Source organism: Sporosarcina gallistercoris, assembly GCF_014836415.1.
GTDB classification, from domain to species: Bacteria; Bacillota; Bacilli; order Bacillales_A; family Planococcaceae; genus Sporosarcina; species Sporosarcina gallistercoris.
This window is the reverse complement of the sequence record NZ_JACSQY010000002.1, coordinates 1-115,343: the sequence shown is the minus strand read 5'-3', so window position 1 is coordinate 115,343 and position 115,343 is coordinate 1. Positions and strand designations below refer to the sequence as shown.

The 115,343-nt window shown below is 45.5% G+C and carries 113 protein-coding genes, 6 tRNA genes and 1 pseudogene (1 of these 120 running past the window's edge); 90 read left to right on the top strand and 30 right to left on the bottom strand.

The annotated features are described in order from the left end of the window. The 5 genes from H9659_RS03820 to H9659_RS03800 form a co-directional block, all read left to right on the top strand. Positions 1–1,185 carry the 3' portion of a carbon starvation CstA family protein gene (locus tag H9659_RS03820; RefSeq protein ID WP_191688630.1) on the top strand. 303 nt of this gene lie to the left of the window's left edge, so 1,185 of the gene's 1,488 nt are visible here — the last part of the coding sequence; its start codon lies beyond the left edge, outside the window; its stop codon occupies positions 1,183–1,185. Positions 1,186–1,283: 98 nt separating this feature from the next. Further along, complete coding sequence (locus H9659_RS03815; protein ID WP_191688629.1) at positions 1,284–2,168, top strand: DMT family transporter; 885 nt, start codon at positions 1,284–1,286, stop codon at positions 2,166–2,168. 96 nt (positions 2,169–2,264) lie between these two features. Beyond that, positions 2,265–3,458: a class I SAM-dependent rRNA methyltransferase gene (locus tag H9659_RS03810; protein ID WP_191688628.1), complete on the top strand. Its 1,194-nt coding sequence runs from the start codon at positions 2,265–2,267 to the stop codon at positions 3,456–3,458. A gap of 119 nt (positions 3,459–3,577) precedes the next feature. Next, positions 3,578–3,961 carry a hypothetical protein gene (locus tag H9659_RS03805; protein ID WP_191688627.1) on the top strand — a complete coding sequence of 128 codons (384 nt, stop codon included), beginning with the start codon at positions 3,578–3,580 and terminating at the stop codon, positions 3,959–3,961. Between the two features lie 71 nt (positions 3,962–4,032). Continuing rightward, complete coding sequence (locus tag H9659_RS03800; protein WP_191688626.1) at positions 4,033–4,587, top strand: superoxide dismutase family protein; 555 nt, start codon at positions 4,033–4,035, stop codon at positions 4,585–4,587. A 41-nt stretch (positions 4,588–4,628) separates the two neighbouring features. On the opposite strand, the gene H9659_RS03795 is transcribed toward H9659_RS03800, so the two are convergent. Beyond that, the gene (locus tag H9659_RS03795; protein WP_225217640.1) at positions 4,629–5,756 is read right to left on the bottom strand and encodes a CAP domain-containing protein; all 1,128 of its coding nucleotides are present in this window, start codon (positions 5,754–5,756) and stop codon (positions 4,629–4,631) included. Between the two features lie 283 nt (positions 5,757–6,039). On the opposite strand from H9659_RS03795, the gene H9659_RS03790 reads away from it, so the two are divergent. From H9659_RS03790 to H9659_RS03780, 3 genes are read left to right on the top strand one after another with little or no spacing between them, the layout of a single operon-like run. After that, entirely contained in the window at positions 6,040–6,687 is a 648-nt protein-coding gene (locus H9659_RS03790) for a pentapeptide repeat-containing protein (RefSeq protein ID WP_191688625.1), read from the top strand. A gap of 38 nt (positions 6,688–6,725) precedes the next feature. After that, positions 6,726–7,202 carry a hypothetical protein gene (locus tag H9659_RS03785; RefSeq protein ID WP_191688624.1) on the top strand — a complete coding sequence of 159 codons (477 nt, stop codon included), beginning with the start codon at positions 6,726–6,728 and terminating at the stop codon, positions 7,200–7,202. Further along, positions 7,199–7,366 carry a hypothetical protein gene (locus H9659_RS03780; RefSeq protein ID WP_191688623.1) on the top strand — a complete coding sequence of 56 codons (168 nt, stop codon included), beginning with the start codon at positions 7,199–7,201 and terminating at the stop codon, positions 7,364–7,366. Before H9659_RS03785 ends, H9659_RS03780 begins: the two co-directional genes overlap by 4 nt. Positions 7,367–7,416: 50 nt before the next feature. On the opposite strand, the gene H9659_RS03775 is transcribed toward H9659_RS03780, so the two are convergent. The 4 genes from H9659_RS03775 to H9659_RS03760 form a co-directional block, all read right to left on the bottom strand. After that, entirely contained in the window at positions 7,417–9,525 is a 2,109-nt protein-coding gene (locus tag H9659_RS03775) for an MMPL family transporter (protein ID WP_191688622.1), read from the bottom strand. 209 nt (positions 9,526–9,734) lie between these two features. Further along, positions 9,735–9,935, bottom strand: a complete 201-nt coding sequence (locus H9659_RS03770; protein ID WP_025783780.1) for a cold-shock protein — start codon at positions 9,933–9,935, stop codon at positions 9,735–9,737. Positions 9,936–10,092: 157 nt separating this feature from the next. Continuing rightward, the gene (locus tag H9659_RS03765; RefSeq protein ID WP_191688621.1) at positions 10,093–11,091 is read right to left on the bottom strand and encodes an inorganic phosphate transporter; all 999 of its coding nucleotides are present in this window, start codon (positions 11,089–11,091) and stop codon (positions 10,093–10,095) included. 12 nt (positions 11,092–11,103) lie between these two features. Then, a complete protein-coding gene (locus H9659_RS03760) occupies positions 11,104–11,724 on the bottom strand; it encodes a DUF47 domain-containing protein (RefSeq protein ID WP_191688620.1) in 621 nt (206 codons plus the stop codon). Between the two features lie 239 nt (positions 11,725–11,963). Between H9659_RS03760 and H9659_RS03755 the strand changes: the two genes are divergently transcribed. The 10 genes from H9659_RS03755 to H9659_RS03710 all read left to right on the top strand — a co-directional run bounded on the left by H9659_RS03755 (position 11,964) and on the right by H9659_RS03710 (position 21,860). Then, positions 11,964–12,497, top strand: a complete 534-nt coding sequence (locus tag H9659_RS03755; protein WP_225217639.1) for a hypothetical protein — start codon at positions 11,964–11,966, stop codon at positions 12,495–12,497. Positions 12,498–12,544: 47 nt separating this feature from the next. Next, on the top strand, positions 12,545–14,095 hold the full coding sequence (locus tag H9659_RS03750; protein WP_191688882.1) for a flotillin family protein: 1,551 nt from the start codon (positions 12,545–12,547) through the stop codon (positions 14,093–14,095). A gap of 724 nt (positions 14,096–14,819) precedes the next feature. Beyond that, positions 14,820–15,518, top strand: coding sequence for an ABC transporter ATP-binding protein (locus H9659_RS03745; RefSeq protein ID WP_191688619.1), 699 nt, complete (start codon positions 14,820–14,822; stop codon positions 15,516–15,518). Then, positions 15,508–16,830, top strand: a complete 1,323-nt coding sequence (locus H9659_RS03740) for an ABC transporter permease (protein WP_191688618.1) — start codon at positions 15,508–15,510, stop codon at positions 16,828–16,830. The genes H9659_RS03745 and H9659_RS03740 overlap by 11 nt, the downstream gene beginning before the upstream one ends. A gap of 130 nt (positions 16,831–16,960) precedes the next feature. Continuing rightward, positions 16,961–18,343 (top strand): class II fumarate hydratase, encoded by a 1,383-nt coding sequence (gene fumC, locus H9659_RS03735; RefSeq protein ID WP_191688617.1) that lies wholly within the window; start codon positions 16,961–16,963, stop codon positions 18,341–18,343. An 84-nt stretch (positions 18,344–18,427) separates the two neighbouring features. Beyond that, positions 18,428–18,937, top strand: coding sequence for a PCYCGC motif-containing (lipo)protein (locus H9659_RS03730; protein ID WP_191688616.1), 510 nt, complete (start codon positions 18,428–18,430; stop codon positions 18,935–18,937). A gap of 282 nt (positions 18,938–19,219) precedes the next feature. Next, positions 19,220–19,726 (top strand): DinB family protein, encoded by a 507-nt coding sequence (locus tag H9659_RS03725; RefSeq protein WP_191688615.1) that lies wholly within the window; start codon positions 19,220–19,222, stop codon positions 19,724–19,726. Positions 19,727–19,965: 239 nt separating this feature from the next. Beyond that, complete coding sequence (locus H9659_RS03720) at positions 19,966–20,511, top strand: integrase (RefSeq protein WP_191688614.1); 546 nt, start codon at positions 19,966–19,968, stop codon at positions 20,509–20,511. 89 nt (positions 20,512–20,600) lie between these two features. Further along, entirely contained in the window at positions 20,601–21,260 is a 660-nt protein-coding gene (locus H9659_RS03715) for a Dph6-related ATP pyrophosphatase (protein WP_191688613.1), read from the top strand. 24 nt (positions 21,261–21,284) lie between these two features. Beyond that, positions 21,285–21,860, top strand: a complete 576-nt coding sequence (locus H9659_RS03710) for a hypothetical protein (protein ID WP_191688612.1) — start codon at positions 21,285–21,287, stop codon at positions 21,858–21,860. A gap of 78 nt (positions 21,861–21,938) precedes the next feature. On the opposite strand, the gene H9659_RS03705 is transcribed toward H9659_RS03710, so the two are convergent. Further along, a complete protein-coding gene (locus H9659_RS03705) occupies positions 21,939–23,561 on the bottom strand; it encodes an MFS transporter (RefSeq protein WP_191688611.1) in 1,623 nt (540 codons plus the stop codon). 267 nt (positions 23,562–23,828) lie between these two features. Further along, on the bottom strand, positions 23,829–24,368 hold the full coding sequence (locus H9659_RS03700) for a GNAT family N-acetyltransferase (protein ID WP_191688610.1): 540 nt from the start codon (positions 24,366–24,368) through the stop codon (positions 23,829–23,831). 231 nt (positions 24,369–24,599) lie between these two features. Between H9659_RS03700 and H9659_RS03695 the strand changes: the two genes are divergently transcribed. After that, entirely contained in the window at positions 24,600–25,994 is a 1,395-nt protein-coding gene (locus H9659_RS03695) for an L-cystine transporter (protein WP_191688609.1), read from the top strand. 453 nt (positions 25,995–26,447) lie between these two features. Here H9659_RS03695 and H9659_RS03690 read toward each other — a convergent pair whose 3' ends face one another. Next, the gene (locus H9659_RS03690; RefSeq protein ID WP_191688608.1) at positions 26,448–27,623 is read right to left on the bottom strand and encodes a class I SAM-dependent methyltransferase; all 1,176 of its coding nucleotides are present in this window, start codon (positions 27,621–27,623) and stop codon (positions 26,448–26,450) included. A 45-nt stretch (positions 27,624–27,668) separates the two neighbouring features. After that, positions 27,669–28,400, bottom strand: a complete 732-nt coding sequence (nfsA, locus tag H9659_RS03685) for an oxygen-insensitive NADPH nitroreductase (protein WP_191688607.1) — start codon at positions 28,398–28,400, stop codon at positions 27,669–27,671. A 73-nt stretch (positions 28,401–28,473) separates the two neighbouring features. Here nfsA and H9659_RS03680 point away from each other — a divergent pair, with 73 nt between their 5' ends. Both H9659_RS03680 and H9659_RS03675 read left to right on the top strand, forming a co-directional pair. Next, a complete protein-coding gene (locus H9659_RS03680) occupies positions 28,474–30,033 on the top strand; it encodes an FMN-binding glutamate synthase family protein (protein WP_191688606.1) in 1,560 nt (519 codons plus the stop codon). A gap of 153 nt (positions 30,034–30,186) precedes the next feature. Further along, positions 30,187–31,824 (top strand): AMP-binding protein, encoded by a 1,638-nt coding sequence (locus H9659_RS03675; protein ID WP_191688605.1) that lies wholly within the window; start codon positions 30,187–30,189, stop codon positions 31,822–31,824. 41 nt (positions 31,825–31,865) lie between these two features. On the opposite strand, the gene H9659_RS03670 is transcribed toward H9659_RS03675, so the two are convergent. Further along, complete coding sequence (locus H9659_RS03670) at positions 31,866–32,231, bottom strand: DUF2188 domain-containing protein (RefSeq protein WP_191688604.1); 366 nt, start codon at positions 32,229–32,231, stop codon at positions 31,866–31,868. Between the two features lie 41 nt (positions 32,232–32,272). Next, entirely contained in the window at positions 32,273–32,749 is a 477-nt protein-coding gene (locus tag H9659_RS03665) for a nucleoside deaminase (RefSeq protein ID WP_191688603.1), read from the bottom strand. A gap of 160 nt (positions 32,750–32,909) precedes the next feature. Between H9659_RS03665 and putP the strand changes: the two genes are divergently transcribed. The 3 genes from putP to hflX all read left to right on the top strand — a co-directional run bounded on the left by putP (position 32,910) and on the right by hflX (position 36,483). Beyond that, entirely contained in the window at positions 32,910–34,394 is a 1,485-nt protein-coding gene (gene putP / locus H9659_RS03660) for a sodium/proline symporter PutP (RefSeq protein WP_191688602.1), read from the top strand. Positions 34,395–34,482: 88 nt separating this feature from the next. After that, positions 34,483–35,169: a VOC family protein gene (locus H9659_RS03655; RefSeq protein ID WP_191688601.1), complete on the top strand. Its 687-nt coding sequence runs from the start codon at positions 34,483–34,485 to the stop codon at positions 35,167–35,169. Positions 35,170–35,199: 30 nt separating this feature from the next. Next, positions 35,200–36,483, top strand: a complete 1,284-nt coding sequence (hflX, locus tag H9659_RS03650) for a GTPase HflX (RefSeq protein WP_191688600.1) — start codon at positions 35,200–35,202, stop codon at positions 36,481–36,483. Between the two features lie 100 nt (positions 36,484–36,583). On the opposite strand, the gene H9659_RS03645 is transcribed toward hflX, so the two are convergent. Further along, positions 36,584–38,302, bottom strand: coding sequence for an ABC transporter ATP-binding protein (locus H9659_RS03645; RefSeq protein WP_191688599.1), 1,719 nt, complete (start codon positions 38,300–38,302; stop codon positions 36,584–36,586). 219 nt (positions 38,303–38,521) lie between these two features. Between H9659_RS03645 and H9659_RS03640 the strand changes: the two genes are divergently transcribed. From H9659_RS03640 to H9659_RS03610, 7 genes are all read left to right on the top strand, one after another. Next, positions 38,522–39,427: a DUF6612 family protein gene (locus H9659_RS03640; protein ID WP_191688598.1), complete on the top strand. Its 906-nt coding sequence runs from the start codon at positions 38,522–38,524 to the stop codon at positions 39,425–39,427. A gap of 291 nt (positions 39,428–39,718) precedes the next feature. After that, positions 39,719–40,669 (top strand): ABC transporter permease, encoded by a 951-nt coding sequence (locus tag H9659_RS03635; RefSeq protein ID WP_191688597.1) that lies wholly within the window; start codon positions 39,719–39,721, stop codon positions 40,667–40,669. Further along, a complete protein-coding gene (locus H9659_RS03630) occupies positions 40,662–41,612 on the top strand; it encodes an iron chelate uptake ABC transporter family permease subunit (RefSeq protein ID WP_191688596.1) in 951 nt (316 codons plus the stop codon). Before H9659_RS03635 ends, H9659_RS03630 begins: the two co-directional genes overlap by 8 nt. After that, entirely contained in the window at positions 41,609–42,370 is a 762-nt protein-coding gene (locus tag H9659_RS03625; RefSeq protein WP_191688595.1) for an iron ABC transporter ATP-binding protein, read from the top strand. The genes H9659_RS03630 and H9659_RS03625 overlap by 4 nt, the downstream gene beginning before the upstream one ends. 23 nt (positions 42,371–42,393) lie before the next feature. Continuing rightward, positions 42,394–43,371: a siderophore ABC transporter substrate-binding protein gene (locus tag H9659_RS03620; protein ID WP_191688594.1), complete on the top strand. Its 978-nt coding sequence runs from the start codon at positions 42,394–42,396 to the stop codon at positions 43,369–43,371. A 109-nt stretch (positions 43,372–43,480) separates the two neighbouring features. After that, positions 43,481–45,427 (top strand): FapA family protein, encoded by a 1,947-nt coding sequence (locus H9659_RS03615; protein WP_191688593.1) that lies wholly within the window; start codon positions 43,481–43,483, stop codon positions 45,425–45,427. A 94-nt stretch (positions 45,428–45,521) separates the two neighbouring features. After that, a complete protein-coding gene (locus H9659_RS03610) occupies positions 45,522–46,757 on the top strand; it encodes an MFS transporter (protein WP_225217638.1) in 1,236 nt (411 codons plus the stop codon). 28 nt (positions 46,758–46,785) lie between these two features. Here the strand turns inward: H9659_RS03610 and H9659_RS03605 are convergent, their stop codons facing one another. Genes H9659_RS03605 through H9659_RS03585 form a run of 5 tightly spaced genes read right to left on the bottom strand, consistent with a single transcriptional unit; the run spans position 46,786 to position 52,432 of the window. After that, on the bottom strand, positions 46,786–47,298 hold the full coding sequence (locus H9659_RS03605) for a glycosyl-4,4'-diaponeurosporenoate acyltransferase CrtO family protein (RefSeq protein ID WP_191688592.1): 513 nt from the start codon (positions 47,296–47,298) through the stop codon (positions 46,786–46,788). Between the two features lie 24 nt (positions 47,299–47,322). Beyond that, positions 47,323–48,450: a glycosyltransferase gene (locus tag H9659_RS03600; protein WP_318240684.1), complete on the bottom strand. Its 1,128-nt coding sequence runs from the start codon at positions 48,448–48,450 to the stop codon at positions 47,323–47,325. Positions 48,451–48,502: 52 nt separating this feature from the next. After that, a complete protein-coding gene (locus H9659_RS03595) occupies positions 48,503–50,008 on the bottom strand; it encodes a phytoene desaturase family protein (protein WP_191688591.1) in 1,506 nt (501 codons plus the stop codon). A 31-nt stretch (positions 50,009–50,039) separates the two neighbouring features. Beyond that, a complete protein-coding gene (locus tag H9659_RS03590) occupies positions 50,040–50,897 on the bottom strand; it encodes a phytoene/squalene synthase family protein (protein ID WP_191688590.1) in 858 nt (285 codons plus the stop codon). Between the two features lie 14 nt (positions 50,898–50,911). Beyond that, positions 50,912–52,432 (bottom strand): phytoene desaturase family protein, encoded by a 1,521-nt coding sequence (locus H9659_RS03585; protein ID WP_191688589.1) that lies wholly within the window; start codon positions 52,430–52,432, stop codon positions 50,912–50,914. A gap of 237 nt (positions 52,433–52,669) precedes the next feature. Between H9659_RS03585 and H9659_RS03580 the strand changes: the two genes are divergently transcribed. From H9659_RS03580 to H9659_RS03550, 7 genes are all read left to right on the top strand, one after another. Next, complete coding sequence (locus H9659_RS03580) at positions 52,670–53,545, top strand: MerR family transcriptional regulator (RefSeq protein WP_191688588.1); 876 nt, start codon at positions 52,670–52,672, stop codon at positions 53,543–53,545. Between the two features lie 97 nt (positions 53,546–53,642). Continuing rightward, a complete protein-coding gene (locus tag H9659_RS03575; protein WP_191688587.1) occupies positions 53,643–54,368 on the top strand; it encodes a uracil-DNA glycosylase in 726 nt (241 codons plus the stop codon). Then, positions 54,358–56,127: an ABC transporter ATP-binding protein gene (locus H9659_RS03570; RefSeq protein WP_191688586.1), complete on the top strand. Its 1,770-nt coding sequence runs from the start codon at positions 54,358–54,360 to the stop codon at positions 56,125–56,127. The genes H9659_RS03575 and H9659_RS03570 overlap by 11 nt, the downstream gene beginning before the upstream one ends. 172 nt (positions 56,128–56,299) lie before the next feature. Further along, positions 56,300–56,893 carry a DNA-3-methyladenine glycosylase gene (locus tag H9659_RS03565; RefSeq protein WP_191688879.1) on the top strand — a complete coding sequence of 198 codons (594 nt, stop codon included), beginning with the start codon at positions 56,300–56,302 and terminating at the stop codon, positions 56,891–56,893. Between the two features lie 76 nt (positions 56,894–56,969). Continuing rightward, on the top strand, positions 56,970–57,485 hold the full coding sequence (locus H9659_RS03560) for a type 1 glutamine amidotransferase domain-containing protein (protein ID WP_191688585.1): 516 nt from the start codon (positions 56,970–56,972) through the stop codon (positions 57,483–57,485). Between the two features lie 148 nt (positions 57,486–57,633). Next, on the top strand, positions 57,634–57,789 hold the full coding sequence (locus tag H9659_RS03555) for a hypothetical protein (protein ID WP_191688584.1): 156 nt from the start codon (positions 57,634–57,636) through the stop codon (positions 57,787–57,789). A gap of 56 nt (positions 57,790–57,845) precedes the next feature. Beyond that, complete coding sequence (locus tag H9659_RS03550; protein ID WP_191688878.1) at positions 57,846–58,892, top strand: YkvI family membrane protein; 1,047 nt, start codon at positions 57,846–57,848, stop codon at positions 58,890–58,892. A 51-nt stretch (positions 58,893–58,943) separates the two neighbouring features. On the opposite strand, the gene hmpA is transcribed toward H9659_RS03550, so the two are convergent. After that, a complete protein-coding gene (gene hmpA / locus H9659_RS03545; RefSeq protein ID WP_191688583.1) occupies positions 58,944–60,131 on the bottom strand; it encodes an NO-inducible flavohemoprotein in 1,188 nt (395 codons plus the stop codon). Positions 60,132–60,291: 160 nt separating this feature from the next. Here hmpA and H9659_RS03540 point away from each other — a divergent pair, with 160 nt between their 5' ends. Then, positions 60,292–60,738: an Rrf2 family transcriptional regulator gene (locus H9659_RS03540; RefSeq protein ID WP_191688877.1), complete on the top strand. Its 447-nt coding sequence runs from the start codon at positions 60,292–60,294 to the stop codon at positions 60,736–60,738. Positions 60,739–60,789: 51 nt separating this feature from the next. Further along, positions 60,790–61,716, top strand: a complete 927-nt coding sequence (locus H9659_RS03535; protein WP_191688582.1) for a manganese-dependent inorganic pyrophosphatase — start codon at positions 60,790–60,792, stop codon at positions 61,714–61,716. A gap of 163 nt (positions 61,717–61,879) precedes the next feature. On the opposite strand, the gene H9659_RS03530 is transcribed toward H9659_RS03535, so the two are convergent. Then, a complete protein-coding gene (locus H9659_RS03530; RefSeq protein ID WP_225217637.1) occupies positions 61,880–63,262 on the bottom strand; it encodes an FAD-dependent oxidoreductase in 1,383 nt (460 codons plus the stop codon). A gap of 217 nt (positions 63,263–63,479) precedes the next feature. Here H9659_RS03530 and murB point away from each other — a divergent pair, with 217 nt between their 5' ends. Beyond that, positions 63,480–64,397, top strand: coding sequence for a UDP-N-acetylmuramate dehydrogenase (gene murB / locus H9659_RS03525; RefSeq protein ID WP_191688581.1), 918 nt, complete (start codon positions 63,480–63,482; stop codon positions 64,395–64,397). 63 nt (positions 64,398–64,460) lie between these two features. Here the strand turns inward: murB and H9659_RS03520 are convergent, their stop codons facing one another. Continuing rightward, on the bottom strand, positions 64,461–65,135 hold the full coding sequence (locus tag H9659_RS03520; RefSeq protein WP_191688580.1) for a universal stress protein: 675 nt from the start codon (positions 65,133–65,135) through the stop codon (positions 64,461–64,463). 354 nt (positions 65,136–65,489) lie between these two features. Between H9659_RS03520 and H9659_RS03515 the strand changes: the two genes are divergently transcribed. The 12 genes and pseudogenes from H9659_RS03515 to H9659_RS03460 all read left to right on the top strand — a co-directional run bounded on the left by H9659_RS03515 (position 65,490) and on the right by H9659_RS03460 (position 78,637). After that, positions 65,490–67,895 (top strand): Na+/H+ antiporter subunit A, encoded by a 2,406-nt coding sequence (locus H9659_RS03515; protein WP_225217636.1) that lies wholly within the window; start codon positions 65,490–65,492, stop codon positions 67,893–67,895. Then, complete coding sequence (locus H9659_RS03510; RefSeq protein ID WP_191688579.1) at positions 67,882–68,307, top strand: Na(+)/H(+) antiporter subunit B; 426 nt, start codon at positions 67,882–67,884, stop codon at positions 68,305–68,307. Before H9659_RS03515 ends, H9659_RS03510 begins: the two co-directional genes overlap by 14 nt. Then, the gene (locus H9659_RS03505) at positions 68,308–68,646 is read left to right on the top strand and encodes a Na(+)/H(+) antiporter subunit C (protein ID WP_191688578.1); all 339 of its coding nucleotides are present in this window, start codon (positions 68,308–68,310) and stop codon (positions 68,644–68,646) included. Further along, positions 68,639–70,135, top strand: a complete 1,497-nt coding sequence (locus H9659_RS03500) for a Na+/H+ antiporter subunit D (RefSeq protein ID WP_191688577.1) — start codon at positions 68,639–68,641, stop codon at positions 70,133–70,135. Before H9659_RS03505 ends, H9659_RS03500 begins: the two co-directional genes overlap by 8 nt. A gap of 23 nt (positions 70,136–70,158) precedes the next feature. Then, positions 70,159–70,641 carry a Na+/H+ antiporter subunit E gene (locus H9659_RS03495; protein WP_191688576.1) on the top strand — a complete coding sequence of 161 codons (483 nt, stop codon included), beginning with the start codon at positions 70,159–70,161 and terminating at the stop codon, positions 70,639–70,641. Further along, entirely contained in the window at positions 70,641–70,925 is a 285-nt protein-coding gene (locus tag H9659_RS03490; RefSeq protein ID WP_191688575.1) for a Na(+)/H(+) antiporter subunit F1, read from the top strand. Before H9659_RS03495 ends, H9659_RS03490 begins: the two co-directional genes overlap by 1 nt. Then, positions 70,903–71,298 carry a Na+/H+ antiporter subunit G gene (locus H9659_RS03485; protein ID WP_191688574.1) on the top strand — a complete coding sequence of 132 codons (396 nt, stop codon included), beginning with the start codon at positions 70,903–70,905 and terminating at the stop codon, positions 71,296–71,298. The genes H9659_RS03490 and H9659_RS03485 overlap by 23 nt, the downstream gene beginning before the upstream one ends. A gap of 293 nt (positions 71,299–71,591) precedes the next feature. Continuing rightward, positions 71,592–71,726: pseudogene (locus H9659_RS03480) on the top strand (IS5/IS1182 family transposase); the annotation flags it as partial. Between the two features lie 452 nt (positions 71,727–72,178). Continuing rightward, on the top strand, positions 72,179–74,566 hold the full coding sequence (locus tag H9659_RS03475) for a penicillin acylase family protein (protein ID WP_191688573.1): 2,388 nt from the start codon (positions 72,179–72,181) through the stop codon (positions 74,564–74,566). A gap of 479 nt (positions 74,567–75,045) precedes the next feature. Then, a complete protein-coding gene (locus H9659_RS03470; RefSeq protein ID WP_191688874.1) occupies positions 75,046–75,402 on the top strand; it encodes an ArsR/SmtB family transcription factor in 357 nt (118 codons plus the stop codon). Then, positions 75,395–77,503, top strand: a complete 2,109-nt coding sequence (locus H9659_RS03465; RefSeq protein ID WP_191688572.1) for a heavy metal translocating P-type ATPase — start codon at positions 75,395–75,397, stop codon at positions 77,501–77,503. Before H9659_RS03470 ends, H9659_RS03465 begins: the two co-directional genes overlap by 8 nt. A 27-nt stretch (positions 77,504–77,530) precedes the next feature. Next, positions 77,531–78,637 carry a GNAT family N-acetyltransferase gene (locus H9659_RS03460; RefSeq protein WP_191688571.1) on the top strand — a complete coding sequence of 369 codons (1,107 nt, stop codon included), beginning with the start codon at positions 77,531–77,533 and terminating at the stop codon, positions 78,635–78,637. A gap of 43 nt (positions 78,638–78,680) precedes the next feature. Here H9659_RS03460 and H9659_RS03455 read toward each other — a convergent pair whose 3' ends face one another. Then, on the bottom strand, positions 78,681–78,836 hold the full coding sequence (locus tag H9659_RS03455; protein WP_156138007.1) for a lmo0937 family membrane protein: 156 nt from the start codon (positions 78,834–78,836) through the stop codon (positions 78,681–78,683). Positions 78,837–78,968: 132 nt separating this feature from the next. Between H9659_RS03455 and mntR the strand changes: the two genes are divergently transcribed. The 5 genes from mntR to H9659_RS03430 all read left to right on the top strand — a co-directional run bounded on the left by mntR (position 78,969) and on the right by H9659_RS03430 (position 82,165). Beyond that, positions 78,969–79,376 (top strand): transcriptional regulator MntR, encoded by a 408-nt coding sequence (gene mntR / locus H9659_RS03450; protein ID WP_191688570.1) that lies wholly within the window; start codon positions 78,969–78,971, stop codon positions 79,374–79,376. A gap of 37 nt (positions 79,377–79,413) precedes the next feature. Beyond that, on the top strand, positions 79,414–80,274 hold the full coding sequence (locus H9659_RS03445) for a CvfB family protein (RefSeq protein ID WP_191688569.1): 861 nt from the start codon (positions 79,414–79,416) through the stop codon (positions 80,272–80,274). A gap of 54 nt (positions 80,275–80,328) precedes the next feature. Further along, the gene (locus tag H9659_RS03440) at positions 80,329–81,213 is read left to right on the top strand and encodes a DUF1002 domain-containing protein (protein ID WP_191688568.1); all 885 of its coding nucleotides are present in this window, start codon (positions 80,329–80,331) and stop codon (positions 81,211–81,213) included. Positions 81,214–81,277: 64 nt separating this feature from the next. Beyond that, positions 81,278–81,559, top strand: coding sequence for a GNAT family N-acetyltransferase (locus tag H9659_RS03435; protein ID WP_191688567.1), 282 nt, complete (start codon positions 81,278–81,280; stop codon positions 81,557–81,559). Positions 81,560–81,685: 126 nt separating this feature from the next. Then, the gene (locus H9659_RS03430; RefSeq protein WP_191688566.1) at positions 81,686–82,165 is read left to right on the top strand and encodes a DUF4064 domain-containing protein; all 480 of its coding nucleotides are present in this window, start codon (positions 81,686–81,688) and stop codon (positions 82,163–82,165) included. 51 nt (positions 82,166–82,216) lie between these two features. Here H9659_RS03430 and H9659_RS03425 read toward each other — a convergent pair whose 3' ends face one another. After that, positions 82,217–82,714 (bottom strand): GNAT family N-acetyltransferase, encoded by a 498-nt coding sequence (locus tag H9659_RS03425; protein WP_191688565.1) that lies wholly within the window; start codon positions 82,712–82,714, stop codon positions 82,217–82,219. 180 nt (positions 82,715–82,894) lie between these two features. Between H9659_RS03425 and H9659_RS03420 the strand changes: the two genes are divergently transcribed. The 3 genes from H9659_RS03420 (at position 82,895) to H9659_RS03410 (ending at position 84,769) form a co-directional block, all read left to right on the top strand. After that, positions 82,895–83,278 (top strand): hypothetical protein, encoded by a 384-nt coding sequence (locus H9659_RS03420; protein ID WP_191688564.1) that lies wholly within the window; start codon positions 82,895–82,897, stop codon positions 83,276–83,278. A 298-nt stretch (positions 83,279–83,576) separates the two neighbouring features. Further along, complete coding sequence (gene yidC, locus H9659_RS03415) at positions 83,577–84,431, top strand: membrane protein insertase YidC (protein WP_318240683.1); 855 nt, start codon at positions 83,577–83,579, stop codon at positions 84,429–84,431. A gap of 89 nt (positions 84,432–84,520) precedes the next feature. Beyond that, positions 84,521–84,769, top strand: coding sequence for a hypothetical protein (locus H9659_RS03410; protein WP_191688563.1), 249 nt, complete (start codon positions 84,521–84,523; stop codon positions 84,767–84,769). Positions 84,770–84,813: 44 nt separating this feature from the next. On the opposite strand, the gene H9659_RS03405 is transcribed toward H9659_RS03410, so the two are convergent. Beyond that, on the bottom strand, positions 84,814–85,977 hold the full coding sequence (locus H9659_RS03405; RefSeq protein ID WP_191688562.1) for an MFS transporter: 1,164 nt from the start codon (positions 85,975–85,977) through the stop codon (positions 84,814–84,816). 179 nt (positions 85,978–86,156) lie between these two features. Here H9659_RS03405 and H9659_RS03400 point away from each other — a divergent pair, with 179 nt between their 5' ends. Next, the gene (locus H9659_RS03400) at positions 86,157–87,020 is read left to right on the top strand and encodes a M15 family metallopeptidase (protein WP_191688561.1); all 864 of its coding nucleotides are present in this window, start codon (positions 86,157–86,159) and stop codon (positions 87,018–87,020) included. A gap of 254 nt (positions 87,021–87,274) precedes the next feature. On the opposite strand, the gene cls is transcribed toward H9659_RS03400, so the two are convergent. The 4 genes from cls to H9659_RS03380 all read right to left on the bottom strand — a co-directional run bounded on the left by cls (position 87,275) and on the right by H9659_RS03380 (position 91,951). Beyond that, positions 87,275–88,726 (bottom strand): cardiolipin synthase, encoded by a 1,452-nt coding sequence (gene cls / locus H9659_RS03395; protein ID WP_191688560.1) that lies wholly within the window; start codon positions 88,724–88,726, stop codon positions 87,275–87,277. Between the two features lie 143 nt (positions 88,727–88,869). Next, positions 88,870–91,272, bottom strand: coding sequence for a heavy metal translocating P-type ATPase (locus tag H9659_RS03390; RefSeq protein WP_191688559.1), 2,403 nt, complete (start codon positions 91,270–91,272; stop codon positions 88,870–88,872). Between the two features lie 130 nt (positions 91,273–91,402). Beyond that, the gene (gene copZ / locus H9659_RS03385) at positions 91,403–91,612 is read right to left on the bottom strand and encodes a copper chaperone CopZ (RefSeq protein WP_191688558.1); all 210 of its coding nucleotides are present in this window, start codon (positions 91,610–91,612) and stop codon (positions 91,403–91,405) included. A 15-nt stretch (positions 91,613–91,627) separates the two neighbouring features. Continuing rightward, complete coding sequence (locus tag H9659_RS03380; RefSeq protein ID WP_191688557.1) at positions 91,628–91,951, bottom strand: metal-sensitive transcriptional regulator; 324 nt, start codon at positions 91,949–91,951, stop codon at positions 91,628–91,630. 236 nt (positions 91,952–92,187) lie between these two features. Here H9659_RS03380 and H9659_RS03375 point away from each other — a divergent pair, with 236 nt between their 5' ends. Then, positions 92,188–92,328 (top strand): Lmo0850 family protein, encoded by a 141-nt coding sequence (locus H9659_RS03375; protein WP_172643597.1) that lies wholly within the window; start codon positions 92,188–92,190, stop codon positions 92,326–92,328. A gap of 42 nt (positions 92,329–92,370) precedes the next feature. On the opposite strand, the gene H9659_RS03370 is transcribed toward H9659_RS03375, so the two are convergent. Both H9659_RS03370 and rodA read right to left on the bottom strand, forming a co-directional pair. Beyond that, on the bottom strand, positions 92,371–93,552 hold the full coding sequence (locus tag H9659_RS03370) for an FtsW/RodA/SpoVE family cell cycle protein (protein ID WP_191688556.1): 1,182 nt from the start codon (positions 93,550–93,552) through the stop codon (positions 92,371–92,373). 96 nt (positions 93,553–93,648) lie between these two features. Then, a complete protein-coding gene (gene rodA / locus H9659_RS03365) occupies positions 93,649–94,830 on the bottom strand; it encodes a rod shape-determining protein RodA (RefSeq protein WP_191688555.1) in 1,182 nt (393 codons plus the stop codon). A 214-nt stretch (positions 94,831–95,044) separates the two neighbouring features. Between rodA and H9659_RS03360 the strand changes: the two genes are divergently transcribed. From H9659_RS03360 to H9659_RS03335, 6 genes are all read left to right on the top strand, one after another. Further along, positions 95,045–96,112, top strand: a complete 1,068-nt coding sequence (locus tag H9659_RS03360; protein ID WP_191688554.1) for a D-alanine--D-alanine ligase — start codon at positions 95,045–95,047, stop codon at positions 96,110–96,112. Positions 96,113–96,124: 12 nt separating this feature from the next. Beyond that, positions 96,125–97,504 (top strand): UDP-N-acetylmuramoyl-tripeptide--D-alanyl-D-alanine ligase, encoded by a 1,380-nt coding sequence (locus H9659_RS03355; protein ID WP_191688553.1) that lies wholly within the window; start codon positions 96,125–96,127, stop codon positions 97,502–97,504. A 3-nt stretch (positions 97,505–97,507) separates the two neighbouring features. Beyond that, positions 97,508–98,224, top strand: a complete 717-nt coding sequence (locus H9659_RS03350) for an alpha/beta hydrolase (RefSeq protein ID WP_191688552.1) — start codon at positions 97,508–97,510, stop codon at positions 98,222–98,224. Between the two features lie 340 nt (positions 98,225–98,564). After that, a complete protein-coding gene (locus tag H9659_RS03345; protein WP_318240682.1) occupies positions 98,565–100,079 on the top strand; it encodes a DEAD/DEAH box helicase in 1,515 nt (504 codons plus the stop codon). Between the two features lie 132 nt (positions 100,080–100,211). Further along, positions 100,212–100,691 (top strand): PH domain-containing protein, encoded by a 480-nt coding sequence (locus H9659_RS03340; protein WP_191688551.1) that lies wholly within the window; start codon positions 100,212–100,214, stop codon positions 100,689–100,691. After that, entirely contained in the window at positions 100,684–102,204 is a 1,521-nt protein-coding gene (locus tag H9659_RS03335) for a PH domain-containing protein (protein WP_225217635.1), read from the top strand. The genes H9659_RS03340 and H9659_RS03335 overlap by 8 nt, the downstream gene beginning before the upstream one ends. 234 nt (positions 102,205–102,438) lie before the next feature. Here the strand turns inward: H9659_RS03335 and H9659_RS03330 are convergent, their stop codons facing one another. Beyond that, positions 102,439–103,068: a rhomboid family intramembrane serine protease gene (locus H9659_RS03330; RefSeq protein WP_191688550.1), complete on the bottom strand. Its 630-nt coding sequence runs from the start codon at positions 103,066–103,068 to the stop codon at positions 102,439–102,441. 65 nt (positions 103,069–103,133) lie between these two features. On the opposite strand from H9659_RS03330, the gene acpS reads away from it, so the two are divergent. From acpS to H9659_RS03225, 21 genes are all read left to right on the top strand, one after another. After that, a complete protein-coding gene (gene acpS, locus H9659_RS03325; protein WP_191688549.1) occupies positions 103,134–103,499 on the top strand; it encodes a holo-ACP synthase in 366 nt (121 codons plus the stop codon). A 72-nt stretch (positions 103,500–103,571) separates the two neighbouring features. Next, positions 103,572–104,579: a LolA family protein gene (locus H9659_RS03320; RefSeq protein WP_191688548.1), complete on the top strand. Its 1,008-nt coding sequence runs from the start codon at positions 103,572–103,574 to the stop codon at positions 104,577–104,579. Between the two features lie 113 nt (positions 104,580–104,692). Continuing rightward, on the top strand, positions 104,693–105,817 hold the full coding sequence (alr, locus tag H9659_RS03315) for an alanine racemase (RefSeq protein ID WP_191688547.1): 1,125 nt from the start codon (positions 104,693–104,695) through the stop codon (positions 105,815–105,817). A 138-nt stretch (positions 105,818–105,955) separates the two neighbouring features. Then, on the top strand, positions 105,956–106,252 hold the full coding sequence (locus H9659_RS03310) for a transcriptional regulator (RefSeq protein WP_191688546.1): 297 nt from the start codon (positions 105,956–105,958) through the stop codon (positions 106,250–106,252). Positions 106,253–106,256: 4 nt separating this feature from the next. Then, on the top strand, positions 106,257–106,607 hold the full coding sequence (locus tag H9659_RS03305) for a type II toxin-antitoxin system PemK/MazF family toxin (protein ID WP_191688545.1): 351 nt from the start codon (positions 106,257–106,259) through the stop codon (positions 106,605–106,607). A gap of 141 nt (positions 106,608–106,748) precedes the next feature. Continuing rightward, positions 106,749–107,576, top strand: a complete 828-nt coding sequence (locus tag H9659_RS03300; RefSeq protein ID WP_191688544.1) for an RsbT co-antagonist protein RsbRA — start codon at positions 106,749–106,751, stop codon at positions 107,574–107,576. Between the two features lies 1 nt (position 107,577). Beyond that, the gene (locus tag H9659_RS03295; RefSeq protein WP_025783173.1) at positions 107,578–107,940 is read left to right on the top strand and encodes an STAS domain-containing protein; all 363 of its coding nucleotides are present in this window, start codon (positions 107,578–107,580) and stop codon (positions 107,938–107,940) included. A gap of 2 nt (positions 107,941–107,942) precedes the next feature. Continuing rightward, the gene (locus H9659_RS03290; protein ID WP_191688543.1) at positions 107,943–108,344 is read left to right on the top strand and encodes an anti-sigma regulatory factor; all 402 of its coding nucleotides are present in this window, start codon (positions 107,943–107,945) and stop codon (positions 108,342–108,344) included. A 12-nt stretch (positions 108,345–108,356) separates the two neighbouring features. Continuing rightward, positions 108,357–109,358 carry a PP2C family protein-serine/threonine phosphatase gene (locus H9659_RS03285; RefSeq protein WP_191688542.1) on the top strand — a complete coding sequence of 334 codons (1,002 nt, stop codon included), beginning with the start codon at positions 108,357–108,359 and terminating at the stop codon, positions 109,356–109,358. A gap of 86 nt (positions 109,359–109,444) precedes the next feature. Then, positions 109,445–109,783: an STAS domain-containing protein gene (locus H9659_RS03280; RefSeq protein WP_191688541.1), complete on the top strand. Its 339-nt coding sequence runs from the start codon at positions 109,445–109,447 to the stop codon at positions 109,781–109,783. Then, a complete protein-coding gene (gene rsbW, locus H9659_RS03275; RefSeq protein WP_191688540.1) occupies positions 109,770–110,246 on the top strand; it encodes an anti-sigma B factor RsbW in 477 nt (158 codons plus the stop codon). The genes H9659_RS03280 and rsbW overlap by 14 nt, the downstream gene beginning before the upstream one ends. After that, positions 110,221–111,006 (top strand): RNA polymerase sigma factor SigB, encoded by a 786-nt coding sequence (gene sigB / locus H9659_RS03270; RefSeq protein WP_191688539.1) that lies wholly within the window; start codon positions 110,221–110,223, stop codon positions 111,004–111,006. The genes rsbW and sigB overlap by 26 nt, the downstream gene beginning before the upstream one ends. Continuing rightward, on the top strand, positions 111,006–111,602 hold the full coding sequence (locus tag H9659_RS03265; RefSeq protein WP_191688538.1) for a SpoIIE family protein phosphatase: 597 nt from the start codon (positions 111,006–111,008) through the stop codon (positions 111,600–111,602). Before sigB ends, H9659_RS03265 begins: the two co-directional genes overlap by 1 nt. 67 nt (positions 111,603–111,669) lie before the next feature. Next, positions 111,670–113,829 (top strand): Tex family protein, encoded by a 2,160-nt coding sequence (locus tag H9659_RS03260; RefSeq protein ID WP_404828949.1) that lies wholly within the window; start codon positions 111,670–111,672, stop codon positions 113,827–113,829. A gap of 11 nt (positions 113,830–113,840) precedes the next feature. Beyond that, positions 113,841–114,299: a SprT family protein gene (locus H9659_RS03255; RefSeq protein ID WP_191688536.1), complete on the top strand. Its 459-nt coding sequence runs from the start codon at positions 113,841–113,843 to the stop codon at positions 114,297–114,299. A gap of 161 nt (positions 114,300–114,460) precedes the next feature. Continuing rightward, positions 114,461–114,535: transfer RNA gene (locus H9659_RS03250), tRNA-Glu, on the top strand. Positions 114,536–114,559: 24 nt separating this feature from the next. Continuing rightward, positions 114,560–114,634, top strand: a tRNA-Gln gene (locus H9659_RS03245). Between the two features lie 95 nt (positions 114,635–114,729). Then, a tRNA-Lys gene (locus H9659_RS03240) sits at positions 114,730–114,805 on the top strand. A 79-nt stretch (positions 114,806–114,884) separates the two neighbouring features. After that, positions 114,885–114,971: transfer RNA gene (locus H9659_RS03235), tRNA-Leu, on the top strand. A gap of 21 nt (positions 114,972–114,992) precedes the next feature. Continuing rightward, positions 114,993–115,069 (top strand) — tRNA-Arg (locus H9659_RS03230). A gap of 18 nt (positions 115,070–115,087) precedes the next feature. Then, positions 115,088–115,161, top strand: a tRNA-Gly gene (locus H9659_RS03225). Positions 115,162–115,343 lie beyond the last annotated feature (182 nt).

Genomic DNA, 115,343 nt, shown 5'->3' with positions numbered 1-115,343 from the left:
ATTTCCATCCGGAACCGCGGCGCACATTTACCGGAACTTGCGGGTAAATTCCTCGGTAAATTCATGAAACATCTTGTAAACGCTTTCGCAATTCTTTTACTACTGCTTGTCGGAACCGTATTCGTCTCTGCACCTGCAGGTCTGCTGTATAATTTGATGAACGGCTGGATGGCGATGGGATTGATCATTACAGCAATTTTCATCTATTACATTTTAGCGACACTACTTCCGATTGATAAAATCATCGGGCGTTTCTACCCGATCTTCGGTTTGTTACTCATTATCAGTGCACTGGGCGTTGGAGGCGGAATGCTCGTTAAAGGCGCGCCAATCCCTGAATTGTCGTTTGCGAACTTGCACCCTGATAATATTCCGATTTTCCCTCTGCTATTCTTGACGATTTCTTGCGGGGCATTATCCGGTTTCCATGCGACACAAACACCGATTATTTCTCGTACGACACAAAGTGAAAAACAAGGTCGTAAAATCTTCTACGGCATGATGATTGCTGAAGGGATCATCGCAATGATCTGGGCAGCTGCAGGCATGGCGTTGTTCAATGGTCCAGTCGGATTGAACGAATTGCTTGCTGCAGGCGGACCTGCAATGATCGTTAGTGAAGCATCTGTCTTAATGCTTGGGGCTGTTGGTGGAACACTAGCGATCCTTGGTGTTATCATCTTGCCGATCACTTCAGGGGACACGGCGTTCCGTAGTGCTCGGATGATCATTGCTGACTACTTCAAACTACCGCAAGTGAAAATCATGAGCCGTCTCTGGATTGCTCTTCCGTTGTTTGCAATTTCAATTGCATTGACGTTCGTTGACTTCAATATCCTATGGAGATACTTCTCGTGGGCGAACCAGTCGACTGCAGTCATTGCGCTCTTTGTAGCGGCGATGTATTTATTCATCGCGAAGAAGAATTACTGGATTGCGCTCGTACCGGGTACATTCATGCTGATGGCAACAACTACGTACATCTTGAATGCACAAATCGGATTCAGATTGCCGATGGATGTCGCATTGATCGGCGCCAGTGTGATTTCGATTTTCCTAGTAGCGCTGTTCTTCTTTGCAGCTGTCAAAGCTCGGAGAGAGAATATACCTCTGGAAGTCACAGCCCCGGATTGGGACGATGCATTAGCAGGAGCAGCGACAGCCGCAACGACACCACAAGAGTAATAGACGCGACCTTCGGAAAACACACCGAAGGTCTTTTTTTACTCTATACGGAGCTTTGTGTTCCCTTGTATACTAGTCACATACAGGGGGGATGCTGGATGCGTAAATACATGGGTGAAATCGGCCTGCTTGTAACGGCCATTATTTGGGGAACAGGATTTCCTGTAAGTGCAATCTCGTTGGACTATTTCAGTCCTTACCAGATCTTAGCGGGACGATTTGTCATTGGGGCTGTTTTGCTTGGAGTTGTGTTTTATAAAAAACTATTGAAACTTTCTACAGCTGTTCTTTTGAAGGGTGGCTTATTAGGTGTGTTTTTATATGGTGCATTCGCTTTTCAAACGGTAGGTCTGCAATATACGACTCCATCGAATAATGCGTTTTTAACGGCGGTGAATGTTCTGATCGTCCCGTTCATAGCATTTGTACTTTACCGAAGAAGAGTGAGTCCGTTTGAAATCGCAGGGGCAATTCTTGCGATGACGGGGATTGCCTTGTTATCGCTGAATGGATCATTGACAGTCAATCCTGGAGATGTATTATCACTTTTGTGTGCAGTATTTTTTGCATTCCATATTTTCTACACTGGACAGTTCGTCCGTAAAGAAGACGCGATTTCATTGACGCTTGTACAGATGACAGTAGCTGCGGTCATCGCCTGGATCGTAATCGGAGTGAAAGGGGAGGCGTCCCTTCCTATCACGACTACCTCCGCAACTTCATTACTCTATTTAGGTGTGTTTTCCACAACGCTTGCATTTTTACTGCAGACCGTTGCGCAAAAGCACGTCTCCGAAACAAAAGCGGCAATACTGCTATCCATGGAGTCGTTATGGGGAATGATCTTCTCCATTATCATGCTCCGCGAAATCGTCACAGGACAAATGATCATCGGAGCTGCCCTTATTTTACTCGCCATTCTGCTCGCAGAAACCAAACCTTCTTTTTTAATGAAACGAAAAATCCGCAAATCCATTTTGTGAATATATATAAGCAAGGAATCGCAATTCCAAGCCAAACGTGCGATAATAAAGAAAATGTGTGAACGGACATAAATATCCGTAGAAAAGGATGAAAACATGAAAACAATTGATGTACTCGTAAACGATAAAAGTGGAATCGCTTTAAAGAAAGGCTATCCACTCATTTTAAAAGACGCTGTCATGAACCCTGAAGTCTTAAAAGAAGAAGGAGACTTACTTCGTCTGATCGACCGGAACCGCCGATTCATTGCAAAAGGCTATTATGGAAACCAAAACAAAGGAATCGGCTGGGTGTTGACGAGAAAAGAAGAAGAAGCCATCGACTTCAACTTCTTCGAATCCCGCATCAGTGCAGCAATTGAACGTCGAAGCAACTTTAAGTTGAACACACAAACGACTGCATACCGTCTATTCAACGGAGAAGGCGACGGTATTGGCGGCCTCTCCATCGATTACTTCGATGGGTATTACATGGTAAGCTGGTATAGTGAAGGAATCTACTCCATGAAGCATCACGTTTATGGCGTTCTTGATAAGATCGTCAACGCAAAAGCGATTTATGAGAAAAAACGCTTCGATACAAAAGGTCAGTATATCGATCAAGACGATTACGTATCTGGTACTCCTGGTGATTTTCCGATCATCGTCAAAGAAAACGGCATGAACTTCGCGGTCGATTTGAATGACGGCGCAATGACAGGCATATTCCTCGATCAGCGGGATGTCCGGGCAGCGCTGCGGGACAAATACTCAGAAGGCAATCATGTGCTCAATACGTTTTCGTACACAGGTGCATTTTCCGTCGCTGCGTTAAGCGGTGGAGCTGTGAAGACAACAAGCGTAGACTTAGCGAAGCGCAGTTTAGCGAAAACGATTGAACAATTCAGTGTCAACGGGATCGACTATGAAGCGCAAGATATTAAAGTGATGGATGTCTTCGATTACTTCCGTTATGCGAAGCGCCATGAACTGAAGTTCGATGTGGTTGTGTTAGATCCACCAAGCTTTGCGCGTTCTAAAAAGTATACATTCAGCTCAGCGAAAGACTACACTGCATTGCTGCAGGATGCGATAGCGATCACTGAGAAAAAAGGATTCATCGTCGCATCTACAAACAACGCCAGCTTCAGTATGAAAAAGTTCAAGACGTTCATTGATGAAGCGTTCAAAACAACAGGCACGAAGTACAAGATTCTGGAAGAATCCTCTTTGCCGAAAGACTTCCGCACAAACCGGGATTATCCGGAATTCAACTACTTGAAAGTCTGCATCATCCAGAAATTGAAATAAGTGAAAAGCCGCCTACTGCGTTTAGCGCATGGCGGTTTTTTTGTCACAAAACCGTTAAAGACATGACCGAATTTATGAAGTATTCTTGAAGTAACAGAACGATTCGGGAGGTGGATTCGATGAAAAGAATTGCCGGGATACTCATCATAGGCGTGTGGCTGCTGTCTGGCTGTTCTTATACATTTGCACATGAAGACGGCTATCGGATGGCGGTCATTAACGAAGGGTTTCCTGTACCGAATAATGCGTACGAACTAAAACCGGAAGACTGTACGACGGAAATTGCAAAGTCTGCCAAGTACAAAATGAACAACATCGGGGACGAAGAAGGAACGCCTCCCCCTGAATATTTGGTGGAAATCGAAAAATGGGGATGGACGGAAATCGTGGAAGCACGAGTCGGCAACGTCCATTACTTTAAAAAGAACGGTAAAATCATGTCACTGATTATCCAGCGCGATATTTTTGACGTATTTGAAATGAGCGATGAAGTGAAGCTTTGAAAAAACAGCCATAAAGACACATAATTTACAGGTTTTCAGCCATCCTTCTTATAAGGAGGTTTGAAAACGACATGAAACGTCTCATTAGAGGAATGCTTTTTGCAATCATGCTGATTGTGTTGAGTGGTTGTGGCGGAATGAATGAAAAAGTTTCGGTGAATGCAGAGGTAACGAAGACAGTTGAAGCAAGCTTAATCAATACCGAGGGCAAACCCATTGGAGAAGCCCATTTCACAGAAGTGGATGGAATTCTCACGATTAGCTTGAGAGCTAAGAATCTGAAGCCGGGCATACACGGCATTCATCTTCATGAAAAGGCTGTTTGTACTCCACCAGATTTCAAATCGGCAGGCGGTCACTTTAACCCGACGGATAAAAAACATGGCTTTGACAATCCGAAAGGGTATCATCTTGGAGACTTGCCGAATTTGAACGTGGGGGAAGATGGGAAAGTGGCGGTTAAAGTGACGATGCATAATCTGACGCTGGAGCCTGGAAAATCCAACTCACTGATAGATGAGGATGGCAGTGCGCTTGTCATTCATGCAGATGCAGATGATTATAAAACAGATCCTGCGGGGAATTCTGGGGATCGGATTGCGTGTGCAGAACTTAAGACGAAGTGAAAAAACAGCCGACAGTGCGTGTTCCACTGTCAGGCTGTTTTTCATCTGAGTAAAAACTCTTCAGTATAATACGGCTGCATCTCTTGGTTGAAGTCGACGCCGATACCAAGGCTGCTATAATCCTTTAGAAGAATATTTTCGCGGTGGCCTTTCGAATTCATCAATCCTTCGTGTGCGAAGATGCTGCTGGACTGTCCATATGCTAGGTTTTCGCCCGCGCGTTTGAATCCTATTCCATCTTCCTTAATACGGTCGAATGGGGAGAGTCCTTGTAAGTTATCATGGCTAAAATAGTCATTGACAGCCATATCCGAACTATGTTTCCGTGCAGTTCCGGAAACTTGGCTATCCCAAGAAAGGATCGAGCGGCCATGACGTACCCTTGCTGCATTCGTCAGATCGAATAATTGGCGTTCAAAACCATTACGGAGCGCTTCGCTACGCTCAGCGTAGAGCGACTTTTTGTTGTTTTCGAGTGCGACCGATACGAGTTCCACGGCAGTCACTGTCGTTTCTTGATGAATGTCATAAAATACATAGGCATAGACATCTCCGAGTTTAAAAAGGTCCATTCCTTCATCCTGTTGAAGGACAAACACGTTCAATCCTTTACGCATCTTAGTCAGCGGTTGACCGAGGGCCTTTCGGACATCCGTTTTTGAGGCTCCATACGAAACGCCGACTGTAGATGAGATGAGGTCGTCATTCGTATAAATGGCACCGACGCGGTTGGATTCATCAAGTGAGACCATGACGAAGTTTTGATAATCCGTGTGATACGTTCGCCATTCGGCTCCGTACTCATTGAGGGATCGACTCTTTGGTTCACCGAGTGCAGCAGTGACTTGTTCAGCAGAGGAACCAATTTCAAGGTTATTGATGGAAATCGGGGTGGCCGTGGGCTTTGCAAGCGCAGGTTTTTCAACCGACTGTTTCGCATCTTTCAATCCTTCTGTTTTGTCTGAGATGATCCCGGCAAGATCTTGTGTAGCCGTCCGTAATGTATCGATGGTCGAATCAATCGTTTCTTTGTTGACAACGTCTTCAAGTTTTTCATCTATAGAATCCAAGAAGGATAAATCCACATACTTAGAGACCGGTTCTTCCCAGTAAGGCTTTGAGAGAAAGAGGGCAACAAGAAGCAGCATGAACAGGAATAAACGTTTCAAATAATTCGCCTCCTTTTCTTAGTATACCTTGCTGAAGTCGATTGAATACAGCGTGAACCCTTTATTTTATCGAGGTGATAGTTTCCAGGAGAGTAGTTTGAAGGTATACTTTGAGAAAGAAGCGGGTTTTGTACGGGTTGGCCTAAGATGGATACATATTGAGGAGTGGATGTCATGTTTGGTGGTCTGAGTACAATCCCGGATTGGTTCTATATTGTCGCATTTACCGTTGTCATCGTGATTGTCTTATTTACTGAATGGAAAACAAGATAGGAGTGAGTGGATGAAGAAGGTAGTATTTCAGAAACCTAAGTTGTCAGCTCATAGAGAAAAGCTGCGTGCTGAGCAAATTCCGGCAGATCCGGAAACCCTTCGGTGTGTTGACATGGAGAGCGGAGATTTACGTTTCACGAGTGGAATGCAGCTCTCAACGGACGATGCAGTGTTTACAGATTGTACATTTGCAGAAATGGATTTATCCGGTGCCTCATTTGTCGATACTGTATTTGAACGGTGCGATTTCTCGAATGTAAAGGGTGGACATGCAGACCTATTGCGTTGTGAATTCCGGAATTGCAAATTGACGGGTGCGAACTTCGATCATTCGGGAGTCAAACATGTACGATTTGAGGAGTGTGACGCCCGCTACAGCAGTTTCAGCTTCAGTAAGTTGCAGGCGGTTCAGCTCATGGATTCCCAGTTTTCAGAGTCGGACTTTTATGAGTGTATTCTTAAAGATATGAAGCTTACCCGTAGCCAATTGGAGAATGCGAATTTCAGAGAGACCGATCTTGCAGGAGTGAATCTGGCAGATTGTACATTCGAGCGATTGGAAGTGACACCTTCAAAAATTGCTGCGTGCACCGTTTCAAAGGAACAAGCAATCGGTTTCGCACGGATGTTCGGGTTATTGATCCACGAAGAATCATGATATACTGAAACGAACCAAACGAGGAGTGTGTAGGACCTATGCTAACATTTGAAGAAAAACAAGCGATCATTGAATCTTACCCGGAATTGTCACGAAAAGACGTTTCCATGAAGCGGATCAATTATCATTATGCAGAAAGTAAATTTGATAAGACCGTTGTCGTACAACATCTACATCCAAATGGCAATGCGTTCGTTTACGTTGCGGACGTACCTGGATATGAGCCTGACAGCCGTGGCCTCGTAAATGTTCGTGATGCTTCTGAAGCGGAATTACGGAAGACGATCGAAGACGCTATCGCAGGATTAGCTGAAGAGGGAACAGAAGCAGAGCCGGTTGAAGAAATTTGGCTAGATGGGCACAATTCCCGGCTTGAGCTGAAAGAAGAGATCGGTGCTTGGAATATCTATCACGGGTTGAATTTGGAAGACAGCTTCGGAGATTACCAAGAAGCTGTGGCTTATTTGAGAGAAGAAGGATTTAAGAAAGTGGAGGACGGAGGGATCGTCCGATGAAAGGCAAAGCAATTGCGATTGCAGTGGTTGTGCTGACAATTGTTGCAGTAGCAGCCATCTACTTTTTAGTCATGGCAACTTTCAAACACGACCAGCGCGATGTGGACTCATCGATGGGCGCACCAGCTTCGATACAGTGGATGGAACAGTCCAGCATAAACTGATGGAAAAAGACGCACACTCCGCCGTGGAGTGTGCGTCTTTTTGCCGTCATTCAGCTTTTCTTACGGAATGGCAACCACCAATTCCAGTCTCCGAACAGTTTCATAAGACTGGGAACGAGTAGCAAACGGATGATAGTGGCGTCAATTGCGACTGCAATCGCGATGCCGACACCAATTTGCTTCACAGGCATGACATCTGTGAAAGCAAATGCACCGGTCAGTACGATCATGATGAGCGCAGCGGACGTGATGACTTTACTTGTCGAAGCCAGTCCCTCAACCGTCGATTTATCATTATCTCCAGTTTCCAAATATGATTCCTGCATGCGAGAGATTAGGAAGACCTCATAATCCATGCTTAGTCCGAACACGAGACTGAATACGATGACCGGGATAATCAGTGCAATCGTTCCGGGATGGAGTCCGAAATGACCATATTGGAAAATATAGACGAGCAGTCCGAATGATGCGGACAGCCCGATGATGTTCATCAGAATCGCTTTAAACGGGATGAGAAGCGAACGGAACGCAACCATTAAGATGATGAACGTCGAAACGATAATAATGAGTAATGCATAGATGATATTGTCTGTAATCTCATCGAATATTTCTTGGTTGAATTTTGCTTCTCCGCCGACCTGTAAGTTCCACGGAGTCTCTTTCTCAGACCAGTTCCGTGCCCATTCCTGCGCTTCACTCGACGCACCGTCCGCTTCCAGCGTAACTGAAATCATAAGAAGGTCTTTTGAGATGAAGGATTCGAGCAAAGGTTGTAATGAAGCAGATTGCTCGGGAACTTGCAGGGCTTGACCGAAAGTCTCAGGTTGGTCAATACCGCTTTCCGAGAAAATGGTTGTCACTTTCCCGGTAAGTGGATCTTTTTCAAGAGCCTCCTGAACGTCTTGCAGTGCATTCAAACCGTCTTCATCTACCCAGCCACCTGAGCGTTCTGCAATTACAAATGCAGTCGATTCATCGCGCATTCCGAATGCATCTTCCATATTCTCGTATGCAGAACGTGTGTCGTAGGAAAGTGGCAGCGAGTCAATCTGTGGAATCGTTAACGTCATGTTACGTACGGGAATCAATGCAATTCCAAGTAATAGGAGTGCGCCAATTGTAATGAGAACTGGGCGTTTGATAACCTGTTCTGCAAAGGTACGCCAACGGTCTGTTCCTGTTTTGACCCGGAGGATCTTTCCTTTGTCAATCCGTTCTTTCAAAACAAGCAGCACAGCTGGCAAGAGCGTGATGGATGCAAGTACAGCCATCGAAACGACAATCATGCCACCCAGTGCGATGTTTTGGAAGATATCCACGCGGATGAGCAGCATTGCGCCAAGTCCGATAAATACGCAGAACGCTGAGAAAATAATCGATCGACCGGCAGTTTCAATTGTTGTTCGGACGGCTTCAGGAATCGATTGACGTTTCCGTTCTTCCCGATAACGACTGATGAACAATAGCGCAAAATCGATACTGAGTGCGAGTCCGAGCATGGGAATGATATTGAGCACGAAGATGGACAAATCCATTGTTTCGCCGAACAATGCAAGAATCCCGAAAGACGTTACAATCGTTGCCACCCCGATGAGAATAGGTACTATGGAAGCAACAATAGTGCCAAATGCAAACAGGAGCACAATAAGTGCAATGGGCAGCCCGATCGCTTCTGCGACCATTAAATCCTTTTGACTTGCTGCATTAATGTCCTTAGTGATCGGTGATTGTCCGGTAAGTGTGATGCCGTCATCCGTTCCTACCGCATCACGAATTTCAGTGACGAGTCCTGATTTATCGCTTTCACTGTCGTCAAACTGAAGCATTGCATAGGAAATATCCTCTTTGTACTGGGCTGTTTCATCCAGTGGAGAAATGATTCCTGCTGTTATGTTCAATTTTTTGATAGCGGTTAGGGCGTCTGATATCTCAGCATCCGTTTTCCCTTCGAAGACGAGAAACATCGTCTCATCAGGCTGATGGAAGTCTTGCGTTAACATATTGGAGACTTCTTCTTGCTCACCATCCATACGGAACCCGTCACCCTCTAAAAGTCCGGGCAGCCGGATTGCAAACACGGCGAGGCCGATAAGTAAGATCAGCCAAAACGTAATGAGCCATTTATATCGCGTAATAACGAATCCGGAAAATGCTTTCATGTCGAGTCCTTCTTTCGTATGTAAGTTTCGTTATGTTCATCATATCGGGTAGTCCTTTAGAATGGAACTGTTTAGTCTAACGAATCCATGAGGTGGATGGAGAGTTAGTTTTTTCAGCTAGACGGAGCGAAAGATAGATGATCTTTGTCCAAAAAAGGCATAAAAAAACCGTTCCCTATGAGGAAACGGTTTTGAAAGGTTGAAGTCAATTAGTTCTTTTCGACGTTTGTAGCTTGAAGACCGCGTTGGCCTTGCTCGATTTCGAAAGTTACATCCTGGCCTTCTTCAAGAGTCTTGAAGCCTTCGCCTTGGATTGCTGAGAAGTGTACGAATACGTCGTCGCCATCTTCACGTTCGATGAAACCATAACCTTTTTCTGCGTTAAACCATTTTACTTTACCATGTTCCATGTTTGTTTCCTCCTCGTATGCGGATTTCGCATACACTGTGTTACTATCCTTGCTCAAGTCTTGAAAGGGTTAAGTGAACTTAACCATCGCGCCGAACAAAAATAATTCCTCTTAATCATAACAGACACCAGTTGGCAAAGCAACCCATATGTTCTAACTAGAACAACAAGTTAAGCAATTGATACAATATCGCTGCCACTAGTGCCGATATTGGCATCGTGATTACCCAAGTGATGACAATCTTCTTGGCAGTGCCCCATTTGACCCCTTTAACGCGTTGTGCCGATCCGACTCCCATAATGGAAGAAGAGATGACATGAGTCGTAGAAACAGGCAAATGAAGAAGAGTGGCACCAAAGATGATCGCAGCTGAGTTCAAATCGGCAGCAGCCCCGTGGATCGGACGGATTTTCATGATCTTGCCACCAACAGTTTTAATGATTTTGTATCCACCGATTGAAGTCCCGATACCCATCGCAGTAGCAGCCGCGATCCGAACCCACAGTTGAATGTCATCGCCCGTTTGGAGATTAGCGGCAATAAGAGCCATCGTAATGATCCCCATCGCTTTTTGAGCATCGTTTGTACCATGTGTAAACGACTGGATCGCAGCCGTTAAAATTTGCAAATACCGGATCCGTCGGTTGGCTTTAAACAAATTCCTGTTTTTCAGCACCGCACGGAGGATGGTCATGACAACAAATCCACCGACAATCGCAATAACGGGTGAAATTAACAGAGCCTGCATGATTTTAAGGAACCCACTGTAATTCAAAATACCGACTCCGGCAGCTGAGATGGCTGCGCCTGCTATCGAACCGATCAAAGCATGTGAAGAACTTGATGGAATTCCGAAATACCAAGTCAACAAGTTCCAAATGATCGCTGAAAGGAGGGCGGCTAAAATGACTAGGGATCCGTTTTCCAATGTGAAAGGATCTACGATATCTTTGGAGATTGTCTTTGCGACACCGGTAAACGTTAGAGCACCTGCAAAGTTCATCGTCGCTGCAAGCAAAATTGCAGCTCTAGGCTTGAGTGCACGTGTTGAAACAGAAGTGGCAATCGCATTTGCTGTGTCATGAAATCCATTGATGAAGTCAAAGGCGAGCGCAAAAACCACAATCATAATCGTGAGAAGCAATACTGTATCCATCAGTTTGCCCCCTTAAGCGTTACGCATGATGATCGTCTCAATCGTGTTGGCGACATCCTGGCAGTAATCTGCAATATCTTCTAGCAATTCGTATATATCTTTAAATTGGATGATCCGGATTGGATCGGTTTCACGGATGAACAACTGCTTGATGGAAGTCCGGAGCACTTCATCACAAATCCGTTCATATTCCTTGATGGTAACCGCGTGATCTCGCATTTCCACGAGTTTCCTGCGTTCTAACAACTTCATCGCTTTGACGATTTCGTCAGAACTTTTCACGATGTTATCCATGAATGTCTGAACGTACTCATCGATATCGATTAACGAAAACATTTCCAAGTTGGCAGCGAAGTGTTCGATGCCATCCAAGATGTCATCCATCTTGATAGCGAGCTGTAAAATGTCCTCTCGCTCGATCGGTGTCATGAATGATGTGTTCAGTTTTGTGATGAGTTCGTGAATCAGGTCGTCGCCTTCTGTCTCGTATTTCTTTAGACGGATGCTGACTTCTTTCAAGTCTGCAACGGACGTCACTTTATAATCATTTGCATAGTGCATCGCTTCTTGCACGTGTTCTGCAATCGTTAGCAAAGCAGCAAAAAAGGGATCTGTTTTTCTTGGACTGAACATGACTGACCTCCATCCGATTAACGGAAAGTGTATTGTTTAATAACTTATCTATCATAGCAAATTCGAAGCTGTAAGACGAACATAATCTGCGTTTTTTCGACAAAAAAGTTATCACTCCTTAAATCGTTTACAAAATAGCCAGAAAATAACCATTTTAAAATTACAGTAACAAAATATTCATGCAAATGAATCCTTTTTAAAACTCTTACGTATAGAATAGACATAAGGGGGTGTTTGAAATGGAACTGTTCGGCATGACGATTCAGGAACTGTATTTGCCGATAATAATTGTTGCGGGAATTGCAACACTGCTCTACTTATTCTTCAGTGATTTAACGGATGGTGCCGGTGATTTGTTTCCTTTGTTAGATCCAGCGGTCATTCTGCCATTCATCACATTAACAGCAACGTGGGGATATGTACTGGAACTGGCTACGGGACTCGGAAGTGGACTTATACTAGGCATCTCGCTTGCTGCCGGCGTAATACTCGACTTTTTACTATACTTCTTCATTTTGTTGCCACTTAAGTCGGCAGAAGTCTCTATCGCGTACACTGATGAATCGCTTGCAGGGAAAGTTGCAAAAGTCATCGTTCCGATTCCTGCTGATGGATTCGGTGAAATTGTCATCGAAACAGTCAATGGCGTATTGGCGAAACGAGCATCGGGGTACGAGAATCATCCGATTGACTATGGGAAAGAAGTGCTCATTATCGAAGTGGATTCAGGGACGTTCATCGTCAAAGAATATGAACCTTTCCGTTTCAAATAATCTTACTAGTTTAAGGGGGAACCAACATGCCAATCGAATTATCTGGAATGTGGATTGCCATTGCAATCGCCGTATTTGTTGTGTTAGCTGTCATTCTCGTGTACGTAACAAAGTACCGAACAGTCGGTCCGGACGAAGCATTGATTGTTACTGGTAGTTATATCGGAACAAAAAATGTCCATACCGACGACTCAGGGAACAGAGTGAAAATCATCCGCGGAGGCGGAACGTTCGTCCTGCCGGTGTTCCAACAAGCAGCTCCACTCAGTTTGCTGTCCAGCAAGCTTGAAGTGACAACTCCTGAAGTGTATACAGAACAAGGTGTGCCAGTCATGGCGGACGGTACGGCAATCATCAAGATTGGCGGATCGATTTCAGAAATTGCGACAGCTGCGGAGCAATTCCTAGGGAAATCGAAAGAAGACCGGGAGAACGAAGCGAAAGAAGTATTGGAAGGTCATCTCCGTTCCATCTTAGGATCAATGACAGTAGAAGAAATCTATAAGAACCGGGACAAATTCTCACAAGAAGTCCAACGTGTGGCGTCACAAGACTTAGCAAAAATGGGCTTAGTGATCGTATCGTTCACGATCAAGGATGTCCGGGATAAAAACGGTTACCTCGATTCACTCGGGAAGCCGCGTATTGCTCAGGTTAAACGTGATGCCGATATTGCAACAGCAATTTCAGAGAAAGAAACACGTATCAAGAATGCAGAGGCTTCTAAGGAAGCGCAAAAAGCTGAAATCGAACGTGCCACTGAAATTGCAGAAGCAGAAAAAGAGAATCAATTGAAAGTCGCAGAATATCGTTTGGAGCAAGATGCCGCTCGAGCACGTGCTGACCAAGCGTATGAATTACAAACTGCCCGTTCCAAGCAGGAAGTCATGGAACAAGAAATGCAAATCCGGATCATCGAGCGTCAGAAACAAATTGAATTGGAAGAAAAAGAGATTCAACGCCGCGAACGTCAATACGACTCGGAAGTTAAGAAAAAAGCGGATGCGGACCGTTACGCAATTGAACAGAATGCCGCAGCCGAGAAATCCCGTCAACTTGCTGAAGCGGATGCTGAGAAATACCGCATCGAAGCACGCGCAGCTGCCGATGCTGAAAAAGTGCGTCTCGATGGTACAGCTCGTGCCGATTCCCAGCGCGCTCAAGGTGAATCCGAAGCGGAAATCATCCGCTTGAAAGGTCTTGCAGAAGCAGAAGCGAAGCGCAAAATCGCAGATGCATTCGAACACTATGGTCAGGCGGCTATGCTCGATATGATCGTCGGAATGCTACCGGAATATGCGAAACAAGTTGCAAGCCCGCTTGCTAACATCGATAAGATTACAGTGGTCGATACAGGCAGCGGTGAAGGCGGCGGTGCCAATAAAGTCACCGGTTACGCAACCGATCTCATGGCTACGATGCAGGAATCATTAGGGGCGACAACGGGTCTTAACATTAAAGAAATGCTGGAAAGCTATGCAGGTAAAGGGACATTGCGCCCAAGCCTCGATAACCTGGCAGAAGAACTCAAAAAACCTCGTTCCCCATTAGCTGCGTCAACGGAAGAAGCAGCCGCAAAAGAAGATTCAGATAAATAAATGACAAAAGCTGTTCTCCTCCGAGTTTTACGGAGAGAACAGCTTTTTTGTTGGACTCAATGGGGAAGGATGCTCATAAGCCTGGAAACCGCTCATAAAAGTAGAAAGGTGCTCATAAACGTGGGAAACGCTCATAAACTCAGAAAAGTGCTCATAAACGTGGGAAACCGCTCATAAAAGCAGAAAAGTGCTCATAAACGTGGGGAACCGCTCATAAAAGCGGAAAGGTGCTCATAAACGTGGTGAAACGCTCATAAAAGTAGAAAAGTGCTCATAAACGTAGGGAACCGCTCATAAAAGCAGAAAAGCGCTCATAAATGTGGGGAACCGCTCATAAAAGTAGAAAAGTGCTCATAAATATGGGGAACCGCTCATAAAAGCAGAAAAGTGCTCATAAACGTGGTGAAACGCTCATAAAAGTAGAAAAGTGCTCATAAACGTGGGAAACCGCTCATAAACTCAGAAAAGTGCTCATAAACGTAGAGAAAGCGCTCATAAAACTCAGAAAAGTGATCATAACCCTGTGCCGCCCGTGGCTTGAGACCTCACAAACAGCACAACACTTGCGCAAAAAGTCCCCTTCATCCAGTCAATACCGCCTCTTCAGTCAGCCGACCAGCCAAGCATTCCTCCATCTTAAGAAATTCTTCATATATCCATACACTTCTTCTAAAGAATTGCCTGTCATACTCAAAGTATCAGTAAGTTAGAGGAGGACGACAGATTGATTCGTGTAGAACATATTCAGCATTCATTCAAAATTGGTAAAAAAGGTAAAGAACGACCTGTGCCTGTCTTAAAGGACCTATCTTTTGAAGTGAAAAAAGGCTCCATCGTCTCGATAGTTGGCAGAAGTGGTTCAGGGAAATCGACATTGCTTCATATTATGGCTGGATTTCTGAAGCCGGAAAGCGGCAAAATTACGGTCAATGGAACAGAGACATCCAATTTCAATGAAACCGAAAGCGCGGAATTCCGGCTAGAACAATTCGGATTCATATTCCAAAATTTTCAACTTATGCCCGGACTCACAACATTCGAGAACATTGAACTGCCATTAAAACTGAAAGGTACGTCAAAAGCGGAACGCTCGAAACTTGTGAAGCAACTCATCCAACACGTCGGACTGAAAGAAGTGCAAGATCATTACCCGAATGAGTTATCCGGAGGACAGCAGCAGCGTGTCAGTATCGCCCGTGCACTCATCACGAATCCGCCAATCATTTTTGCGGATGAACCGACAGGCAGCTTGGATTCGGAGACAGAACAGGAAATCCTTGCGCTCATCCGATCACTGAACGAATCACGCGGAATTACGTTCGTCATTATTACGCATGATGATGAAGTCGCGTCAATTGCGGATGAAATGTACCAAATGCATGACGGTGTATTGAAAGCAGGAGGTGTGCATCATGCAATTTAACGATCAGATTGACTTTGTGAGCCAACACATTAAAAAGAACAAACTGCGCGTTTTCATGACAATTTTAGCCGCCACGATGGGAACCGCCTTCCTCATCATTCTGGCTTCCGTCGGTTTTGGTATTCAAGATACATTGAAAAAAGAGATTCTTGATAATCGGCTTGTGACACAAATTGAAGTGTACAGCGCAGATCTGGATAAAGAGAAAGCGGAACATATGAAAAAACTGGACCATGTAAAAGCCGTAGTTCTTAGGCAAGAAGTGAATGGATTCCAGGAGACTACGCTAGATAAGTACACTACCTCAAGCACTCTGATTGTTTCAGACTTCGGTGAAGAACAAAAAGCTGGGTTTGCTTTAGACAAAGGACGATTACCACAATCTCAATATGAAGTTGTTGTGGGAAGTGACTTCGCCGAGAGTTTAACGAACGAAGATGAGATTGAAAAATTTCAGGCCGAGCAAGAAGGTAAAGAATTAAGTGAACAAGAACAAGCGGAACTAGAATGGCCTCATTATGAAGGGGAACTCCTAGGTCAAGAAATCACATATGAAATCGGAAGCTACGAAACGAATGAGTCTTACAAAGAGCCTGTTAAGCTGACGATTGTCGGAATTGCAAAGGCCCCTTCGAAAGACTTTATCTCCGACATTAAACTCTATGCAGATGCTTCGCTCATTTCAGAGCTGGAAGCCATTTACGACCGTCACAAACCGGAAGAAAGCGAAGAATCCCTTTTTAATCCGAATTTGAATATTTACGCGGATGAGCTTCAACACGTAAAGGGCATTACGAATTCGTTAAAGGATGAGGGTTATTCTGTGTATTCCATATCTGAAGAGTTGGAACAGATTGATGTGTTTTTCTTAGCTCTAAAAGCAGGCCTCATCTTCGTCGGAACGATTGCTATCTTGATTTCCTCAATTGGAATTTTCAATACGATGACGATGGCGGTGACTGAGCGTACGCGAGAAATCGGTGTGATGAAAGCGCTTGGAGCGAAGCCGAAACTGATCCAACGGTTATTTTTACTTGAAAGCGCATGGATTGGCATCATTGGAACCGTCATTGCGGTCATCCTCTCCTATGCGATTAGTATATTGGCAAATTATTTACTGCCAATCATCGTCGGAGCAGCGCTGGGTGAAGAAGGCTTCGGTGACCTGGACGTCACGTTTTCCATCATCCCATGGCAACTCGTGGTCATTGCTTCTACCATCAGTATTAGTGTGGCCATGATTTCAGGGTGGCGTCCGGCACGTAAAGCGACACAGATCGATGTCATCGATGCATTGCGCCGCGAATTGTAAAAGATGGATCCGCCCTCTGTGGCGGATCTTTTTCTCATTCATCCGATTCAAATATCTTTGATTTTACACGCGAATTCCGGCATGATAGATAAGAAGAGAGTGAATTTATTTGCGAAAAGGGGTTTTCAGAATGGAATACCGCATTGAGCACGATACGTTTGGTGAAATTCAAGTTCCAGCGGACAAGCTATGGGGCGCACAAACACAACGCAGTAAACAAAACTTTAAAATTGGTGGAGAGCGCATTCCAACTGGCGTCATCCAAGCTTTTGCACATTTGAAGAAATCTGCAGCGATTGCGAGCCACTCGTTCGGCAATCTATCCGAAGTGAAGATGAAAGCAATTGCTGCTGCAGCAGATGAAGTGTTGGAAGGCAAATGGGATGATCATTTCCCACTCGTCGTTTGGCAAACAGGAAGCGGCACGCAGTCCAACATGAATATGAACGAAGTGCTCGCAAACCGCGGCAACCAGCTACTTGAAGAATGGGGAGAAACGGAACGCCTGCATCCGAATGACGATGTGAACAAATCACAAAGCTCGAACGACACATTCCCAACAGCGCTTCACGTGTCAGGAGTCATCGCGGTTGAACGTGAATTGCTGCCGGCACTTGAAAAACTGAAGAAAACGCTAGGTGATAAGTCTGAAGCGTTCATGGATATTATCAAAATCGGCCGCACACACTTGCAGGATGCGACACCTCTCACACTCGGTCAAGAAATGAGCGGCTGGCACCAGATGCTTGTGAAAACCGAGAAAATGTTGAAAGACAGCGTGCAATCGATGAAAGAACTTGCAATCGGCGGAACAGCTGTGGGTACAGGTTTGAACGCTCCTAAAGGGTTCGGAGACAAAGTTGCGGAAGAAATTTCGAAGTCAGTCGGTATCGAGTTCACGTCAGCACAAAACAAGTTCCACGCATTGACGAGTTATGACGAAGTCGTTTACACGCATGGTGCCATGAAAGCACTTGCCGCTGATCTTATGAAAATCGCCAATGACGTTCGTTGGCTTGCTAGCGGACCGCGCTCAGGTATCGGTGAAATTACGATTCCTGAAAACGAACCGGGCAGTTCCATCATGCCGGGTAAAGTGAACCCGACTCAAAGTGAAGCATTAACGATGGTCGTTGCGCAAGTCATGGGGAATGACGCGACAATCGGTTTTGCTGCGAGTCAAGGGAACTTCGAGCTCAACGTATTTAAACCCGTGATCATCTTCAATTTCTTGCAAACGGCAAAACTGCTAGCAGATGGCATGATCAGCTTCAACGACAATTGTGCGGTGGGCATTGAACCGAATCGCGAAGAAATCGACAACAAAGTGAAAAACTCACTCATGCTCGTAACTGCATTGAATCCGCATATCGGGTACGAAAATGCTGCTAAGATTGCAAAAATGGCTCACAAAGAAGGAACGACTCTGAAGGAAGCAGCACTCAAAACAGGACTACTAACGGAAGATCAGTTCAATGAGTGGGTCGATCCTTCTAAAATGATCGGACGGTAAGTTGCCACAATATTGTAACGGCGTAGGCATGTATAATCCTGTATGCTGAGAGGACAACCTTCAAGAAAAGGAGTCGACATGTCCATGAACAAACGTCTCATGCCGATATTAGCGGTACTTGTGATTGTTCTCGCCGCATGCAGTGGGAAAACGGCTACAGAGCAACAACATGAAGAAAAGCCTGTATTAGCCATAGGAGAAGAAAAACAACTTCCCAATGGCGACTTACAGCAAGTCACTGCATCTGCAGAAGAACTGCCTGCATTCCTCGATGACAAATCCGAGGATCTTCAACTTGTCTATCAAGTTGCAGGACATGCAGAAGATATTTTAAAATATATGCCTTGCTACTGCGGATGTGCAGATAGTGCGGATCATGGCAGCAACTTGAATTGTTTTGTGGATGAAATCCGTAAAGATGGCTCTGTTGTCTGGGATGACCATGGAACACGATGTGATGTCTGTGTAGAAATCGCTGTTAAGTCAGTCAAGATGTCACAAGAAGGTAAATCGTTGAAAGAAATCCGTAAAACAATCGATACCGATTATAACAAAGGGTACGCGCGTCCAACGGATACGCCGATGCCATCATAAAATAAGGAAACAGGTTCTCTTAGGAGAGCCTGTTTTTTAGGTCCGAAGTCTCTTTTTTTACTTGCAGAAACCATCCGAAAACCCTTTTATACTAGGCTTAACCCATAAAGGTTGTATTCAATTGAAAGGTGGTCTATGATCGATGTCTGATGAGCTGGAAAAAGGGTGTACATTTACTATTCTGACAGTTGGAATTAGGGTTCCTTTTTCTTGAATATGAGCGTATGCTTCTAATATATTTCAGAGAGAATGCAGACGCGAAAACCGCGTAGGAGGGGTACTATGGTTTTTGAAGGCAATAACAAAGTGCGTAAAAAGATTTTACAAGCAGTCCAGGGACTGACGAATGAGGAACTCAATCGGAAACCTGCCAATGGTGGCTGGTCACCGAAACAAATCCTCGAGCATCTCTCGCTCATGGAAACGCTCATCGCCTCGAATGTGGCAAAGGAACTAAAGAATCCGGAAAGCCCGAAAGCGATGAAGAAGCCGATTTCCATTTCAACGAACCGTATTATTAAAGTGGAAGCTCCAGGACGAACAGTTCCTTCGGATACATTTAAGACGCTATGCGAGATGAAACAGGAATTACACACATCACGGCTGTTTTTACTGGATGTGTACGATAGCAGCAACAAAGAGGCGTTGATGAAAAAATCATGCAAGCATCCGATTTTTGGGCAAATACCATTATGTCAATGGTTCCCGTTCGTCGGGTTGCATGAAAAACGCCACTTGAAACAATTGAAAGACACGATTGAATCACTGCAGCTTAAAAAAGCGATGTAAATAAGGCGTACAACAATACTTGGCTGTTCGGGAGCGTGTAAGACCTAGCTCTCCGAACAGTTTTTTTAAAAGCTTAAAATGTAATGTCACGAGATTCTTCAGAAATTGTGATGAATTCATGAAAACTATCATAAGTTATTGCACTAGGGTAGAAATCGATTTAAACTGAACACCACCTTTCCATTTTTTAAGTGAAAGGATATAAAGAGAGAGAGCAAGGGAAGAGAATGGACGATTGTATGGAACAAGAGATTCAACTGATTATTCGTAAGACAATTGCTGCTGTTGGAATGGAACTTAATGTGATACCAAGGAATACAGGTGTGAATATGATGTATGATTTTATCCAACATTGCATTCTTGTGGACAGCGATCGGTTACTCAGTGCGAAAGATGAAATGAAGAACGGGTTCCCTTTGAACGAGTACGTCCAGGCTTTGACCCTCCACGAACTAGGGCATGCACTCGATCGAAAGGCATTACTCGCATCGCTGCCGGGAACACGTGAAGTCATCGAATTGAAAAGGAAGCATGATCAGCAAGAATTATATAGCAGTACGCACCTTCTGAAAAAGTTGGTCGATGAAAACGACCAAGACTATCTTTTTGAAGAGACTGCATGGAATCATGCTGAGCGACTGAATAACACGTATCAGCTTGTGAGTACAACATGTATGGTACAGATGAAACTGCATGGTTTAGCTACTTATCAACAAGCTTTTTCAAAAGATCGTATCATTTATGATGGGCTAGTAGCAGCCGAAACAGCTCTAATTGATGAATAACAAGAACCCCTTGCCAGTGGCATGGGGGTTCTTGTTATTCAAAGGAAGTTTGCTATACTTTTAATAATTCAAACTTTGGAGGGAATCTTATGACTGCACGTAAATTCATAGCATCTTGGAGCGGAGGAAAGGACTCTGCCATGGCTGTCTACAAAGCTGTACAGAACGGGGATAGTCTTGCACGTGTGTGGACGATGTTTGAAGAAGAAGCGGATCGATCGCGAGCCCATGCATTACCTGAATCAGTGATACGTGCACAAGCAGAGAGAATGGATGTTCCCTTCATGAAGCGCCAAGCCTCATGGGAATCCTATGAACATGAATTTGTAGACGCTATGAAGGAATGTACCGAGTCGGGGATTCCGTACGGCGTCTTCGGGGATATCGATTTGGAAGAACATAGAGTCTGGGTGCAGAAAACCTGTGAGAAAGCAGGAATGTCAGCGCTGCATCCGTTATGGCTCATCCCGAGACGACAATTATTGGAGGAATTCATTGCCGCTGGATTTGAAGCGTATATTATTGTAGTCAATACGAGTCGGATGCCGGGACGTTTTCTCGGACAACGATTTACGATTGAATTGATGGATGAACTCGATACCCTCGGAATCGATAGTTGTGGAGAGTCCGGAGAGTTCCATACTGTCGTTGCAGATGGTCCGATTTTCAGTGAGCGGGTTCCGCTTGAATTCGGGGAACGGGTGGAAAAGGGAGACTACATCTTTTTGCCGACAAATGTTGTAGGATAACGCTGACAAACAAAGGGGATGCGTGTGAAACGGATTGGTGCAGCTGGAATTTGGTTAGTAGCAGCGTTGTTGTTAGCCGGATGTTTCGGAGGCAAGTCCATCACGTTGACACAGAGAGTGTTGACGGAGGATGAACAGCAGTTAATCTACAGTGCGGGTGGAATGGAAGCCATGCATTTCACTTCTAAAGACACATTGCCCGAGGGCAAAAGCATACAATTCACCATTGAACAATATGAACACGGGGAATACGTAGGGACGCTTGCGGAAATTCCATGGAATGGTTCCGCAGAACAGCAAGCACCCCTAATCGCTTTTGGGGTTGAACAGACAGATGAAAATACGATAGAACGAATTCTTTTCAGCTCACCAGACGGACGGTTACTGCCTGAGCTAGAAGCGATGCCAGGAGGATCGACATTAATGCCTGCCTTTGAAAGTGAGCTTACATTGAAACAAGGCGAAGTCTCTTATCTTGCATACTACATCGTCTCGGCTAGCGGTAGGGTGCAGACGTTCAACATGAGCGATGACAAAGCGTTGGAACAGCTTCAAGCCTATGATCGCTGCCTTTTGTTGAAGGTGGAATGGAAAGAGTAATCCGAAGTGTGCCGAAGCTTCGGATTTTATTATGTAAAAAACCGTTCAGGATCGTCCTGAACGGCTGTGGAAATGGTTTTATTCGTTTTCTGAAGCAGTCAGATGTTTTTCCTGTGTATCCAACCGATCGCTTTCAATGGCATCTTGGTTAAACTGTTTGCTGAACACAATAGAGATGATGATTATAAGAAGCGCCATGACGGCAGTCGTCAAATAGATCGGCTCATAGGCTGAGTGAGCAGCTTGTTGGAAAGCTTCATGAAGCGCTTCTCTCACTTCAGGTGCAGGGATCTGATCGATCTTAGCTTGCAAATCCCCATAACTGCTACCCGCCAATTCCTCCATAGACCCTTCAGGAAGTTGACTAGGGTCGATTCCGTGTTCTTTCAATTTTTGAGGAACCAAGTCTCCGATTTTACTGAACCCATTTTGAATGAACGCTGCAAAAATCGTAGGAGAAATGGTCAATCCTACTTGGCGCGCTACGGAAAGGGTACCAATCGCAGAGCCCTTTTGCGTACCTGCAGCGTTAGACGTAAGAACAGTGAGCGGTGCACCGAGTACAAAGCCGAATCCCGCACCTGCAATGACGGAGAAGATGATGAACAGCAATTTAGTATCTGCAAAATACCCAAGACCCCCAAAGCCGATGATTCCAATAATTCCAGCGAAAATCAGAGTCTTGACAGGCCCTTTTTTATCGACAAAATAACCGCCGCCCCCAGCTCCGATACCTGAAGCGAGCGCAAGAGGTGTCATCCAATATCCTGACTTCGCGGCTGAAACCCCAAGGATCTGCTGAGCAAAGGACGGGATGAAAATAATCGCACCGATGAACGTCCCTGACAATAATCCCATCACCATTGTCATCGCATAAGTTGGCTTACGAAGCAGACTGTAAGGAAGAATCGGGTCGATTTCATCCCCTTGTTCGTTGCGCTTTTCAACAAAGATCAATGCCGCGAAAATGAGGACACCGAGAATAAGAAGTCCGAGGACACTCCATTTGATGAATACATCCGCGAACGAACCGCCACGGCCGATATTGTTAATGGCAAACATGACACTGAGAATCGAGAAGGATAATAACGATATCCCGAGAAAGTCGATTTTAGACATGACGTAGGATTTTGTTTCTTTCAATGAGAAGAACCCGACTGCGACGAGTGCTATCCCGATAGGAACGTTGATTAAAAATAGCCAATGCCAGTTTCCTGTTAGGTCGATCAGGAAACTTCCGATGTTCGGACCGACAACTGACGCGATCCCGTTCATGCCGCCTAGAAGTCCTAGCATGCTGCCTTGTTTTTCTTTCGTAAACGTACTTAATACATGGGAGCTCGCAATTATGAAAATACCCCCGCCACCAAATGATTGGAGCAAACGCGCTGCAAGAAAGAGCGTGAAATTCGGACTGAGCGCTACTCCAAGGGAACCAATGGTAAAGATCACAATTTCGATGAGGAAGAGTTTTTTCCGTCCATACCGGTCAGCCAGTTTACCGACGATCGGTGTCATTACTGCAAGACCAAGCGTGTACAAAGTAATCCCCCAAGATCCTTGTGTAGCACTTACGTCGAACGAGGTGTTGATGGTGGTAAGTGCCGCACTAATAATCCCGTTATCCAGAGCCGCCATGAACACGCCAACTAACAAAATAACGAAGCCGAGATTCACTTTAGAAGTTTTTTCAACTGCCATTAGACAACCTCCTCTACAGAATTCCTGAGTAAATAAACTATTTAAACAGTTTACCCTTTATACATAAACTTTACATGAATGGAGGATTACAAAACTGAACTAGACGATGCATGAAATGGCTATAACGAGATTTATTCTGTTGAAATTCTAAAAAGTACTTGCTGTTTGATGTACCCGAGTCGATGGTGGAGGTGTGTGATTCAGTGACTCGCCTGCAAAGAAAAACAGCTACTCTCTTTTTAAGGAGAAATAGCTGAAGGGGATGAATTAGTTCCACTCACGTGCAAGAATGCTATAGACAGCTAAATCATGGAAATGATCATACAGAAACTCGCCATCGCGCTGGATCCCTTCAAGATGAAAACCGAGACGCTCAGGGATTGCCCGGCTTTTTACATTTTCGACTCCGCAACGGATCTCGATTCGATTCAACTTGTATGTGGAAAACGCATAACCAATCATAGCACGAACTGACTCCGTCATAATCCCGTGACCTTGAAACCGATCCCCGATCCAATAACCCAGACTCGTACTTTTGTTCATCCAATCGATCTTATGGAATCCGATCATTCCTGCCAGTTCGCCATTGTACAAAATACCAGCCTGGAACCCATTATGTTCTGCAAACTGTTTCAGCCACATTTCAATGACAGGCCGATAGCTTTCCGGAGAGAGTGCACCGTCGACCCATGGCAGCCATTCCCGCAAATGATTCCGGGATTCATTGACCAGAAAGAAAATGCTAGCAGCATCCTCTTGTTCAAATAACTTCAGTGACACCGTTTCTGAAACCGGCAGTGTAAACATGTAATCCCTCCATTTGCGTAGTAGATTTTGTTCATTGTAGCAAAGTTTGTATGCACTTGGAACTCATTTTGAATTATAAAACCTCTAGTCAAGCTGTTCCTTTGCACTTCGACATCCAGTTTCCTAGAAATCGAGGAGAAAACGTTAATTCCTAGTTGACATATAGGGATTAACTACATAAGATAAACTGTATTAGAAAATCATAAATTAACTACAAAGGAGGACGTTGGGATGGAGACAGGATTTGTGTTATTGAATGTGGCAGGATTGCTTCTGTTAGCGAGTATATTGTTTTGGATGAACCGCAAACATGTTTCCTTTTCAAAACGGGTGTTTACAGGGTTAGGGCTTGGTATTTTATATGGTGTTATTTTACACGTCAGTTACGGAGTGGATTCGAGCGCACTTCAGCAATCGGTTCCGTGGTTCAATATAATAGGCACAGGCTATATTAAACTCTTGCAAATGATCGTCGTACCACTCGTGTTCATCTCGATTTTGACCGCTTTTACAAAAGTGGCAGCCGGGAAGAACTTCGGGAAACAAGCGGCATTGATTTTAGGATTGCTTATTGGTACAACAGCAATTGCTGCACTTATCGGAATCGGTTCTGCTCTCTTGTTCGGATTGGACGCGGAGCAAATCGTCCAAGGGGATGCGGAGATTTCTCGAGGAGTGACGTTAGAAGAGACTGCTGCAGATGTTTCGGATAAAGTTCTGCCAGAACAATTGCTGGATTTGTTGCCAGCCAATCCGTTCCTCGATTTCACAGGCGCGCGTCCCACATCGACAATCGGAGTAGTCATCTTTGCAGCATTTTTAGGATTCGCATTTTTGACGATCCGGAGAAAAGAGCCTGAACAGGCGGCGGTAGTTCAAAAAGGGATCGATGCTGTGTATTCATTGATCATGGCAGTTGTGAAAATCGTACTACGACTCACACCTTACGGGATTCTCGCGATCATGGCGCGGACAGTTGCGCTGTCTGATTACGGCGCGATTGTGAATCTCGGTAAGTTCGTAGCTGCTTCCTATGCAGCATTGATTGTCATGTTCTTAGTACACTTGGCCATTCTTGCAGCAACTGGATTGAACCCGATTACGTATGTGAAGAAAGCAGGGGACACTTTACTGTTCGCGTTCTCTTCCCGTTCCAGTGCGGGAACGTTGCCATTGACACTCAACACACAGACGACGCGGCTTGGAGTTCCAGACGGTATAGCGAACTTCGCAGGGTCATTTGGATTATCCATCGGCCAAAATGGCTGTGCCGGAATTTATCCAGCGATGCTCGCGGTCATGATTGCGCCGACAGTCGGTCAACCAATTGACGTTCAATTCATTTTGACACTTGTTGCGATTGTCGCAATCAGTTCGTTCGGAGTGGCGGGAGTTGGAGGAGGCGCAACGTTTGCGGCAATCCTCGTATTGTCTGCTTTGAATCTCCCGATTGCGCTCGCAGGTATTCTGATCTCCGTCGAACCACTCATTGACATGGGACGTACGGCGCTAAACGTTAGCGGATCGATGACAGCGGGGGTCACAACCGCACGAGTGACAGGGGAGCTTGACAATGCAAAGTACGATGAAGTGATGGCACGAGACGCATCCGTATCCGAATTGTAAAAGAACGTCCGCCTCCTCACACATGTGGGAGCGCGGACGTTTTTTCATTCTATGGATAAATCCCTCATCAGGTGATCAAGCGAGAGGGGGCTGCCCGTTTCATCACGCAACCCGCTCATTTCGTGGGAGAACCCGCCCGTTTCGCCTCGCGCCAAATCCTTCTTTTCCCTTATTTAAAACCAAGCCTGATTGGTGTGCTCCGCTTCGCTGCGCATTTAGGGATGTGGAGAGTGGGAAAAGGAATTTGCCTCGTAACCCGCTCATTTCCTCGGTCGACCCGCTCGTTCCGCACTGGAACCCGCCCGTTTCGCCTCGCAATCCGCTCATTTCGAGTCAGAACCCGCCCGTTCCGCCCCGCAACCCGCTCATTCCGAGTCAGCACCCGCTCATTTCACCCCCGCGACCCGCTCAATCCACACAAAAAAAGTACCTGCAACAGCAGGTACCCTCCACTTATTTCCCTTCACTCAATACATCCAACTTCAATTCATTCTCCAAAAATGGTTTCGCATTCAACAGATCTCTGAAAGCCATATACCGCCCAACCGATTCGGAAGAAGGTTGCTTCCCTGAATGATACGCCCGAATCAGAATGTTTTTCGGTGTATGCGCCATGTCGATGAACTCCAGCAACTGTGTCTCATATCCGGCGAGCGTCAACAGCTCCGCCCGCATCGAATCCGTCGCCAGTGCAGAAAAACGTTCCTTCACGAGCCCATGCTGCAGCATCACATCCAGCGCAGGCGACTGGATTTGGCTGAACAATTCATGCTGACAACAAGGAACGCTCAAAATCACGCTCGCTCCCCATCGAACCGCACGAGCAAGCGCCATATCCGTCGCTGTGTCACACGCATGCAATGTGACCACCATATCCACCGAGGTTTCATCCTCATAATCATTAATATCTCCCACCAAAAACTCCAGGCGATCGTATTCAAGGTCACGCGCAATCTCCGAACATTCTTCAATGACTTCCTTCTTCAAATCGAGGCCAGTCACGTGGATATCGAGGCCCTTTTCAATATGAAGATAATGATACAACGCGAACGTCAAATATGACTTACCAGAACCGAAATCGAGAATCCGTACAGTCCGATTTTTCGGAAGGTGCGTCAGTGCGTCATCGATATATTCAATGAACCGATTGATCTGTCTGAACTTATCGTGTTTTTGTTTCTTAATACGCCCGTCTGCAGTCTGAACGCCCAAGCGTATGAGAAATGGATAAGGAGTTCCTTCCTCGAGCAAATAATTCTTTTTGCGATTGTGCGACAAATCAGCGATTTTTGACGTTTCTGTCACACTCGATTTCCACGAAACTTTAAATTTCTTAGTCAGCTGTATTTGTATTGTTTCACCTGTGAATTCGGCTTGTACTTGTTTAAAACGCATCAATACATTTGTCAGGAATAGTTCCACCCCTTCGGCTGAAATATTATGGTGATTGAGCACACGTTCGAACTGTTCTTCAAACTGTATGTGCAACTCGCCTTTCAATTCAATAGGTTTCGCTTTAATACGCAACAAACCATCTGCTTTCGTGCGTGGTTGACTGAACGTTGCGCGGACAAAAGCACCATCCGTCAAACGCTTCGCTAAGTCGGTGATCAAATTTTCAAACTCCATAAGGTTTAACTCCTTTGCAAGAGAGGTAGGGATGAAAGACTACTTTTAGTCAAACTTGAATCCTCGATCTCTCAAAAATTCTTTCATGTACGGACGTTGAGGAGATTCCAAAAAGTCAGCCATCTGTTCCGTCCAACCGGCAATTTTCTGATTTGAACTTCTCGTTTCGTAATATGTGGCCATTGTTGCGTCATACCCACGAAGAACCTCTTCATAGTTGCTCGCATCATACATATTTTCATGCAGCACCGCATCCACTGGAAGACGTGGTTTCACTTCATTCACTTTGGCAGGGACACCGATTGTCATGCCGAACAATGGAACGACACCATCCGGAAGTTTAAGAAGTTCGCTGATCTCAGCAGGGTTATTCCGTACGCCGCCAATATAGCAAATGCCATATCCTTTCGATTCGGCTGCGATGGCAATATTCTGTGCAAAGAGTGCTACATCAATCGTTCCGACAAGCAGGGCTTCTGCATGAGAGAAGTCAATTGAACGGTCATGCAATGCAGCCGCAGCTTGCAAGCGATGGAAATCTGCGCAAAACACCAAAGCAGCGCCTGCGCCATTAAATTGGTGAGGATTTTTGGAGTACTCCCCAAGTTTTTCGCGCACTGCTTCATCGGTCGCGTGGACGACTGAATAGGCTTGGACAAAATGGGAACTAGCCGCATGTTGCCCAGCTGAAACAAGCTCTCGGACCGTTTCTTTGGATAAGACTTCGTCCGTGTAGGATCGAACAGATGCATGAGAGTTCAGTAAGTCAATAATCATTATGAATCGCCTCCAACTGGTAATTGTGATTAATGGTACACCAGTTTGAGGTGATAGAAAAGGAGTGGAGCTTATGAGTTCTTTAGAAGGACTTTCCCTTACCACCATGTTAATAATAAGTGCAGTCATCGTTATCCCCATTTTAGCGATTTTTTATGTGTACATATTTGATCGGAAGCAGAAACAGCATGCGATTTTACGTAATTATCCTATACTCGGCAGAATCCGCTATATGATCGAAAAAGTGGGGCCGGAATTCAGGCAGTACTTATTCGATAGTGACAATGAAGGGAAGCCGTTCAGTCGGGAAGACTATTTGCACATGGTCTTACCTGGGAAATACTTGAATAGTGTAATCGGCTTCGGATCAAAACGGGACTTCGACTCTCCAGGCTATTACTTGCGAAATGCGATGTTTACGAAACAGAACGAAGAAATGCGCGTCGATAACGATCGTAAAATCGATTCGATGCGCTATATTGTCGATGGGGAAGGACTATTCTCCAGGAGAGAGCATCGGGAGGAAGTGAAGGCACAACCGTGGTTACTTCCAGACGAGGACGCAGTCGTGATTGGTCCGACATGTAAGCATCCTTTCCGTGTCCACAGTTTACTAGGACAATCAGCGATGAGTTATGGCGCACTCGGAGAAAATGCGATCACGGCACTTTCCAAAGGAATTGGGATGGCAACGGGTGCTTGGATGAATACAGGGGAAGGTGGTCTATCCCCGCATCATCTAGCAGGCGATGCAGATATCATCGCGCAAATCGGTTCCGGATTGTTTGGATTTCGTACCGAAGAGGGTGAATTCGATTGGAACCTGCTTAAAGAAAAAGCGGAAAATCCGAAAGTCCGGGCATTTGAACTGAAACTGGCTCAAGGTGCTAAAATGCGCGGTGGCCACGTTGAAGGGTCAAAAGTGACAGAAGAAATCGCCATGATCCGGAATGTCACTCCATTTAAGACGATTAACAGTCCCAACCGTTTCCATCAGTTCGACGATTTCCCTTCCATGTTTTCCTTTATCGAACAGATTCGAAATCATTCGGGAAAACCTGTCGGCATTAAAATCGTAATTGGCGGGCAAGCAGATGCAGAAGAGCTGGCATCGTTCATGAAGGAAACAGGCATGGGGCCAGACTTTATTTCAGTAGATGGATCAGAAGGTGGATCTGGTGCGACGTATCAGGATTTAGCAGATTCCGTTGGTCTTCCGATACGATCTGCATTAATCATACTGGACGATGCGTTAAGGAAGTTCGGAGTACGGGATCGTGTGAAGATTATTGCTTCCGGAAAGATGACAACTCCCGACAAAGCGGCGATTGCACTGGCAATGGGAGCGGATCTTGTTCAAATTGCCCGTGGGTTCATGATCTCCGTTGGATGCATTATGGCACAACGATGTCATACGAATGAATGTCCTGCAGGTGTCGCCACGACAGATCCCCACTTACAGCGTGGGCTAGTAGTGGAAGAGAAAAAGTACCGGGTAACCAACTATATTTTAACGATGCGTGAAGGGTTGTTCCGTATAGCGGCAGCAGCAGGATTGGACTCCCCCACAAAATTAGAAAGACATCATGTATTCTATAAAGACGAACGTGGCAGAGTGACTCCGATCGAGTAACGAATAGGATTTGTATGAAGCAAGCAGGGAGATCACTCACTTCCTGCTTTTTTTTGTCGAATGAATGTAAAGTTGAATTCAATAATTATTCACTACAATCTGAAAAATATGATATTATAGAAGAAACTTGTAATTGGATAGGGGGATGGAGAAATGGAGCTGATGAACAAGACAGTTGGGGAAATTTTAAGTGAGCAAGCAATACGGTACCCGGAAAACGAAGCATATGTCTATCCAGAGCGGCTATTGAGAAAAACGTACACGGAATTCGACAAGGAGACCGATGAACTGGCAAAAGCATTCATGGGTATTGGAATTCAAAAAGGGGAACACGTTGCGATTTGGTCGGATAACAAACCGCAATGGCTGCTGAGTCAATTTGCGACCGGGAAAATGGGAGCTGTCCTCGTAACAGTGAATACGAATTATCAAGCAGCAGAATTGAAGTATTTACTGCAACAGTCTGAAGCAACGACTCTCATTCTCGACGAGGGGTTCAAAGATACGAGTTATCTGGAAATCTTACGTTCCATTTGTCCATCCCAGCAGGAAAGAGACGGAGGGCATATCAACTGTCCGGCGTTGCCGAAGTTGAAACGTGTCATCCTGATGACCGAGAAAAATGAAGTTGGAATTTATAAATGGTCGGAATTTCTGCAGCATGCTGAAATGGTGTTGGATGAAGAACTGGAAAAGCGCAAAAAAACACTTAGCCCAGACGATGTCATTAACATCCAGTACACCTCGGGGACGACCGGGTTTCCTAAAGGAGTCATGCTCACTCACAATAATGTTGTCAACAATGGCAATATGATCGGAGCGACAATGAAGTTGTCGAGCGAGGATCGTTTGTGTATTCCTGTACCATTTTTCCATTGCTTCGGATGTGTCTTAGGGACGCTTGCAGCCGTTACTCATGGATCGACCATGGTCATTGTTGAGCAGTTCGAAGCTGCACGTGTACTCCGCGCAGTTCAAGATGAGAAATGTACGGCTTTGCACGGAGTTCCGACAATGTTCATAGCTGAGTTGAATCATCCTGATTTCAATTACTATGATACGAGCAAGTTACGAACTGGGATTATGGCGGGATCTACGTGTCCGATCGAAGTGATGAAGCAAGTTATCGATGTGATGGGAGCATCGGAAATCACGATCTGTTATGGATTGACAGAGGCTTCACCTGTCATTTCCCAAACGAAGACAGACGATCCGATTGAAAAGCGGGTGTCCACAGTCGGCAAACCGCATCCCCACGTTGAAGTGAAAATCATCGATCCAGCTACTGGTGAAGAACTGCCAACAGGGGAGGCCGGTGAGTTGTGTACCCGAGGATATCATGTGATGAAAGGTTATTATAATAATCCGGATGCAACTAGCGAAGCGATTGACGAAGAAGGTTGGCTGCATACAGGAGATATCGCCAGATTGGATGAGGATGGCTATCTCGACATTACAGGTCGCATGAAAGATATGGTCATTCGCGGTGGAGAAAACATCTATCCACGTGAAGTGGAAGAGTTTTTATATACGCATCCCGGAGTTTCTGACGTTCAAGTTGTAGGGGTGCCGGATGAACGATATGGCGAAGAACTGATGGCTTGGGTCATTCCGAAAGAAGGAGTGGCATTGGATGTGGAGGAAATCCGGGCATTCTGCAAGGGGGCTATCTCCCATCACAAAATCCCACGATATATCGAATTTACGGATGCCTATCCAATGACAGCTTCAGGAAAAATCCAGAAGTTCAAGTTACGTGAAATGTCACAAGAAAAAGCATTACACTCTTGAAAAATGACGCATGCCCCGCTTAACTAGGGCATGCGTCTTTGTTATTCATACAACGTCTGTTCTTTTGTCCCATCTGCTCGGTAGACCGTTAACACACCTTCATGCTCGGTGACATATGACTTTGCTTTATCGAGCAGTGCGCTTTTTGTATCTTCTTTGTAAATAACGGAAGAAGCACTCTTCTTCTTCAATACCCAATCATCTTCGCGTGCCCGTATCTCGAAGTGAGGACGGTCTTCAGCATTTCCTTCAATTGTTTCTCTTGCCTGGGAAAGTCCGATGGAAATCGCACGTCCTTCCTCGTACCCTTCCCGGAGTAATGCGTTCCCAATCTCAATGGCTTTGTTGCGGACGTCTGTCCCTACATTTTTGAAAGTATCCGGATAATCGTCTTTTGTCCAGGGCATTTGGAATTCCTCCTTTGTAGATTGAATCGTATGAAAGGTATTTAGTGGGAACCATTGGATTGTTCGTTGGCAGCGGCCATGAAAGGTTCCAATCTGTGATCCGTTTCCAAGTGGATAAAAGGCACATCCCTCAGGGCGCCGGGCTTATCCTGGTCACTGTAGAAATGTTCCACTTTATCGGGTTTCGGGAGGACTCCCATCGCTTCTTTTTTACTGCAAGCGTAATAGATTTCCCCTACACGGGCTTGGTAAGACGCAGCTAAACACATCGGGCATGGCTCACCGCTTGCATAAAGAATTGTGTCTGACAGGTCTGTCGAGGCAAGGATTCGACATGCTTCCCTGATTGCAACCAACTCAGCATGTGCGGAAGGGTCGTGATCCGTCTCAACCGAATTGACACCGCTTGCAATGATTTCACCATCCCGTACGATGACGGCGCCATAAGGGCCGCCACCTCGTAAGACACTGTCCGTTGCTAGATGGATGGCGTCATTTAAAAAACGTTCGTGATCCATTTGAATTCCTCCTGTCGAATAGTAGCTATTTCCCGGGGAATAAATCGAAAATAGGTGTGGCGCAATACGCTTAACTTCCCTATAATGGATTTGACCGGGCTTGCTTGAAGTAATGAAAGCGTTTGCGGTTACTTAGAAAAGATTAAAGGGGGATTGAACGATGTCAGCTGATAGTTACAAACTGATTTCGATTGTACTTTACATGGCGGCCATGGTGTTCATAGGATGGTATGCGTTCCGTCGTACATCCAATTTAACGGATTATATGCTTGGCGGCCGTTCACTCGGACCCGCAGTTACAGCGCTCAGTGCCGGTGCAGCAGATATGTCGGGATGGCTACTGCTCGGATTGCCAGGTGCAATCTATGATAAAGGACTGCCAGAAATTTGGATTGCAATCGGTTTAACGACCGGAGCTTACCTCAACTGGTATTTTGTAGCGCCGCGTCTACGAGTATATACCCAAGTAACAAACGACTCAATCACAATTCCAAGTTTTCTTGAAAACCGGCTGAAAGATAAGTCGAGACTGTTAAGAATCGCTTCGGGACTCATTATTCTTGTCTTCTTTACATTTTACGTATCTTCTGGAATGGTCGCGGGCGGTAAGTTCTTCCTCAGTTCATTTGGATTGGATTATCATGTTGGACTCATCATCGTTTCGGTAGTCGTTGTGGGCTACACGTTATTCGGTGGATTCCTTGCGGTAAGTTATACGGATTTTGTGCAAGGTCTCATCATGTTCCTAGCACTCATTCTCGTTCCAGTCGTTGCCGTGTTTGTAACAGGTGGAATCCCGGAAACTGTCGACTCGATCCATGCGGTGAATCCCGACATGCTCAGTCTTGTGAAAGGGGCAACTCTTCTCGGAGTCATTTCATCCGTGGCATGGGGACTTGGCTATTTCGGTCAGCCGCATATTATCGTACGTTTCATGGCGATTAGCTCCGTGAAAGAAACGAAAAGTGCTCGTCGTATCGGGATTAGTTGGATGATTCTGAGCTTACTCGGTGCGATAGCAACTGCACTCGTCGGAATTGCGTATTACCAGCAGAATCCAGGCGCAGAGTTAGTGGATTCGGAAACGGTCTTCATTGCCCTTGGGCAGATTATCTTCCATCCATTCATCGCAGGAATCATGCTTGCAGCTGTTCTTGCAGCAGTTATGAGTACGATTTCTTCTCAGCTGATTGTCACGTCATCAGCATTGATTGAAGACTTGTATAAGGCGGTTTACAAGACAGATGGTACGGATAAGCAATATGTATTTCTTGGTCGTATGGCAGTACTGGTCGTGTCACTGATTGCCATGGTGCTTGCTTGGCCGAACAACGAATCCATCTTGAAACTCGTGTCCTTTGCATGGGCTGGATTCGGTGGCGCATTCGGACCGATTATCCTTTTGTCCCTCTACTGGCGTAAACTGACAGCAAAAGGTGCATTGTTCGGAATGGTTGCTGGAGCAATCGTTGTTGGTGTGTGGGGCAACGTTCCGGCACTTACAGACACTCTCTATGAAATTGTCCCAGGTTTCATCGTATGTTTACTCGTTACGTATTTTGTTAGTCTTGCAACTTACAAAGAAAATAAAGAAATCGAACGCGAGTTTACAGAGTCGTTGGAAATGTTGAAACGCGATCGTTGAGGCAGAAAGCCGTCCATTTAAAGTGGACGGCTTTTTCATGGTTTCTTTCGGCTTGTGCGGTATGATAGCTAGTAAAGGGGGACTGGTTATGAAACTCGATCATGTCGTTTGGTTCACAGGGCGCACGCCTGAAAAAGTGGCTTCGCAATATCCGGGTGCCGTTATTGGGGGCAGTCACGAAAAATGGGGGACGTACAATGCCCTCCTGTACTTGCAAAATGCATATATCGAATGGTTAGCGATTGAAAATGAGGAAGTGGCGGAAGTTTCGACGCATCCATTAGTTATGCATTTGAAGCACGACCTAGCAGCGTATGGAGATGGCTGGGGAACGCTATGCATGTCAACTGAAGATATTTATGCACTGGATGAGCGGCTGAATAAAATGGGAATGGAAACTTCTGGTGTGCTCGATGCATCCCGGCTAACTGCTTCTGGAACACTTAAGAAATGGAAGATGCTATTCGTTGACGAGGAGGACTTATCGGATCTTCCTGCTCCGTTTTTCATCCAATGGGAGGATAGTGAACAGAGCCGTCGCGAGGCATTACGTGCAGAAGGTACACTTACGAATGATAGTGAAGCTGAACGGATCTCGGAATGTGCAATGGTGACGAAAGAATCGATACGGACGCTTGAGCGCTGGTGCAGGATTCTAGGAGTCGAGCCGGAAGATGGGGATAGTCTTAAGGTGAATGGCGTACGGCTGCGTTTTATAGAAAATCCCGATGAACGCAACCGTATGGTAGCTGTTGTGACGGGGCAAGCTGAATAATAAGGTAAATGATTGGAAGAAGGTGTTTGAATGGATGAACTGGAACTGCTAAAAGAAACCGCTATACTTGTCGGAGTTGAAGAACAGAATGATGATCATTTCGAATACGAGATGGAGGAATTAGGTAATCTGGCAGCTGCCGTCGGGGTGGAAGTCGTTGGAAGTGTTGTCCAAAAGTTGGAACGCAAGCATCCGACGGGTTATATCGGTAAAGGGAAAATTGATGAAGTAAGATTATTTGCAGATGAAGCTGGAGCGAACTTGATCATTTTCAATGATGAGCTGTCCCCTTCGCAGTTACGGAATTTGGAGCGTGATCTGGAAGTGAAGATCATTGACCGGACGATGCTTATTCTGGACATCTTCGCACGAAGGGCCCGGACCCATGAGGCGCGCATGCAAGTGGAACTTGCAGAGCTGCAATATACATTGCCGCGATTGGTCGGATTACGGGCTTCCCTTGGTCGCCAAGGTGGAGGTACTGGTGGAGGGTTCCAAAACAAAGGTGCCGGTGAGACCAAATTGGAGCTCGATCGACGTAAAATCGAGGAGCAGATCGCGAAGTTGAGGAGAGAGCTGGAAGGTATGAAGCAACAGCGGGATGTCCAGCGTAAACAACGGAAACGCAGTGGAACTCCGGTCGTTTCAATCGTAGGTTACACGAATGCTGGTAAATCCACGTTGATGAACAGAATTCTTTCTGAAGCGAATGGTGACGAGGCGAAGACTGTGATGGAGAAAGATATGTTATTTGCGACACTCGATACGTCGGTCCGGAACGTTACGCTAGTTGATCGCAAACCATTCATCCTCACTGATACAGTTGGCTTTGTTGCAAAGCTGCCTCACCATCTGGTGAAAGCGTTCCGTTCTACATTGGAGGAAGCCCGTGAAGCGGATCTGCTGCTCCACGTTGTGGATGTTTCCAATCCAGAGTATCGCCATATGATCGACATCACGAACAAGACTCTTCAAGACGTCGGTGTGGAAGATATCCCGACGATGTACGTTTATAACAAAGCGGATCTTACGAATGACGTGGATTACCCACGGGTACAAGATGACCAACTCTGGATTTCAGCAAGGACGGGTGAGGGGATTGACGACTTAGTCACGCTCATCGAGCAAAAAGTCTATCAAAAACATATTACGTGTAAACTGCTCATTCCTTTTGACCGTGGAGATGTAGTTTCCTATTTGAATGAGGAGACGTATGTGAAATCGACAGAGTACGAAGAAGACGGTACTCTGATGATTGTAGAGATGGACGAGCGCGAACGGAAGAAACTTGAGGAATTCATAATCAGTCATTAACCGAAAAGAACGGCACCGCCAGTATGTGGGCGGTGCCGTTCTTTTATTTCTATAAGAGAAAGGGGGTGGGATAGTAGTAGTATGCCCGCTCCTCACTTTCTTAAACCTGTTGAAACTGATTTGAGTGCAATTTTGAAAAAATGCCGTTCTGGGCAACGAGTTCTGCATACCCGCCATCTTCTGCAATTCCTTCAGATGTCACAACGACGACACGATCCGCATCTCGAATTGTTGCGAGTCTGTGCGCAATGACAAGTGTCGTGCGATTCTCGGAGAGCTCTGTAAGCGATTCTTGGATAATCCGCTCTGTTTCCGTATCGAGCGCAGAAGTCGCTTCATCCAAAATTAGGATCGGTGGATTTTTCAAGAACATCCGCGCGATGGCGAGACGCTGTTTTTGTCCACCCGACAATTTCAACCCGCGTTCGCCTATTTGAGTTTCATAGCCTTCAGGAAGACCTGCAATGAAGTCTTCTAGATGAGCACGCTTGGCGGCTTCGTAGATCGCTTCATCGGGTGCAGTCAAATCTCCGTAAGCGATATTTTCTTTAACTGTTCCTGTAAAGAGGAAAACATCTTGCTGGACAATACCGATTTGACGCCGTAGCGAGCGCTGACTCATGTTACGGATATCCATTCCGTCGATTGTGATCTGCCCTTCATCCACATCGTAGAACCTGGGGATGAGTGAACAGATCGTCGTTTTTCCTGCACCAGAAGGACCGACAAATGCAATCGTTTGTCCAGCATGTATGGACAAGCTCAGATCGTTGAGCACCGGTTTTCCCCCATCATAAGCAAATGTGACGTCGGATAGTGTGATATCCCCATTTAAGTGAGGGACGTCAATCGCATGAGGGGTGTCAAGGATTTCTGGGTCTTGGTTGAGCAAGTCCTGAAAACGGCTGAACCCCGCCATCCCTTTCGGATAGAGCTCCAGCAACGCACTGATTTTATCCACCGGTTTAATAAGGATGTTGACGAACAGGATGAAACTGACCAGCTCTCCGATAGAAAGCTTATCTTGTATGGTGAACCATGCTCCTACTACTAAAATGACAAGCGTAACAAGCCTCGTCATCATGTAAATGGAAGAAGTCGTCCAAGCCATTACATTATATGCGACTAACTTAGCGGTCCGGAAGTTGCCGTTGTCCCTACGGAAACGAGCCAATTCAAAACTTTCATTCGTGAATGATTTCACGACGCGTGAACCGGATACCGAGTCTTCTACACGGCCGTTCACTTCTGCTATTTTCCCGTACATATTGAGCCAAGCGGAATTCATGGCTTTGTTACAGAAAGCGACGAGAACAATGAGGAATGGCACCATGACGATCGCGATGAGAGCCAGTTCAGGATTAATGGAATACATCAGAACGAATGCCCCTATGATCGTCATGACTGCTATGAACGCATCTTCTGGTCCGTGATGGGCAAGCTCACCGATATCGAAGAGGTCTGTCGTGATCCGTGTCATAATATGCCCGGTTTTCGTATTGTCAAAGAAGCGGAATGATTGCTTTTGCACATGATCGAACAGTTTTTCGCGCATGTCCGTTTCTATATTTATGCCCAGTTTGTGCCCAAGGTAGCTGACGATGTATTGCAGGAACGTACTGAAAAGATAGATGACGAGTAATAGAATACTAATAGTAGTGATCTGGCCCCAATCGCCGGTAGGCAAAAGTTTGTCGATGAACCCTTGGACGGCGAGTGGAAATGCCAACTCGAGTAATGCCACAAAAACAGCACTCGAAAAGTCGATCATGAAAAGTCTTTTGTGCGGTTTGTAATAGGAGAAAAACTGTTTTAACATCATACCCGTCCTTTTTGCAATTTTAGTGCTAGTATACACGGTTTAATCGGAAAGTTCGACAAAACTCTCGGAATATTCTACATTTCAGGACTTTCGTTGGCGATAAAGGGTATGGACGAAAAGGAGGAATTTCAGAGTTTTTAGAAATAGAGTGAAACCGCACGGGATATTTGCCGTAGACTAATTTGTAATGAAGTTTCATAAAAAGGAGAAGATTTCATGAAAAAATGGACAAAAGGTATTGCAGCAGGATTACTCGTATTAGCATTAGGAGCATGTGGTTCGGACAAAGAACCGAATGTTGAGGCGGAAGCAAATACAGGTTCACCAAGCAATAATGAAGATGCGGGTAAGGAAAAGGCAAATAAGGAACTTACCGCTCAAGAGGTGTATCAAAAGTCTCTGGAAGCTTCAGAGTCTATCAATAGTATGCATGCGGATTTTGCGATCCAACAAAACATGAAGACAACTGGTGAAGAAAATCTGAGTATGAAAAATGATATTGCGATTACGATGGATATGGTGACAGAACCGATGTCCCTCCATCAGCAAATGACTGTGAAAGGGGATGCTGAGGGCTCGATGGATATCGAGATGTATGGAGAAGGAGACGAACTATACATTCAGACGCAAGAAATGGAAGGCGACTGGATTCTCATTCCTGCTGAAATGCAAGATGAAGTTCTGGATGGGATGGACAGTTCCAATGCAATGATGGACTTGGAAGTGTTCAAAGATTTCACAGAAGAATTTACACTTGAAGAACAAGGGGATGAATATGTTTTGAACTTATCCGCTTCAGGTGAACAATTCGGTGAACTTCTGAAAGAGCTCATGGACCAAGCCACTATGGGAAGTCAAGGAATGGAAGCAGAAGAGGGATCGATGGAAAACGTAGAAGTGAAAAAGATTGACCTGACGCTTCACATTGACAAAGAGACCTACTATACGAATTCGTTTGATATGAAACTGGATGCAATCATGGACATAGCTGGTTATCAGACTGTCACCATCCAAAATATCAATGCGGAAATGAGCAAAATCAATGAGTTGGAAGATATCGTTATTCCAGACGAAGTACGGAACAACGCTTATGATATGTCCGGAAACAAAGTTGGGGAATAAGGTTAGCGTGATAAATTGAATCGATGATTAATGGCGGCAGTGAGGCAGGTGAGGAAAGCGTATGCGATCCTCATCTGTTTTTTTTGGTTCTTTTCCCCGAATGTGAACACTTGTTATCTCCTCATTCTCACTCCAAACGCAGCGCCATCAAGTTCACAAATTAGTGAGAATCATTTTCAGTTGTCGGTTGACTTCCGAAATGGATTTGCTATAATAAGACTTGCGGCTAACTGATAATAGTTTTCATTTAAACCAATCGAGCCCGCAAATATCTAGATATCGGAGTTCTTCATGAAGAAACGTTATTTGATAATCGCGCTAATTCTCCTCTCGCTTCTTTCTTTGTTCGTGGGAGTGAGCCATATTTCACCAAAAGACCTGCTGGACTTCCGCTCTGAGGAAACCGAGATTTTTCTCATTAGTCGGCTGCCAAGATTACTTGCGATTTTGCTCGCGGGTGCAGGAATGAGTATTACCGGCCTGATCATGCAACAGCTAAGCCGCAACAAGTTTGTATCTCCGACAACGGCTGGTACATTGGATGCCGCGAAACTTGGGATTCTCGTTTCGATGTTGTTATTTACAAACACGTCAACGATTGAAAAGATGCTGGTCGCGTTTGCATTTGCACTCGGTGGCACTCTGCTGTTCATGAAGATTTTGGACCAAGTTAAATTCAAAGATGCTATTTTCATACCGCTCGTAGGTCTCATGTTCGGGAATATCCTGTCTTCGATCACCACTTTTTTCGCGTACAAAGCGGACGTGATCCAAAACATGTCCTCCTGGCTGCAGGGAGATTTCTCCCTCATTATGAAAGGCCGTTACGAATTGCTATACATAAGTATCCCCGTTCTCATCATTACTTACCTCTATGCAAACCGGTTCACGGTAGCTGGAATGGGTGAGGATTTTTCTAAAAACTTGGGGCTAGCTTATAGAAGGATTGTGAACATCGGGTTGATATTAGTCGCACTCATTACGACCACGGTCGTGTTGACAGTGGGTGTCATTCCGTTTTTAGGATTAATCATCCCCAACATTGTTTCTATCATCAAAGGAGACAATTTGGAAAAAACACTACCGCATACAGCCATGCTAGGCGCGATTTTCTTACTCGTGTGTGACATTCTCGGAAGGGTGATCATTTACCCTTATGAAATCTCCATTAGCTTGATGGTCGGTGTGATCGGCAGCGCGATTTTCCTCTATATGTTGTTTAGGAGGAAAGCCTATGCGTAATCGTAATAAGATGCTCATACTTTCTGTTGCTGCTCTCATTTTCTGCGGATTGTATTTGTTCCAAGACTTGAATGGAAGTTATGACTATGCGCTGCCTCGGCGAGGTATCAAAGTGGTTGCCATGGCGCTAACGGGAGTTGCAATCGCCTATTCGACAGTCATCTTCCAAACGATAACGCACAATCGTATTTTGACACCAAGTATTATGGGACTCGATTCCTTATATATCTTGCTGCAAACTGTGCTTATCTTCTTCCTTGGATCCACACACGTGACAATTGTGAATAAGCAAGTGAACTTTATGTTATCGGTTGGGGCTATGGTCGTCTTCGCCTTACTGCTGTATCAGTTTCTGTTCAAAGCAGGCAAGCGTCCGATTTACTTCCTGCTACTCGTCGGAATCATCGTCGGAACCTTTTTCCAAAGTATTTCAACGTTTCTGCAAGTGCTGATAGACCCGAACGAATTTTTGAGGGTACAAGACAAATCCTTCGCGAGCTTCAATAACATTAACGGAGATCTGGTCTGGTGGGCGCTAGGGATTTTAGTGATTGCACTCATCATCGGTTGGCGGAAGTTCAACGAAATGGATGTGCTGTCACTCGGTCGGGACACAGCCATTAACCTAGGCGTCGATCACGATAAAATCGTCAAAACGATGCTCATACTATCTTCTGTACTGATTGCTGTATCGACAGCGCTTGTAGGTCCTATCACCTTTTTCGGGCTAATCGTTGCGAACCTGTCGTACCAGTTTTTCAAAACATACAAGCACTCGATTTTAATAGCAGGTGCTTCAGTCATGAGTATCATTGCATTAGTTGGCGGACAATGGGTGGTCGAAAGAGTATTCACCTTCTCTACAACACTTAGCGTCATCATTAACTTCGTTGGTGGAGCCTACTTCATCTACTTACTATTAAAGGAGAGTCGATCTGCATGATCCAGGTTCGAGAGTTGACTAAGGCCTATGGGAACAAAGCCGTCGTTGAAAAAGTGAGTGTGGATATCCATCCTGGTAAAATCACTTCATTCATCGGACCGAACGGGGCAGGGAAATCGACACTGTTATCTATGGTAAGCCGGCTGCTTGACGCAGACACAGGTGAAGTACTCGTGGATAACAACAACGTCAAGAAGATGAAGTCCAATGAGTTCTCTAAACGTGTGTCCATTTTGAAGCAATCCAACTTTATGAATGTCCGTTTAACAATCCGTGAACTGGTATCGTTCGGTCGATTCCCTCACTCCAAAGGACGTCTCCAAGCTGAAGATATTCAAATTGTGAACCAAGCACTCGACTATATGGACTTGATGAGTATGCAGCATATGTACTTGGAAGAACTATCCGGCGGCCAAAGACAGCGAGCATTCATCGCGATGGTCATCGCCCAAGATACAGATTATATCCTGTTGGATGAACCCTTGAACAACTTGGATATGAAGCACTCCGTACAAATTATGAAGATTTTACGACGTCTGGTGGATGAACTGGGGAAAACCGTAGTCATCGTTCTTCACGACATCAATTTTGCTTCAGTCTACTCGGACCGCATCGTCGCTTTAAAAGAAGGACGCGTCGTAAAAGATGGCCCAACAAATGATATTATCAACTCGGAATCACTTCGGGAAATTTATGATATGGATATTCCAATTCAACAAATGAACAATTGTCGCATCTGTGTGTACTTCAACTCATAAACCAAAAGGATGGTATGGAAAACATGAAAAAGCTTACTGTATTAATTATGGCATTTGCATTGATGCTTGTTTTAGCGGCATGTGGTTCTAAAGATGAAGATAAGAAACCAGAAGCAAACGGTGCAGGATCAGATAACTCCTCTGAAAGCAATGACTCAGCAGAAACGAAAGAAATGACGTTCAAGCATGAGCTTGGCGAAGCGACATTGGAAGGGACTCCGAAGACAGTAGCAGTATTCGACTTCGGCGTATTGGACACGTTAGACGAGCTTGGTGTTGAAGTGGCAGGAGTTCCACAAGCAACGGTTCCTTCATACTTGGAGAAATATGCTAGTGACGAGTACACAAACCTTGGAAGCTTGAAAGAGCCGGATTTTGAAGCCCTTCATGCGATGAAGCCCGATGTGATTTTCATCTCTGGTCGTCAAGCGGAATTGTACGATCAATTTGCAGAAATTGCTCCAACGGTCTACATGGCTATCGACAATACTAAGTACATGGAATCATTCAAGAACAACATGGACATTCTTGCTCAAATCTTCGATAAAGAAGATGAGATGAAAACAGAACTAGCTGATGTAGATAAGCTAGTTGAAGACATTCATTCAAAAGCTTCCGAAATAGATAGCAAAGCATTGATTGTTCTTGCGACTGAAGGAAAAGTAAGTGCGTACGGTCCAAGTTCACGTTTCGGTCTGATCCATGATGTATTCGGTTTTACACCGGCGGATGAAGGAATTGAAACGTCTACACATGGCCAGAACATTACGTTTGAATACATTCTGGAGACAAACCCGGATATCCTGTTCGTAATTGACCGTGATGCAGCAATAGGCGATGGCGCAAATGCTAAAAAGACGGTAGAAAACGATCTTGTAAAGAAAACGAATGCATTCAAAAACGACAAAATTGTTTATCTGAATGGGGAGTACTGGTACCTCTCTGGTGGCGGTTTGAAATCCATGAAAGAAATGATCAAAGAAGTCGAAGCAGGACTATAATTATATGAAAAAGGCCGATTCCATACGTGGAATCGGTCTTTTGTGTCTGCCCGGGAAGTCTTCGCTATGCTACACTTTAAGCAATAGAATGAAGAGAGTGGGAAATGGTATGGGAAAAGCGATTACGGTGCGCGGGAAGTCGGTTGAACAAGCTATAGAGACGGCGCTTAATATCTTATGCCTCGATTTGTCGGATGTCCATATCCACGTGAATAAGACCGCCGATTCGAGCGGGTATAGTGAATCAGCCAGATTTGCGGAAGTGACAGTGACTCCGGTTCGCTACCACGCACTGGTTAGTGAGGTTCCGGTAGATGAATCCGGACAACCAGGTGTCAGGATTCGAGGCGGACGAGTTGAGGTGCATGCAGCATCAGCGGATTCACTCCCTTCTATTGAAGCGGGTGATGGAGCATTGGTGATTGTGAATGGTGAAAAAATAGATGGAAGAAAACGAGTTTCGGAATCGGACATTGTGCACATCCGAACAATAGACGAGTTGACCCGTGCCCAGTTATCCATTTCAGTCCGAGAGCACGGAGCCCTTGCGCTATTAACGGTATCTCCGGGAAAAAAGATCACCCGTACTGTTAAAGACACAGAGTATACGTGTAATCTGGCAGTAGAAACGAATGATGTCCATGAGGTCGTGAACGATGTGTCCCAACGTATGATCCGTGATGCATGCGAACAGTTGGGAATCAGCGCACCATTAGACAAGCGAGTGTTATGGGAAGCGTGTGAGACGGTGGTACCCTATGAAGCCATCATCGCACGGGGGATCTTTCCTAAACCGGGACTTGATGGAGATGTTGAAGTACAAATTGACGTCGATGGCATAACCCTAGCTGACGAAGGCAAAGTGAATTACCGGGAACAAACATCGATGCAACTCGTTCAAAGTGGTCAACTTGTGGCGGCTGTTCTTCCACCGATTCCTGGCCAATCGGGAGAAGACGTATTTGGAAATGAGATCCCGGCAGAAGATGGAAAGACAGCAACCATCCGTTTAGGCAAGAATGTTGTGCAAACTGGAAATCACATCTTTGCGAATTGCTCCGGAAACCTTGTGTTGGAACGAATGGATCATGCGATTTTCATAGATATCGCTGACTCCCTGGAAGTGGATGAGGTGAACTTTGCGAGCGGCAATATCCATTTCGATGGTGACGTCACTGTAAAAGGGAGTGTCAGCCACGGCTGTCTCTTGGACGTAACAGGAGTGCTTGAAATTGGTGGTGAGGTAAGTAAGGCAGAGGTGTTTGCAGGGAAGGCTATCCATGTAGCTGGTCACGTTTCGTCATCGACGGTTGAAATGGGGCAACAACAATCACCGGATGCGAAATATGCTATTGAGTTGGAGGGGATGCTTCCTATACTCTGCAAACTTGGATCATTCATCCAAGACATTGCGGCATTCCGTAAGGTTGAATTATCATCCTTGGATGGGCAAGAGCTGAAAAAACTATTTCGTATAGGATTCGGTGATTCGTATTCTGCTTTCCAAGAACAGCTTCAAACTTTCTCACAGCGCAGAGAACCGATTCCAACAGATTCTGACTGGCATGAGTTGCAGTCGACTTTGTACAATATATTTGTGAACACGTTGAATTCAGGCGTAAAAGATGGGCGAGAGTTTCTTGACCTGGTATCCAAGGCACAGCAGATGGCAGCCCGTCATCTTCCGAAGAGAACTTCGACAACTGAACGCTTGAGTCTTCCATACGCCGTGAATAGCACATTGAAGTGTGCAGGTACTATTGAAATCACAGGGAACGGCCTGGCTCAATGTAATGTCCATGCCCAGCTGGATCTCCTGGCGGAAGGCGTTTGTCGGGGTGGTGAGCTGGTTGCAGATCGACACGTATCCATCCGGGAATGCGGTTCTAAACGGGGTGGACAAACGATAGTCCGGACAAGTGAAGAAGGATCCATTGTCATCGGAATCGCACATGCAGGTACAGTCCTGATGGTAGGAGAGCAGTCCTACCACTTGTTGAAAACCCAAATCGGTGTGAGCGCAAAAATACATAACGGAGTGTTGACTGTCCGTTAAAGGGGTCTCTAAAATTACCCTTTACCCAAGCACTAACTAACTGTATAATGACAGGTGTCATGACAGTAGTTCGGACAGTGGAGGGGAAAAGATAATGGCAAACACTATGGAACGCGTGCCTTCGAAATCTCAGGGGCCGGGAACGATTTCACGTAACAAATTACTTGTAATATCAGGAACGGGTTGGATGTTTGACGCAATGGATGTGGGAATCCTGTCATTCGTGATTGCAGCAATTGCTGTGGAATGGAATCTTGCTCCAGCAGCAATCGGATGGGTTGGAAGTGTCAACTCATTAGGAATGATGTTCGGAGCAATCGGGTTTGGCTTATTAGCTGACCGAATCGGAAGAAAGCAAGTTTTCATGTTAACATTAGTGCTGTTCTCAGTGGCAAGTGGATTATCTGCATTCACGACAACGCTTACAGCATTTCTACTATTACGTTTTTTTGTCGGAGCAGGACTAGGTGGGGAACTGCCGGTGGCATCGACGTTAGTTTCTGAAAGTGTAGAAGCGAAAGAGCGGGGTAGGGTCGTTGTCCTTTTGGAAAGTTTTTGGGCAGCAGGATGGCTTATCGCTGCGCTCATCGCATACTTCGTCATTCCGACGTACGGTTGGAGAGCTGCACTCATCATCACAGCGTTACCTGCATTCTATGCACTCTATTTACGACGTAACTTACCGGACTCTCCGAAGTTTGTACACGCTGGCGTCGTAAAGCAATCTGTCGGGGAAAAAATGACGGCTCTATGGGCGAAACCTTATAGAAGGCGTACACTTATGCTCTGGATCGTTTGGTTTACAGTCGTCTTCTCTTATTATGGGATGTTTTTATGGCTGCCAAGTGTGATGGTCTTGAAAGGCTTTGCGATGATCAAAACCTTCGGCTACGTCTTTCTGATGACGCTAGCCCAGCTCCCAGGCTATTTCTCAGCGGCATGGTTAATAGAGCGGACAGGCCGCAAGTTTGTCCTCGCCACATACTTGATCGGAACTGCGCTGAGTGCATTTGCATTCGGAAATGCAGAGACGTTAGCGATGTTATTATTATTCGGTGCCCTGTTGTCGTTCTTTAACTTAGGAGCATGGGGGGCGTTATATGCGTATTCACCAGAACAATATCCAACGTCAATCCGTGGAACTGGAACGGGGATGGCAGCAGGAATTGGTCGTATTGGCGGTATTTTTGGTCCGTTATTAGTCGGTTCCATGTTAACGGCAGGTTATGGATTCGGGCTGATTTTCGGGATTTTCTGCGGTGCGATATTGATAGGGGTTCTTGCTGTGATATTTTTAGGGACAGAAACGAAACAAATGGAGCTGGAGTAAAATACAAGAAAACGTTAAAACAAGCCTCTTAGCGGATGGACGATCCCGCTTGAGGCTTGTTTTGTTTTCTAGTAACTAACCGTTCTAGACGCGGTCGGTTATATCGTTGAGCAATAATGATCGGTACATTGAATAGAATTGCATACGCAACATTTAGCCAACTTGCCCAAATAGGATTCCATAGGAAGAATAGTGCTGCAGGGACAATCGATATCCAATGAGTCCATTCAGCCCTTCTGGATTCGACGATGAATTCATCCAATGATGCAGCATCGTTCCCGTGGAGCGACTTTTTGTTATATCCGTTTCGGATGAACATCGTACCGTCCGGAATGAGTTGTTTCCACTTTTTCACTCGAAAGAGCCGCTGCCACAAATCACCGTGCTGCTCAAAGTGGAACGTCCTAAAAAGACGTTCATGGCGGATGAACCAACGAATAGGGATCCGGACAGTACAGAAGGATATTAAAAGGTGGAAAAATCCCCATGCAACAGCATCCAGCAGGATAACCCAAGGTAGTGGTAATTCAATTAATGGCATTGTCGAATCACCTCGGCATTCCGATTATACGTGGACATCGCGTCCGCGCCATTTGACCGTTTTGCGTACGTGAGTGAGGTAGAGGGAGTACACAAAGATAACGGTGAAAAACAGTAATAATACGGGATAGAACGGAAAAATCCACCATGAGAAATTGCCGGTTCGTCGTGCTAGCCACGCCATTTCCATGACGTTCAGAAGGTAAAGGACGCAAGCAGTTAGAATCCAGGAGACAGACCCCGATAGTACGGAAAGTACGAGCAGAGCGGGAGTGACAAATCCACCGGTGATCCAAAGATTCACAAACGTCATCACGAATGGATGGGTAGACTTTGATGCAGTACCGAAGTTCTTAGTCCAACCTTCCAACAGCTGATGAAAACCTTCCGGATACATTCGGAAACGAACAAGTCCCCGTCCCCCGTAGCAGCGGACAGGCAGTCCTTGACCTTGGAATGCTTCTCCGAGTGCTAAGTCGTCCATGACAGCCCCGCGAATCCCTGCGTGCCCGCCGGATGCATCGTAGTCAGCGCGGTTACACAGGATACATGGCCCGAATGATCCAGCACTTGAAAATCGATCTCCGAACGGTGTGAACACATTCATGCCAGCCATGACGATAATGTTGAAAATAGTTGAAGCGTTCTCGTACACTTGTTTAATTTGATGGTATGGCTGTAGGGATAAAATTCCTTTTCCGCCCATCTCTTCATAGGAGGTCACATAACGCAATAAGCTATCGGATTCCTCAAATGCTGTGTCTGCATCCATGAATAGCAGAAGTTTTCCTTTAGCTGCCTGAGCGCCTGCCCAACATGCGGCTGATTTCCCGATCCAGCCATCTTCAGGTCCCGTATTTCGGATGACACGGGCATTGTACGAACGCGCCACTTCGCTTGTCCGGTCTTCACTATCGTCGTCAATCACAATCGTCTCAAAAGAAATACCTTTCTGCCGAGAGAGAGATTCAAGCAACGGAACAATCCGGTGTTCTTCGTTACGCGCTGGAATAATAATGGAGACATTAGATGGATGCTGAATTTCAAGTGAACCTTCAGAAGAGGGGGTTGGATAACGCCAAAACATGAGCAATCCGCTAGCAAGACCAAGCGCAGAAATAATTGCTGCAAGTGCAAAAGCAAACACTATCACCAGAAATCCCCCTCTCTAAAGCTTACAGCCGGTTTGGCCGTTCTATTACCCATCATCTTTTCTTTGACCGATCGCGCTTCACGATTTTTTCGCTCACTTGCTGACCGCTGAGCGTTACCATAGGCATACCGCCGCCAGGATTGACAGTACCGCCGACAAAGTAAAGGTTATCGTAGAGTTCGCTCTCTTTTTTGTGCTTAAAGCCACTATTCTTCTTTTTGTCGGATACTGTCCCGTAAATCGCTCCCCGATCGGATCCGTATGTACGTTCAATATCATGAGGAGTCCAAACGTCACGCGTCACAATGTGATCCCGTAATCCATGCAACCCCATCCGCTCCAACTTATCCAGCACACGCGCTTCCAATTTTAAGTAATCGTCTGCGGTAAATGGATTATCTTGTATATAGGGGATGTGCGGCAAGATTTTTAAGTTCTCATGTCCTGGCGGTGCTTGTGACGGGTCTGTTTTGTTTGTGTTGACGACGTAAAGGGTAGGATCATCCGGTAACTCATGTTTCTTGAAAACCTTATCCATTTGCTCATGCAGCTTTTCAGAGAAGAAGAAATTGTGATGATTTAAAAAAGGATACGTCTTACTCACTCCGAGATGCAGTACGAGACCGGAGCTGGACGGCTCGAATTTCTTTTCGAGCTTATGCACGAATTTTTTATCTGCATCCACCATTTTCTTGTAAAATGGGATCACTTCCATATTGGATACGTAGTAATCGGCTGTCTTCAAGGAACCGTCTTCTAGTTCGACACTAGTGATTCGTTTATCTTTGTTTGTATGGGCACGCACAACACCCATGCCTGTATGTAAGTGGACTCCGGTTTCAACAGCCAGTTTTGTTAATCCTTCAGCTAATTTGTGCATACCCCCTGGTACGTACCAACAGCCCTGGACATGCTGCATGTAAATCATCATGTTGAGAACCGCAGGAGCATCATAGGGAGAAGAACCGACATATTTGATGAAATAAGAGAGCATATCTCGCAGATGGGGATCGCTGATTCGTTTTGAAATCGCTTCATACATCGTTGACGTAAGATCGAATCCTCTCAGAGACGATAATACACCATGGTGTGCAAGTACTTCTTTCGTCGTATCAAGACCTTCTGAGAAGTATCCTGTTTCTGTTGTGTCATAGAGTCGTTTTGCATATTTTAAGAACGAATAATATTCTTTTATATCGCCACGAGTAAGCGAAGGATTTCCCCGTTCCATTAGACGCAGGTCTCCATACAAATCTAGCACTGTGCCGTCAGGGAAGAAAGAGCGCCACTCACGACTGAGTCGAGTCATGGGGACATAATCAGCCATGCGTTTCCCGCTGCCGCGGAACAGCTTCTCAAAAATGTGCGGCATCGTTAAAATGGACGGACCAAGGTCAAAGCCGAAGCCGTCCTGTTCGAGGCGGTTCAGTTTCCCGCCTATATGTGTATTCTTTTCATATAATGAAACGGAGTATCCGTTTTGTGCGAGGGAAATCGCGGCAGATAGGCCACCAAGACCTCCCCCGATAACGAGTACCGATTTGTTAGGATTCCTCATACACGTATCGTCCTTCTTTCCCATTTTCTTTTCAACCAATTGAATCAGCTAAAATCCTGATCATTTCCCGTTTTGTCACGAAGTTTTTCCGGGCAAAGCAATCGTAGTTATTCTGGCGGACACTCGTCAAAATCCCCCGGTAGACTTGTGCGGAAGCGAGAACGGCAAATTGGCTGTCTTTGTCAAATTCCGGTATGAAACTTAGGAATTCCTCATACAGAATTTCAGCCCTTTTAGCCAAATGCTCCCACACACGGACAAAGTCGTCCGTGATTTGACCATTTGCAAGTTGGTCAACACGGTATCCGGCTCTCTGCAATTCTTCAGTAGGCAGATAGATTCTTCCTTTCTCCCGGTAATCCTCACCTACATCCCTTAAAATATTCGTCAATTGCATGGCGACACCGAGACTGACTGCCGCGTCTGTACAATCACGCTTTGCATTCGAAGCGATGATCGGCAGGAGCATTCGGCCGACTGATCCTGCGACGTAGTAGCTATACGTTTCAACATCATCCAATGTGGCAGGAGTGGAAAAGGAGATGTCCATCCGCTGACCTTTAAGTTGATCGTAAAAAGGCTCAAGATCCATTTTGTACGTGTCAAAAACTATGCGCAGTGCGCGCCACAGTGGATGGTCGATTTCTTGTCCCCTTGCAAAGCGGTTCAGTTCATCAGTTAACTTATCCAATGCGACTAACTGTGAGATACTCCCATGGTTTTCATCTACACTATCATCCGCAGTCCGGCAAAATGCGTAAATCGCATAGACAGCTTGTGCTTTTTCGTCAGGGAGTCTGGAAAAAGCGTAGTAAAAACTTTTCGAGTGGCGTTTGATGATCTGTTCGCAAAACGCGAAGTCGTCTTGGACAGACAGTTGGGTTGTCATGAAAAATCCCCCTTTCAGCGGGTGTGGAATAGGATTCCTTTGTCATCGTGCAAGAGTTCCTCCGTGGCAATTCGTGCGGACAATAGAACGATTGGAACACCGGCCCCAGGATGAGTACTGCTTCCTGTGAAGTAAAGGTTTTCACAATGGGTGGCTTTGCTTTGAGGTCTCATATGATTGCTTTGAGAAAGTGTTGGCTGGAGACCGAAAGTGGCACCATTATATGCGTTGAAGCGCTGTTCAAAATCAGGTGGCGTCATGTACGATTCAGACACGATTTCCTGTTTGACGTTTTCGAACCCTTTCACTTTTTCGAGAGCGTCCAATATATAGCCTCTGTAATGCTGGATCGTTTCATCATTCCACTCATACTGTGAACATGATTTGTCAGACACAGGAACGAGTATGTAGAGTCCATCTTTCCCTTCAGGTGCAAGACTCGGATCGAGTTTGGAACCGATGTATACGTAGAAGGATGCATTGTCGAGCCGCTTCCCGGTGAAGATATCATTCAGGTTGCGTTCTAATTCTTCGTTGAATATGAAGTTATGTGCATTAGGGACGTCATCATATTTTTTGTCCATTCCGAGATACATCAAGAAACAAGAACAAGAATATTTCATATTGTCAATCTTCTTATCGGTATATTTTCCTTTAGCTTTTGGTTCTTTTACAAGATTTTTCATCGCATACGGAAAATCGGCATTGCACATTACAAAATCGGCCGGAATCACTTCTCCATTGAGACGAATTCCTTTTGCTTGGCCGTTCTGAATGACAATCTCGTCAACTGATGAATTGTAGTGGACAGTGCCTCCTAATTCCTTGAATAATCTCTCAAGGGATTGGGCCATCGTATACATACCGCCTTTTATGAACCAGACTCCGTAAAGGAACTCTATCATCGGAATCATTGTATAGAGAGAGGGACCACTATAGGGAGAAACTCCGATGTACAATGTTTGAAAACTGATCATTTGTTTCAGGCGTTCGTTTTGAATGTATTTGCTGATGAATGTATCTGCATTATCAAACGTCTTTAATTTCAATCCTTGACGCAACATGGAATAGTTATAGAAGTCCGATGGCTTGCGAAATGGTTTCTGAAGAAAATGTTCTTTCGCCACTAGGAAACGTTTATAGATTTCTTGCAAGTACTCCAGGAAACCTTGTGCGTCCTCATCCCCGAAAGATTCTAGTGTTTTAGTCAATTCAATTAGATCCGAGCTGATTTCATAATGATCTTCGGGCTGATCTCCGAAGTACACGCTGTACATCGGATCGAGGCGCTGCATGGGGATATAATCATCTGGATCGACACCGCACACTTGAAAGACTTCACGGTAAAGTTCAGGCATCATGACAATGGTCGGACCTAAGTCGAACTGATAGCCATCTTGCTGGATCCTATGCATCTTTCCGCCAGGCAACGATTCTTTTTCGTAAAGTGTGACCTCATATCCAGCATGCTGTAATCTGCATGCGCTCGCTAATCCGGCTACGCCGGCTCCTATGACAATAACGCTCTTTTTCAAATGAATCTCCCCAATTCTCTCTTATGATGGTTTATAGTTTCATTTGTACAATGTTTTATGTTAAGATTGTACAAGAAATGCTCGAAAAGACCTTAAATTATTTAATTTATTCCCATTATACATGATTTCAAACATTGTACACGTGTTATGTTTGTACAATGTATGGATGTTATAAGTCTACTAGTTAGATATGTAAAAAATATGAAGATTCTTCTTTCGGAAAAGAGGAAATACAGCATGAAAACAACTCAAGATCAAAGTCTTCTTGTGAAAGAAGTTTCTGAACTTACCGGACTGTCCCGGCAAGTTATCCGTAAATGGGAAGACCGATATGGGATTATTTGTCCGAAACGCCATGAAAACGGTTATAGGCTGTACACGCTTGAAGACGTCGGTACACTTTTGAAAATCTGTGGTTTGAAAGACAAAGGACATTCACTGAAAGAAGCATTACACATACTCCGCTCGCAGGAGTCATCGGATGTTGTGCCTAAAGCGCCACTAAGCGGAGACGTCATCGAGCTTTTAGAGAAAGGGGCTAATTATGATGAAGCAGGTCTTTTACTTCTCTTGAAGCAAGCACATCACCGATATGGATTGGAGAATTTTTTAAGTAATACGATACAGCCATTAATGTTTGAAATCGGAGAACTATGGGCGAGAGGAGAGTGGGATGAGAGTCAAGAAACGATCACCAGTTTAGTGATTCGTGATTTCTTAGTGCAGATACGAAGAAACTTTGACTTGGGTGAAGGAGCGCCGATCATTCTTGGGAGCTGCTTGCCTAACGAAACACATGAAATCCCATTGCATATCATTTTGCTGCAAGCGATGATGCACGGCTGGCAAACGATTGCAGCTGGCCCTTCCCCTAAGCTGACCTCCATTGAATACTTAGTGCAGCGGCTGAAACCGGAAAAGTTGCTTTTGTCAGCGACTACTACACTTCCGTTTGAACGGGATCCGCAGCTGTTTGAAAAGCTGGAAGCTATTGCATCGAGACATCAAGAGACCGAGTTTTTTTTAGGAGGGCATGGCGTTTGCAGCCACGAAATCTTTTTGGCACCTAAAAGAATCCGGATTGCTTACACGATGGATGAGGTTTTGAACTGACACGTGAAACGTTTCCGGATGAGAACCGTATAAATATAAGAGTTATCCGGAGTACCTGTTGCAATGAGTATATGGAGCAAAGGACGAGGTGATGATTATGAAGGAGAGGCATCCATTCAAGATTCCTGAGTTTGTCGCAGAACTCGGAAAAAAACGTATTGAAGGGTTTCCAGTAGAAGGATTTGTCTATGGCGAAGGCCCGCGTCATCCGAAGCTGATGCTGATCGGTGAAGCACCTGGGGAGACGGAAGCGCTAGGGGGCATCCCCTTTACGGGCAGGGCAGGGAAGGAACTTATGAAATCACTTGCTTCCATCGGACTCACGAGAGAAGACGTCTACATAACGAGTGCCGTACGAAGCCGCCCCTACCGCTATGGTCATCGGAAAGAACGGGATGGCACGTTCACGGAACGCAAATACAATCGTCCCCCGACGAAACACGAAATCCTTGCGCATGCACCCGTTCTCGATTTTGAAATCGCGAATGTCCAACCGGAACTGATTGTTACACTTGGTAACGTGGGGTTACAGAGACTGATCGGCAAGCATGCGAAAGTGACAGAGCTGCATGGAAAGCTGATCAACCAGCCCGTGCGTTTTTTGCGTGATTTGGAAGACACGGATTACGGGTGGACGGAAGAGTCGTATACAATCGTCCCCACTTTTCATCCGGCATCCATCTTTTATCGTCCTTCCCATCGTCCTTCTTTAGAATCGGATTGGCTGGAAATCGGTCGGATCCTTGGAGGGCAAAACGAACTGAAATCCCCTGATGAGACCGGGCAAACTATAATTGAAAGCAGGAATACGAATGGGACTTAACGCGGATGCGGCTCAAAAAACAAAACGGACGAAAGGGTCATTGAAAGAGTTTGTCAGCTTACTGAAGCAGTTGGACTGGCCGAAGGGGGTCACAGTGGCAGCTCTAGTGTTGGCGCTTTTTTCAACGCTAGCAAGTCTTGCAGTCCCTCTAGTGACGAAACAGCTCGTCGACTCATTGACAAGTGAGTTATTCAATTGGAAAACAGCTGTTTTCCTATTAGCTGTATTTGTCATCCAGGCACTGCTAGGCGGGGTATCCTACTACATGCTTGCCTATATCGGAGAAACGATTGTTGCGGACTTGAGGACACGACTCTGGGGCAAAGTGCTCCGGTTACCTGTCCCTTATTATGATGAAACCGAAACCGGGGAAACGATGAGCCGGATTACACAAGATACAACGATTTTGAAGCAGCTGGTTGCTGATCATTTGGTGTCGCTCATTACTGGCATCATTTCCATCATTGGAGCAATCGCGATTCTTCTGTACCTCGACTGGAAGATGACCCTCATCATGCTCATTAGCATTCCGATCAGTATGGCGATCATTTTCCCGTTAGGCCGGGTGATGCATAAAATCGCCAAAGCGACTCAAGCTGAAATGGCGAAGTTCTCAGGGCTCTTAGGCCGTGTACTTGGAGACATCCGTCTTGTGAAAGCATATCGGGCAGAACCGTATGAACAAGAAAAAGGATCCGTCGCGATTCGTTCGTTGTTCGGTTTTGGACTGCGCGAAGCAAAAATCCAAGCGGTCATATCGCCGGTTATGACGCTGATCATGATGGGGATTTTAGTGGCAATTTTGGGCTATGGCGGTGCTCAAGTGTCAAAAGGCACTTTATCCGCCGGAACACTCGTCGCGATCATTTTCCTTATGTTCCAGATCATTGTTCCGTTTGCGCAAATGGCTCAAGTTTTTACAGTATTCCAGAAAGCGGTCGGAGCCACGGAACGTATCCAACAAATCCTTGGAATGGACAGTGAGCGGACTGCAGGGGTAACAGGAGACCTTGAATCTGTACTCGCATTTGAAGACGTGTCGTTTGCTTACGAAAGCGAAAAGCCCATTTTGAAAAACGTGACGTTCCGAGCTGTTCCTGGAACTGTTACGGCTTTTGTGGGCCCGAGCGGAGGCGGGAAAACGACTTTGTTTTCCCTGATTGAACGATTTTACAAACCGATGTCAGGGAAAATATATCTTGGAGAACGACCTGTTGACGAGATTGAACTATCGGATTGGCGCGGACGAATCGGATATGTCTCACAGGAGAGTCCTTTGCTGAGCGGAACGATTGTCGACAACATCGCTTATGGACTGCCGGAGCGTCCGTCGATTGAAAAAATCCGGAATGCTGCATCGGCGGCAAATGCACTTGGATTCATCGAAGAGATGGAAGATGGTTTCGACACGCTTGTTGGAGAACGTGGCATGAAGCTCTCAGGTGGTCAACGACAAAGGATTGCAATCGCTCGTGCGCTGTTGCACAATCCATCCATCCTTTTACTGGACGAAGCGACGTCGAACTTGGATAGTGGTTCTGAAACACATGTACAGGAAGCGCTTCAGCGACTAATGGAAGGTCGTACGACACTGATTATTGCGCACAGATTGTCGACTGTAATCGATGCGGACCAATTAATCTTTTTGGAGAAGGGTGTCATTACGGGAATTGGAACGCATCAGGAATTATTGAAAACACATAAGATGTATGAAGAGTTTGCCGCGGGTCAAGGACTCGCTGAGAATCGACTCGTATAAGTGGAGAGGGCCTTTCGTTTAGGAAGGTCCTATTTCGATTGCTCCATTTGTTACCAATGATGGATTGCGAACAATGAAACTTGGGTAGACCTTAAAATACATATAAAAAATTTCAACCGGCAGATCCATTCTTTAGGAATTCGCAGCTGTTGAACAAAAGGAGGAATGCACTATCCATCAGCCAGTTGAGAAAAGCTTTTTTGAAAAGCCGGTACTGGAACTTGCCCAAGACTTGATTGGACAGCTGATTGTCCACGAACTCCCGACAGGTCCTGTCATCGCAAGAATTGTAGAAACGGAAGCCTATCATGGAGCGGAAGACCAAGCTGCACATAGCTTTCGAAATCGGAGAACCAAACGAACGGAAGTGATGTTTGGGGAGCCAGGAAGCGTGTATACGTATCAAATGCACACCCATACGTTAATGAATGTCGTCTGCGGACCGGTTGGAACTCCGCATGCGATTCTCATTCGTGCCGGTGAACCGGTCGAAGGATTGGAATTCATGCGCGAACGAAGAGGAGAAAAGCTTGCCATGAAAGATTGGACAAACGGACCAGGGAAATTGTCCAAAGCACTTGGAATTACGATGAATTATTATGGTCATCATTGGACAAATCGCCCATTATTCATCGCAAAGTCGGAAGCCGTGGGGGAAGTTGCCACAAGTCCTCGTATCGGTATTGCAAATGCAGGTGAAGCTGTCCACTATCCTTGGCGCTTTTACGAAAAAGACAATGCATTTGTTTCTAAATTCCGTCCATAGGTTTAGTTTTGGCAAAGACGTGGAAACTAATGAAGGTACAACAATACTTAACAATTCAAAAGGAGTGCATGTGAAAATGGCTAAGATTGCAACTGTACTTACGAATATGTTCGAGGACTCAGAGTACTCAGATCCAGCGAAGGCCTTCCAAGATGCTGGCCATGAAATCGTTACTATAGAAATGGAAGCAGGCACTGTCGTCAAAGGCATGAAAAAGGGTACGCCTGTCAGAATCGATAAGGGAATTAACGAAGTGAAGCCGGAAGATTTCGATGCGTTGTTCATCCCGGGTGGATTCTCTCCGGACCAGCTACGTGCAGATGAGCGTTTCGTCAACTTTGCGAAAGCCTTTATGGACGCAGACAAACCTGTATTTGCAATTTGTCATGGACCACAGCTGCTGATTACCGCAAAAGCACTGGAAGGTCGTGACGCGACAGGATATAAATCGATCCGTGTTGACATGGAATATGCAGGTACTAAATTCCATGACAAAGAAGTCGTGGTCTGTCAGAACCAACTTGTCACTAGCCGTCAGCCGGAAGATATCCCTGCTTTCAATCGCGAAGCACTCAAGCTGCTCGAAGCATAATTAGTCAAATTAGAAGTACTCATGAGAAGACCCCTTTGCGGGTCTTCTTTTAACTGAGTTGAAAACGCTTTAAAGGAGTGGTAAATTAAACGAAGCAATATACATAGCTAGAATAGCCTGAAAAGTGGCAAGACAGGAGGCGGAATCATTGGGAGAATGGCTTTTGGTGCTTGTCATCACCTTCGTTCTGTTTTCGTTTATGCTCTACTTTGTCGTACGGAATGCAATCGACAATTCAGCTAGGCTGAAAAGGTTGGAAGGAATCCTTGAAGAGATTTCAGAAGATTTGAAGAGAAGGAAATAAACCGTTTGTTCCAACGTGTTTACAAATTAGGGGGAAGATGCTTGAAAGTTTTAAAGATGGCTAGCGCTTTTATAGGGATTATCGTCGGAGCCGGTTTTGCTTCGGGGAAAGAGATTGTTCAATATTTTACAAGTTTCGGATTGCTAGGAATCATAGGGGGTATCGTGTCGACTGTCCTGTTTGCGTATTTCGGCATGGTCCTGACTCGCATCGGGAGCCGGATGCAAACCACCTCTCATAAAGAGGCCGTCTATAAAATCAGTGGGAAATACCTTGGGATAATAGTCGATGCGGTGATTGTCATCACATTATTTTCTGTAGGCGTTGTCATGATTGCAGGGGCAGGTTCCAACTTGAATCAGCAATTTGGATTACCTCCTTTCATAGGAAGCCTGCTCCTGGTCGTTCTGGTTTTTTTAACAGTATTATTGAATGTAGACCGCGTTGTGGCTGTAATCGGAAGTGTGACACCATTCCTCATACTCGCAGTCATCATCGTCTCGGTCTATTGCCTCACGAACATGTCGGATTCGTTCTCGAGCCTGAACAGTGTAGCGACCTCCATTCAAACACCATTGCCAAATTGGTGGGTTTCGGCGATTAACTACGTATCGTTCAATATTGCTGTCGGCGCGTCCATGTCCCTCGTTATGGGAGGGGCCGAAAAGGATGAAAAAGCGGCTGCTCTCGGGGGACTTGTTGGGGGACTTGGGCTTGGTATTATGATTTTGCTCAGTCACTTAGCCATTTTCTCGAAAATCGATGTAGTGAAAGATGCAGATTTACCGATGCTTGCAATCATCAATGACATCTCGCCGATTCTTGCCATTCTCATGGCGGTTGTCCTATATGGCATGATTTTCAATACGGCAGTCAGTATGTTCTACTCCTTCGGTGCACGATTTGTACGCCGTGGTACACAGAGATTCCGGATATTCGTTTTTGGTGTTCTTATAGTCGGATTCGGCTTAAGTTTCTTCGGATTCTCTGCGTTACTGGACTTCCTCTATCCATTCATAGGATATATTGGATTATTCCTCATGTTGACACTGTTGATCGCCTCATTCAGATTGCCTGAAAAAGCGTTAAGAAGTTCCAAGTAGAAACGAAAACAAGCCGTCATCGCGTAACCGATGACGGCTTGTTTTCGTTTTTTAAGCGTGTGCTAGTTCAAGTTGTACAGCGGGACCGAAGAATTCAAAGTGTACTTTTTCTTTGTCAATTCCCATTGCATACAGTTCACTAATCACTGCTTGCATGAATGGAGTCGGGCCGCAAACGTAAACGTCGCTGCCGGACAGAACGTTCTTCTCAAGGAATTCACGGTTGATGAACCCGTCACCTTCTTCAGAGTAAAGCGCTGCATAGCTGGAAGTTGCAAGAGATTCGTCCATTTCGCGAACGACTTTGTCGAATGCTTGGTGGCTGCGAGTCCGAGCTGAGTGCAGGAATGCTACAGGGCGTTCCGGTGTAGTAGTGGCAATGGTTTCGTACATCGCCATCATTGGAGTCACTCCGACCCCGCCACTGATTAATGTGACAGGTGCAGCGTTCTCTATGTCCAGGTAGAAGTCACCTGCTGGTGCGCTAAGTTCAACGATATCTCCCACGTTCAGCTGATCATGAAGGAAGACGGATGCTTTCCCGTTCGGGTTGTTTTCACCTTCACGTTTAACAGAGATGCGGAATGATTCACCGTTCGGCGCTTGGGAAAGGCTATATTGGCGGATTAACGTATTTTTTTCGCCTGGAATTTCAAGTTTGATACTGATGTACTGTCCTGGTTTGTAGGTTGGTACTTTACCGCCATCGACTGGTTTAAAGTAGAAAGATGTAATTACTTCACTTTCTTTGATTTTATCAGCAAGGACAAATCCTTTGAACAATTTCCAGCCGCCTTCTTCAGCTTCCATCTCGTCATACATGGATTTTTCTACACCTATGAATGCATCAGCGATTATGCCGTACGCTTCTTCCCATGCCCCAAGAATTTCGGGAGTTGCTGCATCTCCGAGTACTTCTTTAATGGCACCAAGAAGGTATTTTCCGACAATTGGATATTGTTCTGGAACAATACCGAGTGATACGTGCTTATTGGCGATTTGGACAACCGCTGGAATGATCGCTCCTAAGTTGTCGATATGTTTTGCGGCTGCAAGTACAGTATTTGCAAGTGCAGTCTGTTGACGTCCTTGCGCTTGGTTGACATGATTGAATACGTTCAACAGCTCAGGATGCGCCTCAAACATATTTTTGTAGAACACAGTTGTAATTGTTTTGCCATGCTGTTCGAGAACAGGTACAGTGGATTTAATAATATCAATTTTTTCTTGGGATAACATAATTGACACGACCTCTCGTAGTTGATGAGTAAAGCATAATCCTAATGAATTCAAAAAGCTATATAAAAAATACATCTTTAAAGACAGTTCGGATTTTAGTCACATTTCATTCAATGAATGGACAAAAAAGCACGATTTTAAAGAAGGAATGGTGAACGAGATGAGGTTGACGCTCTATACAGACTACTCGTTGCGTGTTTTGATTTTTTTGGCTGCTAAGCCAGAAGGCGAACTATCAACCGTAGCAGAAATATCCGGAGCATTCATGATTTCAAAAAATCATTTAACAAAAGTCGTGCATGAACTCGGCAAGGCAGACTTCATTGAAACAGTCCGTGGCAGGGGAGGCGGGATCCGTTTGAAAGTCCGTCCTGAACAGATTAATGTAGGCAACGTTGTTCGGAAGACGGAAGATGACTTTCAATTGGTGGAATGCTTCAATCGGGAATCGAATCAGTGTGTGCTCGCGCCCGCCTGTAGGCTGAAAGGAGTCTTGCAGGAAGCGTTGCAAGCATATTTGGCGATATTGGACCGGTATACGATAGCAGATTTTGTGCAAAATAAAGACGAAATCCGTATGCTTCTGTTTCCGCCATCGTTGTCGTGATGGTAAGATAAGAATGCGGCGATAGGTAAACAAATTAGGAGGAATTCACTTATGAACAAAGTACTTGTATTTGGTCACAAAAATCCCGATACGGATTCAATCGCATCAGCGATTACATATGCATATTTGAAACAACAAATCGGGTGGGACACAGAAGCTGTAAGACTTGGCAGTATTTCTGAAGAGACAGCGTTTGCATTGGAAACGTTCGGTTTTGAAGCACCGCGACAAATCGACCGAGCGGCGGCAGAAGCGACGCAAGTCATTTTGGTCGATCATAACGAAAAACAGCAAAGTGTGGATGACATTGAAGACGTGCGAGTTCTTGAAGTCATCGACCATCATCGGATTGCAAACTTCCAAACGAGTGATCCGCTTTACTACCGTGCGGAGCCGGTTGGCTGCACGGCAACAATTTTAAACAAGTTGTTTAAAGAACACGGCGTAGCGATCCCGAAAAACATTGCAGGACTCATGCTGTCGGCTATCATTTCCGATTCGTTGTTGTTCAAGTCACCAACGTTTACTGAAGAGGACCGTAAAGCAGCCGATGAACTTGCAGAAATCGCTGGTGTGGATCCAAGTGTTTACGGATTGGACATGCTGAAAGCAGGTGCTGATCTTAGCAGCAAAACGTTGGAAGAACTCATATCACTCGACGCGAAGACGTTTGAAGTCGGAGATGTGACAATGGAAATCGCGCAAGTCAATGCGGTGGATTTGAATGATGTATTGAATCGCAAAGTGGAGTTGACAGAGTTGCTGACGAAAGTAGTATCTGTGAAGAAGCTTGATTTATTCTTATTTGTCATCACGGATATTATTAACAACGATTCAATTGCAATTGCAGTTGGTGAAAAGGCATTCTCTGCTATGTCGGCGTTTAAAGTAGTCCCAGCGAATGACATGGCGATTTTGAAAGGAATTGTGTCGCGTAAGAAGCAAATTGTTCCAGTTTTGACGGAAGCATTTAAATAATAATGACGAAAAGCTGCCGGATGAGTGTTGTGCTCACTCATCCGGCAGCTTTTTTAGCAGGGAGTACTTGTTCCATGGGGTCCGGATTACGGATAATTTCTTGATTCTTTCGATTCCGCACCTCATCCTGCTGCTTCTATAAAGTCAGCACAATAGTGACTCGTTACTCCTTCAGGTCGAGCGGGCGTGTGGCTGGACCTTCCAATACAGAGCCATCTTTTCTGAAACGGGACCCGTGGCACGGGCAATCCCAAGTTTCGTCCCCTTTGTTCCACCGGGTGCGGCAACCCATATGGGTGCAAATGGGTGCATCCGTTCGAGTCAAATGACCACCTGTGAATTCCTTCAATACAAACCCGGTCGTTTTCAAAGCCTGTAGCAACAGTGTTCCAAACCCTGTACGATCGGGTGAGTATAGCGCGATGGCAGGGTTCGGTTGACCTGTGATCTGGTCTGTGACGATTTGGGCAGCTGCGAGGGAATTCGTCATTCCCCATTTACGGAAACCTGTACATATATGAACATAGGGCATCGCGGCCGAAATCGGTCCTGCATAAGGTATGAGATCCGGAGTGGAGGGGTCTTGCGCAGACCAGCTATGGATCGGTTCCCCGAGATGATAGACGGATTGCAGTTCTTCAGCAAGTCGGTTGTAGTTGAGGTCGGTATCGCCCGTGACACCTGCCTTATGGTCTTCACCCCCGAGTAAAAAGTGAGGACGTCCGTCGATGAATACAGTGCGAATCGAACGTTTCGGTTCATCCACAGATAAGTACTGGCTTTGCAACGGCATATCAGCAGGAGCGGAAAGCAGATAGGAACGTTTTACTTCCAGTTTCATAATGTTCATGCCGCGGAGCGCTTCTATTGGGTAATGCGTACATAACAGCAGTTCGTCAAAGGTGATGACAATGCCGGATGCAAGTTGCAAGGATTTGTTTTTCAAGTTCATAGACCGGACATCCGATTTCTCGCACAGTTGCGCCCCTTCAGAAACAGCAAGTTTGGCAATATGCTGACCAAATCGAACAGGATGGAGTTGAGCTTGGTCACTTAACGTGAGTGTTTCTTTAACAGTGATGGGTAATTCACAATTTAACCGCCTATCAAATGGGATGCCAAGCGTTTCATAGGCATCCGCCTCTTTCCTTAAAGCGTCCACTCCTATGGCGGTGCGTGCAAACAATACGGAATTCGATGGACGAAGTTCGTCACCTTCAGCGATGGACTGTGCGAACCGAATCGCCTGATCGTTCGTCTTATAATAGACTTTTGCGGATTCCGCGCCGAATGTCTTCAGTATGTCTGCATAGACTAAATCATGCTGCGTTGTCAGTTTCCCGGTCGTATTTCCGGAGGCTCCTTCAAGAATTCGATCTTTTTCAAGCAACAACACTTTCTTACCGGATTTTGCTAACAAATACGCTGCGGTGAGACCGCATAATCCTCCCCCTATAATACAAACATCACATGTCGTATCTGAAGAGGGGGGGAGATAGGTTTCGCGAGGATAGGCTGTTTCAAGCCATAGTGAGTTCAACATCATGATTTCCCTCCGTGTTCTGTAAGTTCACTTAAGTCCATCATCGCCAGAAATTATGGGATTTAACAAATGACTTCAAAAATACACGGATTCTTCTCAAATGTTCATGGGGAACGAGTAAACTGGAACTATACGAAAAACATGTCCGTACCTCTTGTCAAAACACTAGATTCACAGCATACTGTTAGAGTGGTACGTACATTCGAAAGGGTTGAGTAGAATGGCTAAGCAACAATGGCTCACTGATTTAAAAACAACGATTACTAAAGGGCAGCTTTTGCTGGATGAATCCCTTTCAAATTATACAAAGACAGAATTAGGCGGACATGCGGATTTACTCGTGATTCCTGAAACGGTTGGTGAAATGCAAACCACTGTCCGGTACGCATATGAACACGACATCCCGTTATTGTTACTTGGAAATGGATCCAACATGGTGGTTCGCGATGGCGGAGTTCGCGGTATCGTATTGCATCCTGTAAGATTGGATGTCATTACTGTGGACGGAACACACGTCCATGCTGAAGCTGGTGCACATATTATCGATGTATCCAAAGCAGCTGCTGCCGCGGGACTGACTGGATTTGAATTCGCTTGTGGAATCCCGGGTTCTGTCGGAGGCGCAATGGCGATGAATGCCGGAGCATATGGCGGGGAGATTAAAGACGTCATCGTGAAGTCTACCCTCATGAATCGAAAAGGGGAACTCTTTGTATTAACGAAAGAGGATCTTGGACTCGGATATCGTAAAAGCATTATCGCGGACGAAGGATATTTTGTTGTGTCTTCGGACTTCGATTTGCAACGTGGTGACCAGGAGACGATTGATGCGAAAGTGGCCGAATTGACATTTTTGCGTGAATCGAAGCAACCTCTCGAGTATCCATCTGCAGGGAGCGTATTTAAACGCCCTCCTGGGTATTTTGCTGGGAAACTGATACAGGAGAGCGGACTTCAAGGAAAAGGAATCGGTGGAGCTGAAGTCTCAACCAAACATGCGGGGTTCATCATCAACAAAAACCACGCAACTGCCACTGATTACATTCGGACCATTGAAATGGTTCAAGCAGAAGTGAAAAAACGTTTCGGTGTAGACCTCGAGCGTGAAGTGAAAATTGTCGGGGAACCAGCGGAGTAAGCAACCGATAGCAGCAAAACAAAAAGCAGGGAGCGCATTGGCACTCTCTGCTTTTATTTGTATTTATACATCAATCTTACAACTGACAAGAGACGGATCCTCCACGCGGTCATCTGTAATTCTCACCTGGCACATCTTTCCGTCATGCATGAATTTGAAGATGCCATTATTGAAATCTGTTCCGGTCTCTTTAAAGAAGATCCCTTCGAATCGGGCATCCTTTGTATAATTGAACGTGATACGGAATCCTTCCCCATCATCCGTCAGATAGGCTCGCAATCCTTTTTCGAACAATCCTTCAACGTCATGCTTAATGGAACGTGCAACCGATACGACGTGGAAATCGACAAACGTGATTTCACGCAACAAGACGTTCATGAACGAGCCTTTCGTAATTTCTTCCCAACGGCTTTGCGCGGTTTGACCGATGATGATTTGAGTCACATTCCGGTCATGCGCAACTTGTTTGATCACTTTTGCGGTGGGTCTGCTTTCGTTATCACGTACGATGAATTCATCTGCTTCCAATTGGTCTGCAAGTTCACGCCATCTGTCAATGTAATCCGATTTGTCTGCATCCATATCATCTAACGGCCGTGGATCGACTGTTAAGATGTATAGAGGGCAGTCCATAGCGCTTGCCATCTGATGCCCCCGGCGGATGAGCCGCTCTCCGTTCGGTCCGTAATACACACAGACGAGAATACTTTCATCCATGCGTCCTTTCACTTTTCCCATGTAGTCCTCCACCTCCCTAGAAGCTGAATACTGGACGGTCTCACACGCGTCTGCATCGCTTCAAGTGCGCTTGACTTAAATATTGTGTATACTTTAGGTTGAAACCAAAACACAACCGCCATCGTTTGAACGTTAGTCCTGAAACTAAAAGATAGTTTCAGGCTTGTTCACTGTTCTCACATGGCACTCATTATCGCCGGCTTTTCGATCCGCGTCAAGCCGTCATGGAAACTTTTCTGCGGATTCTTGAAAACCCCGTACAATTATTGCTGCGACTTTCCAAGCTTTGACCATCCGTTAGAAGACTCTGATGATAGGACCCGTGTTATCTTTTTGATTGGGGGGTACGACGAAATGATGATACCCATACTTATTATGGTGCCGTTTCTGGCATCGCTTTTTGTTCCGTTTCTTTATACATATGTACGCAGTAAGAATATCGGTTGGATGGTCTTACCGGTGCCCTTGATTTTGTTTGTCATTCTGAGTCTCCAGATTCCGAATCTCGCTTCAGGAGGGGATCTATTCCACACCATCCGATGGTTGAACGCCGCAAATATCCACTTCACCACTCACTTAGATGGCCTTAGTATGATTCTAGGATTGCTCATCACTGGCATGGGAACGCTCGTTGTCATGTACTCCATTTACTATCTATCAGAACGAGAAGCACTCGGTCGCTTTTATATGTATTTATTGCTGTTCATGGGTTCCATGCTCGGTGTTGTCTTTTCAGATAACATACTGGTACTTTACGTATTTTGGGAGTTAACGAGTGTTTCATCATTCCTGCTTATCGCTTTTTGGCACCAACGTAAAAATTCCCGTGCGGGTGCGAAGAAGGCCATGCTCATCACAGTGACAGGCGGAATCGGCATGCTTGTCGGTTTTCTTATGCTGCACCAAATGACGGGGACCTATAGTATCCAAGAGATGATTGGAATGGCTGAAATGCTGCCTTCGTACGATCTTTTCATCCCAGCGATGCTCCTCATTCTGCTTGGCGCATTTACGAAATCCGCTCAATTCCCGTTCCATATATGGCTTCCGGATGCTATGGAAGCACCGACGCCGGTCAGCGCTTACTTACACTCAGCCACGATGGTCAAGGCGGGGATCTACCTTGTCGCTCGCTTCATCCCGGTATTCGGTGGAAGTGAAGTATGGTTCTATTCGGTGACGTTCGTCGGATTGCTGACGTTGTTATGGGGTTCGTTCAACGCGGTCCGCCAAAACGACTTGAAAGCGCTCCTCGCCTATTCAACAATCAGTCAGCTTGGTCTGATCATGAGTTTACTCGGAATCGGTTCAGCAGCCATGCTGGACATACCTGGGTTGGACAAAACCATCTATACCGCTGCTGCTTTTGCAGGACTCTTCCATTTGATCAACCACTCCACATTCAAAGGTGCGTTGTTCATGATTATCGGAATCGTAGACCATGAACTGGGGACGCGTGATATCCGGAAACTGGGAGGACTCGCGATTTTCATGCCAATCACTTTCACGATTGCGCTCGCAGGCAGCTTTTCAATGGCAGGATTGCCGCCTTTTAATGGCTTCTTAAGTAAGGAACTCTTTTTGGAAGCGAGTCTTGCTGTGCAGCATTTAGGATTGCCAGGAGTCGATGTCTGGATTCCGATTGTCGCATGGATAGCAAGCATTTTCACATTTGTTTACTGCATGATTATCGTCTTCCAAACGTTTTTCGGCCGCCAGCAGCAACAGCCGGCATGGGTCGATCGCGGCGCACACGATCCGCACTACGGGATGCTTGTTGCACCAGCCGTTTTAGGGGTTTTGATTGTAGGGTTATTCTTTTTCCCTAACGTACTAGGGAAATGGATTTTGAAACCAGCCATGGCGGCAGTTTTTCCGTCACTTGGCGATTCTGAACTACTTGTGCCGCACATTGCTGCGTGGCATGGTTTCAGTCCAGCCCTGTGGATGACGATTGGAATCATTCTGGTTGGTGCGATTCTCTACATTTTCTTACGACAATGGAGAAGAATCTATACGATTGCTCCGTTCAGTTGGAAGATTGACAGCATCTATACAATATTGCTGATGCAACTGGAAGGAAATTCCTATCACTTGACCAATAAGTACATGACGGGGCATTTGCATCGTTACTTTACGTATATTTTCCTGTTTTTCATTACGATGATGGGGATTGCATTGAGTTTTGTTTGGCGTCTCGCGTTCAGCTTTTCGGAGGACGCAATCGTGACGGTCAATGAATACGTCCTCGTGATTGTCATGATGGCCGCAGCTATTACCATTGTTTTTGTGAATTCACGATTGGTCGCGATTCTACTGAATGGTGTCCTCGGATTTACAGTTGCCTTTCTGTTCGTCGTTTTGAGAGCACCTGATTTGGCGCTCACTCAAATTGTCGTGGAAACAGTGACGACTGTGCTGTTCCTGCTCACATTCCGGTTCATGCCGGATTGGAAGAAAGAGCGGCCTCGCCGTCCAGTGAAGGCTTTGAATGCATTCATCGCAATCGCTACAGGACTGATCGTCATTATCACAGCACTTATCGTACAAGGGAATCGGTTGTTCGATCCGATTTCCAACTATTTTGAAGACGCGAAGACGCTCACAGGTGGAGGCAATATCGTCAACGCGATTTTAGGGGACTTCCGAGCGTTCGATACGATGCTCGAAGTGGTCGTCCTGCTGATCGGCGGGCTTGGTGTTTATGTATTGATCAAATTGAAAGTAAAAAAGGACGGTGACGGCAATGAAAATCAATGACGTCATCTTGCGCACCGTCACGAAAATCGTCGTGTTCATCATCTTGACGTTCGGTGTCGAGCTCTTCATATCCGGGCATAACGATCCGGGTGGCGGATTCTCGGGAGGGCTTGTGCTCGCCTCGGCGTTACTGTTGCTGTATATGACATACGATATTGAAACCGTGCACAAAGGGATTCCATTCGATTTCAAGAAAATTGCTGGACTCGGTGTGTTTCTAGCGGTAGCAAGCAGTGCAATTTCCATGCTGTTCAGTAAGCAATTCTTGACTCAAGAAAAAGGGGAATTTGCGCTGCCGGTGTTTGGAGTGACAGAGCTCTCGACGGTGCTAATATTTGAAGCGGGTGTAGCGCTAACCGTGGTCGGCGTTGTCGTGACGATTCTGTTGACGATTAGTGAGGATGTGAGTTGAATGGAGACCTTAATTACATTACTGGTAGGCGTTCTCGTCATGGTAGCGGTCTATTTACTGCTGTCGCGAAATTTTGTGCGGATTATTTTAGGGACTGCCATTCTCTCTCACGCGATTCACTTACTGATCCTGGCAATGGGCGGTTTGAAAAAGGGGGGAGCGCCTTTACTGACGGAAGAAGGATCGACGTACACCGACGCGCTTCCTCAAGCGCTCATCTTGACAGCAATCGTGATCAGCTTTGCCGTCACTGCTTTTCTCCTGGTACTCGCATACCGGATTTACCGGGAAACGGGTGCTGATAATTTGGATGACGTAAGGAGAGAGTTAGATGAATAATGCACTCGTATTGCCTGTCCTCATTCCGCTGCTCACTGCAATCGTGCTGACATTCTTCCGCAATTCGTTCGTTTTGCAGCGAGCACTGAGCTTCTTAGCAACTGCGAGTTCTGCTGGAATCGGTGTGCACTTGTTGCTGCGGGTACAATCTGAAGGGATTTTACGATTGGATTTTGGCGGTTGGGAACCCCCATATGGCATCCTATTTGTCGGAGATTCGTTCGCGTTGTTATTAGTTACGGCTGCTGCAACAGTCACCAATATTATTTTACTATACGCGTTTTCAACGATTGGAGAAGCGTACGAGAAGATGTATGTCTATCCGCTAATCCTGTTCTTGCTAGCGGGCGTCAACGGCTCGTTTTTAACAGGTGACATCTTCAACTTGTTCGTCTGTTTTGAAGTGATGCTGCTTGCATCGTACGCACTCCTCATACTTGGGGGACGAAAAGTCCAACTCGTTGAAGCATTCACCTATATTACGATTAATGTGTTAGCGTCATGGTTTTTCCTGCTCGCGATTGCGTATTTGTATGGCGCAACTGGGACGCTTAACATGGCGCAATTAGCAGTACGTGTGACGGAAAATGGGCAAGGTCCTGTGCTGACGGTGATTAGTCTGATTTTCTTACTCGTCTTCAGTTTAAAAGCTGGATTGCTGCTGTATTTCTGGCTGCCCGGTTCCTACAGCGCGCCGCCTGCAGCAATTGCGGCTTTGTTCGGCGCATTGCTCACGAAAGTCGGGATTTACGCACTGATACGCATATTCACACTCGTGTTCCACCATTCACCTGAGATTACGCAGACGATTATCGGAATCATGGCTGCACTGACATTGATTGGCGGGAGCATCGGTGCACTTTCTTCCACGGATATCCGGCAGATTATCGCTTATAACGTTGTCATTGCAGTAGGGTTCATCCTCGTTGGGCTTGCTGCCGGAAATGAGGTTGCGCTGCAAGGTTCGATCTACTATGTGTTACATGACATGGTCGTAAAAGCGATGCTGTTTCTAGCGGGCGGATTGATGATCTCATTGACAGGGAAAGCGAAAATCGAGGAAATCAGTGGCTTGTTACGGAACTATCCAGCACTCGGCTGGCTATTCTTTGTTGCCATGTTATCGCTCACAGGGATTCCACCGTTCAGCGGGTTCATAGGGAAAGTGCTGCTTGGTGAAGGACTGATCGAAGCCGAAACGTATGTGTTGCTGACTTTAGCGTTTGTGTCGAGTTTGTTCGTATTGTATTCGTTATTGAGAATTTTCCTCAATTGTTTCATGGGGGAGGCGATCATCGGAAGTGAAGAACAAGTCGTGCTGAAGAAACGGACGCTGCTGCCCATCGTGATACTGGGAGCCTTGACGCTCGCAATCGGGATTGGCGCGGACTGGCTCGCACCATTTGTGAATGACGCGGCGGCGACGTTGGTCGACCCGCAGTCGTATATTGATGCTGTATTGGATAAAGAAGCGCTGCTGAGAAACTGACGCTGAGGAAAGGGGACGGAAAAATGCCTGGTCAACTGTTATTGAACTTGTTCATTGCATTTCTATGGATGCTGCTCATCGATGAAGACGAATTGCGTTTTTCCACGTTCTACGCAGGCTTTCTCGTAGGAATCGGAATCCTGTTCTTCATGCACCGTTTTTTCGGCACACGCTTCTATTTACGGCGCGTGTATGCGGTCGTGAGATTATTCTTCATATTTGTCTGGGAACTGATTCAATCGAGTACGGTTGTTTTGCGTCAGATATTGAGCCCGCGTTTGAAGATTGAACCAGGAATCTTCAAGTACGAAACCATATTGCGCAGTGATGTGGAAATTACGATGCTTTCGATGCTGCTGACATTGACACCTGGTTCTGTCGTTATGGAAGTGACACCGGAAAGTGATGCGTTGTACATCCATGCGATGGACGTACAAGAATCCCGCGATGGGTTGATCAAACAATTGAAGAACTTCGAAAAAGCGATTATGGAGGTGACCCGATAATGATAGAGATCATGCTAGCGATATCCGTTGTGCTGTTTGCGGTAACAATTGCGATCGCCGTTCTCCGACTCATCATCGGTCCCTCCATGCCGGACAGAGTCATTGCGATGGATGTCATCGGCGTGAATCTGCTCGCCACAATCGGGGTCGTTTCGATTGTGAACGGAACGAAAGCATATTTGGAAGTCATCCTGATTCTTGGAATTCTGTCTTTCATCAGCACAATCGCCTTTTCCAAGTATATCGAGAGGGGGGTTATCGTTGAACGAAAACGAGATCGGTGAATTCATCGGCGCCCTGCTTATCCTCTTCGGAAGTATTTTTAGTGTCATCAGTGTGTTCGGACTCATTCGATTGCCTGATGTCTACACACGCTCGCACGCAGCGACAAAAAGTTCCACACTGTCTGTCTTATTGACGCTGATCGGCGTGTTCCTATACTTCTTGTTCCATGACCATTTTGTCAGCGTCCGTGTGTTGCTAGGCATTGTGTTCGTATTCCTCACGGCACCAGTTGCGGGTCACCTCATCATTCGTGCTGCATATCGATCGAAAGTGGAACTTGCCGATATCTCAGTGGAAGATGAACTGTATGAAGTGATTCATGGCGATCCAGACACAGAGAGCAAAAAAAAGCCTGACGAAGAGCGCTCATAACTTCTTCTTCATAACCTAATTACGTCTTGAATCCCTTTTTCTTTTGAACGATTTTCAGACTGTAGACATACTCCAGAAATCATGGGGCTTGCCTACAGTCTTTTTCTTTTTCAATGGAATAAACAATGAAAAGTTGATTTCCGCTGCGAGCGGACGCTTTCCGAGGGGCACGGCTTCAGCCGCTTCCTTCGCTTTGCTCAGTCCAGGGTCTTCAGCTCGTGCTGATCCCTCCGGAGTCGCCGCTCTCCGCTACAATCAACAGGATCTCCCAACTATCAAATGAGATGATGGAAATGATGACGAAGAATCAAGTTAATGAACGGGAACGGATGGAAATGCTTACGATCGAACAGGTAGTTCCGCAAGACCACCTGGTTCGTAAATTAGATGCAGCTAGTGATTTTTCCTTCATTTATCCATTGGGTGAAAGATGTGAATGTCTCATGGAAAATTCAATTGGTTGAAGTGAAGGACGGCGACTCCTAGGAATCAGCGAAAGCCGTAACGAAGAACGGCTTTTGCGAGTAAAAGCGAAGCGTTAGGAGCACGTGTTTCCAAAAAATTGGACTGAGCAAAGCGAGGACGATTAATGATGCCTTAATTTTAGCGAAGTTCACTAAAATACGGCCAAGCGAACGCTTCGCGGTTCGATTGGCTGAGGGCAAGCCCCCGGAAAGCGCCCGTCCGGAATGGAGATCAACGGCCTGTTAGCTTTCATTTTCAGAGTCAACGATGCAAAAAAGACAAAAAGGAGGAATCAAATTGTTTCCCAACCCTTTTGTCTACAGTCTTGAATCCCTTTCTATTTTGAAAGGGATTTTATTGTGCTGCAACGAATATAAATTAAGTACTGTGAAAATTAGGGATGGAGGAGAGTTCCATGGCGAAACATGCCCAGCATAAAAAGAGAATGGGGAAGCCGGCAAAGGTCATTCTATGGATCCTAGCGACACTTGTTGCGATCGCTGCAGCTGCGCTTATTTTTATAAACGTTTACATAGGGAAGTCGAAAGCAGTGATTGAAGGGAATGTTCAGCTCTCTGTATTGGACGATAACGTCACCGTAACTCGGGATGAAAATGGTGTACCGCATTTGGATGCAAAGTCCGATGCCGATTTGTACCGGGCACAAGGCTACGTGCATGCGCAAGATCGTCTATTTCAAATGGATCTCGCACGTAGGCAGGCGAGCGGCAGGTTATCCGAAGTGGTCGGTGCGAAAGCGATCGACACTGACAAACAGTTCCGCACATTCAGCTTGAGGAACGCAGCGGAGAAATCATTCGACACCTATAGCGACGACGCGAAACAGGTGTTGGAGTGGTACACAGATGGAGTCAACGAATTCATCGAAGAAGTAAAAGACAATGGGAAGTTGTCCTATGAATTCAAGCTGCTCGGCTATGAGCCTGAACCATGGACTCCTATTGACTCGCTGACTATCGGAAAGTATATGGCGTATGACCTTGGTGGGAAATGGACGCCGCAAGCGATGCGGCATTGGGCGCTTAATGAATACTCTGAAGAGAAAGCCCAAGAGTTGTTCATCACCTACCCGGAAAATGCGGAATCCATTATGGAAGCGAATAAGAAAAATCCAGTCCAAGTTACAGGACAGTTTGACCCTGGATTACTTCCGTATGAATTTAATGGGAGCAATAACTGGGTAGTCTCAGGTGACAAAACCAAATCCGGTATGCCGTTACTTGCGGATGATCCGCATTTAGGGCTGAGCACACCTTCGATTTGGCACCAAATCCATTTGAAGTCGCCAGAACAGAATGTTAGCGGGGTCATTTTTGCAGGTATTCCGGGCATCATCCTCGGACATAACGAAAAAGTAGCGTGGGGAGTAACCAACGTTGGTCCGGACGTCCAGGATCTCTATATTGAAATACCGAACCCGGACGATCCGACCCAATTCCAATATGATGACGAATGGGAGCAAGCCGAAGTGCGCGACGAGACCATCCGTGTGAAGGATGAAGAGGATGTCCCATTCGAAGTGATCGTCACCAGGCATGGACCAATCATTACAGATGTCATTTATAAAGATGAAAAGCCGGACGCGGTGTTCTCGATGCAGTGGACTGCACTCGAGCCGAGCAATGAGCTTGAAGCGATTATGGATTTAAACAAAGCGGATGATTGGGAGTCGTTTGAAACGGCGTTGGAGGCATTCAGTGCACCCGCCCAAAACTTTGTCTTCGCTTCAACGGACGGCACAATTGCATTCAAAGCGAACGGAAAAATTCCAATCCGTAAAAAAGGTGACGCCCAGCTTCCAGTGCCCGGAAATTCATCTGAATATGGTTGGGATGGCTACGTTCCGTACGATGAATTGCCGACTGTTGTAAATCCTGAAGAGGGTTTCATCGCCACTGCAAACAACGAAGTAGTGGATGAAAAGTACCCCTATCACATCACAAAGTTTTGGGCACAGCCATATCGCTACGAGCGGATTGCGGAAGTACTTCGCGAAGGTGATGATTTTACAGCGGACGATATGATGGACTTACAGATGGATCAGAAGAATTTACATGCTGGAGAATTTTTGGACTCGCTGATCGGTTCGATTGAAAAGATGGACCGGAAAGGGAGTTACAAAGAAATTTTAGCTCAGCTGAAGGACTGGGACCAGGTGGATTCAGTGGATGCACCGCAGCCTCTTGTATTTCATAAGCTCATGAAACAGCTGCCAGTGGCAATGTTTGCCTCGGATATGCCAGCAGACGTCTACGAGTTCATGCCAGGAAAGCCGCAATTGACGGATCAGTTTTTACGCAATGCATATAATGGGGATCCTTCTACCTGGGTGGAGGAGTATGGCGGAGTCGATCAATGGGTATTTGATGCGTTTGAAAAAACGATGGCAAGCTTGAAAGAGGATTACGGGGATAATTATGAAAAGTGGCAGTGGGGCGATTTCCATCAGCTTGTATTCCCACATCCATTATCTAGCGCTTCGCCGGTTTTAGCACGCTTCTTGGATCCGGAAAAGCAACCTGTCGGCGGGTCGGGAATTACAGTTCAGGCGGCATCGTTCAAAGATGATGGCAGTGCGAATCACGGAGCCTCGTGGCGTTTTGTTGCGGATCTGGATGACCTATCAAAGGCATACCATATTGTCGGCCCTGGTCAAAGTGGACACGTGAAGTCACAATGGTTCCATGATCAGGCAGACGATTGGCTCCGCGGTGATTTCCATGAAACTGTATTAGAGGGCGACGTGAAAGATGGGCACGTATTGACGTTGGAAGCGAAATAAGCAGATGAAGCAGGGGTGCCAGGTGCCCCTGTTTTTTCTTGCGATAAATAGTGCCTCAGTAGAGAGGAGTGCTCATAAATCTAAAAAAACGCTCATAAATCAAGAGAGGTGATCATAAATCACAGAATTCGCTCATAAACCCCGAAATCCGCTCATAAATCGTTAATAGTGCTCATAACCCAAGTAAAATGCTCATAAAACTCAAAATGTGCTCATAGCCCCCTCACCCACCCTCTCGTGCAGAGCGTTTTATCCCCGGCGATTCCACAAATCATACAACAAGTGCACTTCACCAACCAAAACCAACATTTAATTGGTGTGCTTCGCTTTGCGAAGCAGTTTACTGCTGAAACCAGAGACCAAAAAGCCCTTCATTCAAACGAACGTTTGATAGTAGTTGCAAATCGTCAGAATAACGCATATACTATCTTTACAATCAAACAGACATTTGAATGATGAGGAGGCGGAAGAAATTGAAAATGGTTGATACGTGTGATGAACAGATTATCCACGATGCGCTCGTAATTGAAATCCAGGAAGAATTGCCGCGCGTCGGAAACATGGTGCAGCTCTTTAAAGCACTCGCAGATGAAACAAGACTCAAAATCGCATATTCATTAACACTGAAACACGAGCTCTGTGTGTGTGATGTCGGTGCTATTATTGGCTCATCGAACGCGACGGCCTCTCATCATCTAAGATATTTGAAAGAAAACGGACTAGCTCGCTCGGAACGGAGGGGCAAGATGGTCTATTACTCACTTGCAGATGATCACGTGTTACAACTCGTGAAAATTGCGCATGAACATACGATGGAAGGTGAAGAGAATGGCTGAAACGAACAGGACTGAATACCGCCTCGAAAACTTAACCTGTGCAAATTGTGCTATGAAATTCGAAAAAAACGTCAGTCGTCTTCCTAACGTTGAAGCGGCGGCTGTCAACTTCGGCGCAAGTAAATTGTCATTTGCAGGAGACGCTACAGTCGAAGAACTCGAATCCGCAGGAGCCTTTGACGGCATTCGGGTCGTTCCTGTAACCCAGCGTAAACCGATTCGGAAAATACCGTTTTTCAAGCGTAAAGAAAACATCGTCTCGCTTATTTCTCTCGTATTTCTAGCAGCAGGCTTATTTGCATCTACTAAATACGGAGAGACCAACATATGGGCTATCTCCTTGTTTGCAATAGCCATCGTTGTCGGGGGAACTTCGATGTTCATCGATGGACTCAAAAACCTGGTCCGTCTTGAATTTGATATGAACACACTTATGACAATTGCGATTATCGGTGCTTCCATCATCGGTGAGTGGCGCGAGGCCGCTGTAGTTGTGCTCCTGTTTGCAATCAGTGAAGCACTTGAATCGTATTCCATGAACAAAGCACGACAATCGATAAGCAGCTTGGTCGACATTGCGCCTCCTTCAGCGATCATCCGTCGGAATGATGAAACATTTGAATTGCCGACTGAAGAGATCCGCATCGGGGATGTCTTAATCGTCAAGCCAGGGCAAAAAATAGCGATGGACGGAGTCGTGCGCTCGGGATATTCAACAGTCAACCAAGCTGCAATCACCGGTGAATCGGTCCCCGTCGCTAAGCAATCAGAGGATCATGTGTTTGCAGGCACGCTGAATGAGGAAGGATCCCTTGAAGTCACGGTTACAAAATTAGTTGAAGACACGACGATTGCTAAAATCATTCATCTAGTTGAAGATGCGCAGGCGGAAAAGGCACCTTCGCAACAATTCATCGACAAGTTTGCTAAGTACTATACACCAGCCATTATCGTCATTGCGGCACTGACAGCCGTGATTCCGCCACTTCTCGGAGCGGATTGGCAAACTTGGATTTATCAAGGACTCGCGGTTCTTGTTGTCGGCTGTCCCTGTGCTCTCGTTGTGTCCACTCCCGTTGCAATCGTCACCGCGATCGGGAACGCAGCACGTCAAGGCGTGCTCATAAAAGGCGGCGTCCACTTGGAGGAAATGGGGCATATCAAAACCATTGCATTCGATAAAACCGGTACGTTGACGAAAGGATATCCGGAAGTGACGGATATCATCACTGCAAATGGAGTAGAGGAAGCGCATCTCCTGGAGTCCGTAGCGGCAGTGGAGCGCCTTTCCCAACACCCGCTGGCTCGAGCACTTGTCAATGCGTCGGAAGCAAGGAACCTGAAAGTGTTACAAGCGGAAAATTTCCAATCCGTCACAGGCAAAGGAGCCGTTGCAGATGTAATTGGGAAAAGTGTTTCTGTCGGGAGCCTTCGCTGGATCGAAGAACTCACCGAACTTCCTGAAACAGCTAAGGTACAAGCGGCAGACATGCAAACGGAAGGCAAATCCGTGATGGCTGCTGTGATAAATGGGGCATTTGCAGGTCTATTCGCGGTAGCGGATCCTGTCCGGACGGAAAGTAAACCCGTTCTGGAACGATTAAAAGAAATCGGTGTTGATACTACTGTAATGCTAACTGGAGATGATCCGAAAACGGCGCAAGCAATCGCAGCTCGTTTAGGCATTGACGACGTCCGAGCAGGACTCATGCCGGAAGACAAACTTGTCGCTATCCGGGAATTGAGCGAAGGAAAGAAACGGGTTGCAATGGTCGGAGATGGCATTAATGATGCACCCGCACTCGCCGCAGCATCCGTCGGAATCGCAATGGGTGGCGCAGGGACTGATGCCGCGCTAGAAACTGCAGACATCGCACTGATGGCAGACGATCTTGCACAATTGCCCTATACCGTGACTTTGAGTAGAAAAACGTTGCGTACTATCAAAGAAAACATTATGTTTGCAGTAGGACTAAAAATTGCTGCACTGCTTCTCGTCATCCCAGGCTGGCTGACGCTATGGATTGCAATCTTCGCAGATATGGGTGCAACGCTGTTAGTGGTGTTGAATTCACTTCGATTAATGCGGATCCAAAAGTAAGAAGCGGTCGTTTGGAGGAACTTCCTGATGCAACTTAAAGAATGGACAATGGTGGAACAAGAACAGCTGATCCACTTCATGACAACGAATACATGGCCATTTCATATGCAAGAAAACTCGGGTCGTGAGTTGATCGAAAAAGCGATCCGGGAAGGCGGATACGAGTCGGATGAAGTCAAAACGTTCTGGCTCGTCAATGATAGCGGTGAAAAAGTGGGGATTGCAAAAATTCATGATTTACAAGATGATGTCCCGTTATTCGATCTGCGTATCGCAGACCGCTACCGAGGCAGAGGATATGGTGCAAGCGCACTGCGACTCATGGCGGACTATGTGTTTGGACTGCCGGAAGGAAAGAACCGGCTGGCAGGTCACACGCGTCATGACAATTTAGCGATGCGTAAGACGTTCGAGCGTTCAGGTTTTGTAAAAGAAGGCCACTTGCGGCAAGCGTGGTTTTCACCAGAGGAAGACCGTTACTACGATGCCATTACCTATGGAATCACACGAGAAGATTATATGGCCGGCAAAAAAACTCCGGTAATCTGGGAGGATAACGAAGAGCCTCAAACGATTCAAGAAATTCCTGATTTCCCCGAGCAATTCGAATCTGAACGGTTACTCATCCGTGTGCCGTCATTGCGTGATGTGTCGGATGTCAATAACGCGATTCTTCAAACATTACCGAAACTGCGGCAATGGATGCCGTGGGCGCATCAGCCACAAGGCTTAGAGGATACTGAACAACGAATGCGTCAGGCGATTGCAGATTTCATCCTGAAAAAAGATCTAAGACTGCACTTGTTCGAGAAACAAACAGGTGACTTTGTCGGCTCATCAGGATTACACCGGATCGATTGGTCGATTCCGAAATTCGAGATCGGCTACTGGCTTGCCGATGGATCTGAAGGAAAAGGATATATGACAGAGGCTGTAGAACGGATTGTGGAGTTTGCTTTCGATGAATTAGGAGCACGGCGCGTGGAGATCCGATGTGATGAACTCAACAAAAAAAGCCGTGCCGTTGCAGAACGGGCAGGCTTTGAACAGGAAGCTATTTTAAAAAATGATGACCGGTCAGCAGACGGAACGCAGTTGAGAAACACTGTCGTATATGCGAAGGTCACCAATTAAAGTGGAAAAGGGATGTCGGAGAAAAACCCCGACATCCCTTTATTTAAACTGACCGTCTACCGGAAATCATATTAAGAATAAATACGATCAATGCGATAACGAGCAAGATATGAATGAGGCCGCCACCGATTTTGAAAACTAGTCCGAGCAACCAGAATGCAATTAGTGCTACAATGATAATCCAAAGTAATTTACCCATATGTTGTTCACTCCTTTCGGGATTGTGATTGAATTGGTTATGTTGTTTAAATACCCACGAACAATTTGCGTTAAACATATCCAGGATTTTTTATGGGGGAACGGGCTAAAAAAGCTATCGGAGGTGCTTGGATTGGCAACACCGAGTATGGAAGACTATATTGAACAGATATACTTGCAAATTGAAGCAAGAGGCCAGGCAAGAGTCTCGGACGTCGCAGAAGCGCTCGCCGTACTTCCGTCATCCGTCACGAAGATGGCGCAACGGCTCCATAAGGAAGGTTACGTCATTTATGAACGTTATAAAGATATCAGCCTGACGACGCGCGGCCGTAACTTTGGAGAACGCCTCGTGCAGCGACACGAACTGTTGGAACAATTTCTAAGGATCATCGGTGTGAAGGAAGAGAACATTTACGGTGACGTAGAAGGAATCGAGCATCATTTAAGCTGGGATGCGATGGATCGAATTACAGATCTTGTACAAACGATGAATGAAGACCAAAAATTCGTCACTGCACTTAAACAGCGCAACGAATAAGTTTACTACCAATTATTTAAGGAAATGGGAGAATAAGATGACAAATACACTTGCAGGAACAATTCAGAACGTTCGAGTACTCGAAAAGGATGGCTCACGCTGGTCGCTTGATTTAGATGGAACAGAATTGTACATGAACGCTTCAGAAGCACCGGAAACGTTACAAGCAGGAGATACAGCCGAAGTATTCCTATTCATGAATCGACGCGGTGAACTCGCAGCATCGATGCAATTGCCGCACATGACAATGGGGACGTATGGCTGGGCACGGGTTCTGCGGGTCGATGACAAATTCGGAGCGTACGTTGACATTGGCGCAGCCTTCGAAGTGCTAGTGAACAAAGCAGATTTACCGCATGTACGGAAATTATGGCCGAAAATCGATGATGCGTTGTATATGACGCTTCGGACAGATCCGGCAGGTACGATATTTGGACGGCTCGCAACAGAAGAACGCGTATTGGATGTCATTGGAATTGCAGAAAAGTGGCGCATGAACGATAACCTGACTGCCCGTCCTTACCGATTGCTCCCTGTAGGTGCGTTCCTGCTGAGCATACCTGATAATTTCCGTATCTTCATCCACGCTAGCGAAATGGCTGCAGAGCCGCGCCTAGGGGAAGAATTGAACGTCCGGATTATTGATGTCCAGGAGGATGGTACGTTGAATGGCTCTCTCCTTCCTCGAAAACAGGAGCGGTTGGGTGATGATGCAGAAATGATTTTTGCATATTTACAAGAGACGAACGGTAAAATGCCTTTTACTGATAAGTCGACACCCGAAGAAATCGAGGAAATGTTCAGTCTAAGTAAAGGTGCGTTCAAACGTGCACTCGGCAGATTGATGAAAGACGGTAAGATTGAACAGCGTGATGGCTGGACGTCCATAAAAGGGTGACGGGAACCTTTTGTAAGGAAATTTCGTATGTATTGGAAACAAGGAGGTAAGAAAATGAAACGAACGCTTACTGCGAGTCTTGCATTGATGCTTTCTGTTGGACTGCTGTTACCGAACATGGCGTCAGCAGATGCCACCATTAACGAAAAACTTGGAGTTCCAATCGTAGTGTACGGCGCCAACCTTTCCGAGGACGAACGGGCTAGTGTGAAAAAGAGCCTGAAAGTAGATGAAGAAGCTGAGGTAGAAGAAATTGACGTGACAGGAAAGGACCTCGTTACGTATATTAAAGACGGCGACCCGAATGCACGCATGTACTCTTCAGCGAAAATCATGCGTCAAGATGCGGGTAAAGGACTCGTGATTTCCATTGTCACGCAAGACAATATTACCCAAGTCACACCTGACATGTACGCCACAGCTATGCTGACGGCAGGTATTGAAGATGCTAAAGTCGAAGTGGCAGCTCCTAAAAAAGTGACAGGCCATTCTGCGTTGGTCGGTATTTATAAAGCCTACGAAGTAAGCGGTGAATCATTGGATAAAGAGCGGACGGATGTGGCCAATGATGAATTGGACGTTGCAACGACATTGTCTGAAAAAGGCGTGGATAAAGACAAGGTCGCTGGCTTACTGACGGATATCAAACAGCAGATTTCAGAGCAAAACCCTGCGACTAAAGAAGACGTTGAAAAGATTGTCAAAGATCAATTGGAGAAACATAAGATCGAGCTAAGTGATGCAGATCGTCAATTACTAATAGACTTGATGGATCGGATTAGCAAACTCGACATCGATTTCTCTAAATTTTCACAGCAACTGGATGACATGGCTTCAAAGGTGAAAGATAAGCTAGGCGAAATCGATCCCGGTTTTTGGGATAGCGTCAAAGAATTTTTCAAAGGGCTTGTGGATTCAGTGAAATCCGTGTTTCAATAAATAAGTAAGTTCCGTTGGACTATCTAAGTACCCGAATCATCCAATTAAAAGGGAGGCTGTTCTCATGGAATTTGAATACAAAGATCTTGGCGGAGATGCATATGCATTTCGCAAAGAGCAAGGTGGTAAAACGCTAGCTGAAATTACGTGGACACTTCTCGGAGATGTCATGGTGATGGATCATACTTTCGTTTCGGAAGAACTTCGTGGCGGGGGCGTTGCAAAGAAACTTCTAGACCGTGCTGCTGACTATGCCCGGGAAAACAACTTGAAGATGGAAGCGGTTTGTTCATACGTTGTAACGGCGTTCAACAGGTATGAAGAGTACAATGATGTGAAAGCATAACGGAAAATCAAAGCGGAACGCGGTCTTTAAGCGCTCCGCTTTTTTCAGGAAGTCTTCTGAAATTGAAACATTTCGGGAAGTCAGTCGTATAGTAACCTATCAACTAGAAAAAGTGAGGCGATGTAAGTGAATCGAACAGCAGAAAAAGTATTAGGAATCATAGGATTGGTATTTACAGTATTAGGAGTCATAGCTTCCATTTTCGGGGCAGTCATATTCAATATGTTTAGTACGAATCCGGATTTCAGAACGGAAATGGAGATGGAGCTCTATTCAGATCCAACGATGACAACCGCAGATATCGATATGATTTTCAATATTTTCGACACGCTCGGTGGTTTCCTATGGCTCGGAGTTGTATTCCTGGTCATCAGTTTAGTACTTACAATTATCGGTTTGATCAAAATCTGGAATAACAAAAACCCGAAGCTTGCAGGAATCATGTTTATCCTTGGAGGGTTAACGGGAGGTATTCTATCTCTTACTTCAATCTTGCTCTATATTGCAGGTATTCTCTGCTTGACTAAAAAACCTAAAACAACGTATCCAGATGAACATATCATAACCGACACACCGCCTGAAGATGGCGGAATGCGTCCTTTGTAAAACGAAATACAAAAACATCCCATTCGATTTACCGAATGGGACGTTTTTGTATTAAATGCATAAAGCGGATTGCGGAATCATATAAACATATTGTGCCGTTTCGACTGCAACCCCTTCAAAATCTTCATCAAACACTTCAAGTAACTCAAAACCGAGCTTTTCGTAGAATGCTTTTGCAGGCTCATTCAAATCGTCAACGTATACGAATAGCTTGATAGCATCATCCAACAGCGTCAACGCACCTTCAAATAGCTCCATCCCAACGCCTTGCCGTTGATAGTCGGGGAGAACGTACAGTGCAGTCAGTTCAGCATCTCCATCTTCATCGATCCGTGTCATGTTAAAAAATCCAACCGATCGACCGTCACGTTCGGCAATTAAAACTTCTGTCTTTTCCATGCGCTTTAACAGCATAGGAGTAGAATAAGCGCTATCGAGAAATTTCTGCTGGACAGTTTCGGGCAAAAGTTCTTTATACGTAGCTTTCCAGGTCTCACGGGCAATGTGTTGAACGGCGGCAATATCTTCCTCAATCATTTGTCGAATCATTGCGCTTTCACCTCACCAATCTTTCTCTCATCATAACAAATGAAGGAATTGAAAACTAGCGATAGTCAGACTTGTCATGAAAATGAAATGTTAACGGAGTTTGGCAATGCTGAAGTGGGGTATACTTAATAGCATGAACCGATATTAAAACTTAAGTAAAAATCTGGAGGTTTGATTTTCATGGCTAAAAAACGTAATGGTATTTTACTTGCAACACTTGCAGCTGGAGCTTATGCATATTTCAGTAAAAAAGAGAATCGTGACAAAGCACAAGTAGCTGTAAATAATTTAGTTACGAAAGTCGATTCTTTTGTTCAATCCAAAAAGGCTGATTACTCTGATGATACGAAGCGCGGAATGTCTGATCCATACGACTTCCAGGATAACAAGATGGTGAGTGAAGGGGCTCAGACGAGTGTTCATTACTACAACCAAAAAGTGGAGGATAAGGGTAAAGGCGCAAAAGAAGATGGGCTTTACCACAAAAAAGAAAACGAAGAAATTACGGACGAGCTGGAGTCGAAAGAAGCGAAATCCGACTCGGATAAGTCTAAAACGAACTGAAGAACTCCTAGTTAGCAGTTGACCTATAACCACCCAATTGCTTTTACTATTCGCGAGTGTTTAATATGATTCAAAACCTGCAAAGTGACTGATTTGTCACCAAATGCAGGTTTTTTTGTATTGTCCGGTTGAAACCTCTTATTTCGTGATAGGTTTCATTGTAATTGTGAATGGGATTAGGGTATACTTTTTGAAGAGACGCCGATCGTCTGAAATTGAAAAAACCCCGTTAGCCATTCTAAGTTCTTATAGAAAATCAGGGTTGCTAATAGTTTGAAAAATAGTGAAGGTGGATTTCGTGAAAAAAAGAATCGGATTTATAACGATGTTGGCAACAGCCGCTATTTTGCTAAGTGGTTGTACGAGTGTTCAGGAACAAAGAGGAACATTCTACGGGTTATTTGTAAAACCTATGGAATGGTTGCTTCATACTTTAGGAGAAGCATTTGGCGGTAGTTATGGACTCGCAATCATCGTTATTACGATGGGGATCCGCTTAATCCTTATGCCGCTCATGTTGAAAAATTACAAATCACAGCAAGAAATGAAAGTGAAAATGGATGCGCTGAAACCTGAAATGGAAGACATCCAGAAGAAGATGAAAACAGCAAAAGAATCAGGCAACAAAGAAGAGCAGATGAAATTGCAGCAAGAAATGATGGGTCTCTATTCCAAGCATAACGTGAATCCGCTGAATATGGGCTGTCTTCCATTAGTGATTCAAATGCCGATTATCATGGGTCTTTATTTTGCAATCTTGTATGCTGATGATGTCGTGAAAAGCCATAAATTCCTATGGTTTGAGCTAGGTAAACCGGATATTATCATGATGCTTATTGCGGGTGCTGTATATTTCGTTCAAGCAAGAGTCTCACTATGGACAATGCCGGAACAGCAGAAGGCACAGATGAAATTGTTCGTCTACATTTCACCGATTATGATTATGTTCATCTCGTATCGAGTCGCTGCAGCACTTCCTCTTTACTGGGCAGTAGGTGGTCTGTTCATGATATTCCAAACGTATCTTGGACGTAAATTCTACTACAAACATACTGCAGCTGAACTAGCTGTTGAAGCTGACGGTCAAGTTGATGTGGAAATCATCGACCCGGTAGAGGAAAAACATAAGAACGGCAAGAAAAAAGGAAAGTAACTATCATAGTGAATCGACTGGCCGGGGAGCGATCTCCGGCTTCTTTTTATACTACAGCATAAGCGAACAGTGAAAAGGATGGGATGCTGATGAACAGTAACTGGATCTATGGAATTGGTATTGCCTTGGCGGGCATATTTTCTCTCTTTTTCATCGTCAAGCTGGATTTACAAAATGCATTAATCGGAATGCTTGCACTGTTTGCACTTACAAATAGTGCACGAGCAAAGCAATTCAAGAGTCAAGGGATGATTCGGGAATCCCGGTGGATGCAAGGGCTGTCGATGTTGTTTGCGATTGCCTTGGCAGTCGTATTGTTTATAAGACTATTAGGATGAAAAAAGGAAACGGAACCGCGCATTGAGCGCTGCCGTTTCCTTTTTTAGTATGCAAGTTTACGACGTGTGAAGAGTACGATAAAGATAGCAGGAACTGTACACACCGCCATTCCTAAAAACGCAAGTCCAGGAGAAATATCATATAGATATCCTGCAGGAATTGTTAAAAATGCTGTACTCAAACTCATGGCAAACGCCGCATACATTCCTTGCGCAGAGGCGATTTGCTGTTTCGGAAGACGAGTGGATATGTATTGGATGAATGCATAATGGGCAATCCCAAAAGAAATTGCATGCAACATTTGCGTCACAACGAACACGGCTGTAATAGGGAAGAGGAAAACAACGATCCAACGAACGGTTGAACCAATTGCAGCAATTAAAAACATCGTTGAGATCTTTACATTTGCAAGCATCCGGTCTGAAACACGGAAAAAAAGAATCTCGAATAACACCGCAACGTTTAAGATGACACCAATCCAAAGTCCTGAAACATTCAGGTCGGCCAGGTAAATGAAACCGAAGCTATAATACGCAGCGTGAGCTCCTTGTAGCAATACAGCTAATATGGTTACGACTAGAAACCCTTTTGTCTGAAATAACGTCCTTAACTTAGTTTGAGAGACATTTGAAGTAGTACGGTCAGGGGCAATATTAAGAACCTCAGGGGCGCCTCTCATGAAAAACAGAACCGCCACTGCAAGACCGGCAATCATTAAATACAAAATCGATTGCTCACTCCAAATCGATGTGGCCGCACCGACGAGCAGTAAAGCGACTGTATATCCGATTGAACCAAACGAACGGCTTTTCCCATAATGGATTTTCTCAGACTGCATTAATAGTGTTGCACCACTCTCCACACCAGGCAAAATCATAGGATAGACTGCGCTGAAGAAAATCGTGATCGCTGCCAATGCCCATAATGGTGAATCAGGCAAGTAGAGGATGACGAGTAACAAGGAGACGACTGATAATCCTTGAACCACTTTCCGTAAAGAGGATCTATGGGTCAATACAGGAAAGACAAGAAAAGTAGTGAGTGCTCTTGCGGCCATTCCGATTCCCATGATGACACTTGCTGTTGAAACTGCGAGACCTTTTTCAATGGTCAACCATCCGGTCCAATAGGGAAGGAAAATTCCCCACGTAAAAAAGAAAACAAAAAAACTGGCAGAGAGCCATCGTTGGTTAGCCAATAGAATCATCCTTCATCTAAAAAATCAAACTGGAAAATTAATCATAGCATACACTTTTAAAAAGGCACAGTAGTCCTGAGACTGAATTGATGGTAGACTATGAAATGGACTGTTTGTAATGATCCTGTAATATTCAAGAAACTGAAAATAGATAGCAAGTTATAATGATGAAAGAAGGCAATACTCTCATGAAGCGAAGACAAGACAGAAGAAGAACGGGCAAGAAACAGTCTAAAGTGCTGAAAGCGATGTTACTTATTGTCGTAGCCGCGATCGCAGGACTGGTAATATGGATAGGCGCCAATGGTTGGGACGTTAAGAAAACGTTGGAACAAGCCGGATTATCAAATTCGGATAATGAATTGCCTGAACCCCCCCTTGGAGCAGAAGACACAAAGTCCGAACCAAGTATTGAAGACGGAGAAGCAGATGAACAAAATCCGCCTGTTGCAGAAGTGAAGCCTGAAGAACCAAGCGAGGATGACCAACCTTTTGATGGGGGATATGTGGAGGGACAGCAATTGCCAAAAGAGCCGACCTATGTTAAAAACATCTTGATTGCCAACAAAAAATACCCATTGCCGGAAACCTTTGCACCCGGGGAAAGTAAAGAAGCCCGTGCTGCATTTGAAGAAATGGCCGCTGAAGCAAAACTTTCAAGTTTCAACTTAACCGCTTTTAGCACATACCGTTCTTACGATTATCAAGTGACGCTCTATAATCGTTATGCAGACCGGGATGGAGCGGAAGCGGCGGATCGCTACAGCGCAAGACCAGGATACTCAGAACACCAGACAGGCCTGGCATTTGATATTGGAGAAGTGAATCATGAAAAGCACTGGGCATCCTCTTCATTCGGTTCGACAGAGGCAGGTAAGTGGTTACTCGCCAACGCACATCGCTATGGTTTCATTTTGCGTTACCCGAATCACAAAGAACAAATCACAGGATATATGCATGAAGCGTGGCATTATCGCTACGTCGGAAAGCCTATAGCTGAAGAGATCTTTAAGAAAAATATTACTCTCGAAGAATACCTCGGAGTGGATTGAAAAAAGGACTGCCTCCAGCAGTCCTTTTTTCTATAGGGTCATTGTCAGAAGATGCATTGAAGTTCTCCGCTGCTTGCCGATCCGCTCAAGCGGGCCGTGAAACCGCTCAAGCAGTCGCTGATTCGCTCAAGCGATCCCTGAATCCGCTCAAGCAGGTCCCAAAACAGCTCAAGTGATCCCTGAATCCGCTCAAGCAACCCACCCCCATCAAAAAAGGCACCTCCGAATAGGAGATGCCTCGACAAGCAAAGACTTCATAAAATAGGGGACAACAATCTTGAAACGGACTCTTTGATCTTAATGGTACGTGAGCGATCCAAATACATATCATACGTCAACTCAGTTGACAACTGAATGTCTTGTTCAAACAGCTCCGCAAGCTCACGGGACTTCTCGCGATCATAGATGAATGCATTAATCTCGAAATTCAGACGGAAACTGCGTTCATCGATATTCGCAGTACCGACCGTCGACAGCTCATCATCCACAACAATCTGCTTCGCATGGATGAATCCATTTTCGTAAATGTAAACACGCGCCCCGGCCTTCAGCAAACTGCCGATATTCGAATACGTCGCCCAATAGACAAACATGTGATCCGGCTTATTTGGAATCATGATCCGCACATCGACTCCGGACAAACACGCAATCCGAAGTGCATCCAAGAAACTGACATCGGGAATGAAATACGGAGTTTGAATATAAATATATTCTTTGGCGATGAAGATCATCTTTAAATAGCCATCCTTGATTTGTTCCCACTCTGAATCCGGACCGCTTGAAACGATTTGCATGCCGACTGAACCTTTGCGTGGAATGACAGGGAAATAGCGATCGTTGTACTGGACTTCACTCGAAGTCAACGCCTGATTCCAATCTAACAGAAATCGTGTTTGCAACGGATGCACAGCGCTTCCTTCAATTCGCAAATGCGTATCCCGCCAATAACCGAACTTTTTGCTCATTCCGAGATACTCATCCCCCACGTTGAAACCGCCTACATACCCAATGCGGCCATCGACCACAACGATTTTCCGGTGATTACGGTAATTCAATCGAGGGTTAATGAGCGGTAACAGAGCAGGGAAGAATGCTGCCACTTCTCCACCTGCATCTGTAAGTTCTTTTAGATGTTTCACATGCAAACCCCTCGAACCGATATCGTCAAAGAGCACGCGGACTTTTACGCCTGACTTCGCTTTTCGTACGAGAACGTCCATGATCCTGCTACCGAGTTTGTCGAGGCGCATAATGTAGTATTGGAAGTGGATGTGATCCTTGGCATCTTCCAAGTCCTCTATTAGTGCATCAAACTTTGCGGCACCATCATTGAAGATTTGGACATCGTTATCTTGGGTCAACACCGCATGGTTATTCCTCAGATGCAAATAAATCATATCGTGGTAATGAGCGGTATCGTCGAGCTGGAATTCAAAATTTTCATCTTCAATCGCTTCCATCTGATAGTCGATCAAAGTCTCGATACCGATGCGATCTCGACCCGACCAGCGGAACAAGTGACGTTTCCGCAGCTGTCTGCCGAGGAGAAGGTAGATAAAGAACCCGAAAAGAGGGATGAAAAATAGAACAAGCAGCCAAGCCCATGTCGCTGCTGCATCCCGCCGTTCCAAGAAGATGAGAACTCCCGCAAGCAGGATGTTTAAGATTAGAAGTGCAATTGTTAGAAAGCCGATAATTCCTGCCATTGTATGCCGCCTTTCAGGAAAGTATTGTATTTCTATAGTATACATGAACGAGTGAATTTGTCCTTGAAAACAATAACTTGAAACATGAAAAACCGAAAGAGACGGGAGTGACCCCATTTCTTCCGGTCTTCGGGAAATTCAAGTTATGAACGCAACTTCACGCGTTGCAAACGCAAAGCATTCAAGACAACCGACACAGAACTGAACGCCATTGCAGCACCGGCGACCCAAGGGGCAAGCAATCCAGCTGCTGCAATCGGAATCCCGATTGTGTTGTACGCAAGCGCCCAAAACAAATTCTGCTTAATATTTCTGACTGTCAGCCGGCTCATCGTAAGCGTATCCGGAACTCGCAGCAAATCACCGTGCATTAACGTGATATCCGCGGCTTCCATCGCAACTGCAGTTCCGGTGCCCATCGCTAAACCGATGTCCGCAACGGCAAGAGCTGGAGCGTCATTGATACCGTCACCCGCCATCGCGACCCGTTTTCCTTCAGCTTGCAATTGAGCTATCGTTTGGGCTTTTTGGTCAGGCAATACACCTGCAATGACTCGGTCGATCCCGACAGTCGCTGCTATCGACTTCGCCGTCCGCTCCTGATCACCTGTCAGCATGATGACTTCCATCCCAAGTGCATGTAATTCTTTCACAGCTTGAGCTGAGGATTCTTTTACCGTATCCGCAACAGCGATCACTCCTGAATGCTCGCCGTCCACCGTCATATACATCACCGTTTTGCCTTCATTTTCTAGGGAAGCTATGTCTGCAATCCCGCCATCGAACAAAACATCAAAACGCTCCAACAATTTCTGATTACCGAGTAATACTTCCATGCCTTCAATCTTACAACGGATTCCGTGACCGGGGATGGATTCGAACTCTTCAACCGTCGGAATTTGTTTCGCATTTTCTACTCCGAAAGCTGTAATCGCACGAGCGACTGGGTGTTCGGAATCACTTTCAGCTGCGGCTGCGAGTGCTACCATCCGATCCTGTTTCGATGGATCTAACACATGGAAGTCCGTCACTTCTGGTGTCCCTTTTGTTATCGTCCCTGTTTTATCGAACACAATCGTATCAATCGATTTCGTCTGTTCCATCGCTTCGGCAGTTTTGAACAAAATACCATGCTCCGCAGCCCGGCCGGATCCTGCCATGATCGATGTCGGGGTTGCGAGTCCAAGTGCACATGGACAAGCAATCACCAATACCGCGATCGTACTCGTCAACGCCTGAGCGAAATCACCCGGTGTTACGACGAAATACCATACGAGAAAAGTCACGATAGCGATCCCGACTACTACAGGCACGAAGACGCCTGAGATTTTATCTGCTAGACGTTGAATGGGTGCTTTCGATCCTTGTGCTTCTTCGACCACCCGAATGATTCCAGACAGCATCGTATCTTTCCCGATGTTTTTCGCTCGAACCCTCAGGGAGCCATTCGCATTCACAGTCGCTGCATACAACAGATCGCCTGTCACTTTTTCGACAGGCAGACTTTCGCCGGTCAGCATCGATTCATCCACAGCTGACGCACCTGACAGCACTTCTGCATCTACTGGAACGGAAGCCCCTGGACGAATCACGAGCACATCTCCAACTTGCACATCGGAAATCGAGATTTCAGAAATGACACCATCCCGCTCAATAACTGCCATCGTTGGCTGCAGTCCCATGAGCTTTTTAATAGCGTCAGATGAATGCCCTTTAGCACGTGCTTCAAATAGCTTGCCGAGTAAAATCAGTGTGATCAGGACGGCACTTGTTTCAAAATACAAGCCATGATCCGAGCCTGTCAGAACAAGAAATACCGAATAGAAGTATGCAGCTGACGTTCCCAGTACAACGAGTACGTCCATATTGGCACTGCCGTTTCGAAGTGCAGAGAATGCCCCTTTATAAAACGTCCAGCCAATCCAGAACTGGACCGGTGTTGCGAGTAGCCACTGGAAATACGGATTCATGAATAAAGCCGGTACGTACATCCAGCTAGTGAAGGAAAAGTGGGCGAACATCGTCCACAACAATGGTAATGACAGAACGGCCGATAGCACAAACATCCGAGTCTTTTTACGGATTTCCGTCTTTCTAGGGTCTTCTTCAGGCGCGGTATCTCCGCCTTTAACAGATGCCCCATAGCCGATCTTTTCGATTTTGCCGACAATCTGTTCTACAGAAAGAGCGGTCGGATCATATGTGACGCGTCCAGTTTCCAGTGCCAAGTTCACATTCACATGATAAACACCGGGCATTCGCGAAAGTACTTTTTCAATCCGGGCGGAACAAGCTGCACACGTCATACCTGTCAGCTGTAAATCGACTTGCCGTTCAGTCACTTCGTAGCCGAGTGACTGGATTTTTGCACGGATGGCAGGCAAATCAGCAGTATCCGAGTCAACTGTCACTGCGGCTTTCTCCGTTGCGAAATTGACGGCAACTTCTTGAACACCATCCATGCGAGATAGTCCTTTTTCAATCCGATTCGCACAAGCTGCACACGTCATGCCGGTAATCGGGATATCCATTCGTTTTTCACTCATCTTGCTTGACCTTCTCTCTTATACCTCATAGGGGTATATAATAGTGAAAAAATAAAAGCCCTACACCATCTCGTATTTTGAATAAAGTGAAGAGAAACCGCACAACCTAGGCGTGCGGTTTATTAAACAGTTACTGAACGACGTCGTATCCTTGGTCTTCAATCGTTTCTTCGATACTTTTACGATCTGCAGCAGCGGCATCATGAGAAACTTCTACAGTGCCCGCATCAAGATTAACCGAAACAGATTCAACTCCCGTAAGTTTTCCTACACTCTCTTCAACCGCTTTTACACAATGTCCGCAAGACATTCCTTTAACTGTTAATGTTGTTTTTTCCATTGTTAAATTCCTCCCTTATTTTCTCATCAATTTAGAAACCGTAATGAGCAATTCATCGAGCACCGCATCATCGCCTTCAGCAAGCCGCTCTTTCACACATCCTTTTAAATGTCCGTCCAACAATACTTTGGCAGCGCTATTCAAAGCAGATTGTGTCGCGGCCAATTGCGTAATGATGTCATCACAGTACACATCATTCTCAATCATTTTTTTAATCCCGCGTATTTGGCCTTCAACGCGATTCAATCGGTGAATAAGATTCGTTTTGACACTATCGGGGTGGTGACTCTTACGACAAGAGGGTTCCTCAGCAACCAAAAGCTCGTCTTCATGGATCATATTCATCACCCCTTTCTTAATTAAAACTTAATGTACCGATGGGGGGTATGTCAACAATTAAAGCCTATTTAATAAAATTTACGAAGAAAGTGATTTTGTAACACAATTGAAAGGTTAAAAACTTGACAATTGTGGTATAATGAAGTTAGACAACGAAAACATCATGATTTAAACAAAATAGAACCTTACGTCCAATTTGTGCGTCCTGCACTATAGAAAGGTTGAGGTGGAACCAGATGGCGAAAGAAATCGATTTGAAGAAGATCATCACAAACTTAGCGAAGTTAGGTGTTTCCGCTACAATGACAAAATCGCGTCTAGATATGCTGAAGGCTCTTACACCGCCTGCTCAGCAAGACCCGCAAATCCAACCATAACTAAAAAACACGTCCACAGGAAATTCTTGTGGACGTGTTTTTTCATTCTTCGTCATCGGAGTTGAACATATACGTTCGATGGTGGAACTTCATACTGAAAATCAGCCCGATAGCGAGCATATTGCCCATCAGTGAACTTCCTCCATAACTGATGAACGGCAGCGGGATTCCTGTGATCGGCAGCAATTGAATTGTCATTCCGATGTTTTCGAACACGTGGAAAGTGATCATTGCAATAATCCCTGCAGCAATATACGTACTGAACGGATCTTTTAATTCCAAAGCGATCTTCGTCAAATGATAAATCAGGAAGAAGTACAGACAGATGACGACGCTTGCGCCGACGAATCCCCATTCTTCACCAATCACGCTGAAGATGAAGTCTGTGTGACTCTCCGGTACATACACTTCGCGGTCTTTAAACCCTTTACCGAAAATCTCGCCGGATCCAATCGCATTCAACGAAGTGATCAGATGCAAGCCTTCGTTTGAAGAATAGGAATACGGATCGAGCCAGGAATAGATCCTCTGGAATTGGTATTCCTTAAATCCGAGTGTCTTTAAAAAATCTTGGGCATATAATGCCATCAAGAGCATCGTGCCGCCGATTGAAGCAGTTCCGAGAAAGATCGGCAACAAGATTTTCCAAGTGATCCCTGCCACGATAGTGAGAGCCGCAGTGATGGCGAGGAAAACCAGTGCTGTGCCCAAATCGGTCTGCGTCATGATGAAGAACAGTGGCACGATCAGCACGACACCGATTTTCAATAGCAGCATGAAATCGGTTTGCAAGGTTTTCTCTGTAAACTTCTCATGGTGCTTCGTAATGACTCGAGCGAGACCAATGATGAAAAATGTCTTCATGAATTCAGCAGGCTGAATACTGCCGACACCAGGTAAGTGGAACCAACTTTTAGCTCCGTTACGGCGGGCTACAAGTTCCATACTTTCCGGGAGGATGAACAGCACGAAGAGAGCGAAAATGCCCGCTCCATAAATGAGCCATGCCGCTTTCTTATATTGTTCAGGTTCGAAGTACATCGTAATCGCAATTATGATTGAGCCTACGACATACCACTGAATTTGAGACGGTATAAAATTGATGCCATATTGTCCTGTAGTTTGAGCAGAAGAAATAGCGACCAGACTGATTCCACCGAACATCAGCAAGAGAAACGCCAATGGCCAATCGAATCGATCCGCAGATTTTTGTTCTATTTTCATATTTATTCACCTTTGTCGTTTCATAGAGTTACAGCCATTCATTATAACCGGAAAAGCCCCCCTATTCGCAAGGGGAAATCTTCCTGTTTTGTTCGGTTACTCATCTTCAGTTTCAAATAGATAATTTTGCTGGTGGAATTGCATACTGAAAATTAAACCAATCGCAAACATATTACTGAATAAGGAACTCCCTCCGTAGCTGATGAAAGGCAGAGGTATTCCGGTAATCGGCAGAAGTTGAATATTCATGCCGATATTCTCTAAGACGTGGAAAGCTAACATGGCAATTACACCAGCTGTCACATATACACTGAACGTATCTTTCAACGTCAATGCGATTTTTGTCAAATGGTAAATGAAGACGAAGAAAAGCGTAATCAGTAAACTGGATCCGATAAATCCCCACTCTTCTCCAATCACACTGATGATGAAGTCTGTGTGGTTTTCTGGGATATACACAACGCTTTCTTTGAAGCCTTTCCCCGTGAACTCTCCAGAGCCAATCGCCGTCATCGCCTGGATCAAGTTATACCCTTCTTCACCGGGGTACGAATAGGGATCGAGCCAAGAATAGACACGCTTAAATTGATAGGGATCAAAACCGAGTTTCTGCAAAAAATCTTGTGCATAAATCGCCATCCACAAAAGAGTCGCGCCGAGCGTTGCACCGGCCGCCATCAATGGAGCAAGCAGTTTCCATGAGATTCCAGATGCGATGACGACAGCAATGGTAATCGCGATGAAAACAAGAGAAGTTCCTAAGTCTGGCTGTTTCATAATGAAAGCAAGCGGAACAAGCAACATCACACCTGCTTTTCCTAACAGCATCATATCCATCTTAAGCGACTTTTCCGGATAGCGTTCATGATGGTTGCTGACGGTTCGAGCTAATCCGAGGATGAAAAAAGTCTTGATGAACTCCGAAGGCTGTATGGTGCCAATGACAGGTAGATGCAGCCAACGCTTCGCACCGAGACGGATTTCGGCAATCTGGTCTTGACCGCCGGGTGCCAGCATGAGAAATAGTAACAGGAAAATTCCGAAAGCATACAGGGGCCACGCCAGTTTTTTATATTGTTGAGGTTCAAGCTGGATCATCACAAAAATAATGAATGCTCCAAGGACATACCACCGGATTTGCAAAGGGATGAAATTTGTATTGTACTGTCCTGAATTTTGTGCAGAACCAATTGCGGTCAAACTGACGATACAAAATAATAAAAGATAAAAGGCAAGTGTCCAGTCAAATCTGTCTGTCCACTTGGTAGAGAGTTTCAAAGTGATTCTCCTTCCTAAGGAAATGATTGGTAAAGTATACCGTAGTTAGGTTAAAGATTCACGTAGTTCATAAGACGTAATTGTGGAATCGGAAGTTTCTTCATTGGAAATCTTACTACTCTAACAATAGATGAAGGTAAAGGTTTTTTCTAGCTTCATACGCGGTTCATGGTAAACTAGTGAGACGAAAACTAACGGATTGAGAGGGATTGCGATGAAAAAAAAGCTTGGGTTAGTCTATGGAGGAAAGTCAGCGGAACATGAGGTTTCCTTATCCACCGCACGCGCTGCTACACGGGCAATCGATTTTGACAAATACGAAGTGATGCCGATCTACATAACACCTGAAGGGGAATGGCGTACCGGCACACCACTGATGGCACCTGCAGAAACAATCGAAGAATTGCGTTTGGATGGTCAGGGCGTAAGCGGACCGGATAGCATCGCTCAATTTTTGCAGCTGGAAAGTAAGCCGGATGTCATCTTGCCGCTGCTCCATGGAACAAATGGGGAAGACGGAACAGTTCAAGGGCTTTTCGAAGTGATGAATATCCCGTACGCAGGAAATGGTGTTCTCGCCTCTTCAGCGGGAATGGATAAAGTTGTCATGAAACAGCTGTTTGCTCAAGCTGGACTCTCGCAAGTACCTTACGTCCACTTCATACGGTCAGAGTGGGTAAGAGAAGAAACGCGTCTACTGGACGCTGCAGAACAAACACTGGAATACCCCGTATTTGTAAAACCGGCTAACTTAGGCTCGAGTGTCGGGATCAGCAAAGCGGACAATCGGGAAAGTTTGAAGCAGGCTATAGATTTCGCATTGAAATTCGACAGGAAGATCATTGTGGAGCAAGGGGTCACAGCGCGCGAAATCGAAATGGGCGTACTTGGCAACGATGATCCGGCATGTTCAGTTCCAGGTGAAATCAAGCCTGTTGCAGCATTTTACGATTACGAAGCGAAATACCAGGACGGAAACACGGAGTTAGTGATTCCGGCGCAAGTACCTGAAGATGTTGCAGCGCACATGAAAGACATGGCGTTCCGCGCATTCAAAGTGCTCGACTGTGCCGGACTCGTTCGTGCAGACTTCTTTGTGACGGAAAATGATGAAGTGCTGATCAACGAAGTCAATACGATGCCTGGATTTACACCGACGAGTATGTTCCCGCTTCTCTGGCAGCATACAGGCGTCAGCTATCCGGAATTGATCGACCGACTCATAGAGTTGGCAATCGCGCGTCATGCCGAAAAACAACAGATACAATACACAATGGATTGAGTGGGATAACTAATGAAACGAAAACTGACTGAACTGGCAAACTGGTTGGATGCTCCCGGGCAACTATTAGAAGGAATTACAGTGACGGGTGCAACGATCGACTCGAGAAATATCCGGGAAGGGGAGTTATTCATCCCGTTCCGCGGAGAACATGCAAACGGTCATACGTATGTGCGCTCTGCTATTGAAAATGGTGCGTCTGCATCACTTTGGCTTGCTGACGAACCGAATCCCCCTAAAGACATACCGCTCCTATTTGTAGAGGATGCGGAACTTGCGCTGCAGCAACTTGCTCGCAGCTATCGGGAACAGCTGGTATGCAAAGTGATTGGTGTCACAGGGTCGAATGGAAAAACATCGACAAAAGATTTACTGGCAAGTGTTTTAGGTGCTGGATTTGCGGTCCGTAAAACGGAGGGGAATTTCAATAACGAACTCGGGTTGCCGTTAACGATCCTCTCTCTTGAAGAAGATACCGAAGTTGCGGTTCTGGAAATGGGGATGAGTGGCTTCGGGGAAATTTCGTTCCTATCTAATTTAGCGAAGCCGGATGTTGCAATCATTACGAATATCGGTGAAGCCCACATGCAGGATCTCGGAAGCCGTGAGGGAATTGCTAAAGCGAAATTTGAAATTATTGAAGGGCTATCGTCGGACGGATCGTTTTACTTTGATGGCGATGAGCCGCTTCTGACAGCACTTGTGAATGACCATCCCGAACTCGACGCGCGAGCGTTTGGGTACGGGGATGCGTGTGACGTTGTGGCAAAAGATATCAAAGTGACTGAACAAGGCAGTCAATTCACTGTCTCGGGTCAAATTGAAGGCCAATTTACCATCCCCGTCTACGGGGAACACCAAGTGAAAAATGCACTAGCAGCCATGCTGGTCGCCAAAAAACTAGGTATGACTGACGAAGCGATCCGGAGTGCCCTTTTACATGCAATCTTAACACCTATGCGTATGCAGCCAGTCACCGCGAAAAGTGGTGCATTGTTCATTAATGATGCGTATAATGCCGCACCTACATCGTTGCGTGCAGCTTTGACATTCATTGGCCAAACGGAGCTTCGCCGTGAAAAGTGGGTAGTACTGGGGGATATGCTGGAACTTGGACAGGATGAGCGGTATTTCCATGAATCAGTTGCGGACGAACTTGCCAACCTACAGTTGAAGGGAATTGCCTTATACGGACCTAGAATGCATTGGCTATACGACGAACTGCGCAAACGAAACACGACAGTGGAACTGATCTGGACAGAGGATGACTATGCACCGATTATCGAGAAACTACTCCAATCCATTGACGAACGGTCCATTATTTTGTTGAAAGGATCTCGGGGGATGGCGCTTGAAAACGTGTTGAAAGGTGTACTGGAAACGGAGGCGTGATCCGTGGAAACAGGTGTAATTATTCTGCATGGATTTACGGGCGGCTCATTTGAAGTGCGCCCGTTCGTCCAGTATTTGAAGGAAAAGACGGACTGGATCATCGATATCCCGGTATTACCTGGACATGAACCTGGCGGAAGACTCACTGAAATCTCTGCAGAAGCCTGGCTTATGGAAGCGGAACTCGCGTATAGACGACTGAGTAAACGGACAGATCGTATTTTTGTTGTAGGATTTTCAATGGGAGGATTGATAGCGCTGTATCTGGCGCTTCGATATCCTGTCGAACGCCTGATCCTACTGAGTGCTGCCGCCAAGTACATCTCACCAAGACAATTGTTGGCGGATGCTGCGATTTTACTATCGGAGCCAGTCATCCGGCACTTTCCACCGAACACGTTTTATCACTTGTATCGCTACAAATTGGCCAATACACCAATCCGTTCAGCCTATCAATTCACTAGGATTGTTCAGCAGGTCGAGCCTTATTATGACAGAATCACCGTACCTGTGTGCATTGTACAAGGTAAGCAGGACGGGATTGTTCCTTACTCAAGTGCCCACTTGCTCTATCATTCCCTAGGTTCCAATTTGAAACAGCTGATCTTCTCAGATACTGGAAAACACCATATTTGTTACAGCGCCGATTGTGCGGAGTGGTTTGAAAAGGTGCTTGCATTTATGCAAGCAAAAGACGAGCAGGTGATTTGCTTAGATTGAGTGTATAGCTTGCGATGTTGTCTTTACTGTGGTAAACTAACATGAACATTGGATACATTTACGCAGAACTCTTCCTTTTGTGGAGAGTGCTTTTTTTTGAATAAAACGGTTTGACGGCAACGCCGCAAAAGAGGAGACTCCTCTATCGAACCGCTCGGCAAAGACCGGGCTTTCCTTTCATCCATTACATCTAAGTTGTTGGGATCATGATTAATGACTTCCTGCATTAGATTTGTATACGTTCGGAAACATACCCAAAGCATAAGGCTCCGATTTGCCGCGCTTTCATTTGCAAATGTAACCAATTGTCAAATGGAAAACACAAAGGAGATTGAGAAGTTTGACGAATTTTTCAGAATTGAACATCAGTAAATCTACACAGGAATCACTTAAGAAAATGGGATTTGAAGAGGCTACTCCGATTCAAGAGGGTACTGTAACATTCGGCATGGAAGGCAAGGATGTCATCGGCCAGGCTCAAACGGGAACGGGTAAAACAGCAGCATTCGGTATTCCTATGATTGAAAAGATCGATACTAGCAACCCTGCAGTCCAGGCGCTTGTCATTGCGCCGACGCGTGAGCTTGCAATCCAGGTTTCTGAAGAAATCTATAGAATTGGTCACGGCAAACGTGCCCGCATCCTTTCTGTATATGGAGGCCAAGAAATTTCACGCCAAATCCGTGCGTTGAAAAACAATCCACAAATCGTTGTCGGTACACCGGGACGTATCTTGGATCACATTAAGCGGAAAACATTGAAGCTTGATGGCGTTCAAACACTTGTTTTGGACGAAGCGGACGAAATGTTGAACATGGGCTTCATCGAAGATATCAACACAATTCTTTCGAACGTTCCAGCAGAGCGTCAAACGTTGCTGTTCTCAGCAACTATGCCTGGCCCGATTCGCAAAATTGCTGAAACATTCATGAAAAACCCGGAAATGGTCAAAATCAAGTCCAAGGAAATGACAGTGGAAAACATCGAACAGTTCTTCGTGAAGTCACAAGAACGCGAAAAGTTCGATATCCTATCTCGTTTGTTGAACGTTCAACAGCCGGAACTTGCGATCGTCTTCGGTCGTACAAAGCGCCGTGTGGATGAGCTTTCACACGCTCTTAATATTCGCGGATACATTGCAGAAGGAATCCACGGTGATTTGACACAAGCAAAACGTATGTCTGTATTGCGTCAATTCAAAGAGGGTAAAGTCGACATTTTAGTTGCAACAGACGTTGCTGCACGTGGACTTGATATTTCTGGTGTAACACATGTTTACAACTTTGATATCCCTCAGGATCCGGAAAGCTACGTTCACCGTATCGGCCGTACAGGTCGTGCAGGTAAGAGTGGTATGGCAATCACGTTTGTAACACCACGTGAAATGGGTTACTTGCGCATCGTTGAAGAAACAACGAAAAAGCGTATGACTCCACTTCAGCCACCAACATCTGACGAAGCGCTTCTAGGACAACAGAAAGTTTCAGTCGAGACGCTTGTAGAAGCGGTTCAAAAGAACGAGCTGAATGACTATGTTCAATTCGCGACAGACCTTCTTGCTAAGTACGATGCGACGGATCTCGTTGCAGCGGCTTTGAAACACATCACTAATGAGCCGGACGCTACTCCTGTATCGATTACAGAAGAACGTCCATTGCCATCACGTGGTGGCGGCGGAGGTCGTGGCGGATATAAAGGCAATCGCAGTGGCGGCAACCGTTCACATGGCGGCGGCCGTGGATTCAGCGGTGGCCAGCGTCGCAGCGGCGGCGGAAGTCGCGACGGACGCAGCAGTGGCGGAAGCCGTGAATCTGGAAGCCGGGATCGCTCACGTGGCGGCCGGTCTGAACGCTAATCACTAAACGGATACAAAGAAAGCTCGGGATATGCACAGCTAAATGTGCATTTCCCGAGCTTTTTGTTATGCTTATCTGAAACATCTTGCGTTTCTAATCGTATACAGTAGTAAGTGATAGGGGGAATCGATTTGAGAAAAGAACCTGCGAACAGGCTGTCGAGGAAAGGCTTAACCGTATGGAGATTATATGGGTGGCTGCAAACCGGTGTTGTGCTGCTGTTGGCGATAGGCGTGGGGACGCTTACATATCTCTTGGATTGGCCATGGTGGATCTACATACTTGCTGCAGCAGCAGTCGCGATCTACGGATGGCTATTCATCCATTTGTTTCCTAAAATCAGGTGGTCGCGTTGGCGCTATGAAGTTCGAGAGACGGAAATAGAATTGCAGCACGGAATTTTCATCGTCACCCGTACGCTCATCCCGATGGTGCGAGTTCAGCACGTCGATACGGCACAGGGACCAATATTAAAGAAATATGACTTGGCTGCTATATCGATTTCTTCTGCTGCGACCGTCCACTCGATCCCGGCACTGGCAACCGAAGAAGCTGACGAACTAAGGAACCGGATTTCAGCGCTTGCAAAGGTGGCGGAAGACGATGTCTGAGCCGCGCTACAAACTTCACTGGGTGACGGTCCTTGTCGAAAGTCTGAATACATTAAAGGAAGCGATCTTACCTCTTATTGTCGTATTCATCTCGGGAAGCAGAAGTAATGACAGTGGCAACTGGTTCCTCGATAATTGGTCGCTGATCATCGGTACAGTATTGGTCGCTTATTTACTAATGAGTGGTTTTATTAAATGGAGGCGGTTCACTTACTGGTTTGAAGATGGCGAATTGAGGATCGAGTCGGGACTATTCGTTCGAAAAAAGCGTTATATCCCATTTGAGCGTATTCAAAGTTTGAATTATACGGAAGGGATTTTCCATCGCCCATTCGGACTTGTGAAAGTACAAATTGAGACTGCGGCATCTTCCGGAGGGCAAGCAGAGGCGGAGCTGACAGCTGTTACTCGTGAAGACGCAGACTTGATCAAGAAACGGATTGCTGAAGGAAAGAAACAGAGAGTGGGAGAATCAGAAGACGCTCTTGAAGTTAGTATGGACGGGACACACTCGGTAGAAGAACCTAGCGAGAAGCGTGTGTTTTCCTTGAATCCGAAACAGCTTATTCTCCTGGCAACAACCTCTGGAGGAATCGGTGTCATTTTTTCGGGAGTGGCGATTTTTATATCCCAATTCGGTGAATTTCTACCGCTTGATAAAGTGAGTGACGAGCTGGCTGGACTCATTAAGTTTGGTGTCTTCATCATTGTTTTGTTAGTTCTAGTAGGATTGTTTATCGCATGGTTACTGTCTGTAGCGATGACGTTCTTCTCGTATTATGGATTTACTGTTCGTGTTTCAGATGACGAGCTCATTATTACACGGGGGCTACTTGAGAAAAAACGAACGACAATCCCGCTCAGTCGTATTCAAAGTGTAAGTTTTGTAGAGAATCCTTTACGACAAGTATTCGGCTATGGGCGTGTCCTCGTTCATAGCGCAGGTGCTGCAGGAGATGGATCCAAAATCCAGCTATTTCCGCTTGTGAAGAAGAAAGAGTTATATGAACCTCTCCAAGCGATTTTTCCGGAGTTGGATTTGCGTGAACCTGTGGAAAAACTTCCTAAGCGGGGACGGAAGTTCTACTATCGGATCGACTTCATCTGGATGATTCCGGTAATTGTGCTTACAGGATGGTTTTTCTATCCCTACGGACTGTTATCGCTTCTCATTGTGCCGCTTGCGATAGGGCTTGGAATGTGGCAGCATCGTTCGGCAGCGTATCGGGTGAGTGGTAGTCAAGTCACCATGCGCTCGCGAGGCCTCAGTTTAGAAACTTCCTACACGATGCGTAAGCGAATTCAGTCTGTACACTTGCGACAAACCATATTCCAACGTCGTAAACGTGTTGCAACCATCCATCTGAACGTAAAATCAGGCATGGGAGTTCACGACGTTCGATTGAGGCAAATGGATGTGGAAGAAGCGGAAGCCTTGCTGGATTGGTATGAACCCACACGCGAGAATGAGGTGATGGGGAGCATGATCATATTAGAGGGAGAGCGCTCATAAACCTGGGGAAGTGATCATAAATCTCTGGAAATGATCATAAACCGAGGAAAGCGCTCATAACTCAGGAAAAGTGATCATAAACTGAGGAAAACGCTCATAACTCAGGAAAAGTGATCATAAATCGAGGAAAGCGCTCATAAACTCAGAAAAGCGCTCATAAACCTCAATAAAATGCTCACCCTTCATACAAAAAAGACTGTCAGAAAGTCAGCGACACTGACTTTCTGGCAGTCTTTATCTCTTCTGGACGACTTTGACCTTCGGTTTACGCCAGCTGATGATCCGCTTAGGATGGAAAAAGCTTAAGCCGATCAAGAAACCGACAACCAGGCCGGCGATATGTGCCGCAGCGTTTATATTAGGTCCGATGAAGGTCATGACCACGCTGAGCCCAATAATGGGCAAGATGATTTGGCGAAGCTGAGGAAGCATCTTTTTTGTATAATACACTAGCGCACCAAACGCACCAAAGATTCCGAAAATCGCACCACTTGCACCTACGTGTAAAAAGCTGGAGTCGTAAACGAAAAACGTAGCGATATCACCGAAGACGCCAGCCAAGAAATAGACAGTGAGGAAGCGTGCTTTACCAGCTACCTTTTCCAATTCGGGTCCGAAGATGAACAAGGAGAACATATTGAATAACAGATGCATGATTCCGGCATGTAAAAACATTGGAGTCACCAGACGCCAATACTCACCTTGTTCGATCAAATAATTCGAGCCTACTCCGAAGTTCAAAATGGAATTGCCTATGAAAGGCAGGAACGTGAGTAGATGAATCACGACATTCAGAGCGATAAGCGCAGACACCACAGGATATTGCCGAATGTATTGAGAAAAACTTTCAGTGCGGATAAACATGTCTCTCCCCCGATCTTTGTTTTAGTATACAATTTTTCGACTCTATATGGAAAGAAGGTGACTGAATGATCTCAGGAATTGGTTTGGATATTACGGAACTTGACCGGATTGAAGAAATGGACAACAAATCGGATAAATTCCGAAATCGAATCCTCACAAATGGGGAACAGCACTACTACCAGACCCTTTCAGGCTACCGTCGCATCGAATTCCTCGCGGGACGTTTTGCGGCAAAAGAGGCCTACTCGAAAGCACTTGGTACCGGTATTGGACCAGAATGCAGTTTTCAAGATATTGAAATCTTGCCTGACGCTAAAGGTGCACCCATCCTATACTTCAAGGGATCCCTTGTAGATGGGTTCGTTTCCATTACACATACGAAAACTGTAGCCGCTGCACAAGTTATCCTTCAAAAAGTGGAACACTTCTAACCAGCTTTGCATAAATGACTGTCCCTCCTCATAAGATGACCTACCCGATTGAAATAGGAGAGGATGACCTGAATGCGAAGCAAAATTGGATTACTGTTGTTGGGTGCGGTTCTTTTGTTGCTTACAGCTTGCGGAGCACCATCGAAAGAAGATGTCGTCAAGAAATTGAGTGGGAAATGGAATGATTCCAATGGATACGATCTTCAAGCTACGATGGAGATTAAGACCGGAGAAGAGCCACGTCTTTACGACGTAACCGTTTGGCACACAAAACCTGATTTTTACAAAGTGGATGTTTCACAAAAAGGGAAAGATGAGTCACAGATGATCGTTCGGAACGAAGAAGGGGTTTTTGTTGTCACACCATCATTGAACAAGACGTACAAATTCCAAAGCGATTGGCCTGCACAAAACAGCCAGGCGTACTTAATCAGCACATTATCTGATGACATTAAAGCTGACAAGAAGTCCACCATGACGGAAAAAGAGAAGACGTATGTATTTGAAACGGCAACACGCAATAATCATAAAGCGGTCCTGCCGACTCAACAGATTCATATCGACAAGAAGACATTGCTTCCAACTCATGTCTCCTTATTGGATGAAAACAAGGAAGAGAAAATCCGTGTGGAGTTCAAGAAAATCACGTTAGGTGTGAAACGCAAAGCGGATGACTATAAAGTCGAAACAGAAAATATGGATCACGAGAAAAAAGAGGAAAAACCGAAGGACAAAAAAGCGGAACTTGAAACTTTCTATCCATCGGCTACATTTGAAGGTGTCACATTGATAAGCGAAGAACCTGTTGCAACAGAAACAGGAACGCGTCTCTTCCTATCATATGGCGGTGCTGGTAAAGAGTTCGTCGTTGTTCAAGAACCTGCAGTTGCAATGGATGGCCAGGTTCCTGTATCCATCGAAGGGGATCCTGTAGACCTTGGGTTTGCCGTTGCAGCCCTTTCAGGCAACACGATTCGTTGGGAACAAGATGGAATCGCGTTTTACGTAGCATCTGAATCGCTCAGTAAGGGAGAACTCATACAAGTGGCGGGTTCCATGCAACCGGATGTAGTTAAGTAAATACAACATAACAAGCGGGTGCCGAACAATCCGGTACCCGCTTGTTATCTAGATTGACGCACGAGGCCCTTCAGGATGATAATGAGAATACTTATTCTGAAGAGGTGATCCGCGTGACAGGTACAGTTAACTATCGACCGACCCGCGCAGTCGTCGATGTAAGAGCGATTCAAGCGAACGTCAGGAATTTAAAGAAGTTATTGCCGGTCGAAACGGGTGTGATAGCAGTCGTGAAAGCAGACGGTTATGGACACGGAGCAACTGAAAGTGCGCGTGCCGCATTTCAAGCAGGAGCCATGATGGCAGCTGTTGCGACACCTGACGAAGCATTAGCTTTAAGGGATTCAGGTATTCATCAACCGATTCTAGTACTTGGCCCGGTGCCGATATCTTTCTTGAAAGAAGCGATACGGCAAGACATTATTGTGACGATCCCTGGAGTGAAATGGGCACAAGCGGCAGCTGATGAACTCCGAGGATTTGAAGAATCTTTAAAGACCCATGTAAAAATTGATACGGGAATGGGTAGGATAGGTTTGCGAAGTGAAGAAGAAATAGTTGAATTAATTGAAATCCTTGAAGGAACTTCTGCTATCCGAGTGGAAGGTATATTTACACACTTTGCGACCGCGGATGAACGGGACACCAAGAGGACGGAGGAGCAGTTCGAAGCATTCAATCGGCTGGTCGGCTGTTTTCCTGAACGTCCGAAACTCGTTCACGCTGCAAATAGTGCAGCAGCTCTCCGATTTCCAAGATTTGCACTCGATGCTGTTCGATTCGGAATCGGAATGTATGGCATTGCTCCTTCTGAAGAGGTCGCCCAAGAGCTGCCATTTCAACTAGAACGTGCCCTCCAACTAGAAACTGAAATCGCTTTTGTGAAGCAGGCACAAGGGAATGAATCCATTAGCTATGGAGCTACTTATCAGGCGCAGCAGGGTGAGTGGATCGCAACCCTTCCAATAGGCTATGCAGATGGATTGAAGCGCGGATTGCGGGATCAGCAAGTACTCGTTCGCGGCAGGCGTGTCCCGATTGTCGGAACGATTTGCATGGACCAGTGTATGGTGCGATTACCTGAAGAGCTTCCTGAAGGTGAGCCGGTTGTATTATTGGGGAAACAAGGGAACGAAGAAATCACTATGGAAGAATGGGCAACTCGTATCGGCACAATTCCCTATGAAATCGCCGTGACGATTGCCAGACGTGTACAAAGACAGTATTTTGGGGATTAGTTGGCACCTTCCACTTCTCGTACTTTTCGACAAACTACCAAACCTGACTGCACAACTTGTCGCTATATTACCTTATTTGTCTTTTCATTGTCGAACTCCAATGGTAAGATAAACATGTATAGAAATGAGGATCGGGTTTTGTCGGAGGTGCTAGAGTTGGATGCTAACCAAAACAACAAAGAACTACTTATGGAAATCCCCACAAAAATGCTGAAACAAAATGAACAGACGATCGTCCATCAGGAGCAGCAGGGAGATTTCGTATATTACTCGGCTACGCGGTATAAGACTGATTGTGAGTTGAATGCAATCAGAGAAGAGATGATGCGTGGATATGTGGAAATGTCCCAAATCAATCTTGGAATTGCCGCCGAATGTCTGCATGCGGAATTCGAAGCTCAGCATACGGTGGAACGAATCGTAAGCGGAGGATGAAAAGTTGGCAATTAAACGCGGAGATGTCTTTTTTGCGGATTTGTCGCCTGTTGTAGGCTCTGAACAAGGCGGCACACGACCAGTTCTCGTCATACAGAACGATATCGGGAACCGGTTTAGCCCGACAGTGATCGTGGCGGCAATCACGGCCCAGATACAAAAAGCAAAGTTGCCGACACATGTCGAAATTGATGCGGTCCGACATGGATTCGAGCGGGATTCTGTAATCCTGCTCGAACAAATCCGCACACTCGACAAATCGAGGCTTACAGATAAAATCACCCATTTAGACCATCACGTCATGCAGAAAGTGGACGAAGCATTAGAAGTCAGTTTTGGCTTGACCAACTTATAGGCATACATAGCAAAGAAATCCATTCTGTCCTCCGACAGAATGGATTTTTTGTACAGAAAAGATGCTGAACGCCCACTTATCCGTTATACTAGAGAACAAAGTTGTATCGTGTTTTCATCATAAGGGGGAAAAGACAACGTTATGAACAGTAAAATGAGGACAGTAGTCAACGAACATATGGACGCCATCATCGAACAATGGATTGAGCTAATGAAAGAAGAAAAGGGTGAACGTTTCTTCCACTTCATGCCTCACCACCTTGTGGAAAAGACAAGCCGTGAATTTACAACACTCATGACCTCAAATATCAACGAAGGCGAAAACGCGGTGAACAACGAACGATTGGACGACTTTACGGAAAAAGTGATCCGCTTCGGCTGGTCGATTAAGTTCGTGAACAAAGCAATCGATAATTTTGCTGCTGTTGTATTTGAAATGCTGGAAGACAAAGAAATCATTACAGAGCAAAATCTCAGAATCTTTATGGGGGTATTCACTGGTTGGATCAACCCATTGCGAGAAAGCATTATCGAGGCTTATGCGATCAAATGGGAACAGACGGACACATTGCAGAAAGTTGCATTACAGGAACTTTCCGCGTCGCTAATCCCGGTCGTTGACAAAATATCCATCATGCCATTAGTCGGCACCATTGACACAGAACGCGCGAAGTTGATTATGGAGAACCTGCTTGAAGGTGTTGTCCAACAACGGGCAGAAGTCGTGTTGCTCGATATTACTGGAGTCCCAGTTGTCGATACGATGGTTGCACATCATATTATCCAGGCAGCCGATGCAGTCCGTCTCGTAGGAGCAAAATGCATGCTAGTAGGAATCCGACCTGAAATTGCACAAACAATCGTTGCACTAGGGATCAACTTAAGTGATTTCACGACCACCAGTACCCTGCGCAGAGGAATGCAAGAAGCGTTAAGCTTAACTAACAGAGAAATAGTGGAGGTAGAGTAATATGAATGTACGAATACCTATTCTGAAGTTAGACGAAGTACTCATTGTTTCAATCCAATGGGAATTGGATGACCAGACTGCGATTCAATTTCAAGAAGATCTATTGAACAAAATGCACGAAACCACTGCTAGAGGTGTTGTGATCGACTTGACCTCTATCGATTTTATCGATTCATTCATCGCAAAAGTGCTCGGTGACGTAATCAGTATGTCAAGTCTCATGGGAGCAAAAGTGGTCATTACAGGAATCCAACCTGCCGTTGCAATCACATTGATTGAACTTGGAATCCGTTTGGAAAATGTAATGACAGCCCTGGATCTTGAAAACGGACTTACGAAGCTACGCAGAGAATTGGAGGCCTGAATATGGACAATCGGTCTTCTGTAGAGATTTTCACGGAATGGGATATTGTTGCTGCACGACAGCTTGGTCGTAATGAAGCGAAACACTCCGGCTTCGGAACAGTGGACCAAGCACGAATCACAACCGCGATTAGTGAGCTAGCGCGTAATATCTATTTGTATGCAGGTAAAGGGAAGATAGAAATCGAACGCCTTTCGATAGATGGCATGAAGGGGATGACCATCATCGCTTCAGACGAAGGACCTGGCATTCCGGATTTACGCAGAGTGATGGAAGACGGGTTTTCCACATCTGGAGGCCTCGGTGCAGGAATGCCTGGTGTGAAACGTTTGATGGATGATTTCAAAGTCGAGTCAGAGGTAGGTAAAGGCACCACAATAACCGCTACAAAATGGCTGCGATAAGGAGAGTAACAAATGCCACAAGAAGTTGGAAAGCAGTACTCGGAACTGCTTCGTAAATATGTCACCCACGAGGATGAAACCGATCTGTATGCTGCTCAGCAGGTCAGTCGGAAGTTCATCGAAAAAAAGATTTCTCCAGAAGAAGTGATCAGCCTGCATAAAACATCTGTGGAGCAGATTTTTCCTGATGTCGCTTCAAGCATTGGTCCCTCTTATGATTTTTTAATAGAAGTGATGATCCACTATGGCTTGGCACTAATGGAGCATCAGAGTCTTGTGCGTAAGCAGGAAGCGATGCAAATCGAAATGGATGTCGCTGTAAAAGTACAAGATATGCTCCTTGAGACCACGGTGCCGAGAGTGGACGGATTGGATATCGGTTTCGTCAGTAAGCCTGCAAAGAAGATGAGTGGCGACTATGTCTACTTCATCGAGTCAGGACACGAGGAAGCATGTGTTGCAGTGGCGGATGTGATGGGGAAAGGACTCCCTGCGGCGCTCTGTATGTCGATGATCAAGTTCGGAATGGATAGTCTGCGGGAAAAAGCAAACGATCCCCGTCATGTCCTGGAAATTATCAATCAAATCGTCGAGAAAAGTGTGGATGACTCGATGTTCATCTCCATGTTTTATGGAAAGTATATGAAAAGCACAAACACATTCACATTCGGTTCTGCAGGTCATGAACCAGCACTGCTCTATCGTGCTGCGGAAGACCGCTTTGTTGAGTTGGATGCCAAAGGTCTTCTTCTTGGAATCCGAAAAGATGTGGACTTCCAACAGAAATCAGTCGAGTTATATCCCGGGGATTTCATCGTCATGTTGACGGATGGTGTAACGGAAGGCAGAAATGCTGAAGGGTTCATCGACGAAGAAGTCATTTTTAACATGTTGCGGGATGTCAAAAACTTACCGGCACAACACATTGCTGATCATCTGTATACAGAACTTTTCAAAATGCAAAATTATATGCTGCATGATGATTTTACACTCGTTCTTTTTAAGAAAGAATAATATGTTTTGTTCACACGAGAAATGGGTATACACAATCCTAGAGGTCTAAACTCAGTTTATAACAGAAAATATGGGGTGTGGATAAAATGAATTTACAAGTTGATGTACAAGAGAAGGACTGTGTCCATGTATTTAAAATCATTGGGGAGATCGATGCATTTACGGCTCCTACACTGAAAGAGCGACTTGAAAAAGTTGCAGACCAACCCGAATGTCAAGCGGTTCTTGACTTTAACGAAGTGAATTATATGGACAGTACAGGACTTGGCGTTTTTGTCGCGTTCTATAAGAAAGTGAAAGCTGTGAACGGCTCAGTGAAAATTGTCGGTTTGAACAAACGACTTAAGCGTCTATTTGAAATTACAGGTCTCGATGATGTGGTTGAGATTGAAATGGAAAGTGGGGACCCGAATGGCACCGTTTGATTACATTGAAATAAAAGTTCCTGCCAAGCCGGAGTACGTCGGTGTGGCAAGACTGACGATTTCAGGGCTGGCAAGCCGTCTAGGATTTACATACGATGAAATTGAAGATTTGAAGATCGCTTCCAGTGAAGCGATTACAAATGCAGTACGGCATGCCTACGATGAGGACGAAGAAGGTGAAATCATCATTGGCTGTGCACTTTATGAGGATAAATTAGAAATCATGGTGGCGGATCATGGACAAAGTTTCGATTTTGAAGAAACAAAAAAACAGGTCGGTCCCTATACAGAACAGGCGTCTGACGTTCAACTTTTGCGAGAAGGAGGACTTGGACTCTATTTAATGGAAACGCTTATGGACGATGTGAAAGTCCATCATGAAGAAGGAGTCACTGTTTTCATGACCAAATATCTGGGCAGAGAGCGGGGCGAAGCGGATGTCAAGCAAACAGCCTACTCGTGATCCGCAAGTTCAAGAACAAGTTTTAGAATGGATCCGACGATATCAAGAAAATGAGGATGACGAAGCACAAACTCAACTCGTCTTACATTATGAACGTCTTGTACAGTCAATTGCCCGTAAATATTCTAAAGGCAAGTCATATCACGAAGACATCGCACAAGTCGGAATGCTAGGGCTGCTCGGTGCTATACGTCGGTATGATCCAGAGTTCGGACGTAGTTTTGAAGCGTTCGCCGTACCGACGATCATCGGCGAAATTAAACGATTCTTGCGGGACAAGACATGGGCAGTCCATGTACCGCGCCGTATTAAGGAACTAGGACCGCGTATTAAAGCGACTGTTGAAACACTTACCACGGAACTCCAACGATCTCCGCTAGTCAGCGAAATTGCAGAGTACTTGGAAGTGGACGAGGAATCTGTACTGGAAGCAATGGAAATGGGACGGAGTTATCAAGCACTTTCCATGGATCATACGCTTGAAGCAGATTCCGAAGGCGGTACGGTTACGTTATTTGATATCATCGGATCACAAGATGATGGATATGAAAAAACGGACCAGCGGTTACTCGTTGCAAATGCCTTGAATGTTTTGTCGGACAGAGAGAAACAGATTATCCAATATACATATATTGAACAACTTAGCCAAAAGGAGACCGGTGAACTACTTGGCATCTCTCAAATGCACGTGTCCAGACTTCAACGCAAGGCGATTAAGAAATTACAGGAAGCCATAGTGGCCGCAGGTGGAGTTTCTTGATGGAAGCATTCAAAAACGATCATATCGAGGCGTATATTTATCAACAGGCCAAAGGTGGAAATCGTGATTCTGGGGACGTTTACTTTCTTCATGCGGAAGAGGATTATTTCATATGTGCAATCGCAGATGGATTAGGCAGCGGAATGGTTGCCCGCCAATCTGCGGAAGTCATGCCTCGCATTTTAGAGGAGCACCATGAAGAATCGATTGAGGAATTACTCAGTCGTATTAATGAGCATATGGTACAAAAACGTGGTGCGGCGGTGGCAATTATAAAGGTTGACCATGTAAAACATACCATTCAACATAGCTGTGTTGGCAATGTCCGGTTATATATCCGGCAGCAAGACGGCAAGATGCTTTATCCGCTTCCCGTGATGGGGTACTTATCCGGTCGCCCCCAAAAGATGAAAACACAAGAGTATGTATACCAAAATGGAGATTTGTTCTTCATGCATTCAGACGGTGTTGAACTTAGAAGTCCAAAAGCTTATCTAAGCCAAAGTTGTGATCCGCTTACGCTATCGGAAATGGTACGTGAAACGGTGAAACCTGGCGACGATGCGACGTTCATCGCAGGAACCCTGCTTCTATAAATTAGAAGCGGGATTTTTTGTGTGCACTTTCATGGTAAACTAAAAAGTAACGAATGGGGGAATGGAAATGTCAGAACGAATTTTAGAATTGACCGCAAAACGTGCAGCACTTCCGTTAAAACAAACGAAACAAGTCATTGCGCTGTTGGACGAAGGGAATACGGTGCCATTCATTGCACGATACCGTAAAGAAGCAACCGGCTCGTTGGATGAAGTTCAAATTAAAGACATTGAAGATGCCTACCAATACAGCAAGGGCCTGGAACAGCGAAAAGAGGAAGTTCTCCGTCTGATAGGCGAACAGGACAAGTTAACTCCTGAATTAGAACAGCAGATAACAGAAGCGGACGTTTTACAAAGGCTCGAAGACTTATATAGACCTTACAAACAAAAGCGTCGGACTCGTGCCATGATTGCGATAGAGAGAGGCTTGAATGGTCTTGCAGATAAACTTCTGCAATTTACGAATGAATCTGTTGAATCGATGGCAAAAGAGTTCATCAACGAAGAAAAAGAAGTGAATTCTACAGAAGATGCCTTGGCAGGTGCGCAGGACATCATTGCGGAACGTATTGCTGACGATGCTGCCTTGCGTGAAAAAATCCGGAAAATCAGCTGGTCCACAGGGACACTCATCTCATCCAAGCGAAAAGATGCTGAAGACGAAAAAAGTATTTATGAAATGTATTACGAGTACGAAGAGCCTTTGTCCAAGGTAGTACCGCACCGCGTACTCGCTTTAAATAGAGGAGAGAAAGAAGACGTTCTCCGCGTCACTGTTGGATTTCCGACTGATCGGATTATCGGTGATTTGGAGAGAAGTGTCGTCAAAAGGGAATCCTCGCCAGCTGTTCACTATGTAAAAGAAGCATTGGAAGACTCGTTCAAGCGGCTGATCGCTCCTTCCGTAGAACGCGAAATCAGGTCTTCTTTATCCGAAAAAGCAGAAGCGCAAGCAATTCATGTGTTTGCGGAGAATTTGAAGAGCTTGCTGCTGCAGCCTCCGTTAAAAGGTCGCATGGTATTAGGAGTCGATCCTGCTTTCCGGACAGGTTGTAAGTTGGCGGTAATCGATGAGACTGGAAAGAACCTTGAAATTTCGGTCATTTATCCTCATCCTCCAAAACCTCAAAAAGAGGCATCCAAACAAACGGTCTTGCAACTATTGAAGAAATACGACATTAAACTGATTGCAATCGGAAACGGAACTGCTTCTAGAGAAACAGAGAAGTTCATCGCCGAAACGATTAAAGAATTGGATTCAGATGTGTCGTATGTCATTGTCAATGAAGCCGGGGCAAGTGTTTACTCCGCATCTGCACAAGCACGTTCGGAATTCCCTGACTTGCAAGTGGAACAACGAAGTGCCATTTCGATTGCGCGCAGATTGCAGGACCCTTTGTCGGAGTTAGTGAAAATCGATCCTGAATCGATAGGGGTCGGCCAATATCAGCATGACGTCGCGAAGAAGCAACTTGCAGACTCGCTTTCGTTTGTCGTCGAAACCGCAGTTAACCGTGTCGGTGTCAACGTCAACACGGCTTCTGCATCGCTATTGCAATATGTCGCAGGGCTATCTAAAACAGTGGCTGAAAATATTGTGAAGAAACGGGAAGAAGACGGTCAATTCGAAAAGAGAACGCAACTTAAGAAAATCCCGCGTTTAGGTGCGAAAACCTATGAACAGGCAATCGGATTTTTACGTGTACCAAATTCAAAGGAGTTATTCGATGCGACAGGTATTCACCCAGAAAGTTATGCACTTGCTGAAGATATATTGAAAGAAGCGGGAATTTCAAAAGACCAAATCGGATCAGCTGAAGCGGTAGCTGCGCTCACAGCGTTAAACAGCGCAGAACTCGCAAGAAAGCTGAATGTCGGAACGGTTACCGTAACCGACGTAATTGAAACATTGAAACGGCCTAACCGTGACCCGCGTGATGAATACCCGCAACCACTTCTTAAAGCGGACGTTCTCGATATGAAAGATCTTCATGAAGGAATGGAAATGCAAGGGACTGTCCGAAATGTCGTCGACTTCGGTGCATTTGTCGATATAGGTGTCCATGAAGACGGGCTTGTCCACATTTCTAAGCTAAAAAAAGGGTTTGTCAAGCATCCGCTCGATGTGGTCGCATCGGGAGACATTGTAACGGTATGGGTAGAATCTGTAGATAAAGCAAAAGGTAGAATTGCCCTGACAATGTTACCTCCAGCAGGAAAATGACTGGGAAGGGCATGAATCTATCGATTGATGATCTGCAAGCGCTCACGGAGAGCCTCTCTGTTCAGTGGTTTCAGAAACCATTCGTCCACAAAGCTGTCTACAATAGTCGTCTTCAAACGACAGGCGGCAGGTATATGCTGTCGGATCATTCCATACAAGTGAATCCGAGGGTTGAAAATCTTTATGGTATGAAAGAGCTGGTAGGTGTCTTGAAACACGAACTGTGCCATTACCATCTTCATATAGAAGGAAGAGGGTATAAACATGGCGATCGGGATTTTAAAAATCTTCTATTGGAAACTAACTCTCCGAGATACTGTAGACCACTCAAGAGTCGAGAAACGTCATCTAGAAAGATCCGTATCTATATTTGTACAAATTGCGGGCTTCAATATGAACGAAAACGACGAGTGGACACAAAACGATTCCGATGTGGAAAATGCTACGGTATACTAAAAGAGATTCAATAACACTAGCCTTTAAAAACGTTCAACCCTAGTTATACCAAGGGGTTGAACGTTTTTTTGAAAAACTTTCGTGAAAACTGTTGACGAATAGTGAAAGACTGTCTATAATAATAAAAGTCGACAAGGAACAACGACAACAAACGACAAAGCAATTCATTATAGATGGCCCCTTGGTCAAGCGGTTAAGACACCGCCCTTTCACGGCGGTAACACGGGTTCGAATCCCGTAGGGGTCACCATGTTCTTTCTATCGATAATAATTTTGGGGTATAGCCAAGCGGTAAGGCAACGGACTTTGACTCCGTCACTCGTTGGTTCGAATCCAGCTACCCCAGCCAAGTTTTTCAAACATCGTTTGAAAAACTTAGCGAGAGACACCGCGAGATATTTGGAATGGTGATAGTGAACCCATTATCTAATTTCAAAACTGTACGAGCCATTAGCTCAGTTGGTAGAGCATCTGACTTTTAATCAGAGGGTCGCAGGTTCGAATCCTGCATGGCTCACCATTTTAACTTCTTAAAACTTAAGTGTTGACAAACTTTACTTATCATCTATAATAGAGGATGTCGCAAAAATAATAAATAAGCGGTAGTGGCGGAATGGCAGACGCGCTAGGTTGAGGGCCTAGTGGGTGAATAACCCGTGGAGGTTCAAGTCCTCTTTACCGCACCAAATACATTTTAATCTCAGCGAGCGCCCGTAGCTCAATTGGATAGAGCGTCTGACTACGGATCAGAAGGTTGTGGATTCGACTTCTGCCGGGCGCGCCACAATATAATATTAATAACGCGGGTGTAGTTTAGTGGTAAAACCTCAGCCTTCCAAGCTGATGATGAGGGTTCGATTCCCTTCACCCGCTCCATAATTTATAACCATATGAACCTTGAAAACTGAACAGCAAAATGTCAACAAAATATCGTTTGGGAAATCGGTTCTGCCGGTGGAACAAACACAACAGATCTTAACGGATCTGATAGACATCTTAAATGATGCCAGTACGAATTGAGCAATCAATTCTCTTTTATGGAGAGTTTGATCCTGGCT

Bases quoted from the DNA above. Each gene is read 5' to 3' on its own strand.
- copZ (WP_191688558.1), bottom strand. From the start codon at position 91,612: ATGGAAAAAACAACATTAACAGTTAAAGGAATGTCTTGCGGACATTGT.
- sigB (WP_191688539.1), top strand. From the start codon at position 110,221: ATGTCAAGCAAACAGCCTACTCGTGATCCGCAAGTTCAAGAACAAGTT.
- H9659_RS03440 (WP_191688568.1), top strand. From the start codon at position 80,329: ATGAAACGAACGCTTACTGCGAGTCTTGCATTGATGCTTTCTGTTGGA.
- H9659_RS03475 (WP_191688573.1), top strand. From the start codon at position 72,179: ATGGCGAAACATGCCCAGCATAAAAAGAGAATGGGGAAGCCGGCAAAG.
- hflX (WP_191688600.1), top strand. From the start codon at position 35,200: ATGGATGAACTGGAACTGCTAAAAGAAACCGCTATACTTGTCGGAGTT.
- H9659_RS03285 (WP_191688542.1), top strand. From the start codon at position 108,357: ATGCCACAAGAAGTTGGAAAGCAGTACTCGGAACTGCTTCGTAAATAT.
- H9659_RS03290 (WP_191688543.1), top strand. From the start codon at position 107,943: ATGGACAATCGGTCTTCTGTAGAGATTTTCACGGAATGGGATATTGTT.
- H9659_RS03255 (WP_191688536.1), top strand. From the start codon at position 113,841: ATGAATCTATCGATTGATGATCTGCAAGCGCTCACGGAGAGCCTCTCT.
- H9659_RS03505 (WP_191688578.1), top strand. From the start codon at position 68,308: ATGGAGACCTTAATTACATTACTGGTAGGCGTTCTCGTCATGGTAGCG.
- H9659_RS03420 (WP_191688564.1), top strand. From the start codon at position 82,895: ATGGCTAAAAAACGTAATGGTATTTTACTTGCAACACTTGCAGCTGGA.
- H9659_RS03435 (WP_191688567.1), top strand. From the start codon at position 81,278: ATGGAATTTGAATACAAAGATCTTGGCGGAGATGCATATGCATTTCGC.
- H9659_RS03400 (WP_191688561.1), top strand. From the start codon at position 86,157: ATGAAGCGAAGACAAGACAGAAGAAGAACGGGCAAGAAACAGTCTAAA.
- H9659_RS03815 (WP_191688629.1), top strand. From the start codon at position 1,284: ATGCGTAAATACATGGGTGAAATCGGCCTGCTTGTAACGGCCATTATT.
- H9659_RS03810 (WP_191688628.1), top strand. From the start codon at position 2,265: ATGAAAACAATTGATGTACTCGTAAACGATAAAAGTGGAATCGCTTTA.
- cls (WP_191688560.1), bottom strand. From the start codon at position 88,726: ATGGCAGGAATTATCGGCTTTCTAACAATTGCACTTCTAATCTTAAAC.
- H9659_RS03740 (WP_191688618.1), top strand. From the start codon at position 15,508: ATGCAATTTAACGATCAGATTGACTTTGTGAGCCAACACATTAAAAAG.
- H9659_RS03360 (WP_191688554.1), top strand. From the start codon at position 95,045: ATGAAAAAAAAGCTTGGGTTAGTCTATGGAGGAAAGTCAGCGGAACAT.
- H9659_RS03635 (WP_191688597.1), top strand. From the start codon at position 39,719: ATGAAGAAACGTTATTTGATAATCGCGCTAATTCTCCTCTCGCTTCTT.
- H9659_RS03670 (WP_191688604.1), bottom strand. From the start codon at position 32,231: ATGCCCTGGACAAAAGACGATTATCCGGATACTTTCAAAAATGTAGGG.
- H9659_RS03375 (WP_172643597.1), top strand. From the start codon at position 92,188: ATGGCGAAAGAAATCGATTTGAAGAAGATCATCACAAACTTAGCGAAG.
- H9659_RS03590 (WP_191688590.1), bottom strand. From the start codon at position 50,897: ATGACAACCCAACTGTCTGTCCAAGACGACTTCGCGTTTTGCGAACAG.
- H9659_RS03575 (WP_191688587.1), top strand. From the start codon at position 53,643: ATGAAGGAGAGGCATCCATTCAAGATTCCTGAGTTTGTCGCAGAACTC.
- H9659_RS03695 (WP_191688609.1), top strand. From the start codon at position 24,600: ATGGAGACAGGATTTGTGTTATTGAATGTGGCAGGATTGCTTCTGTTA.
- H9659_RS03300 (WP_191688544.1), top strand. From the start codon at position 106,749: ATGAACAGTAAAATGAGGACAGTAGTCAACGAACATATGGACGCCATC.
- H9659_RS03390 (WP_191688559.1), bottom strand. From the start codon at position 91,272: ATGAGTGAAAAACGAATGGATATCCCGATTACCGGCATGACGTGTGCA.
- H9659_RS03715 (WP_191688613.1), top strand. From the start codon at position 20,601: ATGACTGCACGTAAATTCATAGCATCTTGGAGCGGAGGAAAGGACTCT.
- H9659_RS03610 (WP_225217638.1), top strand. From the start codon at position 45,522: ATGGCAAACACTATGGAACGCGTGCCTTCGAAATCTCAGGGGCCGGGA.
- H9659_RS03765 (WP_191688621.1), bottom strand. From the start codon at position 11,091: ATGGATACAGTATTGCTTCTCACGATTATGATTGTGGTTTTTGCGCTC.
- H9659_RS03445 (WP_191688569.1), top strand. From the start codon at position 79,414: ATGACAAATACACTTGCAGGAACAATTCAGAACGTTCGAGTACTCGAA.
- H9659_RS03620 (WP_191688594.1), top strand. From the start codon at position 42,394: ATGAAAAAGCTTACTGTATTAATTATGGCATTTGCATTGATGCTTGTT.
- H9659_RS03490 (WP_191688575.1), top strand. From the start codon at position 70,641: ATGATAGAGATCATGCTAGCGATATCCGTTGTGCTGTTTGCGGTAACA.
- murB (WP_191688581.1), top strand. From the start codon at position 63,480: ATGGCTAAGCAACAATGGCTCACTGATTTAAAAACAACGATTACTAAA.
- H9659_RS03335 (WP_225217635.1), top strand. From the start codon at position 100,684: ATGTCTGAGCCGCGCTACAAACTTCACTGGGTGACGGTCCTTGTCGAA.
- H9659_RS03785 (WP_191688624.1), top strand. From the start codon at position 6,726: ATGCTAACATTTGAAGAAAAACAAGCGATCATTGAATCTTACCCGGAA.
- H9659_RS03465 (WP_191688572.1), top strand. From the start codon at position 75,395: ATGGCTGAAACGAACAGGACTGAATACCGCCTCGAAAACTTAACCTGT.
- H9659_RS03280 (WP_191688541.1), top strand. From the start codon at position 109,445: ATGAATTTACAAGTTGATGTACAAGAGAAGGACTGTGTCCATGTATTT.
- H9659_RS03640 (WP_191688598.1), top strand. From the start codon at position 38,522: ATGAAAAAATGGACAAAAGGTATTGCAGCAGGATTACTCGTATTAGCA.
- rsbW (WP_191688540.1), top strand. From the start codon at position 109,770: ATGGCACCGTTTGATTACATTGAAATAAAAGTTCCTGCCAAGCCGGAG.
- H9659_RS03330 (WP_191688550.1), bottom strand. From the start codon at position 103,068: ATGTTTATCCGCACTGAAAGTTTTTCTCAATACATTCGGCAATATCCT.
- H9659_RS03320 (WP_191688548.1), top strand. From the start codon at position 103,572: ATGCGAAGCAAAATTGGATTACTGTTGTTGGGTGCGGTTCTTTTGTTG.
- nfsA (WP_191688607.1), bottom strand. From the start codon at position 28,400: ATGATTATTGACTTACTGAACTCTCATGCATCTGTTCGATCCTACACG.
- H9659_RS03510 (WP_191688579.1), top strand. From the start codon at position 67,882: ATGAAAATCAATGACGTCATCTTGCGCACCGTCACGAAAATCGTCGTG.
- H9659_RS03700 (WP_191688610.1), bottom strand. From the start codon at position 24,368: ATGTTTACACTGCCGGTTTCAGAAACGGTGTCACTGAAGTTATTTGAA.
- H9659_RS03790 (WP_191688625.1), top strand. From the start codon at position 6,040: ATGAAGAAGGTAGTATTTCAGAAACCTAAGTTGTCAGCTCATAGAGAA.
- H9659_RS03560 (WP_191688585.1), top strand. From the start codon at position 56,970: ATGGCTAAGATTGCAACTGTACTTACGAATATGTTCGAGGACTCAGAG.
- H9659_RS03520 (WP_191688580.1), bottom strand. From the start codon at position 65,135: ATGGGAAAAGTGAAAGGACGCATGGATGAAAGTATTCTCGTCTGTGTG.
- H9659_RS03260 (WP_404828949.1), top strand. From the start codon at position 111,670: ATGTCAGAACGAATTTTAGAATTGACCGCAAAACGTGCAGCACTTCCG.
- acpS (WP_191688549.1), top strand. From the start codon at position 103,134: ATGATCTCAGGAATTGGTTTGGATATTACGGAACTTGACCGGATTGAA.
- H9659_RS03370 (WP_191688556.1), bottom strand. From the start codon at position 93,552: ATGAAAATAGAACAAAAATCTGCGGATCGATTCGATTGGCCATTGGCG.
- H9659_RS03780 (WP_191688623.1), top strand. From the start codon at position 7,199: ATGAAAGGCAAAGCAATTGCGATTGCAGTGGTTGTGCTGACAATTGTT.
- H9659_RS03680 (WP_191688606.1), top strand. From the start codon at position 28,474: ATGAGTTCTTTAGAAGGACTTTCCCTTACCACCATGTTAATAATAAGT.
- H9659_RS03460 (WP_191688571.1), top strand. From the start codon at position 77,531: ATGCAACTTAAAGAATGGACAATGGTGGAACAAGAACAGCTGATCCAC.
- H9659_RS03580 (WP_191688588.1), top strand. From the start codon at position 52,670: ATGAAAACAACTCAAGATCAAAGTCTTCTTGTGAAAGAAGTTTCTGAA.
- H9659_RS03570 (WP_191688586.1), top strand. From the start codon at position 54,358: ATGGGACTTAACGCGGATGCGGCTCAAAAAACAAAACGGACGAAAGGG.
- putP (WP_191688602.1), top strand. From the start codon at position 32,910: ATGTCAGCTGATAGTTACAAACTGATTTCGATTGTACTTTACATGGCG.
- H9659_RS03720 (WP_191688614.1), top strand. From the start codon at position 19,966: ATGGAACAAGAGATTCAACTGATTATTCGTAAGACAATTGCTGCTGTT.
- H9659_RS03755 (WP_225217639.1), top strand. From the start codon at position 11,964: ATGGAACTGTTCGGCATGACGATTCAGGAACTGTATTTGCCGATAATA.
- H9659_RS03295 (WP_025783173.1), top strand. From the start codon at position 107,578: ATGAATGTACGAATACCTATTCTGAAGTTAGACGAAGTACTCATTGTT.
- H9659_RS03655 (WP_191688601.1), top strand. From the start codon at position 34,483: ATGAAACTCGATCATGTCGTTTGGTTCACAGGGCGCACGCCTGAAAAA.
- H9659_RS03770 (WP_025783780.1), bottom strand. From the start codon at position 9,935: ATGGAACATGGTAAAGTAAAATGGTTTAACGCAGAAAAAGGTTATGGT.
- H9659_RS03380 (WP_191688557.1), bottom strand. From the start codon at position 91,951: ATGATCCATGAAGACGAGCTTTTGGTTGCTGAGGAACCCTCTTGTCGT.
- H9659_RS03725 (WP_191688615.1), top strand. From the start codon at position 19,220: ATGGTTTTTGAAGGCAATAACAAAGTGCGTAAAAAGATTTTACAAGCA.
- H9659_RS03630 (WP_191688596.1), top strand. From the start codon at position 40,662: ATGCGTAATCGTAATAAGATGCTCATACTTTCTGTTGCTGCTCTCATT.
- H9659_RS03425 (WP_191688565.1), bottom strand. From the start codon at position 82,714: ATGATTCGACAAATGATTGAGGAAGATATTGCCGCCGTTCAACACATT.
- H9659_RS03530 (WP_225217637.1), bottom strand. From the start codon at position 63,262: ATGATGTTGAACTCACTATGGCTTGAAACAGCCTATCCTCGCGAAACC.
- H9659_RS03800 (WP_191688626.1), top strand. From the start codon at position 4,033: ATGAAACGTCTCATTAGAGGAATGCTTTTTGCAATCATGCTGATTGTG.
- H9659_RS03515 (WP_225217636.1), top strand. From the start codon at position 65,490: ATGATGATACCCATACTTATTATGGTGCCGTTTCTGGCATCGCTTTTT.
- H9659_RS03410 (WP_191688563.1), top strand. From the start codon at position 84,521: ATGAACAGTAACTGGATCTATGGAATTGGTATTGCCTTGGCGGGCATA.
- hmpA (WP_191688583.1), bottom strand. From the start codon at position 60,131: ATGTTATCCCAAGAAAAAATTGATATTATTAAATCCACTGTACCTGTT.
- H9659_RS03645 (WP_191688599.1), bottom strand. From the start codon at position 38,302: ATGTTAAAACAGTTTTTCTCCTATTACAAACCGCACAAAAGACTTTTC.
- H9659_RS03455 (WP_156138007.1), bottom strand. From the start codon at position 78,836: ATGGGTAAATTACTTTGGATTATCATTGTAGCACTAATTGCATTCTGG.
- H9659_RS03470 (WP_191688874.1), top strand. From the start codon at position 75,046: ATGGTTGATACGTGTGATGAACAGATTATCCACGATGCGCTCGTAATT.
- H9659_RS03615 (WP_191688593.1), top strand. From the start codon at position 43,481: ATGGGAAAAGCGATTACGGTGCGCGGGAAGTCGGTTGAACAAGCTATA.
- H9659_RS03540 (WP_191688877.1), top strand. From the start codon at position 60,292: ATGAGGTTGACGCTCTATACAGACTACTCGTTGCGTGTTTTGATTTTT.
- H9659_RS03535 (WP_191688582.1), top strand. From the start codon at position 60,790: ATGAACAAAGTACTTGTATTTGGTCACAAAAATCCCGATACGGATTCA.
- H9659_RS03775 (WP_191688622.1), bottom strand. From the start codon at position 9,525: ATGAAAGCATTTTCCGGATTCGTTATTACGCGATATAAATGGCTCATT.
- H9659_RS03550 (WP_191688878.1), top strand. From the start codon at position 57,846: ATGGCTAGCGCTTTTATAGGGATTATCGTCGGAGCCGGTTTTGCTTCG.
- H9659_RS03595 (WP_191688591.1), bottom strand. From the start codon at position 50,008: ATGAGGAATCCTAACAAATCGGTACTCGTTATCGGGGGAGGTCTTGGT.
- H9659_RS03500 (WP_191688577.1), top strand. From the start codon at position 68,639: ATGAATAATGCACTCGTATTGCCTGTCCTCATTCCGCTGCTCACTGCA.
- H9659_RS03625 (WP_191688595.1), top strand. From the start codon at position 41,609: ATGATCCAGGTTCGAGAGTTGACTAAGGCCTATGGGAACAAAGCCGTC.
- H9659_RS03675 (WP_191688605.1), top strand. From the start codon at position 30,187: ATGGAGCTGATGAACAAGACAGTTGGGGAAATTTTAAGTGAGCAAGCA.
- H9659_RS03690 (WP_191688608.1), bottom strand. From the start codon at position 27,623: ATGGAGTTTGAAAATTTGATCACCGACTTAGCGAAGCGTTTGACGGAT.
- H9659_RS03705 (WP_191688611.1), bottom strand. From the start codon at position 23,561: ATGGCAGTTGAAAAAACTTCTAAAGTGAATCTCGGCTTCGTTATTTTG.
- H9659_RS03665 (WP_191688603.1), bottom strand. From the start codon at position 32,749: ATGGATCACGAACGTTTTTTAAATGACGCCATCCATCTAGCAACGGAC.
- H9659_RS03495 (WP_191688576.1), top strand. From the start codon at position 70,159: ATGCCTGGTCAACTGTTATTGAACTTGTTCATTGCATTTCTATGGATG.
- H9659_RS03265 (WP_191688538.1), top strand. From the start codon at position 111,006: ATGGAAGCATTCAAAAACGATCATATCGAGGCGTATATTTATCAACAG.
- H9659_RS03405 (WP_191688562.1), bottom strand. From the start codon at position 85,977: ATGATTCTATTGGCTAACCAACGATGGCTCTCTGCCAGTTTTTTTGTT.
- H9659_RS03355 (WP_191688553.1), top strand. From the start codon at position 96,125: ATGAAACGAAAACTGACTGAACTGGCAAACTGGTTGGATGCTCCCGGG.
- H9659_RS03760 (WP_191688620.1), bottom strand. From the start codon at position 11,724: ATGTTCAGTCCAAGAAAAACAGATCCCTTTTTTGCTGCTTTGCTAACG.
- H9659_RS03730 (WP_191688616.1), top strand. From the start codon at position 18,428: ATGAACAAACGTCTCATGCCGATATTAGCGGTACTTGTGATTGTTCTC.
- H9659_RS03805 (WP_191688627.1), top strand. From the start codon at position 3,578: ATGAAAAGAATTGCCGGGATACTCATCATAGGCGTGTGGCTGCTGTCT.
- H9659_RS03605 (WP_191688592.1), bottom strand. From the start codon at position 47,298: ATGCCATTAATTGAATTACCACTACCTTGGGTTATCCTGCTGGATGCT.
- fumC (WP_191688617.1), top strand. From the start codon at position 16,961: ATGGAATACCGCATTGAGCACGATACGTTTGGTGAAATTCAAGTTCCA.
- H9659_RS03750 (WP_191688882.1), top strand. From the start codon at position 12,545: ATGTGGATTGCCATTGCAATCGCCGTATTTGTTGTGTTAGCTGTCATT.